Origin of the sequence: Xanthobacter wiegelii (assembly GCF_043193855.2) — a bacterium.
Taxonomy (GTDB): domain Bacteria; phylum Pseudomonadota; class Alphaproteobacteria; order Rhizobiales; family Xanthobacteraceae; genus Xanthobacter; species Xanthobacter flavus_A.
Genome location: NZ_JBAFUY020000003.1, coordinates 57,672 through 168,091 on the forward strand (window position 1 = coordinate 57,672; position 110,420 = coordinate 168,091).

General features: G+C 63.7%; 118 protein-coding genes and 7 pseudogenes (2 of these 125 cut by a window edge). 76 read left to right on the forward strand and 49 right to left on the reverse strand.

Going from position 1 to position 110,420, the window contains the following annotated elements; translation table 11 throughout:
• From V5F63_RS25915 to V5F63_RS25925, 3 genes are all read left to right on the forward strand, one after another.
• On the forward strand, positions 1–962 hold the 3' portion of the coding sequence (locus V5F63_RS25915; protein WP_394015567.1) for an MFS transporter. The gene continues 301 nt to the left of window position 1, outside the view; 962 of the gene's 1,263 nt are visible here — the last part of the coding sequence; the start codon falls outside the window, past its left edge; its stop codon occupies positions 960–962.
• A gap of 195 nt (positions 963–1,157) precedes the next feature.
• Positions 1,158–1,928: a polyphosphate kinase 2 gene (ppk2, locus tag V5F63_RS25920; protein ID WP_394015568.1), complete on the forward strand. Its 771-nt coding sequence runs from the start codon at positions 1,158–1,160 to the stop codon at positions 1,926–1,928.
• A 210-nt stretch (positions 1,929–2,138) separates the two neighbouring features.
• Entirely contained in the window at positions 2,139–2,363 is a 225-nt protein-coding gene (locus V5F63_RS25925) for a hypothetical protein (protein WP_213375315.1), read from the forward strand.
• 490 nt (positions 2,364–2,853) lie between these two features.
• Here V5F63_RS25925 and V5F63_RS25930 read toward each other — a convergent pair whose 3' ends face one another.
• Positions 2,854–3,711, reverse strand: a complete 858-nt coding sequence (locus tag V5F63_RS25930; protein WP_394071849.1) for a zinc-binding dehydrogenase — start codon at positions 3,709–3,711, stop codon at positions 2,854–2,856.
• Between V5F63_RS25930 and V5F63_RS25935 the strand changes: the two are divergent.
• The 11 genes and pseudogenes from V5F63_RS25935 to V5F63_RS25985 all read left to right on the forward strand — a co-directional run.
• A pseudogene (locus V5F63_RS25935) lies at positions 3,625–3,819 on the forward strand (YeeE/YedE family protein); the annotation flags it as partial. The gene V5F63_RS25930 and the pseudogene V5F63_RS25935 sit on opposite strands and share 87 nt — an antisense overlap.
• Positions 3,816–4,232 carry a YeeE/YedE family protein gene (locus V5F63_RS25940; RefSeq protein ID WP_394015578.1) on the forward strand — a complete coding sequence of 139 codons (417 nt, stop codon included), beginning with the start codon at positions 3,816–3,818 and terminating at the stop codon, positions 4,230–4,232. The pseudogene V5F63_RS25935 and the gene V5F63_RS25940, both read left to right, overlap by 4 nt.
• Positions 4,229–5,005, forward strand: a complete 777-nt coding sequence (locus tag V5F63_RS25945) for a sulfite exporter TauE/SafE family protein (protein WP_394015579.1) — start codon at positions 4,229–4,231, stop codon at positions 5,003–5,005. Before V5F63_RS25940 ends, V5F63_RS25945 begins: the two co-directional genes overlap by 4 nt.
• Before the next feature lie 232 nt (positions 5,006–5,237).
• Complete coding sequence (locus V5F63_RS25950) at positions 5,238–5,597, forward strand: hypothetical protein (RefSeq protein ID WP_394015580.1); 360 nt, start codon at positions 5,238–5,240, stop codon at positions 5,595–5,597.
• 270 nt (positions 5,598–5,867) lie between these two features.
• Positions 5,868–7,181: a multicopper oxidase family protein gene (locus tag V5F63_RS25955; protein ID WP_394015651.1), complete on the forward strand. Its 1,314-nt coding sequence runs from the start codon at positions 5,868–5,870 to the stop codon at positions 7,179–7,181.
• Positions 7,182–7,209: 28 nt separating this feature from the next.
• The gene (locus tag V5F63_RS25960; protein ID WP_394015581.1) at positions 7,210–7,653 is read left to right on the forward strand and encodes a DUF411 domain-containing protein; all 444 of its coding nucleotides are present in this window, start codon (positions 7,210–7,212) and stop codon (positions 7,651–7,653) included.
• Positions 7,654–7,669: 16 nt separating this feature from the next.
• Positions 7,670–8,287, forward strand: a complete 618-nt coding sequence (locus V5F63_RS25965) for a DsbE family thiol:disulfide interchange protein (RefSeq protein ID WP_394015582.1) — start codon at positions 7,670–7,672, stop codon at positions 8,285–8,287.
• Positions 8,284–8,847: a TlpA family protein disulfide reductase gene (locus tag V5F63_RS25970; protein WP_394015583.1), complete on the forward strand. Its 564-nt coding sequence runs from the start codon at positions 8,284–8,286 to the stop codon at positions 8,845–8,847. The genes V5F63_RS25965 and V5F63_RS25970 overlap by 4 nt, the downstream gene beginning before the upstream one ends.
• Positions 8,848–9,188: 341 nt before the next feature.
• Entirely contained in the window at positions 9,189–9,878 is a 690-nt protein-coding gene (locus V5F63_RS25975) for an SCO family protein (RefSeq protein WP_394015584.1), read from the forward strand.
• A 95-nt stretch (positions 9,879–9,973) separates the two neighbouring features.
• Positions 9,974–10,138, forward strand: a pseudogene (locus tag V5F63_RS25980) (SAM-dependent methyltransferase); the annotation flags it as partial.
• Between the two features lie 97 nt (positions 10,139–10,235).
• The gene (locus V5F63_RS25985; protein WP_394015585.1) at positions 10,236–10,916 is read left to right on the forward strand and encodes a class I SAM-dependent methyltransferase; all 681 of its coding nucleotides are present in this window, start codon (positions 10,236–10,238) and stop codon (positions 10,914–10,916) included.
• A 396-nt stretch (positions 10,917–11,312) separates the two neighbouring features.
• Here V5F63_RS25985 and V5F63_RS25990 read toward each other — a convergent pair whose 3' ends face one another.
• Complete coding sequence (locus V5F63_RS25990; RefSeq protein WP_394015586.1) at positions 11,313–11,741, reverse strand: MerR family transcriptional regulator; 429 nt, start codon at positions 11,739–11,741, stop codon at positions 11,313–11,315.
• Positions 11,742–11,816: 75 nt separating this feature from the next.
• Between V5F63_RS25990 and V5F63_RS25995 the strand changes: the two genes are divergently transcribed.
• The gene (locus V5F63_RS25995; protein ID WP_394015587.1) at positions 11,817–13,190 is read left to right on the forward strand and encodes a phenylacetate--CoA ligase family protein; all 1,374 of its coding nucleotides are present in this window, start codon (positions 11,817–11,819) and stop codon (positions 13,188–13,190) included.
• An 85-nt stretch (positions 13,191–13,275) separates the two neighbouring features.
• Here V5F63_RS25995 and V5F63_RS26000 read toward each other — a convergent pair.
• Positions 13,276–13,566, reverse strand: a pseudogene (locus tag V5F63_RS26000) (hypothetical protein); the annotation flags it as partial.
• 84 nt (positions 13,567–13,650) lie between these two features.
• Here V5F63_RS26000 and V5F63_RS26005 point away from each other — a divergent pair.
• The 11 genes and pseudogenes from V5F63_RS26005 to V5F63_RS26055 all read left to right on the forward strand — a co-directional run bounded on the left by V5F63_RS26005 (position 13,651) and on the right by V5F63_RS26055 (position 23,655).
• On the forward strand, positions 13,651–14,604 hold the full coding sequence (locus V5F63_RS26005) for an MBL fold metallo-hydrolase (protein ID WP_394102825.1): 954 nt from the start codon (positions 13,651–13,653) through the stop codon (positions 14,602–14,604).
• 11 nt (positions 14,605–14,615) lie between these two features.
• Positions 14,616–15,005, forward strand: coding sequence for a rhodanese-like domain-containing protein (locus tag V5F63_RS26010; RefSeq protein WP_394015588.1), 390 nt, complete (start codon positions 14,616–14,618; stop codon positions 15,003–15,005).
• Positions 15,002–15,124: a hypothetical protein gene (locus V5F63_RS26015; RefSeq protein WP_394015589.1), complete on the forward strand. Its 123-nt coding sequence runs from the start codon at positions 15,002–15,004 to the stop codon at positions 15,122–15,124. Before V5F63_RS26010 ends, V5F63_RS26015 begins: the two co-directional genes overlap by 4 nt.
• 216 nt (positions 15,125–15,340) lie before the next feature.
• Positions 15,341–18,406: a heavy metal translocating P-type ATPase gene (locus tag V5F63_RS26020; RefSeq protein WP_394015590.1), complete on the forward strand. Its 3,066-nt coding sequence runs from the start codon at positions 15,341–15,343 to the stop codon at positions 18,404–18,406.
• Between the two features lie 86 nt (positions 18,407–18,492).
• Complete coding sequence (lspA, locus tag V5F63_RS26025; RefSeq protein WP_394015653.1) at positions 18,493–19,017, forward strand: signal peptidase II; 525 nt, start codon at positions 18,493–18,495, stop codon at positions 19,015–19,017.
• A gap of 1 nt (position 19,018) precedes the next feature.
• Positions 19,019–19,756 (forward strand): cytochrome c biogenesis CcdA family protein, encoded by a 738-nt coding sequence (locus V5F63_RS26030; RefSeq protein ID WP_394015591.1) that lies wholly within the window; start codon positions 19,019–19,021, stop codon positions 19,754–19,756.
• A 36-nt stretch (positions 19,757–19,792) separates the two neighbouring features.
• On the forward strand, positions 19,793–20,815 hold the full coding sequence (locus V5F63_RS26035) for a lipid kinase (RefSeq protein ID WP_394015592.1): 1,023 nt from the start codon (positions 19,793–19,795) through the stop codon (positions 20,813–20,815).
• Positions 20,816–20,825: 10 nt separating this feature from the next.
• Positions 20,826–21,698: an undecaprenyl-diphosphatase UppP gene (uppP, locus tag V5F63_RS26040; protein ID WP_394015654.1), complete on the forward strand. Its 873-nt coding sequence runs from the start codon at positions 20,826–20,828 to the stop codon at positions 21,696–21,698.
• Between the two features lie 22 nt (positions 21,699–21,720).
• Complete coding sequence (locus V5F63_RS26045; protein ID WP_394015593.1) at positions 21,721–22,359, forward strand: cation efflux transmembrane domain-containing protein; 639 nt, start codon at positions 21,721–21,723, stop codon at positions 22,357–22,359.
• Positions 22,360–22,761: 402 nt separating this feature from the next.
• A pseudogene (locus V5F63_RS26050) lies at positions 22,762–22,860 on the forward strand (LysR family transcriptional regulator); the annotation flags it as partial.
• A gap of 147 nt (positions 22,861–23,007) precedes the next feature.
• Positions 23,008–23,655 (forward strand): LysR substrate-binding domain-containing protein, encoded by a 648-nt coding sequence (locus V5F63_RS26055; protein WP_509210866.1) that lies wholly within the window; start codon positions 23,008–23,010, stop codon positions 23,653–23,655.
• Here V5F63_RS26055 and V5F63_RS26060 read toward each other — a convergent pair.
• The 6 genes and pseudogenes from V5F63_RS26060 to V5F63_RS26085 all read right to left on the reverse strand — a co-directional run.
• Positions 23,650–23,913, reverse strand: coding sequence for a DUF2274 domain-containing protein (locus tag V5F63_RS26060; RefSeq protein ID WP_394071847.1), 264 nt, complete (start codon positions 23,911–23,913; stop codon positions 23,650–23,652). The two genes, V5F63_RS26055 and V5F63_RS26060, sit on opposite strands and share 6 nt — an antisense overlap.
• Positions 23,914–23,916: 3 nt before the next feature.
• A complete protein-coding gene (locus tag V5F63_RS26065) occupies positions 23,917–25,152 on the reverse strand; it encodes a TraB/TrbI/VirB10 family type IV secretion system protein (protein WP_394071846.1) in 1,236 nt (411 codons plus the stop codon).
• On the reverse strand, positions 25,149–26,198 hold the full coding sequence (gene trbG / locus V5F63_RS26070) for a P-type conjugative transfer protein TrbG (RefSeq protein ID WP_394071845.1): 1,050 nt from the start codon (positions 26,196–26,198) through the stop codon (positions 25,149–25,151). The genes V5F63_RS26065 and trbG overlap by 4 nt, the downstream gene beginning before the upstream one ends.
• On the reverse strand, positions 26,195–26,884 hold the full coding sequence (trbF, locus tag V5F63_RS26075; protein WP_394071844.1) for a conjugal transfer protein TrbF: 690 nt from the start codon (positions 26,882–26,884) through the stop codon (positions 26,195–26,197). The genes trbG and trbF overlap by 4 nt, the downstream gene beginning before the upstream one ends.
• A pseudogene (locus tag V5F63_RS26080) lies at positions 26,884–27,237 on the reverse strand (P-type conjugative transfer protein TrbL); the annotation flags it as partial. The pseudogene V5F63_RS26080 and the gene trbF, both read right to left, overlap by 1 nt.
• Positions 27,238–27,641: 404 nt before the next feature.
• Positions 27,642–27,965 (reverse strand): annotated as a pseudogene (locus V5F63_RS26085) (site-specific integrase); the annotation flags it as partial.
• 208 nt (positions 27,966–28,173) lie between these two features.
• On the opposite strand from V5F63_RS26085, the pseudogene V5F63_RS26090 reads away from it, so the two are divergent.
• The 3 genes and pseudogenes from V5F63_RS26090 to V5F63_RS26100 form a co-directional block, all read left to right on the forward strand.
• Positions 28,174–29,124, forward strand: a pseudogene (locus tag V5F63_RS26090) (class I SAM-dependent methyltransferase); the annotation flags it as partial.
• Entirely contained in the window at positions 29,121–29,882 is a 762-nt protein-coding gene (locus tag V5F63_RS26095) for a lysophospholipid acyltransferase family protein (RefSeq protein ID WP_394071843.1), read from the forward strand. The pseudogene V5F63_RS26090 and the gene V5F63_RS26095, both read left to right, overlap by 4 nt.
• Before the next feature lie 37 nt (positions 29,883–29,919).
• Positions 29,920–30,483 carry a cation transporting ATPase C-terminal domain-containing protein gene (locus V5F63_RS26100; RefSeq protein ID WP_394102826.1) on the forward strand — a complete coding sequence of 188 codons (564 nt, stop codon included), beginning with the start codon at positions 29,920–29,922 and terminating at the stop codon, positions 30,481–30,483.
• Between the two features lie 21 nt (positions 30,484–30,504).
• On the opposite strand, the gene V5F63_RS26105 is transcribed toward V5F63_RS26100, so the two are convergent.
• Positions 30,505–31,731 (reverse strand): MFS transporter, encoded by a 1,227-nt coding sequence (locus V5F63_RS26105; protein ID WP_394071875.1) that lies wholly within the window; start codon positions 31,729–31,731, stop codon positions 30,505–30,507.
• Positions 31,732–31,925: 194 nt separating this feature from the next.
• Here V5F63_RS26105 and V5F63_RS26110 point away from each other — a divergent pair, with 194 nt between their 5' ends.
• From V5F63_RS26110 to V5F63_RS26120, 3 genes are all read left to right on the forward strand, one after another.
• Positions 31,926–32,621 carry a VIT1/CCC1 transporter family protein gene (locus V5F63_RS26110; protein ID WP_213375305.1) on the forward strand — a complete coding sequence of 232 codons (696 nt, stop codon included), beginning with the start codon at positions 31,926–31,928 and terminating at the stop codon, positions 32,619–32,621.
• A 113-nt stretch (positions 32,622–32,734) separates the two neighbouring features.
• Positions 32,735–34,786, forward strand: coding sequence for a bifunctional DedA family/phosphatase PAP2 family protein (locus V5F63_RS26115; RefSeq protein ID WP_394071841.1), 2,052 nt, complete (start codon positions 32,735–32,737; stop codon positions 34,784–34,786).
• A 511-nt stretch (positions 34,787–35,297) separates the two neighbouring features.
• On the forward strand, positions 35,298–35,807 hold the full coding sequence (locus V5F63_RS26120; RefSeq protein WP_394040788.1) for a cytochrome b: 510 nt from the start codon (positions 35,298–35,300) through the stop codon (positions 35,805–35,807).
• Between the two features lie 73 nt (positions 35,808–35,880).
• On the opposite strand, the gene V5F63_RS26125 is transcribed toward V5F63_RS26120, so the two are convergent.
• Both V5F63_RS26125 and V5F63_RS26130 read right to left on the reverse strand, forming a co-directional pair.
• Complete coding sequence (locus tag V5F63_RS26125; RefSeq protein WP_394071840.1) at positions 35,881–37,320, reverse strand: sensor histidine kinase; 1,440 nt, start codon at positions 37,318–37,320, stop codon at positions 35,881–35,883.
• Positions 37,321–37,322: 2 nt separating this feature from the next.
• Positions 37,323–37,979 (reverse strand): response regulator transcription factor, encoded by a 657-nt coding sequence (locus V5F63_RS26130; protein WP_394015656.1) that lies wholly within the window; start codon positions 37,977–37,979, stop codon positions 37,323–37,325.
• A 429-nt stretch (positions 37,980–38,408) separates the two neighbouring features.
• On the opposite strand from V5F63_RS26130, the gene V5F63_RS26135 reads away from it, so the two are divergent.
• Genes V5F63_RS26135 through V5F63_RS26145 form a run of 3 tightly spaced genes read left to right on the forward strand, consistent with a single transcriptional unit; the run spans position 38,409 to position 40,341 of the window.
• Complete coding sequence (locus tag V5F63_RS26135) at positions 38,409–39,011, forward strand: LemA family protein (protein WP_394015601.1); 603 nt, start codon at positions 38,409–38,411, stop codon at positions 39,009–39,011.
• An 11-nt stretch (positions 39,012–39,022) separates the two neighbouring features.
• Positions 39,023–39,757, forward strand: a complete 735-nt coding sequence (locus V5F63_RS26140) for a TPM domain-containing protein (RefSeq protein WP_394015602.1) — start codon at positions 39,023–39,025, stop codon at positions 39,755–39,757.
• Positions 39,758–39,771: 14 nt separating this feature from the next.
• Positions 39,772–40,341, forward strand: coding sequence for a hypothetical protein (locus V5F63_RS26145; RefSeq protein ID WP_394015603.1), 570 nt, complete (start codon positions 39,772–39,774; stop codon positions 40,339–40,341).
• A 160-nt stretch (positions 40,342–40,501) separates the two neighbouring features.
• Here the strand turns inward: V5F63_RS26145 and V5F63_RS26150 are convergent, their stop codons facing one another.
• The 3 genes from V5F63_RS26150 to V5F63_RS26160 all read right to left on the reverse strand — a co-directional run bounded on the left by V5F63_RS26150 (position 40,502) and on the right by V5F63_RS26160 (position 43,239).
• The gene (locus V5F63_RS26150; protein ID WP_394015604.1) at positions 40,502–41,905 is read right to left on the reverse strand and encodes a bifunctional enoyl-CoA hydratase/phosphate acetyltransferase; all 1,404 of its coding nucleotides are present in this window, start codon (positions 41,903–41,905) and stop codon (positions 40,502–40,504) included.
• Between the two features lie 63 nt (positions 41,906–41,968).
• Entirely contained in the window at positions 41,969–42,343 is a 375-nt protein-coding gene (locus V5F63_RS26155) for a hypothetical protein (protein ID WP_394015605.1), read from the reverse strand.
• A gap of 425 nt (positions 42,344–42,768) precedes the next feature.
• Complete coding sequence (locus V5F63_RS26160; protein WP_394040778.1) at positions 42,769–43,239, reverse strand: hypothetical protein; 471 nt, start codon at positions 43,237–43,239, stop codon at positions 42,769–42,771.
• Positions 43,240–43,502: 263 nt separating this feature from the next.
• Here V5F63_RS26160 and V5F63_RS26165 point away from each other — a divergent pair, with 263 nt between their 5' ends.
• The 5 genes from V5F63_RS26165 (at position 43,503) to V5F63_RS26185 (ending at position 48,625) form a co-directional block, all read left to right on the forward strand.
• Complete coding sequence (locus V5F63_RS26165) at positions 43,503–44,183, forward strand: RNA polymerase sigma factor (RefSeq protein ID WP_394015607.1); 681 nt, start codon at positions 43,503–43,505, stop codon at positions 44,181–44,183.
• A gap of 4 nt (positions 44,184–44,187) precedes the next feature.
• Positions 44,188–44,931 carry an acetoacetyl-CoA reductase gene (gene phbB / locus V5F63_RS26170; protein ID WP_394015608.1) on the forward strand — a complete coding sequence of 248 codons (744 nt, stop codon included), beginning with the start codon at positions 44,188–44,190 and terminating at the stop codon, positions 44,929–44,931.
• A gap of 33 nt (positions 44,932–44,964) precedes the next feature.
• Positions 44,965–46,152 (forward strand): thiolase family protein, encoded by a 1,188-nt coding sequence (locus V5F63_RS26175; protein WP_394015609.1) that lies wholly within the window; start codon positions 44,965–44,967, stop codon positions 46,150–46,152.
• Between the two features lie 84 nt (positions 46,153–46,236).
• On the forward strand, positions 46,237–46,674 hold the full coding sequence (locus V5F63_RS26180; RefSeq protein ID WP_394015610.1) for a hypothetical protein: 438 nt from the start codon (positions 46,237–46,239) through the stop codon (positions 46,672–46,674).
• Between the two features lie 112 nt (positions 46,675–46,786).
• Positions 46,787–48,625, forward strand: a complete 1,839-nt coding sequence (locus tag V5F63_RS26185) for a DUF3141 domain-containing protein (protein ID WP_394015611.1) — start codon at positions 46,787–46,789, stop codon at positions 48,623–48,625.
• Positions 48,626–49,032: 407 nt separating this feature from the next.
• Here V5F63_RS26185 and V5F63_RS26190 read toward each other — a convergent pair whose 3' ends face one another.
• Positions 49,033–49,686, reverse strand: a complete 654-nt coding sequence (locus V5F63_RS26190; RefSeq protein WP_271188570.1) for a Crp/Fnr family transcriptional regulator — start codon at positions 49,684–49,686, stop codon at positions 49,033–49,035.
• Between the two features lie 1,172 nt (positions 49,687–50,858).
• On the opposite strand from V5F63_RS26190, the gene V5F63_RS26195 reads away from it, so the two are divergent.
• The 4 genes from V5F63_RS26195 (at position 50,859) to V5F63_RS26210 (ending at position 52,949) form a co-directional block, all read left to right on the forward strand.
• On the forward strand, positions 50,859–51,149 hold the full coding sequence (locus tag V5F63_RS26195) for a NifB/NifX family molybdenum-iron cluster-binding protein (RefSeq protein ID WP_213375278.1): 291 nt from the start codon (positions 50,859–50,861) through the stop codon (positions 51,147–51,149).
• A 239-nt stretch (positions 51,150–51,388) separates the two neighbouring features.
• On the forward strand, positions 51,389–51,661 hold the full coding sequence (locus V5F63_RS26200; RefSeq protein ID WP_394015612.1) for a DUF2933 domain-containing protein: 273 nt from the start codon (positions 51,389–51,391) through the stop codon (positions 51,659–51,661).
• 28 nt (positions 51,662–51,689) lie between these two features.
• Positions 51,690–52,352, forward strand: a complete 663-nt coding sequence (locus tag V5F63_RS26205) for a methyltransferase family protein (protein ID WP_394015613.1) — start codon at positions 51,690–51,692, stop codon at positions 52,350–52,352.
• A 75-nt stretch (positions 52,353–52,427) separates the two neighbouring features.
• Complete coding sequence (locus V5F63_RS26210) at positions 52,428–52,949, forward strand: Spy/CpxP family protein refolding chaperone (protein ID WP_394015614.1); 522 nt, start codon at positions 52,428–52,430, stop codon at positions 52,947–52,949.
• 92 nt (positions 52,950–53,041) lie between these two features.
• Here V5F63_RS26210 and V5F63_RS26215 read toward each other — a convergent pair whose 3' ends face one another.
• From V5F63_RS26215 to V5F63_RS26280, 14 genes are read right to left on the reverse strand one after another with little or no spacing between them, the layout of a single operon-like run.
• Positions 53,042–55,192 (reverse strand): type IV secretory system conjugative DNA transfer family protein, encoded by a 2,151-nt coding sequence (locus V5F63_RS26215; RefSeq protein WP_213375274.1) that lies wholly within the window; start codon positions 55,190–55,192, stop codon positions 53,042–53,044.
• Positions 55,170–56,237 (reverse strand): P-type DNA transfer ATPase VirB11, encoded by a 1,068-nt coding sequence (virB11, locus tag V5F63_RS26220; RefSeq protein ID WP_394015615.1) that lies wholly within the window; start codon positions 56,235–56,237, stop codon positions 55,170–55,172. The genes V5F63_RS26215 and virB11 overlap by 23 nt, the downstream gene beginning before the upstream one ends.
• Entirely contained in the window at positions 56,197–57,555 is a 1,359-nt protein-coding gene (virB10, locus tag V5F63_RS26225; RefSeq protein ID WP_394015616.1) for a type IV secretion system protein VirB10, read from the reverse strand. The genes virB11 and virB10 overlap by 41 nt, the downstream gene beginning before the upstream one ends.
• 6 nt (positions 57,556–57,561) lie before the next feature.
• Entirely contained in the window at positions 57,562–58,365 is an 804-nt protein-coding gene (gene virB9 / locus V5F63_RS26230; RefSeq protein WP_394015617.1) for a P-type conjugative transfer protein VirB9, read from the reverse strand.
• A complete protein-coding gene (locus V5F63_RS26235) occupies positions 58,362–59,099 on the reverse strand; it encodes a VirB8 family type IV secretion system protein (protein WP_394015618.1) in 738 nt (245 codons plus the stop codon). Before V5F63_RS26235 ends, virB9 begins: the two co-directional genes overlap by 4 nt.
• A complete protein-coding gene (locus V5F63_RS26240) occupies positions 59,096–60,226 on the reverse strand; it encodes a TrbL/VirB6 family protein (protein ID WP_394015619.1) in 1,131 nt (376 codons plus the stop codon). Before V5F63_RS26240 ends, V5F63_RS26235 begins: the two co-directional genes overlap by 4 nt.
• Positions 60,227–60,233: 7 nt before the next feature.
• Positions 60,234–60,431 (reverse strand): hypothetical protein, encoded by a 198-nt coding sequence (locus tag V5F63_RS26245; RefSeq protein ID WP_394015620.1) that lies wholly within the window; start codon positions 60,429–60,431, stop codon positions 60,234–60,236.
• A complete protein-coding gene (locus V5F63_RS26250; protein WP_394015621.1) occupies positions 60,428–60,604 on the reverse strand; it encodes a hypothetical protein in 177 nt (58 codons plus the stop codon). The genes V5F63_RS26245 and V5F63_RS26250 overlap by 4 nt, the downstream gene beginning before the upstream one ends.
• A 13-nt stretch (positions 60,605–60,617) precedes the next feature.
• Entirely contained in the window at positions 60,618–61,340 is a 723-nt protein-coding gene (locus V5F63_RS26255) for a type IV secretion system protein (RefSeq protein ID WP_394015622.1), read from the reverse strand.
• A 9-nt stretch (positions 61,341–61,349) separates the two neighbouring features.
• Positions 61,350–62,255, reverse strand: a complete 906-nt coding sequence (locus V5F63_RS26260; RefSeq protein ID WP_394015623.1) for a hypothetical protein — start codon at positions 62,253–62,255, stop codon at positions 61,350–61,352.
• Positions 62,252–64,663 carry a VirB4 family type IV secretion/conjugal transfer ATPase gene (locus tag V5F63_RS26265; RefSeq protein WP_394015624.1) on the reverse strand — a complete coding sequence of 804 codons (2,412 nt, stop codon included), beginning with the start codon at positions 64,661–64,663 and terminating at the stop codon, positions 62,252–62,254. Before V5F63_RS26265 ends, V5F63_RS26260 begins: the two co-directional genes overlap by 4 nt.
• Positions 64,664–64,672: 9 nt before the next feature.
• Entirely contained in the window at positions 64,673–64,969 is a 297-nt protein-coding gene (locus tag V5F63_RS26270; protein WP_213375252.1) for a VirB3 family type IV secretion system protein, read from the reverse strand.
• The gene (locus tag V5F63_RS26275; RefSeq protein WP_509210867.1) at positions 64,966–65,229 is read right to left on the reverse strand and encodes a TrbC/VirB2 family protein; all 264 of its coding nucleotides are present in this window, start codon (positions 65,227–65,229) and stop codon (positions 64,966–64,968) included. The genes V5F63_RS26270 and V5F63_RS26275 overlap by 4 nt, the downstream gene beginning before the upstream one ends.
• Before the next feature lie 53 nt (positions 65,230–65,282).
• Complete coding sequence (locus tag V5F63_RS26280) at positions 65,283–66,011, reverse strand: lytic transglycosylase domain-containing protein (RefSeq protein WP_394015625.1); 729 nt, start codon at positions 66,009–66,011, stop codon at positions 65,283–65,285.
• A gap of 118 nt (positions 66,012–66,129) precedes the next feature.
• On the opposite strand from V5F63_RS26280, the gene V5F63_RS26285 reads away from it, so the two are divergent.
• The 8 genes from V5F63_RS26285 (at position 66,130) to V5F63_RS26320 (ending at position 70,885) form a co-directional block, all read left to right on the forward strand.
• Complete coding sequence (locus V5F63_RS26285; RefSeq protein ID WP_394015626.1) at positions 66,130–66,633, forward strand: hypothetical protein; 504 nt, start codon at positions 66,130–66,132, stop codon at positions 66,631–66,633.
• A 1-nt stretch (position 66,634) separates the two neighbouring features.
• On the forward strand, positions 66,635–67,255 hold the full coding sequence (locus V5F63_RS26290) for a thermonuclease family protein (RefSeq protein WP_246544815.1): 621 nt from the start codon (positions 66,635–66,637) through the stop codon (positions 67,253–67,255).
• Between the two features lie 33 nt (positions 67,256–67,288).
• Positions 67,289–67,630, forward strand: a complete 342-nt coding sequence (locus V5F63_RS26295; protein ID WP_213375244.1) for a single-stranded DNA-binding protein — start codon at positions 67,289–67,291, stop codon at positions 67,628–67,630.
• Between the two features lie 28 nt (positions 67,631–67,658).
• Positions 67,659–68,213 (forward strand): thermonuclease family protein, encoded by a 555-nt coding sequence (locus V5F63_RS26300; RefSeq protein WP_394015627.1) that lies wholly within the window; start codon positions 67,659–67,661, stop codon positions 68,211–68,213.
• Positions 68,210–68,761, forward strand: a complete 552-nt coding sequence (locus tag V5F63_RS26305; protein WP_394015628.1) for a hypothetical protein — start codon at positions 68,210–68,212, stop codon at positions 68,759–68,761. The genes V5F63_RS26300 and V5F63_RS26305 overlap by 4 nt, the downstream gene beginning before the upstream one ends.
• Positions 68,762–68,950: 189 nt before the next feature.
• Positions 68,951–69,439 (forward strand): hypothetical protein, encoded by a 489-nt coding sequence (locus V5F63_RS26310; RefSeq protein ID WP_394015629.1) that lies wholly within the window; start codon positions 68,951–68,953, stop codon positions 69,437–69,439.
• Positions 69,436–70,152, forward strand: coding sequence for a hypothetical protein (locus tag V5F63_RS26315; RefSeq protein WP_394102827.1), 717 nt, complete (start codon positions 69,436–69,438; stop codon positions 70,150–70,152). The genes V5F63_RS26310 and V5F63_RS26315 overlap by 4 nt, the downstream gene beginning before the upstream one ends.
• Positions 70,153–70,174: 22 nt before the next feature.
• On the forward strand, positions 70,175–70,885 hold the full coding sequence (locus V5F63_RS26320; RefSeq protein ID WP_394015631.1) for a hypothetical protein: 711 nt from the start codon (positions 70,175–70,177) through the stop codon (positions 70,883–70,885).
• 13 nt (positions 70,886–70,898) lie between these two features.
• Here V5F63_RS26320 and V5F63_RS26325 read toward each other — a convergent pair whose 3' ends face one another.
• The 3 genes from V5F63_RS26325 to V5F63_RS26335 form a co-directional block, all read right to left on the reverse strand.
• Positions 70,899–71,144, reverse strand: a complete 246-nt coding sequence (locus V5F63_RS26325) for a hypothetical protein (protein WP_394015632.1) — start codon at positions 71,142–71,144, stop codon at positions 70,899–70,901.
• A 29-nt stretch (positions 71,145–71,173) separates the two neighbouring features.
• Positions 71,174–71,800, reverse strand: coding sequence for an acyl-homoserine-lactone synthase (locus V5F63_RS26330; RefSeq protein ID WP_394015633.1), 627 nt, complete (start codon positions 71,798–71,800; stop codon positions 71,174–71,176).
• A gap of 97 nt (positions 71,801–71,897) precedes the next feature.
• Positions 71,898–72,221, reverse strand: coding sequence for a WGR domain-containing protein (locus V5F63_RS26335; RefSeq protein WP_246544811.1), 324 nt, complete (start codon positions 72,219–72,221; stop codon positions 71,898–71,900).
• Between the two features lie 381 nt (positions 72,222–72,602).
• Between V5F63_RS26335 and V5F63_RS26340 the strand changes: the two genes are divergently transcribed.
• Positions 72,603–72,773 (forward strand): hypothetical protein, encoded by a 171-nt coding sequence (locus V5F63_RS26340; protein ID WP_213375234.1) that lies wholly within the window; start codon positions 72,603–72,605, stop codon positions 72,771–72,773.
• A gap of 38 nt (positions 72,774–72,811) precedes the next feature.
• On the opposite strand, the gene V5F63_RS26345 is transcribed toward V5F63_RS26340, so the two are convergent.
• Genes V5F63_RS26345 through V5F63_RS26355 form a run of 3 tightly spaced genes read right to left on the reverse strand, consistent with a single transcriptional unit; the run spans position 72,812 to position 73,820 of the window.
• The gene (locus tag V5F63_RS26345; protein ID WP_213375232.1) at positions 72,812–73,066 is read right to left on the reverse strand and encodes a hypothetical protein; all 255 of its coding nucleotides are present in this window, start codon (positions 73,064–73,066) and stop codon (positions 72,812–72,814) included.
• Positions 73,067–73,092: 26 nt separating this feature from the next.
• Positions 73,093–73,512, reverse strand: a complete 420-nt coding sequence (locus V5F63_RS26350) for a type II toxin-antitoxin system MqsA family antitoxin (protein ID WP_213375230.1) — start codon at positions 73,510–73,512, stop codon at positions 73,093–73,095.
• A gap of 2 nt (positions 73,513–73,514) precedes the next feature.
• Positions 73,515–73,820 (reverse strand): type II toxin-antitoxin system MqsR family toxin, encoded by a 306-nt coding sequence (locus tag V5F63_RS26355; protein ID WP_213375363.1) that lies wholly within the window; start codon positions 73,818–73,820, stop codon positions 73,515–73,517.
• Between the two features lie 282 nt (positions 73,821–74,102).
• On the opposite strand from V5F63_RS26355, the gene V5F63_RS26360 reads away from it, so the two are divergent.
• Together V5F63_RS26360 and V5F63_RS26365 are read left to right on the forward strand one after the other, a co-directional pair.
• Complete coding sequence (locus tag V5F63_RS26360; protein WP_394015634.1) at positions 74,103–75,059, forward strand: ArdC family protein; 957 nt, start codon at positions 74,103–74,105, stop codon at positions 75,057–75,059.
• Positions 75,059–75,985: a hypothetical protein gene (locus V5F63_RS26365; protein WP_394015635.1), complete on the forward strand. Its 927-nt coding sequence runs from the start codon at positions 75,059–75,061 to the stop codon at positions 75,983–75,985. The genes V5F63_RS26360 and V5F63_RS26365 overlap by 1 nt, the downstream gene beginning before the upstream one ends.
• 21 nt (positions 75,986–76,006) lie before the next feature.
• Here the strand turns inward: V5F63_RS26365 and V5F63_RS26370 are convergent, their stop codons facing one another.
• Positions 76,007–76,318, reverse strand: coding sequence for a transcriptional repressor TraM (locus V5F63_RS26370; protein WP_394015636.1), 312 nt, complete (start codon positions 76,316–76,318; stop codon positions 76,007–76,009).
• A 437-nt stretch (positions 76,319–76,755) separates the two neighbouring features.
• On the opposite strand from V5F63_RS26370, the gene V5F63_RS26375 reads away from it, so the two are divergent.
• The 19 genes from V5F63_RS26375 to repC all read left to right on the forward strand — a co-directional run bounded on the left by V5F63_RS26375 (position 76,756) and on the right by repC (position 96,429).
• The gene (locus tag V5F63_RS26375; protein ID WP_394015637.1) at positions 76,756–78,879 is read left to right on the forward strand and encodes a ParB/RepB/Spo0J family partition protein; all 2,124 of its coding nucleotides are present in this window, start codon (positions 76,756–76,758) and stop codon (positions 78,877–78,879) included.
• Between the two features lie 107 nt (positions 78,880–78,986).
• Complete coding sequence (locus tag V5F63_RS26380) at positions 78,987–79,478, forward strand: UCP036055 family protein (RefSeq protein ID WP_394015638.1); 492 nt, start codon at positions 78,987–78,989, stop codon at positions 79,476–79,478.
• Positions 79,478–80,050, forward strand: coding sequence for a DUF6878 family protein (locus tag V5F63_RS26385; RefSeq protein WP_394015639.1), 573 nt, complete (start codon positions 79,478–79,480; stop codon positions 80,048–80,050). The genes V5F63_RS26380 and V5F63_RS26385 overlap by 1 nt, the downstream gene beginning before the upstream one ends.
• 10 nt (positions 80,051–80,060) lie before the next feature.
• Positions 80,061–80,438 carry a DUF6915 family protein gene (locus V5F63_RS26390; RefSeq protein WP_213375361.1) on the forward strand — a complete coding sequence of 126 codons (378 nt, stop codon included), beginning with the start codon at positions 80,061–80,063 and terminating at the stop codon, positions 80,436–80,438.
• Positions 80,439–80,440: 2 nt separating this feature from the next.
• Positions 80,441–80,635, forward strand: coding sequence for a hypothetical protein (locus V5F63_RS26395; protein ID WP_213375218.1), 195 nt, complete (start codon positions 80,441–80,443; stop codon positions 80,633–80,635).
• Positions 80,636–80,747: 112 nt separating this feature from the next.
• Positions 80,748–81,494 (forward strand): hypothetical protein, encoded by a 747-nt coding sequence (locus V5F63_RS26400; protein WP_394015640.1) that lies wholly within the window; start codon positions 80,748–80,750, stop codon positions 81,492–81,494.
• A gap of 72 nt (positions 81,495–81,566) precedes the next feature.
• Positions 81,567–81,809, forward strand: coding sequence for a DUF6117 family protein (locus V5F63_RS26405; RefSeq protein ID WP_394015641.1), 243 nt, complete (start codon positions 81,567–81,569; stop codon positions 81,807–81,809).
• Between the two features lie 150 nt (positions 81,810–81,959).
• Positions 81,960–82,259 carry a DUF4326 domain-containing protein gene (locus tag V5F63_RS26410; RefSeq protein WP_394015642.1) on the forward strand — a complete coding sequence of 100 codons (300 nt, stop codon included), beginning with the start codon at positions 81,960–81,962 and terminating at the stop codon, positions 82,257–82,259.
• 280 nt (positions 82,260–82,539) lie between these two features.
• Positions 82,540–82,737 carry a hypothetical protein gene (locus tag V5F63_RS26415; protein WP_394015643.1) on the forward strand — a complete coding sequence of 66 codons (198 nt, stop codon included), beginning with the start codon at positions 82,540–82,542 and terminating at the stop codon, positions 82,735–82,737.
• A gap of 145 nt (positions 82,738–82,882) precedes the next feature.
• Positions 82,883–87,253 carry a strawberry notch-like NTP hydrolase domain-containing protein gene (locus V5F63_RS26420; RefSeq protein ID WP_394015644.1) on the forward strand — a complete coding sequence of 1,457 codons (4,371 nt, stop codon included), beginning with the start codon at positions 82,883–82,885 and terminating at the stop codon, positions 87,251–87,253.
• Positions 87,254–87,268: 15 nt separating this feature from the next.
• Complete coding sequence (locus tag V5F63_RS26425) at positions 87,269–88,330, forward strand: DUF7146 domain-containing protein (RefSeq protein WP_394015645.1); 1,062 nt, start codon at positions 87,269–87,271, stop codon at positions 88,328–88,330.
• 336 nt (positions 88,331–88,666) lie between these two features.
• A complete protein-coding gene (locus V5F63_RS26430) occupies positions 88,667–89,599 on the forward strand; it encodes a DUF2493 domain-containing protein (protein WP_394015646.1) in 933 nt (310 codons plus the stop codon).
• A 72-nt stretch (positions 89,600–89,671) separates the two neighbouring features.
• Complete coding sequence (locus V5F63_RS26435) at positions 89,672–89,932, forward strand: type II toxin-antitoxin system Phd/YefM family antitoxin (protein WP_394015647.1); 261 nt, start codon at positions 89,672–89,674, stop codon at positions 89,930–89,932.
• Positions 89,922–90,341 (forward strand): hypothetical protein, encoded by a 420-nt coding sequence (locus V5F63_RS26440; protein ID WP_394015648.1) that lies wholly within the window; start codon positions 89,922–89,924, stop codon positions 90,339–90,341. The genes V5F63_RS26435 and V5F63_RS26440 overlap by 11 nt, the downstream gene beginning before the upstream one ends.
• 630 nt (positions 90,342–90,971) lie before the next feature.
• Positions 90,972–91,292 (forward strand): DUF736 domain-containing protein, encoded by a 321-nt coding sequence (locus V5F63_RS26445; RefSeq protein WP_394016449.1) that lies wholly within the window; start codon positions 90,972–90,974, stop codon positions 91,290–91,292.
• 837 nt (positions 91,293–92,129) lie between these two features.
• Positions 92,130–92,450, forward strand: a complete 321-nt coding sequence (locus V5F63_RS26450; RefSeq protein ID WP_394016449.1) for a DUF736 domain-containing protein — start codon at positions 92,130–92,132, stop codon at positions 92,448–92,450.
• A 291-nt stretch (positions 92,451–92,741) separates the two neighbouring features.
• Positions 92,742–93,956 (forward strand): plasmid partitioning protein RepA, encoded by a 1,215-nt coding sequence (repA, locus tag V5F63_RS26455; protein ID WP_394016334.1) that lies wholly within the window; start codon positions 92,742–92,744, stop codon positions 93,954–93,956.
• Positions 93,956–94,999 carry a plasmid partitioning protein RepB gene (gene repB, locus V5F63_RS26460; RefSeq protein WP_394016335.1) on the forward strand — a complete coding sequence of 348 codons (1,044 nt, stop codon included), beginning with the start codon at positions 93,956–93,958 and terminating at the stop codon, positions 94,997–94,999. Before repA ends, repB begins: the two co-directional genes overlap by 1 nt.
• A gap of 200 nt (positions 95,000–95,199) precedes the next feature.
• Positions 95,200–96,429, forward strand: coding sequence for a plasmid replication protein RepC (gene repC / locus V5F63_RS26465; RefSeq protein WP_394016336.1), 1,230 nt, complete (start codon positions 95,200–95,202; stop codon positions 96,427–96,429).
• A 132-nt stretch (positions 96,430–96,561) separates the two neighbouring features.
• Here the strand turns inward: repC and V5F63_RS26470 are convergent, their stop codons facing one another.
• Positions 96,562–97,872, reverse strand: a complete 1,311-nt coding sequence (locus V5F63_RS26470) for a hypothetical protein (protein ID WP_394016337.1) — start codon at positions 97,870–97,872, stop codon at positions 96,562–96,564.
• 551 nt (positions 97,873–98,423) lie between these two features.
• On the reverse strand, positions 98,424–99,524 hold the full coding sequence (locus V5F63_RS26475) for a site-specific integrase (RefSeq protein WP_394016338.1): 1,101 nt from the start codon (positions 99,522–99,524) through the stop codon (positions 98,424–98,426).
• Positions 99,525–99,648: 124 nt separating this feature from the next.
• Here V5F63_RS26475 and V5F63_RS26480 point away from each other — a divergent pair, with 124 nt between their 5' ends.
• Entirely contained in the window at positions 99,649–100,590 is a 942-nt protein-coding gene (locus V5F63_RS26480; protein WP_394072546.1) for a DUF1403 family protein, read from the forward strand.
• 2 nt (positions 100,591–100,592) lie between these two features.
• Positions 100,593–101,261 (forward strand): SMC-Scp complex subunit ScpB, encoded by a 669-nt coding sequence (gene scpB / locus V5F63_RS26485; RefSeq protein ID WP_394072544.1) that lies wholly within the window; start codon positions 100,593–100,595, stop codon positions 101,259–101,261.
• 56 nt (positions 101,262–101,317) lie between these two features.
• Here the strand turns inward: scpB and V5F63_RS26490 are convergent, their stop codons facing one another.
• The 10 genes from V5F63_RS26490 to V5F63_RS26535 all read right to left on the reverse strand — a co-directional run.
• Entirely contained in the window at positions 101,318–102,409 is a 1,092-nt protein-coding gene (locus V5F63_RS26490) for a hypothetical protein (protein WP_394072542.1), read from the reverse strand.
• Positions 102,410–102,487: 78 nt separating this feature from the next.
• On the reverse strand, positions 102,488–103,534 hold the full coding sequence (locus V5F63_RS26495; RefSeq protein WP_298307036.1) for a nucleotidyl transferase AbiEii/AbiGii toxin family protein: 1,047 nt from the start codon (positions 103,532–103,534) through the stop codon (positions 102,488–102,490).
• Positions 103,531–104,199, reverse strand: coding sequence for a DUF6088 family protein (locus V5F63_RS26500; protein ID WP_298307038.1), 669 nt, complete (start codon positions 104,197–104,199; stop codon positions 103,531–103,533). The genes V5F63_RS26495 and V5F63_RS26500 overlap by 4 nt, the downstream gene beginning before the upstream one ends.
• Before the next feature lie 114 nt (positions 104,200–104,313).
• Complete coding sequence (locus V5F63_RS26505; RefSeq protein ID WP_366522822.1) at positions 104,314–104,505, reverse strand: DinB/UmuC family translesion DNA polymerase; 192 nt, start codon at positions 104,503–104,505, stop codon at positions 104,314–104,316.
• A gap of 335 nt (positions 104,506–104,840) precedes the next feature.
• Complete coding sequence (gene chrA / locus V5F63_RS26510; RefSeq protein ID WP_394072539.1) at positions 104,841–106,238, reverse strand: chromate efflux transporter; 1,398 nt, start codon at positions 106,236–106,238, stop codon at positions 104,841–104,843.
• 11 nt (positions 106,239–106,249) lie between these two features.
• Entirely contained in the window at positions 106,250–107,068 is an 819-nt protein-coding gene (locus V5F63_RS26515; RefSeq protein WP_394072537.1) for a chromate resistance protein ChrB domain-containing protein, read from the reverse strand.
• Between the two features lie 128 nt (positions 107,069–107,196).
• Complete coding sequence (locus tag V5F63_RS26520; RefSeq protein ID WP_394072535.1) at positions 107,197–108,531, reverse strand: hemolysin family protein; 1,335 nt, start codon at positions 108,529–108,531, stop codon at positions 107,197–107,199.
• Between the two features lie 112 nt (positions 108,532–108,643).
• Positions 108,644–109,363, reverse strand: coding sequence for a nickel/cobalt transporter (locus V5F63_RS26525; RefSeq protein WP_394072550.1), 720 nt, complete (start codon positions 109,361–109,363; stop codon positions 108,644–108,646).
• A 5-nt stretch (positions 109,364–109,368) separates the two neighbouring features.
• Entirely contained in the window at positions 109,369–109,803 is a 435-nt protein-coding gene (locus V5F63_RS26530; RefSeq protein ID WP_394072533.1) for a YqaA family protein, read from the reverse strand.
• 60 nt (positions 109,804–109,863) lie between these two features.
• Positions 109,864–110,420, reverse strand: the end of a protein-coding gene (locus tag V5F63_RS26535) for a heavy metal translocating P-type ATPase (RefSeq protein ID WP_394072531.1). 1,270 nt of this gene lie beyond the right edge of the window; 557 of the gene's 1,827 nt are visible here — the last part of the coding sequence; its start codon lies off the right edge, out of view; its stop codon occupies positions 109,864–109,866.

Consider the following 110,420-nt stretch of genomic DNA (forward strand, 5'->3'; position numbering starts at 1 on the left):
TTGCGCTCGCCGATGGCCTCCCTCTGCTCTATCTCGGCCGCTTCCTGAACGGGTTGTTCGCGGCTTCCATTGTGCCCGCAGCCTATGCCCTTGTCGGCGACTATGCTCGGACCAAGGAATGGCGCGCGCGCCGCTTTGCTCTGCTCAACATTGCCGGTGCCATCGGCTTCCTGGTCGGGCCGATGCTGGGAAGCTTCACCGTGGTTGTCGCCCGCGAACTCCTTCCAGGCTCGGGCGAGGCTGCAATTTCCCTTTCACCCTATTTAACGACATCGGGCTTTTCGCTTCTGGTGGCGCTGGCAGTATGGTTCTTTGTGCCTGACGCCATGGAGCGCGGCGTAAATCAGGAGGGAGTTGCAAGTGGGCCTGAGGGCCGTGCCGCCCTTCCACGCCTCCTTGTCATTTCGTTCGTAACCGCCGCGGCTGTGGGTGCCTTCGAAGTCGGCCTGTCGCTTCGCGGAATGCAAGTTCTCGACATGAGTACCTACCAGATCGGGCTCATGTTCAGTGTGTGCAGCCTCGTCATGTTGGTCGCTCAAACGATCATCTTCTCGCCGCTCGTCAAGCCGCAGACCACACGCTGGTTCCTCACGCCCGCCCTTGTTGTCTTGGCAGTGAGCGTCGCCGCCGTGCCATTCGCCGCAGCGACCGTGCCTACGGCCATCGTCGTAGCCGCGATCGCGGCCAGCGCTGGTATCCTCTCCCCCATCGCGACGTACTGGATTTCGCTCAGTGCGGGGGAAAGGCAAGGAGCGGAATTGGGTCGGCAGACTGCGGCCGCAAGTCTCGGCCAAGCGGCAGGATCGGCCGCTGGCGGTCTGCTGTTTGGGGTTTCCTTCGTGCCAAACGCGCCCTTCACGCTAACGGCCCTCGTGGTGCTGGGAGGCGTCGTCGGAAGTCTTGGTATCCCGGGCCTCCTGGCACGGGTTAACTCTCCCGCCGCTCTTGAAACGGCGCACTGATGGATTTCGGCGCCTTTAGATCGCGATTCAGCGAGAGAATGGGAGTTACGAATTGGCAAGCCGAAGATATCCGACTGAGTAGGATCGGCCCCCGGTGAACGCCTGTCTAGGTTGGCAGGCGGCTGCGCTTTCGTACCGTTGAATTGCAACCGACGATACTTCGGAATGCAACAAACTTCATGACAGGAATTCCAGATGGGCAAGAAAGAAAAACACGAAGCCACCAGACAAGCACTTCACGAACTCCAGGTGGAGCTGGCGGGCCTTCAGAAGCACCTCATCAAATCCAGCAAGAAGGTTCTCGTGATCTTCGAAGGACGGGACGCCTCCGGCAAGGATGGAACGATCAAGCGAATCGTTGAGCATCTCAGCCCGCGCGAGACGCGGGTGGTCGCACTGGGCAAACCGTCCGACCGAGACCAGAAGTCTTGGTATTTCCAACGTTGGGTGCCGCATCTGCCGGCAGGCGGGGAGATCGTGCTGTTCAACCGCAGTTGGTACAATCGCGCCGGGGTCGAGCGGGTAATGGGCTTCTGCAGCAACGAGGAATATGACGAGTTCCTCATGACGGCCCCGCTGTTCGAGCAGCTGCTCGCCCATTGTGGCGTCACCATCCTCAAATACTATTTGGATATCTCGCGAACCGAACAGAAGCGCCGGCTGAAGGATCGCCGCGACGATCCGCTCAAGCAGTGGAAGCTGAGCCCGATCGACGATACAGCGACAAAGCACTGGGACGATTATAGTGTAGCCCGGAACGAGATGCTGGCCCGTACGCACACGCCATTTGCGCCCTGGACCGTCGTGCGCGCGGACGACAAGTCAGAGGCACGGCTTAATGTCATCCGAGATTTCCTGACGCGCTTCGACTTCGACGGTAAGGACCGCGCTCGCGACCTCCCCGACCCCAATCTCGTATTCTTGTACGACAAGGCGGCGGTTACGAACGGCCTTATCTCGGAGTAATTAGTCCAGCATAGAACTTGCCATCTTACGATGAAATCGTCGCACGTTAGGTCGGCATGGCTGCTGAGACATGTCAATTGGTGGTGTTGACACGAGAAGTATCTGGCTTTGCGTGTTGCCGCGACGAGCCTGGACGGAGGGCTCGCCCCTTCGCAGATTCTTGTATCTCAGGTTGTGAATTCACGCAGCAAAAGTGCTAAGGACATTCTAATGATGGACCAACCCTATATGATGATTGGCTATTGGTCGGCTTGGCACTGGATCGCTTTCGTCTTGTTTGTCACGCTGCTGCTTTACCCCGTCGGACGCATTCTCGCTCGAATTGGATTCTCGCCACTTTGGTCGATCGTTGCGCTCGTGCCTCTGGCCAACTTGGTGGGTCTCTGGATTGTTGCGTTGCAGGAATGGCCGCGGGATAGGTCTGGATCGCGCTGACGCGCGACCCCTGTCGCTCAAAAGGCCTTGGGGGCCCGAATGCCGCTTGGCGGGAAGTCGAGTTCGGCACTCCGGCGTTTGCCAGGCAGTCCGGTCCTTCGAGTGACGATGTATTGGTTGAGGTAAGTGTGCCGCTGCGACGGAATTGACTGAGATCAAACGCCAGTCACATCGGTGTCGTAGCATGCAAGCCCTGCCGAGAGATTGGAGAGGACGGATGAAACAGTCGGTTCGGCCCTTCGTGGTTGAGATCAAGCGGAACCGGAAATTCTCCGCGAAAATTGAAGCTGGGCTCCACAACTCTTCGAACGGTAAGGGTGACCACCGATATCAGGGCGAAGATGGTGTCGTGTCACCCCGGGGATCGAAGGGTGAAGAACTGCTTTCCTCCCGAGACATCTTGAGGCTTCCGAATGTTTTAGAAAAGCGCTTGGTTAAGGACCAGTAGTTCGTCGCAGCAGTGTATCGGCAACGAGTGGCGCTTCAGGCGCTACGGAGTAATGGCAACCTTCAACACCCCGTCACGCTGATGGGAGAAGAGGTCATAGGCATTCTCGATGTCGTCGAGCTTGTAGCGGTGGGTGATCAGCGGCGTCAGATCGACCCTTCCGGAAGCGATCACGTCCATGAGCCGCCGCATCCGCTCCTTGCCACCCGGACACAGCGCCGTGACGATCTTGTGATCACCTAGCCCAGCAACGAAGGCCCCAAGCGGGATCCGAAGGTCGGTCGAGTAGACGCCAAGGCTCGACAGCGTGCCGCCCGGCCGCAGCACGCGCAGCGCAGCCTCGAAGGTTGCCTGCGTCCCGAGGGCCTCGATCGCAACATCAACCCCGCGCCCGTCCGTGATCCTCATGATCTCCTCGACAGGGTCAGCTTTCTTGAAATCGATGATGAAGTCCGCGCCGAGCATGCGCGACACGGCCATTCGTTCGGCGATCGCATCGACGGCGATGATCATCGTGGCGCCTCTCAATTTGGCGCCGGCGGTGGCACAAAGGCCGATCGGCCCTTGAGCGAAAACCACGACGCTATCGCCGATGCGAATGTCTCCGTTCTCCGCGCCGACGAAGCCTGTAGACATGATGTCCGGGCACATCAGAACCTGTTCGTCGGTCAAGCCTTCGGGTACGAGACTCAAATTGACCATGGCATCAGGAACGCACACGAACTCGGCCTGACAGCCATCGATCGTGTTGCCGAATTTCCAACCGCCCGCCGGCTTCCACCCGTGCTTGGTGCCTGCCCCGTCCTGCGAGTGATAACCGCCTCGATGCCGACCATCGTGATCGCTGGGCTGCTTGTCGGCTTCGGTACGCGTATGGGATCCGGCTGCACCAGCGGCCACGGCGTCCTTGGCCTTGCAGGCTTCTCACGCCGATCAATGGCAGCGGTCGCCGCCTTCCTTTTGGCCGGGATCCTTACGGTCACATCGATGCGGATGGCGGGGCTATGACGAATCGCATTTCGCAAGGCGCAGTTGCGCTCGGCACCGGGGCAGTCTTTGGCATTGGCCTCTCATTATCGGGGATGCTCGATCCAGCTCGCGTGCAGGGCTTCCTAGATGTGTTCGGAGCCTGGGATCCCAGCCTTGCCTTCGTACTTGGTGGCGCGATCGCCGTCGCCATGATCGGGATGACGATCAAGCGCCGCATGGCGCGTCCGATGCTGGATACGGTCTTTCATCTTCCGATCGCGACGAAGATCGACGCGCGCCTGGTCATTGGCTCCGCGATCTTCGGGGTCGGCTGGGGCCTGGCGGGTCTTTGCCCCGGCCCGGCGCTGTCAGCCCTGTCACTCGGCCTCATGCCGGTCGTAGCCTTCGTCGTTGCCATGGTGATCGGCATGGTCGTTCATGAATCGGCGTGAGCGAGGCCGTGTTTCTTGCCCTTGGTACGGGCGCGCTGATCGGCTTCACCCTTGGCTTGATTGGCGGGGGTGGTTCGATCCTGGCAACACCGTTGCTGCTATATGTCGTCGGTGTCTCCAATCCACATGTGGCAATCGGGACGGGCGCGCTCGCCGTCTCAGTGAACGCCTATATCAATCTGATCGTCCACGCCCGAAATGGGCATATCTGGTGGCGCTGCGCGATCCTGTTCGCTTTGGTCGGGACGATCGGCGCCCTTGCCGGATCGACGCTCGGAAAGGCGATCGACGGCCAGCATTTGCTGTTCCTGTTCGGCCTACTGATGATGGTGGTCGGCGCTCTGATGCTTCGTCCGCGCAAGAACGAAGGTGGTAGTCCGCGTCGCGTCGATTGGCGCATGTGCACGGTGACGGGCATAGTTGCTCTGATTGCTGGCGGCGTCTCCGTTTTCTTCGGCATCGGCGGGGGCTTCCTGATCGTCCCTGGACTGATCCTTGCCACCGGAATGCCGACGATCTCGGCAATTGGTTCCTCTCTGTTGGCGGTTGGCACCTTCGGCTTGGCGACGGCGATCAACTATGCAGCGACCGGCTTGGTGGATTGGACGATTGCGACCGAGTTCATCGTGGGCGGAATTGCCGGCGGTGCGATTGGAACGTTTGCCTCGACGTATCTTGCGTCTCGCAAGGATCTGCTCAATCGGATTTTCGCCGGGCTGATCTTCGTCGTTGCTGCCTATGTGATATACCGCAGTTCGGGGTCCGTGGGATGATACAGGGAGCACCGAACGAATTCCTTGGCGAAAGCTCGGATGATGATGGGTGGAGGGATGATGTGGGGCATGAGCCTCATTGGAATCATCGGCATCGCCGTGTTGGTGCTCGCTAGATACTGTTCTTACGGTGTCCACTGCACCAGGGGCCGCAACCCGTCCGGCGTCCCATCGTCGCATTCTATGAGTCTGGCTTGTTTTCGGCACAGTTTGGGGCGATGCTAAGACTGCCATGAAACTTTGGTCGGCCCGACAGCTCGTTGCCCTATTCCTCGCGGTCTTTGTCACCGTGGGGACGAGCCTGTCCGCCGCCCAGGCCAGCGACATGACCGTGAAGATGGCAATGGCATTCGACATGGGCGGTTCCGGGCACGACCCCTGTCAGGGCTGCCCAGCGGGCGGCGGCGACGATGGCATGAAGGCCATCTCCTGCGCGGCCATCTGCGTAGCACCCATGCTGGCGGTGCTCCCGCTAGCCGAGCCGGTGATGCTGGTCCACAAGACCGTGTCATTCATGGCGCGATACCCGCTGCTTAACGGCAAGGCATCGCCGCCCGAACCATACCCTCCGAGACCCATCGAGATCGGTTGACGCTGCGGCTCTCGCGTTCAGGCGATGAGCCGAGTGAACGAGCGCGTCCGCGCGTCTTCTGCCGCGCGCATTGAGCCCATCGGATGTCATCAGCAATCGAAGGCCGACGCGTTCCGTCATCGACGATGAACGGAGGGGTCGAACGTGAGTATCGAATTCAGTTATCCCGTGTCGCGTCGAAGCTTGCTCGGGGCCGGCGCCGGTCTTCTATTGACCACAGCGTTACGGTCGTTGCCGGCGAGGGCCGCAGTGCCTGTCGATCATCGCATCATGGCGGCGCCAACCCGCGCGCGTCTTGCCGGCGAAGGCCACCCGGAAACCGATGTCTGGGCCTATAACAACACCGTGCCGGGTCCGATTGTGCGCCTGCGGCAGGGAGAGCCGGCGCGGATCATCGTCGAGAACCATCTCGACCAGGACACCACTGTCCACTGGCACGGCATAAGGCTGCCGAATGCCATGGATGGCGTGCCCGGTCTGACGCAGCCGCCGATCAAACCTGGCGAGAGCTTTACATACGAGTTCACGCCACCCGATGCGGGGACTTTCTGGTATCACCCGCACGCTAACAGCTTGGAGCAGCTCGGCCGTGGGCTCGCCGGGGCAATCATCGTCGAAGAGCGCGAGACCGTCCCGGTCGACCGCGATCTTCTCTGGCTCCTGGCCGACTGGCGGCTGACCTCGGGGGGTGAGATCGCCTCAGGATTTGGCAACCGGATGGAAGCGGCTATGTCCGGCCGGGTCGGCAATACGGTCACACTGAGTGGTCAGGTTTCGGAGGAGGAGCCGATCCGGGCCGGCGAGCGCATTCGCCTCCGCCTCGTCAATGGTTCGCTCGCTCGCGTCATGGCCCTGCGCTTCGAGGGGCACCGGCCAGTGATCGTGGCGATCGACGGTCAGCCCTGCGACCCGCACGAGCCCGAGGGCGGCCGGATCTTGCTCGGCCCTGCCATGCGTATCGACGTCGCGCTCGACATGCAGGGCGAGCCGGGGCGCCGCTACCGCGTCATCGACGATTTCTACGACGGCTTGTCCTACTGGGTGACGCAGCTCGCCTACGGAGAGAAGCCGCCCATTCGCGAGCATCCCCCTGACGCGCCGCTCAGCCTTCTACGCAATCCCCTAGCGGAGCCCGATCTCGCCAATGCGGATCGCCACGAGCTGACGCTCCAGGGCGGCATGATGGGGGGCGGCGCCATGACCGGCATGGGCGGGATGATGGGTGGGATGATGGGCATGGGCGGCGGTGCCGCCTGGGCCATCAACGGCATGTCGATGACCGGCGACGGCCATGCCGGCATGGAGCCCGCCCTCACATTCCAGCGCGGGCACAGCGTCGTGCTGGTTCTGCGCAACGAAACCGCTTGGTGGCACCCGATGCACTTTCACGGCCACAGCTTTCGGGTGCTCAGCCGGAACGGCGTTCGGGTGCCGCACCGGCAATGGCAGGACACGGTCCTGATGGCGCCGAGGGATGCCGTCGAGGTCGCCTTTGTCGCCGACAATCCGGGCGACTGGATGCTGCATTGCCACGTCATCGACCACCAGATGGCCGGCATGATGACCGTGCTGCGCGTGGCCTGAATTCGAACCAGACGAAGGGAACCCACCCATGCAACGACGAACTTTTCTGCTCGGAAGCGCCGCCATTCTACTGCTGCCGATGCCGTCGATCGCGGACACCGGCATTCGGGCAACTCTCTACAAGAACCCCCAATGTAGCTGTTGCGAGGGATACGCGGACTATCTGCGCCAGAACGGTTTTCAGGTGGACGTGAAGCCGACCAATGACCTCGCGGAGATCAGCCGCAAGGCCGGGGTGCCGACGGAGCTCGAAGGCTGCCATACGATGTTCGTCGACGGCTACGTGATCGACGGCCATGTTCCGGTGAACATTGTTCGCAGGCTGCTCACCCAGAAGCCGGCGATCGACGGCATCACGCTGCCGGGAATGCCGATGGGCTCGCCGGGGATGGTGGGCACAAAGACCGAGAAGTTCGTGATCTATGCCGTGACTAAGGACGGCAAGGCTCCGACCGTCTACGCGACGGAATGACTGGGAGGTCGCTTCGATGACTGGCAGCACTACCACGGAGCATGCAACCACAGCCGTGGAGCAGCCGGCCGCAGCTATCACGCGGCGTCGGCTGCTCTATTTTGCGCCGGTCGTCGGTTTCGGCGGCCTCGCCGCCGTGGTCGCCTCGCGGCTCGGCAGCGATCCCAGCCAGCTTCCGTCGGCCCTGATCGGCAAACCCGTGCCGGCCTTCAGCCTCCCGCCCGTCCAAGGCCGCACGATCGGCCTGTCGACCGGTGATCTCCGAGGCCAGGTCTCGCTCGTCAATGTCTTCGCGTCTTGGTGCGTCGCCTGCCGGGCTGAGCACCCGCTCTTCCTGCGCCTTGCGCAGGACCGGACGGTGCCGATCCACGGGCTCAACTTCAAGGACCGCCCCGAAGATGCGGCCGAGTGGCTGGATAGGTTTGGCGACCCCTACATCCGCACCGGTGCCGACCGGGACGGTCGCGTCGCGATCGACTGGGGTGTCTACGGCGTGCCGGAGACCTTCGTGGTCGGCGCCGACGGACGTATCGCCCACAAGCAGATTGGTCCGGTCACTGAGCAGGCTTTGACTGAGACGATCCTTCCGCTCGTCGATCGTCTGCGCCAGCAGGCGAAGGGGGGCACGTCATGAGACGGCCCGTCCTCGCCATTGTCGCGATTTTCGCAATGGCGGGGCCGGTGCTCGCCGGTCCGCCCCAGAATTTCGTGTTGCGCGATGTGCCGGCCCCCGTGCCGGAGCTCCGGTTCACGGACGGCGAAGGCAACCCTCAGACGCTCGCCGACTTCCGCGGCAAAGTGGTGCTCCTTAATCTCTGGGCGACCTGGTGTTCGCCCTGCCGGAAGGAGATGCCGACGCTCGACCGGCTGCAGGCGACACTCGGCGGGCCAGATTTCGAGGTGCTCGCCTTGTCGATCGACCGCGGCGGGATCGAGGTTGTGAAGAAATTTTACGCCGACATCGGCATCCAGCACCTTGCCATCCACATCGATCCTTCTAGCAAGGCTGGCTTCGCCCTTGCGACGGCTGGCCTACCGACGACGCTGCTTATCGACGCGCAAGGCCAGGAACTCGGGCGGCTGATCGGTCCAGCCGAATGGGACGCGCCGGACATGGCCGCATTCTTCAAATCGATCATCGACCGCCAAGAAAAGCATCCGTCTGCCCCACAACGAAGTGATCAACCGTTATGACCAGTATTGATGCCACTGACATGCCGACCGATCCCGAGTCTCAGTCGCGTCTAGGCGGGTTAAAACGTTTGCTGCGGGGCCGGCATGGACTCATTCTGCTCGGTGTCCTGGTGCTCGGTATCGGCGGGGCGTTCAATTGGAGCGGGCTCGTCGCAATCGGTGCCGCTCCGCTGCTGCTGAGCGCGCTTCCTTGCGTCGCGATGTGCGCGCTCGGTCTTTGTACGAGCCGGGTGAATGGTTCGTCTAAGGGGACCGGAGGAGCGCAAACGCCCGATGGCCAGGGCAAGGCTAGCAGTTCCTGCGGTGCGCACGCCACGGGCGTCCCTCCAAGGTGAATCGCCATGCGTCTCCTGCATTTCTCAGTGCTCATAATCGCCTTGTTGATGGCGAGCGTTGCGCCGGTCCTGGCCCACTCCCTTGAAGAGGTCGATCAGGATCTGCGCGACAAAGACAAATACTTCCAGTCGGTCGACAGCGAGGCGCCAGGATTCATCTTGCAGGATGCCGATGGTCGCGTCGTCAGCCTCGCCAGCCTGCGCCGCAAGGTCGTAGTGTTGAATTTCATTTACGCGAATTGCCCGGACGTGTGCCCGCTCCACGCCGAGCGGATGGCCGAGCTCCAGACGATGATCAACCAGACGCCGATGAAGGCAATGGTCGAGTTTGTTACCATCACGACGGATCCGAAGCGTGACACCGGCGAGGTCCTGCGCGGTTACGGCAATGCCCACGGCCTCGATCCTATTAATTGGATGTTCCTGACGGCCGCCCCCGATCAGCCCGAGGACAGTACGCGCAAGATCGCCGAGGCCTACGGTCTCAAGTTCACGCAAGGCGATGACGGCATGCAGATGCACGGCATCGTCACTCATGTCATCGACCAGGATGGTCGGCTTCGTGCCCGCTTCCATGGCCTGAAGTTCGAGCCGGTCAATCTGGTGATCTTTGTCAACGCGCTCACAAACCGGGCGCAAAAACCTCACGGACATCCGAGTTCAGGCTTCTGGGATAAGCTGAAAGGACTGTTTTGATGCCCACGAGCGCAAGTTTTGCAACGAAAAGCGACGGGCGGAATCACTGATGCGGCGGAGGCTGCGAGCATCAGCACGGCTTAGGAAGCGGCGTGATGAGCCTTTACAACGACGTCATACTGCAGAGGCTTTGTGATCTCGCGATGCGTAACCAGCGGCTGCGACCTTATCGCGAGCGGGTGATCGGCGCGGCGGAAGGCAGGGTGCTCGAGGTTGGTGTCGGCTCGGGGCTTAACCTGCCTTTCTATCTTCCGGCCGTGTGAAATCCTGGCGCTCAAGGGCCGATGCCCCGCAACCAAATCGCTTGATCCTGTAGCGACTACAGGAAGTAGCATCCTTACGCTGAGGAGAGATGCGATGACGTCGAGCCGTTCTGAAAGCGAAGTTGCACCATTTACGCCTGCGGCGGGCTTCCATTGGCTGACGCCATTCTATGATTTCGGCGTCGCGGTCTTGACCCGAGAGAGCCACTGGCGGAACCGCTTGGTGGCGCAGGTGGGACCGTCGCCGGACGACGTGATCGCCGATCTTGGATGTGGCACAGGATCGCTGCTCGTGAAGCTGGGGACGGCTGCCCGAGGGGTGAAGCTGGTCGGCATCGATCCGGATCCGACCGTGTTGGATCGGGCGCGTGCGAAGACCGGGCGTGCGGGAGTTGCGGTGGATCTGGTTCAAGGATTCGCACGCGACGCCAGTTCATTGCTGCGCGGTCGGGCGGTGACGAAGATCGTGTCCAGCCTTGTATTCCACCAAGTCGCATTGTCGGAAAAGTCGGCGGCGCTCGGCGCTGCGTATGAGGCTCTGTCTCCAGGCGGCGAGCTCCATATCGCCGATTATGGCCTTCAACGCACAAAGCTGATGCGGAGGCTTTTCCGCGCCACCGTACAAAATCTCGACGGGACCGAGAATACCGAGCCACAGGCACGGGGCGTGTTGCCGGAGCTGATCCGTTCGGCCGGTTTTTCCGAGGTGGTCGAGCTCGAGGTTGTCTTTGCCTCGACCGGATCGATTTCCCTGATCCGAGCTTTGCGTCTGTAATTTCGCGCGCGTCAGGCCGGCCGGGTTGGCGGCCGCCTTGCTGGCCCTGGCCTTGATCAGATGACAAAGTTCTTGGCGGTCGCCACGCTATCGAACGGCGATCGGGTCACTTGTTGCGCTGTTTTTGATCGGAGTTTGGGCGTCAACGAGGGCGTGTCGTTCGGATTGTTCGCCAACGGTTCATCGGCATCGTCGTGCTGTCAGCGGTCTGGTCTGACGTGCCGGCAACGTCTGGGAGTCCGTAACCCTGGGAGCATCATCGGCGGCGCCGTAAGCAATATCGCGGATCGCTCCGACTTGGAGCCGTCGTTGACTATCTCGACCTCCACGCCTGGGCTATCACTGGCAGCGTTCAATTTTGCCAATGCTGCACTGTGGTAGGCGCGATCCTGCTCGTCATGAGGAGTTTTGGCCGGGACGCGCGGCCAGCGAAACGTGATCGGCCATCACTTCGATGATCCGGCAGTCGGCGACCTTTCCGTTCGCGCAGGATCTGATCATGCGCGTTAGCTCGTCCTTCAAGCCCAGCAGCCGCGCGATGCGATCGTCGACCGCCGCGAGTTGATCTTGGGCGATCCGGCTGACTTCTTCACAGGAGGCATCGGGCATCTCCCGCAGCCCGAGCATCGTGCGAATTGTCGCGATCTCGAATCCAAGTTCGCGCGCGTGACGGATGAAGGCGAGCTGCTGGACGTCCGGTGTGCCGTATCGACGCCGCCCACTCTCCGTTCTGCCAGGCTTCGGCATCAGCCCGATCCGCTCGTAGTAGCGGATCGTCTCGATATTGACGCCTGTGCGTCGGGATAAGGCTCCGATCGCGATCATCGGGGGTTGCTCCTGTAGTGGCTACAGGTTGTACGTGTAGCAAGCGGCTGAAGGTGTGTGAACCTGGGAACGATCATGACCGAGCATGTGATAGGCCTGATCTGGGACGCCTGGCGCACACGAAGGAAGGGCTTCAGCGCAATCGCGCAACGCCAGCGCGCCCGTCTCGCCGACATGGTCACCCACGCCCGCGCCAACTCACCGTACTACCGTGAGCTGTACCGTGATCTGCCGGATCGGGTCGAACGCGCCGAGCAGCTTCCTGTTACCGACAAGAAGACGTTGATGGCTCGCTTCGATGACTGGTGTGTCGATCGACAGATAACCCTGGAACGGGCGCAAGCGTTCGCAGAAGATTCGACGCTTATCGGCGAGCGCTTCCTTGGCAAATACACCCTGCTGACGACATCGGGCACGACGGGAACGCGTGGCGTCTTCGTGGTCGATGACCGGAGCATGGCCGTCACTAGCGCGATGGCCTTTCGCATGCTGACGGCCTGGCTCGGTGCGGGGGATTTCATTCGGATCGTCGCGGGCGGAGGGAGCATGGCGATGGTCATGGCGACGGGCGGCCACCTCGCCTCCGCAGTGGCTGCGGCACGCCTAAAGACGAGCCGAGGCCGACGCCTCGAAGTGCTGTCGGTGCACATGCCTTTGCAAGAGCTCGTGACCCGGCTCAACCAGTTCCGACCGGTGCTCCTCGCGCCTTACGCGAGCATGGGTGCGCTACTTGCAAGCGAACAGGAAGGCGGCCGTCTGCACATCAATCCGGTGTTACTGGCGCTCTCCGCCGAAGGGCTGCCGGAAGGGGAGTACGATCGAATTGCCCGAGCATTTAAGGCAAAGGTCGGCAACAGCTACGCCGCTACCGAGTGCCCGTTCTTCAGCTACAGCTGCGAACATGGATGGTTGCACGTCAACAGCGACTGGGTGGTGTTTGAGCCGGTTGACGCGGGCCATCTGCCGGTGCCGCCAGGTGAGCCTTCCCATACGGTGCTCATCAGCAATCTCGCCAATCGAGTGCAGCCGATTTTGCGCTACGATCTGGGCGACAGTGTCTTGCAGCAGGCCGGACCTTGCCGGTGCGGCAATCCGCTGCCAGCCATCCGTGTGCAAGGGCGATCCTCGGAGGTCCTGACCTTCCGCACCGATGGCGGCGACCGAGTGACCATCGCACCCCTGGCCTTTTCCACGGTGGCGGATCGTACCCCTGGGCTTCAGATGTTTCAGATCGTGCAGACAGGCCCCACGAGCCTTCGCGTGCGCCTGCAAACACGTGGCGCTGATTCGGATCGTGTGTGGGAAACGGTGCAGGCCGGGATCAAACGCCTGCTTGCCGAACATGGCCTTGATCACGTCGCCGTGGAGCGCGCCGAGGAATCGCCGGAACAGTCCAAGGGCGGGAAGTTTAGGCAAGTTCTTCCGCTCGTGGACAGCGCCCGCTCGTAGGTCGCCTGTGGCAAGGAGGACGTGCGAGACAGTAGATGAAGAAGGACAGATCGGTGCCCCGAATTCCACGTGACAAGGGCACCCCGTCGTCGAGACCCTGTACGCCACCTTCCCCGAGCAACGTCTTCTGGATCGCCTTAGGCGTGGCACTGCGGCGCACGAACCGACGCGGATCGTAAAACAGCCGCACCGCTTCCGGGCCCGTCATGCAGATAGTCTTCCGCAGCAGAAGCCGCGTTTCCAACAGGTCCGATCGGTAGCGCCGACACCGGTTCGAGATGAACCTGTATGGATCTCCGGCAAGGGCGAGCGTCGAATCCAGGCCATCCGCTGGTCGTTGACTACGGTCGGCTGCCCTCGCCGTACCGAGTTTCAAACTGAGACACCCACTTAAATTGGGGCTTGATCCTGTAGTCGCTACAGGAAGTAGATTGGCTCAGAATTTATAAGGAGCTTAACGATGAGGGCCGCGGTCGCTGGTGAACCCGAGACTGACTTCCCCCGGTCAGCTCAACGGTCATTGCCCATCCGGAAAGGTCCGATTGTGACGGGCTTTTTCGAGAAACGGACGTTCAGCGTCCAGTATGTCGTCGCGGACCCGGAAACAAAACGCTGCGCCATTATTGATCCGGTCCTGGACTTCGATCCGAAGTCGGGCGCCACCGCCACACCGTCTGCGGATGCCCTTCTCAAATACATCGACCGTGAGGGTTACACGCTTGAGTGGATCCTCGATACGCACCCCCACGCAGACCATTTCTCTGCCGCCGGATACCTGAATGACAGAACCGGAGTTCCGACTGCAATCGGCGCTAAAGTGGTCGACGTCCAGAAGCTATGGAAAGAAATTTACAACCTACCCCCAAGTTTTCCGACCGACGGTTCGCAATGGCACCGGCTTTTTTCCGACGGCGAACGCTTCAAGATCGGCAATATGGATGTCGAGGTGCTGTTCACACCGGGGCATACTCTGGCCTCGATTGCTTACGTCACAGGCGACGCGGCCTTCATCCACGACACGCTTTTCATGCCAGATGGCGGTACGGCGCGTGCGGATTTTCCCGGCGGTAGCGCGAGTGCGCTGTGGACGAGCATCCAGCGCATTTTGGCGCTGCCGGACGAGACGCGCCTGTTCACCGGGCATGATTATTGTCCGGGCGACAGGAAGCCCTTGTGGGAAAGCACGGTCGCCCAGCAGAAGGCCGAAAACATCCACGTGATCAAGGCGATAACGGAGGAGGAGTTCGTTGCTCTGCGGGAAAAGCGCGACCGAGAGCTGCCCATGCCGAAGCTCATTCTGCAGTCGTTGCAGGTGAACATACGCGGAGGGCGGCTGCCCGAGCCCGAGAGCAGCGGTAAGCGCTATTTGAAGATCCCCCTCGATGCGCTGGAGGGCGCACCCTGGGACGAGTAAAGGTGTTAAAAATGGCCAAGAGCGCAAAGGAACTGGTCGCTGAAGCTACCAGAGACATACGGAGCCTCTCGGGCGCAGACGCCGTAGAGCTCATGGGCGACCCGAACGTCGTCTTTGTCGACGTGCGCGAGGGGGAAGAGCTGCAAAAAACTGGCAAGCTCCGGGGCGCTGTGCATGTACCCCGCGGATTCCTCGAATTTTATGCTGATCCCACAAGCCCGACCCACAAGCGGGAGCTCGGGGCTGGGAAGAAGCTGGTGCTCTATTGCGGCTCAGGAAGCCGCTCTGCCCTCGGGGCCAAGGCGCTCTTGGAAATGGGCGTCACCGATGTCGCGCACGTTGCCGGCGGCTTCCCGGCGCTTCAGCAAGCCGGCGGCCCTCGAGAGGAGGCGGACCGATGATGCACGACATGATGGCGGGCGGGATGATGTGGGGCATGGGCGTTTTCGGTCTCCTCGTCATCGTCGTTCTGGTGCTCGGGGCGATAGCCCTCGCCAAATACGTCTTTTCGCGGAAGTGAGCAGGCCCATGCGTTGCGCGGGTCTTCGTAACTGCGCATCCAGCTGGTGCCCAACAAGGGCCCGAGCCTGGAATCTGGCAAGGCAAAATTAAAAGATCAGAAAGAGCCGCCTGCGGCAGCGCCCCCCTTGATTCTGTAGTGACTACAGAATGTATGGTTACCAAGAGAGTGAGAGAGCTTGGAGCCGAGCGCAATGACAACAGTAAGGGGACTGTGATGACTGCTGATGCCGCGATGATGAGCCATTCAAGCAAGCTGCGCTTTAAAGTCGACGGCTTAGATTGCCAGAACGAGGTTCGTGCCCTTCGCGCTGCGGTGGCGCCGCTTGTCGGCGGCGACGACAAGCTGTCCTTTAATACTCAAGCCGGAGTCATGGAGGTGATATCCGAGAACGCTTCGACGATCGACGCTATTCAACGGGCGGTCGCGACGACCGGCATGCAAGCGCATGTCCTTAGGGAGCCAGCGCAGCAATCTGCACCGGCACTGCTGTTTCGGGTCGAAGGGCTCGACTGCAAGAATGAAGTTGCGGCGCTCAAGCGTGAGATTGGTCCGCTGGTTGGGGGCGAGGCTTGGCTGACGTTCGACACCGCGAAGGGGCTGATGACGGTCGCGCCGCAGCGACAGGCGGCCATCGACGACATCATCGGCCGCGTTGCCCCGACGGGCATGCGTGCTTCCCTTGTTGAGGATGGCACGGCCGAGACGTTGCTCTTTCGCGTCCACGGCCTCGATTGCACGAACGAGGTGGCGGCCCTCGCGCGGGAACTTGGTCCGCTTGTCGGCGAGGACAAGCTCGCCTTCGACACCGCGCGAGGCATGATGACCGTGGCCCCCCAGAATCGGGCAGCGCCCGACGCGATCGGGGAAGCCGTGGCGCGAACGGGCATGCGCGCCGAGCCCTGGTCGCCGCCGGCAGTCTCGCTCAGTGCGGCCGACCGCGCCGGAGTGCCTGAAGGTGCGGCGTGCGGCTGTGCCGCAGAGGTGCAGGAGGCACTCAGTCCGCCGATCCCGACACGCTTGCCCGGCCAAGTCGTGTTTCGCATTCACGGCATGGACTGTGCCGACGAGATCGCGGCGTTGAAGCGCGAGGTTGGGCCGCTGGTCGGGGAAGACAAGCTCGCCTTCGATCTCCTCAACGGCCGCATGTCGATCGACGTGACGCCGGAGGCGGCGCTCGAAGCCCGCATCGAGAAGGCGGTGGCTCGTGCAGGTCTACGCTCCGAGCGCTGGATTGAAGGCGACACTAGCGAAGCCGCGCAGGCTGAAGGGCGGCGCAAGCGGGTGCAGTCGTGGCTGACAACCGCAAGCGGCGTGCTCACGGCGTTGGGCTTCGCGGTCCACGCTTGGCTCGGGGGCGGCGTTATCGCAGCCTTCGAGGCAGGTGAACACGCCTTGGCCTCGACCCCAGTGCCGAGCATGGTGCTTTACACGATCGCGGTGCTCTGCGCGGCGCGCTACGTCGCGCCCAAGGCGTGGCTCGCGGCCAAACGGCTTCGTCCCGACATGAATCTGCTGATGATGGTCGCGGTCGCGGGCGCCATCGGTATTGGTGCTTGGTTTGAAGCCGCTACAGTCTCGTTCTTTTTTGCACTGGCGCTGGCGCTCGAGGCTTGGAGCCTCGGTCGCGCGCGCCGGGCGGTTGCCGCCCTCATGGAACTCGCGCCGCCGACAGCGCGCGTCAAGCTCGAAGACGGCTCCGAGCGCGACGTTCCGGCGGCTGAGGTTCGGGTCGGCGCGCACATCATCGTCCGGCCAGGGGACAAGGTGCCGCTCGACGGCCGAGTTGCCGCTGGCGAGAGCGAGGTCAATCAAGCGCCGATCACCGGGGAAAGCGTCCCCGTATTCAAGGCGGAAGGCGACGAGATCTTTGCCGGCACCATCAACGGAGAGGGTGCTCTTGATGTCGTGACCACCAAAGCGGCGAATGACACGACGCTCGCCCAGATCATCCGCATGGTCGGTTCGGCGCAGAGCCGACGCGCGCCCAGTGAGCAATGGGTGGAGAAGTTTGCGCGTGTCTACACGCCCGTGGTGATGGTACTCGCCATTGCGATCTTTCTCGCTCCGCCCTTGCTCTTGGGCGGTGCCTGGGACGTCTGGTTCTATCGGGCTCTCGTGCTCCTCGTGATCGCTTGCCCCTGCGCCCTCGTGATTTCGACGCCGGTGACGATCGTGGCGGCACTTGCCGGCGCGGCGAAGCAGGGCGTCCTCGTGAAGGGCGGCACACATCTCGAAACGCCTGCGCGCCTCAAAGCCATTGCCATGGACAAGACCGGAACACTCACCGAAGGGCGGCCGCAGGTGGTCGAGATCGTGCCGTTTGGAGGCCGTAGCGAAATGGAACTCCTCGGCTTAGCCGCGGCCCTGGAGGCGCGCAGCGCACATCCAATCGCTCACGCCATCCTCGCGAAAGCCGCCGAACTCAAGATCGCCGCCGAGCCTGCCGAGGCCGTCCAAGCCATCGTTGGCCGAGGCGTCACCGGCCGCGTGGCCGGCAGAGAGGTCTGGCTCGGCTCGCGCCGCTACCTTGAGGAGCGGGGCATCAACTCAGATGTAGTTCTGCAGCGGGCCGATGAACTTTCAAGCGCCGGTCGCACCATCGTCGCGGTCGGCGATGGTCAGGAGGTCTGGGGCCTCGTCGCCGTTGCAGATGCCGTCCGCCCGGAGGCGAAAGGCATTGTTACGGCGCTTCACCTCGCCGGCATCAAACACGTCGTGATGCTCACGGGGGATAACCGGGCGACGGCAGAGGCGATTGCGAAGCAAACCGGCATCGACGAGGTCCGGGCTGAACTGCTACCTGGCGACAAGGTGGCGGCCGTGGAAGATCTGGTGCGGCGCTTTGGGTCGGTTGCCATGGTCGGCGACGGTGTCAACGATGCTCCTGCAATGGGACGTGCCAATCTCGGCATCGCCATGGGCGCCATGGGTAGCGACGCCGCCATTGAGACGGCCGATGTCGCACTCATGTCGGATGATCTTTCGAAGCTTCCGTGGCTGGTGCGCCATTCGCGCGCGACGCTCGCCGTCATCCGGCAGAACGTTGCGTTCTCCATTGCTGTGAAGCTTGTGTTCACAGCGCTTACGGTGATTGGCCTCGCATCGCTATGGGGTGCCATCGCGGCCGACGTCGGTGCGTCGCTGCTGGTCGTTCTTAACGGCCTGCGCCTGCTCAACCGCGGTCAGACCAGCACTCAACAGGGTGGCCCCTCCGGCGGCCTCGGCGTTTCGGCGCACCGGCGTCAGACTCCCGCGATCACCGAGACGGCCCCGGCGTAGCTAGCTCAAGCCGCACCGGTACGATTTCGACCCAGCACAAATGCACTGGCCGGGGAGAACGGCTGAACAATGAGGACTGATTGATCGTGGCGTATCCGAAGTTGATTCGACGAACTGCATTGGCCGGTGGTGCCCTAGCTCTCGCGCTTGCGGTCGATTTCGTCACGAAATGGCTGATCGTTAACATTGTGATGGTGCCGCCGCGCACGATCGAGATCGCGCCATTTTTCAATCTGACGCTCGGTTTCAACACGGGCGTCAGCTTCGGGATGTTCCGCGAGCTTTTTCTTGATCGCCCATTGTTGCTCGCCGGAATCAAGATGGTGATCGTGGCCGGACTTCTCGTCTGGGCCATGAGAACCGAAAAGCCATCCGAGACGATTAGTCTCGGCCTGATTGCCGGCGGTGCTACAGGCAATGTGTTGGACCGGATACGTCAAGGTGCCGTAACTGATTTCCTCGATTTCCATGTCGGCGGCTGGCACTGGCCGGCCTTCAACATGGCGGACACGATGATAACGATTGGCGTCGTCCTACTGATCGCAGCCTCCTTTTGGCCGGCGAGGGCGATGATCCCCGTTCAGAAGCGGCCGCGCCGCGCGGGGTACTGACGTGGCGCTCATAGACGTGTCTTTGCTTGGGCTAGCCACGGCTGTGATGGCCGGAGCCATCTCCTTCCTCTCGCCATGTGTGCTGCCGCTCGTTCCGGGCTATCTGTCCTACGTCGCGGGCGGAGCTGACGGGACAGTTGGCGACGGGAGGACCCGACAGCTTCGTATTCTCGGACCGGCACTCCTCTTTGTTCTCGGCTTTACTACCGTCTTTGTTTCGCTGGGGCTGAGTGCCATGGCGCTCGGCGGATTTCTGCAACGCTATCAGATGGAAGCGAACCTGATCGGTGGCGCGCTGGTCGTAGTCTTCGGTATCGCTATGACGGGGCTCCTGCGCCTGCCGATCTCGCTAATGATAGATCGGCGTTGGCGGGGGCCAGAGCAGATTGGAGGCCCCTTCGGAGCCTTCCTCCTCGGCATTGCCTTTGGCTTCGGGTGGACGCCCTGCATCGGCCCGGTTCTCGGTTCGATCCTCACCGTCACAGCGACTTCGGCCGGTAATGGCGCCGTGCTCCTCGGCGCTTATAGTCTTGGGCTCGGCGTCCCCTTTCTCCTCGTGGCGCTGTTCCTCGGTAGCGCGGCGGTAGTCTTGAAACGCATGCGGCGCACTGGCGCGGCGCTCAACGTGGGCGCGGGGGCGGTGATGATCGGCATCGGCATTCTGATGATGACGGGTCGCATGCAGGAGATTGCCATTTGGATGCTGACGACATTTCCAGCGCTTGGCAGCATCGGTTGAGGTGCGCGGCCGCATACGATCGCTCGGTCGGGGCAGATGGGCCGCGAACTCGTCCTCGGGGCATTCGATCCGCCGCTCGATGGCTCCGTCCTGCACGGCAACATTGTGATTTGGCCTTCAAGGAAAACCATGGTGGACCATCAACCAACTAAAAGGCGCGCGCTGCTCTTCTTGAACCCGCGGAGCCGCAGCGGTGGTAATCGCGCAGCTGATGGCGCTGTCAAGCAGCTTGAGGCTGGCGGATTTATCTTGACGTACGGGCTGTGCGCTCGGTCGGCAGATATGACTCGCGAGGTCAGTCGGCATGCTCATCAGGTGGATCTCGTGATCGTCGGCGGCGGCGACGGGACTGTCAACGCCGTGCTCGAGGGCGTTCTAGAGGCTGGCTTGCCGCTCGGCATCCTACCGTTCGGCACGGCGAATGACCTTGCCCGGACACTTGGTATTCCGAGTGAACCTGCAGCGGCGGTCGCGGTCATCGTCGCGGGCTGCACAAGGCGGATCGACGTCGGCCAAGTCAACGACCAGTACTTCGTCAATGTTGCGAGCATGGGCCTGAGCGTTGAACTCGTGCGTCGTATGACTGGCAACCTGAAGCGGCATTTGGGGCGGCTTAGCTACCCGCTGGCTGCGCTAAAAACAGTGTTTTACACGAGGCCGTTCACTGCCGAGGTGGCGACCGCCGATCGCACGATCCGGCTCCACAGTCTTCAGATCGCAGTCGGAAACGGTGTGTTTTACGGCGGCGGTATGGCCGTCTACGAGGCCGCAGCAATCGACGACCAATGCTTGGACTTCTACAGCGTCGAGCCGCGACGATTTTGGCAATGGCCGCTGTTCCTGACGGCATTCCGGCGCGGTCGTAACCGAAATCTTGTCGGCATGCGCGCCTTCTGCAGCCCTGGCCCCCTTGAGATCCGAACTGACCCGCCGCTACCTGTCAACACTGATGGGGAAATCACGACAATGACGCCCGCCCGCTTCAATCTCTTGCCGCGTGCGTTGTCAGTTTTCGTGCCAGCAGGTGACCAACGCCTTCGAGCAGCGCTCGCAAATTAAAGGAGCCTGCATGACGGAAGCTTGTACTCAGGGCGTCGATACTGGATTCGTTACGTTGGGCTATATCAAGGTCGCCGTGCTGGGCGTTGTCCAGGGGATCACCGAACTGCTGCCGATCTCGTCGACGGCGCACATGCGGATCGTACCTGCGTTGCTCGGTTGGCAGGATCCCGGCTCCGCCTTCTCCGCCGCCATGCAGCTCGCAGCACTGGCTGCCGTCGTCAGCTATTTTTGGGACGACGTGAGCCAGTTGGCCACGAACTCGCTCCGCGCCGTTGTGCATCGGGACTTCCGGGACCGACACTTCCGCTTCTCTGTTTGGATTGGTCTCGCGACGATCCCGATCGGCGTGGCTGGCTTGTCTTTGTCGGGAGTGCTGAACGCCTGCAGTTCTCCTTTGCGCAGTCTCACTGTGATCGGTTGGGCCTGCATCGTCATGGCTGTCCTCCTGGCGTTGGCGGAGATTCATGCCCGCCACAGACGAACACTTGAGAATGTGTCCCTCATCGATGCAATGATTGTCGGCATCGCGCAAATCGGCGCTTTGATCCCGGGAGTGTCGCGCTCAGGCTCCACCTTGACCGCCGCGCTTGCGCTCGGCCTGAAACGGGAAGAGGCGGCGCGATTCTCCTTCCTCCTTGGCCTGCCGGCAATTTCCCTGGCCGGCTTCAAAGAAATTTGGGAACTCTACAAAGCTCAGTTGTCTCTCGACGCCTGGTCCATCCTCCTCGTTGGGCTCGCGGTGGCTTCTATTTCAGCTTTCTTCGCGATCTGGGGACTGATGCGCGTGCTCGAGCGCTTTTCGGCTTGGCCCTTCGTGGTTTATCGAGGCGCGCTCGGCATTTTTCTCATCACCGCCATTGCATTGGGCCGACTCACCTGATTTGCGAACGTTGGAAATCTGCATGAGTGCGAAAGACAACAAAGAAGAATCCGAAATCCAGCTTGACGCGAGTAATGCCGCCGAACGCAAGACCCTGTTGTGGGTGCTCGGCATCAATTTCCTACAAGTGATTGTCGCCGGGTTCGTTGGAGTTATTGCAGACTCCACCGGTCTGCTGGGTGCCGCCTTGGACAATTTAGCCGACGCCGGCGTCTACGCGGTGAGCATCTATGCCGTCGGGCGAACGGTCGCAGCCAAGGCGCGTGTCGCACGCCTGTCGGGCGTCCTTCTGATCGTTTTGGGCCTGGCGCTGCTCGTGGAGGTCCTTCGACGTTTCTTCGTGGGCGCTGAACCGATCGGTTTAGCCATGATTGTTACGGCCATCGCAAACGCCGCGACTAATCTGCTTTGCCTGCGGTTGCTGCGCTCGCATCGAGACCAGGGCGTGCACTTGAAGGCGTCCTGGATCTTTACGACTAACGACATGCTGGCCAACGCTGGCATCGTTGTTTCCGGCGCTGCAGTCATGTTCTTCAGGTCACCGCTTCCCGATTTGATCATAGGGCTGGTGGTTGTTGGGATCGTTCTCAAGGGCGGCTGGGATATTCTGAAGGAGGCGCGCGAGGCGCAACGGGAGGGATTGTCGGTTCGCGAAAAATGATTAGCGAGCGGTTCCTCCGCCTTGCTTGGACCGTACTCGCGGCTTGAGGCAACCAGCCTGACTTAGCTGCGACGAATGGCTACCGCAGCACTTCTTCCTCGGCTCCATAAAAATTGGTTCCGCTGCGAGTGCGTGGCGACGAAGACGAATCTGATGCGCTCGTGAGGCTGCGGATCGTTTCGCTGTTCAAGCCTAGAGAACAAACCTCCGATCTTGATCATATTTCTCTTGATCCTGTAGCGGCTACAGCATGTAGCTTGCCGCACGGTCTTGCACGGCTCGATGGCCAAGGAAGCGGGTACGCCGCGATCGTAGCAGCCTCCTGGAAGCAAGAGTGGCCGCGTAATTCAGGCCACGGGAGGTAGCACCCTGACGATCGAACTGCGCCATCTTCGCTACGTTATTGCAGCCGCCGAGCGCGGAAGCTTTCGACGCGCGGCAAAGGCGCTGAAAGTTCAGGAGTCTGCCATCAGCCGACGTATCCCGGATCTCGAAGACGAGATCGGAGCCGCGCTTTTCGTTCGTCACCATGGCGGCGTTCACCTCACCCAGGCGGGCCAGAGATTCGTTATCCGCGCGCGCCGGGCTCTGAGCCAGATTGGCCACGCGGCCATCGATGCGGGTTCGTTCGGTCGTGGTGAGACAGGCGTGGTCCGCATTGGGATATTTTCTTCGCTCGCTTCTGGCTTTCTGTCCGATCTGCTCCGCGCCTATGTCGGAGCGAACCCCGAGGTCCGCCCCGACCTCATCGAAGGGGCCCCGACCGATCACATCGCCTCGGTTCAAAGGCATCGGCTGGATATCGCCTTCCTGACAGGTCAGCCAATCGCGGATGGCTGCGATCTGGCCCATCTCTGGAATGAGCGGGTCTATGTGGCATTGCCCAGCGATCATGAACTAGCGCGAAAGCGAGAGATCGTGTGGGGGAATCTGCGAGACAGACATTTCATTGTGAGTGAGACCGATCCCGGACCTGAGATCCACGACTATCTGGTGAAGCATCTGGCCGATCTTGGGCACCATCCAAGCGTCGAACGCCACGGCGTGGGCAGGGACAACTTGATGCATCTTGTAGCGATCAGACAAGGTCTTACCCTTACAAGTGAAGCGACGACGGCCGCGCGCTTTCCCGGCGTGGTTTACCGCCCGCTATCCGAGGAGATCCTGCCATTCTGCGCAATATGGTCGCCGCAGAACGACAATCCGGCGCTGCGACGGCTTCTCAGTCTGGCGAGAACTATGTCGAAGGCTGCTTTGCCGGGCTTGCTCCTTGCTGATAGGACTGCCGGACTATGAGGGGTCCGCCTCCTTTGGCGCAATTTGCCGCTGAGACGGAATCACGGCTCGCCGAGCCTTGGCGAACACCCGATCGGTCGCCATAAAACGCTCGATCATCGGTGAGATCAGCTTGACCGGGTCGCCAATCGGCCGTCCGGTCTCGCGGGCGAGTACCTGGGAATAGGCCACGAGGTCGCGGTGAACCGACGCCGGCAATTCGATTGAGACCTTGACGGGCTTGTCATCGTCAATGACCCCGAGCTTCAGCTTCACCATTGGTCAACCTCCGTAGGGTTCGAGGACGAGGTCTCGCGTGACGATGACGCGGACGGGGAATCCCGGACGGACAGTCAGCGTCGGCGCGACGTTCAACTGGCGACGGACGATCTGCTGGCCAGCATCGTTAATCGTGCCTTGCCCGCCGTTGCGGATTGCCTGAATCAGGCGGTCGTCATCGTTTGTGGCGAGCTCGGCCCCGATGCTCAGCAGCGTGGAGAGACCCGCTGCTTTGGCCAGATCCCACCAGTGATAGTCGACGCCGTCCTGCAAGCCGGCATAGCCCTCCGCGTCGGCGCCTGGCTGGCGCTCTAACACGATCGACCGCCCGTTCGGGAAGATCAGTCGGTTCCAGACCAGCAGCACACGGCTTTGGCCGAACTGAACATTGTTGTCGTATTGGCCGATGATGCGTGTGCCCTGCGGCACGAGCAGGATGCGGCCGGTTGGGCTGTCGTAGATGTTCTCGGTCACCTGGGCGGTGATCTGGCCAGGAAGATCGGAGCGGATGCCGGTGATCAGTGCCGCCGAGATCACCGCGCCGGCCTGCAGTATGTTCGGCGATGCCGGCGCCGCGACGCGATCCGGGGAGACCGTCCGCCGATCGGCGGCGGCGTTGAGGAAGGCGAGCTGGCGGTCCTGCGCGGTCGGTGTGGCCGGCTGCGGTGCAAGGCCAAGGCTCGTCAAGTCGGGCAGAGGCAGTTGGGGGTGGGCGGATGGCGTTCCGCCTGGTGATGCCGCCGCCGTGGACGTCGTTCTCGTCTCGGTCGAAGCGAACAGCCGCGCCGTCCGTGCCGCCTCCAGTTCCTGAAGCCGGCGCTGTTCCTCAGCGCTGAGGCCCGGATTGGACGCCGCCATGCCAGGAACCGGGACGGGCTGGCCCCGGTTCTGCGCGTCGAGCATCGGGCGGCCGAGATCGCCGGGCAGTGGTGGCCCGAGCACCGGCCCCGTATAATCACGCGGCAGGCCGGCAAGCCCATCGGCGGTGGTGCGGTTGTCTGTCGAATACAGCTCCTCGTTCGGACGGCCGCCGTCCCGGGTCTGGAGCGCGTAGATCAGCGCGCCGCCGATGCCGACGCTGGCGACGAGACCCAGGCCAGCCAGCACCTTCCTCGACAATCGCGTGACACGGGGCGTTTCGGCGCGCAGCCGCATCGGCGGTGCCGGCTCGCCGGTCAGGGGCTGCTCGACGTTGTCCGGCTCAGGCCCTTCCTCTTTCCGGGAATCGATGTCGCTCACGAAGCCGGCCTCCCGTCGGTGCGGGTGATGCGCACGCGCTTTTGGCGATCGCCCGCGCCGAAGCGCAGCTCGGCGGCGGCGAACAGGCGATCGACGATCATGTGGTTCCCGCGGACCCGGTAGTTCACCAGCTCGGAGGTGTTGCCTTCCGGCCCGACGACGAAGAGCGGCGGCATCTCGCCCTGACCAATGCCGCGTGGAAACTCGATAAAGACCTGGCGGCCGTCGTCGAAGGCACGGAGCGGACGCCACGGCGCACGGTCACCGTCAATCTCGTAGCGGAAATTGACACGGGACAGATCGATGCCGGTGGCGACCGGCTGGGCAGCCTGCGCTTCGACGTTCTGACGACGGAGCGCGATAAGCTGATCATGCGGATATTGCCAGGAGACCGAAGCCATATAAGTGCGTTCGGTCGAGCGCAGCTCCATGTGGTAGGTGCGCAGGTTGGTGTTGATGACCAGGTTGGTCATCAGCTCGGCGCGGGTTGGTTTCACCAGGATGTGGATTTGTCGCGTCGCGCCGGATCCGCTCTCGGTGTCGCCGATGATCCAGCGCACGGTGTCGCCGGCGGCGACGGGTCCCGAGCCAACGAGCTGCTCGCCGGGCTGGAGGGCGATGTCGGTGATCTGCCCGACGGCGGTGTAGACCTGATAGAGCGCGCCCTGTGTGAAGGGATAGACCTGCATTGAGTTGATGAAGCCGTTGCGAACGGGCTGCACACGGGCGGCGGCATTGGCCTGGTTGACGCGAGCGGCCGGATCGGTCGCCTCCGGCGCGCTTCGTGTCGTCTCGACCGGCTTCATCTGGCCGGGGAGCGGCAGCGGCCGGGGGAGTTCGACCACGGTGACCGGCGCCGGGGGATCGACGGTTTGGACGGCGGGTGCTGCGTCATCATAGCTGATCTCCGGCGGCTTCTGCGTGGTGGCGCAGCCGGCGAGCGCACTCGTCGCGAGGAGAAGGAGCGGCAGCGCGGCTTTGCGCAAAACCTGCGATGCGGATGTGTGTGAAGCCGGGTTTCCGGCTTTACGGAAAGACGACTTCATTGTCCCAGCTCCCGTGACCAGTTGATGGCGTTGACGTAGATTCCGAGCGGGTTGGCGCGGAGTTTTTCGGCGGTGCGCGGCGGCTGCACGACGATGGTGAGGATGGCGGTCCAGCGTGATGTCTCGGCGAGAGCGCCGTCCTGATAGCGGCGCTCGACCCAGGCGACGCGGAAGCTCGTGGGGGATGCGCGGATGACGGAAGAAACGTCGACCGAAATCTGCTGCTTGCCGACCTTGGTGAAGGGGTCGTTGGCCCGGGCGTAGTCGTTGAGCGCCATCGCGCCGGCCGAGGTCGTGAACTCATACGCGCGCAGCCAGTTCTGCCGCACGATGATGGCGTCTGCCGGGATCGAGCGGACTTGCTCGATGAAACGCGCGAGATGCCAGGCCATCTGCGGATCGGTCGGCTGATAGTCGGCGGTCGCGGGTGCGACGGCCTGCGCCTGCCCGAGGCGATCGACCTGCACTACCCATGGCACGATCGTTCCGCGCGCCGACTGCCAGACAAGCGCTGTGGCGAAGCCGGCAGACAGGATCAGCGAGCCAAACGCCATCAACCGCCAGTTCTTCGCCTGCACACGGGCGGAGCCGATGCGTTCGTCCCAGACCTGGCCGGCGCGCTGGTAGGGCGTCTCGGGTTCGGGTGATTTGCCATAGTGGGTTGCTGGTCGTTTGAAGAGGCTCATCAGCGGTCGCTTTCGGAAAGGTTGATGGAAGAGCCGCCGCCATGGCTGTCACCTGAGCGGACGGCATGCGCGGCGGCCTGGACGCCATGCGTGATGTTCTGAGAGCGCTTCATGCGCTTGGCCCAATCGGGCGGTCCCTGACGGGAAGAGGTGCTCTGACCGGTGGAGGCGTGGTTGGCGGCCTCCGTCTCGCCGCCGACCGTGCCTGCGGTCGAGGAGCCGCCCGTTGCCTCGAAGGCGGACTTGGCGCCGGCGGAGAAGCTCGACGTCATGCTGTCGGCCGCACGCGACGCGGCGCGCTTCAGTGGAGACCCTGCATCAGATCGGTAACTGCGAGAGCAATCTTGGCAACCACAAAATTGCCGCGGAACTCTATATCGAGGCCGCCAGGATCTTTGATTTCGTTGGGATGGAAGAATATCTGAGCAACGCTCTCGGCGAGCTGGGATACTCGCTACTCGAGGTCGACCATCCGGAGCTTCTCGATAAGCTGGATGAGGGCCTCGTTGATCACGGGCTGGTGGATTTAGCCAACGACACAAAACGCGCCTTCGACCCGGCGCGCCCGCTTAACCACCAGCAGTGCGTTGGGGCCATCCGAAAGCTATTCGGAATCGTCATCCTGCTCAGCCTGAGGGGACATGGCAACAAGCTGGCGGACTTCTGCGCCGAGCTGGCAAATGCGACCGTCGTGGCGATCACTGATCAGGTCGGTGCCGAGACACGCGACCGGGAGGAACTCTTCCCGATCATGATGGTCGGCTACGGTGCCGGGGCGTGTGTCGCCGGCGATCTTGATGCTGCGACCCTTCTGGATCATGTCGGCGAAATCGCGGGTGAAAACTTCGCGCGCCTTGCTGAGCGACATCGACGGATACGAGCCGAGCTTCTTCTTGAGGCGCTTCTGATCTCGCCACTGCTGCGCCATCCAGTCCGCTGTGACGCGAGTGGGCATCGGCTTCATGACTAGGACAAGACGGCCCGTGCCGTGCCCCTCGCCATCAACCAGGCTTAGCTGTTTGCCGGTCTGCTCCACCTGTTTCAGAGCGCGGCGTATTTCTCCATCGGTAAGGCTTGGCACGGGGGCTCTCCCATCGGCTCTCAAGTGGGGTCGCCAGGGGCGTAGTAGGGGTCGGCGACTGGGGTCAAAAGGGCGATTGATCCCCTCAAAACCGACCCCAATATGCCATAGCGTCCGGACGCGCGACAAGCCAGAAAATTCAAGTGATGCAATGGGAAGAAGCGTGATTGAGAGTGATCGAAATAGGTTGAGTGGGATGGTTGTGAACAATCCCATCCCAGTCGCACGCGCGAACGTCGCGCACCACTACGACCTGTCGGACGCGCTCTACGAGCAATTTCTAGACGCAGACCGTCAGTATTCCTGTGCGTACTACAACTCAAGTGACGACACACTGGAGCGCGCACAAGAACAAAAGAAGCGTCACCTGGCGGCTAAGTTGCTACTGAGCTCAGGGCAGCGGGTTCTCGACATCGGATCTGGATGGGGTGGGCTCGGTCTCTATCTCGCCCAGGTTGCCGCCGTTGACGTTACAGGCCTGACACTGTCGACCGAGCAACACGCATACTCCGAACGACGCGCTGCCGAGACGGACCTGGGGGACCGGGTGAGATTCTTGCTAAAGGACTATCGCCAAGAAGAAGGTCGGTATGACCGCATCGTCTCGGTCGGCATGTTTGAGCATGTCGGGGTGGGACATTACCGCGAATACTTCAAGAAGGTCAGGAATCTCCTCACGGACGACGGGGTGGCAATGATCCATACGATTGGTCGCGCCGACGGCCCCGGCGCGACCAACGCCTGGATCAACAAGTACATCTTTCCGGGTGGGTACGTCCCGGCGCTGTCGGAGATTCTGCCCGCCATCGAGTGGGCCGGACTGTACGTGACCGATATCGAGATACTGCGGCTACATTATGCAGAAACGCTGAAGGCGTGGCGGCAACGGTTCATCGCAAACCGTGGGCGCGTCGCGGAAATCTACGACCAGCGGTTCTGCCGGATGTGGGAATTCTACCTGGCCAGTTGCGAAGCAGCCTTTCGCCACGGCGGCCTCATCAATTTCCAGATTCAGGTGAGCAAGCGTGTCAATGCCGCACCGCTGACCCGCGATTACATCCAGAGCTGGGAGCAGCTGCACAAGATTGATGCGGCGGATGTCGATGCGCCCCCTCAATCAGTTTCCCGTCCGGCGTATAGCGGAGGCCTTGCACGGTGACCCTCGTTCGCTCCCTCCTATTCGACCTGGCGTTCTATTCTTGGACAACTCTTCTTTCTGTCCTTGCCTTACCAGCGCTTTTCATCTCGCAACGCGCGGCTGCGCGGGTATCCGAACTGTGGGCGACCGTTTCCCTGTCGCTACTGCGGTCAATCGTCGGACTGACCTACGAGGTGCGCGGCAGACATAATCTGCCCGAAGGCCCGGTTATCGTTGCGCTCAAGCACCAGTCCGCCTGGGAGACCATTGCGCTGTGGGTCTTGCTTAAGAATCCGGCGATCGTGCTGAAGCAGAGCTTGGCGAGGATACCGGTATTTGGCTGGTATATGAAACGCGGCGAGGCGATCATCATCGATCGCGAGGCAGGCCCGAAAGCACTAAGACCGATGGTCGCGGCAGCTCGCTCTGCGATAGCAGACGGTCGCTCGATCGCGATCTTCCCGGAGGGGACGCGCACGCCGGTGGCAGCTCGCCAAGCCTATCATCCCGGGGTCGCCGCGCTTTACATGCAGCTTGGTCTTCCGGTCGTGCCGGTAGCGCTCAGTTCTGGTCTATTCTGGCGCCGGCGCTCCTTCCTAAAACGATCCGGCACGGTCCTCGTTGAGTTTCTGCCACCAATCCAGCCTGGACTTGATCGGCGGCATTTCATGACGGAACTTGAGCGTCGCATTGAGGCCGCGACAGCTATGCTCATCGTCGAAGGCAAGCAAGCGGAGAATATCTCCGGGGCTGTTCCCGCCACCTACGAAGAATATTGACGGAAGCTCATTCACGGTTGAACCGGACAGCATGTAATTGCATTTACCGTTGCTGACCGGCCTGTCCATCATCTTCTCGCCGATCCACATCGCCTTTCTCGAGATGATCATCGATCCCGTTTGTTCGTTGGTCTTCGAGGCGGAAAAGGAGGAGAAGGACATCATGAGCCGACGGCCGCGCGCGGTGACGAGCCATCTGTTCACGTCGGGGCTCGTGCTCTGGAGCCTGCTGCAGGGCGTTCTCGCCTTCGCGGCGGTTGCCGTACTCTATCTGCTTGCGCTGCGGCGCGGCATGCCCGCGGAGGATGTGCGTGCGCTCACCTTCGTGTCGCTCGTCCTGGCCAATCTGGGACTGGTGCTGGGCAACCGCTCCTTCGACAGCTCGGTGCGCGGGGCGCTGCGGTGGGACAATCACGCGCTGTGGCGGGTAAGCGCCGTGGCCGGCGTCCTACTGGGCACTGCCCTGGCGTGGGCGCGCGATCTTTTTCGCTTCGGGCCTCTGCACGCCGATGATCTCGCCGTCGCGTTCGGCATCGCCGTAGGTCTGGTTGTCGTTCTGGAGATCCTGAAGGGATTCTGGCGCGGATGGTTGACGGCCTGAGTCTCGGGGCGAGAGGGCAGATCAATCCTTGCTTGGGTCCGGGGAGGCGCCGCCGGCCCAGTATTGCGACAGGCCGAAAGCGATCAACGCAACCACGGTGAACCCCGCGCCGGCCAGAAAGGTCGCTGCCGGACCGTAAGCGTCCCACAAGCCGCCGGCGATGACGCTCGCGATCAGCATGGCGATGCCCCCCGCGAAGTTGAACACGCCGAACGCCGTCCCGCGCAGATCCTCGGGCGCGGTATCGGCCACGAGGCTGGCAAAGAGGCCTTGGGTGAGCGCCATGTGCAGCCCCCAGAACACCACGCCGAGCATGACCAGAGGAACCGTTGTGCCGAGCGCGAGGATGAGGTCGGCGACGATCAGGCAGACGATGCCGACCGCGAGCAAGCCGCCTCGGCCGATCCGGTCGGAGAGGGCGCCGGCCGGATAGGCGCCAAGCGCATAGACGACGTTCATCACCACCATGACGACGGGCACCAGCGCGATCGGCAGACCGACATTCTGGGAACGCAGGATGAGAAACGCGTCCGAGAACCGCGCGAGCGTCAGGATCGTGGCGACGCCGACCACGATCCAGAACGGGCGGGACAGGCGTTTCGCATCCGCGAGGCGCAGTCGCGGCTTGGCATCGGTTTCACGCCGGACCGGTTCGCGGACGGCGAATATCATCACGGCGAGCGAGATGAACGCCGGGATGATCGCGATCCAGAACACGAAGCGGAAATTGTCGGAGCTGAGTGACATCAGGACGATCGCGGCGAGCGGCCCGACAAAGGCGCCGACCGTATCGAGCGCCTGCCGCAGGCCGAAGCTCGCGCCCCGCACCTCCGCCGGCGCAAGATCGGCGATGAGCGCGTCCCTCGGAGCATCACGGACGCCCTTGCCGATACGATCAATGAAACGTGCGGCGACCACCCAGCCGACCGAGTTGGCCAGCGGAAAGATCGGCTTGGTGACGGCAGCGAGACCGTATCCGAGGGCGGTCAGCAACTTGCGCTTGCCGAGCCAGTCGGACAGCGCGCCCGAGAAGATTTTGGTGATATTGGCGGTCGCTTCCGCGATGCCTTCGATGAAGCCGACCGTCAGCGTCGACGCGCCGAGCACGGTTACGAGATAGACCGGCAGCAGCGCGTTGACCATCTCCGACGAGATGTCCATGAACATGCTGACGAAACCGAGCGCCCAGACGCCTGGCGGCAGCCTGGCACGCGATTTCGGCCCGGCAGGCGGTGTGTCTGTTGCCATTTCCCAAGGACTCCGAACGGGGGGCGTCTCGCAGCGCGAGCTTTGTCGATACCATGCTTCGAGGCGTATTCCCCCGATGGGATATCGAGCTTCTGTAAGTTCCAAGACATCTCCCTCTGGTAGATCAAACCGGGATTTCAGCAATGCTTGTGTGAGGGAAGCGCTGCGGATGAAATCAATGGAGCAAGGCTGACATGAGTCGCATGCATAACGAGAGGCACCTTGTCGGGCGAATTGGCTGGCTGCGCGCCGCTGTGCTGGGCGCAAACGACGGGATCATCTCGACGGCGAGCCTGATCCTGGGCGTGGCTTCGGCAGCGGCCTCCTCAAGCAATGTCCTGCTGACGGGCGTCGCCGGTCTAGTCGCCGGCGCCATGTCCATGGCTGCGGGGGAATATGTTTCTGTCAGTTCGCAGTCCGACACTGAGCATGCCGATCTCGCACGTGAAAAGCGCGAACTCGCGAGTGATCCGGAGTTCGAGAAGAAGGAACTGGCTCAGATCTATGTCTCCCGAGGCGTCGAGACCGGGCTTGCCCGCCAGGTCGCGGAGCAGCTCATGGCCAAGGACGCATTGGGCGCCCATGCCAGGGACGAACTCGGCATCTCGGAGATCACCACGGCGCGTCCCGTGCAAGCAGCGCTGGCGTCCGCGGCGACCTTTTCCCTCGGAGCGGCCGCGCCGTTGGCGCTCGTGCTCGTCTCGCCATCGAGCTGGCTGCTGCCAGCTGTTTCAGTTGGTTCGCTCGTGTTCCTGGCCCTGCTCGGCATGATCGGCGCCAGAGCCGGCGGAGCCGACATCCTGAAGCCGACGATCCGCGTGACGTTCTGGGGGGCTCTCGCAATGGCCGTGACGGCCGGGATCGGGGCCATCTTCGGCACGGTCGCCTGAGATGCCGTGGCGGAGCGCCAAAAGAATTATTGTAGGCGTCATCGTGCACGCAGCCTATCGAGAAGATACGCGCATCGATCGCGTCATCACCGGCATTCGATAGGCACCGTCGGATGATGACGTCCTTGGTCCTAACGATAGTCGATTTCCTGACGGCACATCGGCATGTCGCCTATCTGGCGGTGTTTCTCCTAGCCCTTTCGGAGTCGATCCCGATCATCGGTGCCGTCATACCGGGTACGGTCGGGATCCTGGCACTCAGCACCTTAGTACCGAGCGGCGCGTTGGTGCTCTGGCCGTTGCTGGCTGCCGCCACGTTTGGCGCCGTCGCCGGTGATGGAGTTTCGTTTTGGCTAGGGCATCGATACCACCGCGAGATTCTTGGCCTCTGGCCATTGAACCGGCATCCGGGACTGATCGAGCGTAGCGAATCGTTTTTCACCCGCCACGGCGACAAGAGTGTTTTTCTCGCACGCTTCACACCGGGCGTCCGCGCCTTCGTTCCTCTCCTCGCCGGTGTGCTGGGAATGCCGGTCCGCCGATTCTACGCCGTCAATGTCGCATCGGCGCTCGCCTGGGCTCCGTCGCATATTCTGCCCGGCGTATTCGTCGGGGCCGCCTTCGGCATTCTCGGCACGGCCGCCAAGCCGCTCGCCGTCCTTCTGGTCGTTCTGGCCGCAGTGGGTTGGGTCATTCTGCATATCGTGCGCTGGACGTTGCGTCGCGGCATACCCCTTCTCATCATTGGTGTGGAACGGCTGCGGGGCTGGGTCGGCACCCGCGACACCTGGCTCAGCCGCAATCTCTCCAGTTTGCTCGACCCAGAGCGGCACGAGGCGCGGACTCTCGCATTATTGACTGTTCTGCTCGTCGGCGCGGCGTGGCTTTTCTTCGGTATCCTTGAAGACGTCGTCAGCAGAGATCCGTTGGTGCTGGCCGACAGCGCTATCTACCGCGCTCTCCAGGATCTCCGCACGGCGCCCGGCGATGCGGTAATGATCGCCATCACTGAACTTGGGGATACCGTCGTCGTCGTGGCGGTCACTGTCATCGTCTTCCTGTGGCTTGCCTGGAAACGGGCATGGCGCACGGCAGCCTATTGGTTGGTTGCGATCGCCGGCGCCTCGGCGCTCAATACCGCGATCAAAATGGCACTGCATCGAGCGCGGCCCGGTGATCTGCACTACTCAGGCTGGAGCGCGTTTTCCTTCCCCAGTGGTCATAGCACAATCAACTTGGTTCTATACGGTTTCCTCACCTTCCTCATCGCGCGTGAGTTTCGCTCGGCACTGCGCGTATCGGTCGCTCTCGGCGCGGCAACCCTGATATTTTTGATCGGATTTTCACGCCTTTACCTCGGTGCGCACTGGCTTTCCGACGTGCTCGGAGGCCTGGCATTCGGGTCTGCATGGCTGGCGCTGCTCGGGCTGTCCTATCTGCGGCGGAAAGTAGAACGCGTTGAGCCGGGCGGCCTGCTCGCCGTCGGATGTGCGGCGGTTGTCCTCGCCGGTGGCTTCAACATCTACCGCAACCACGCAACGGACAGCGATCGCTATGCCGTCAAAAGCGTGCTGCCGACGATGGCCGCCGCCGAATGGTGGGCATCGGGTTGGCAGCAATTGCCAGGTAGGCGGATCGATCTTACCGGCGAGGTGGAGGAGCCGCTGACCTTCCAGTGGACCGGTAGCCTGCGGGACCTGCAAGACGCCTTGCTGCGGGATGGGTGGCACACATCAGCGGCCTGGGAGCTCTTGAGCGCCCTAAGCTGGCTTACCCCATCGGCGGACCCCGCCAATCTTCCGGTTGTTCCTCTCTTCGCCAGCGGGCGTCTTCCCAGCCTCACTCTCATTCGACCCAATAGCGTTGGTACACCCACCGCGTCGCGTCTCGTGCTCCGACTGTGGGCCGTCGACCTCGAGCTCACAAATGGACAGACCGCTCCGCTCTGGATCGGATCGGTCGTCGAGGAACGCCTCTATCGTCCCTTTTCGCTCGTCTCGGTGGCCTCGACGCAGACTGACGTCAATGCGCCGCGACAAGTCCTGGCAGGGTCTCTCGGTGGGGGACGTCTCGTTTTGCGGGCTGTCGAAATGACCGATGCTGATTGGGATGGGCAAGTCCTGTTGGCTCGCCAAGGCGAGGCACCAAAGACAATTTCCGATTGATCGTAGCGCGTCTGCTCAACCGTCGTTCAATTCGGGGCAGAATGCATCCAGTCGGCGTTGGCGCCGTCGCGTGAACGGCGGCCACACGGAACAGCGCCTCGATCAGAGGACATTCCGGCAGTGTGCCGCTAGCGCATCGCACAACCACGTTCTTGAGCATCCACTCCATACACCTCAAATCGGCGATCTTCGCGTGCACGTTGGGGAAGTGCGTGGCGGTGAAGGTCGCCCAGTTTGGCCTCGACGTTCTATGAGCATCAGCATGCACAACCTGCCGTACCGCCCTGGCAACTCTGAGACGCCTCACGTCCTTCGTCACACCTTCGCCAGCGGAGCTGGCGCCTTCGGGTTTTCCGAGCTTACGATCGCGGGGCTACTTGGCCATTCCGCTCGCGGCGTCACGTAAGGCTACGTTCATTTGGACGCTGCGCTTGAGCTTCAGGTGGGTGTCAGCTTGGTAGGGTCTAGTTGCGCCGGCAACAATCCTATGGAAAGACAGCCGAGGCGGCACATGGTTCAGCGTTACTCGAAATTCATGATCGTACTGCATTGGCTGACGGCGATTTGCGTGGTGGTCGCCTGGTTCCTCGGCGAAGGCGGACCACAGATTCTGAAGAACCCTCCAACAGTACACTTCGCGTTCGGTCTCGCCGTGCTGGTGCTCGTGGTGCCGCGGCTCATCGCGCGGCTGGCCGGCGGTGCTCCTCGGCTCGACCCACGCAGCGCTCCCCTGCTGCAGCTTGCCGCCAAGGCCGGCCATGCCGTGCTCTATGCGTTTTTGATCGCCATGCCGCTTTCGGGATGGTACGCCGCCTCGGCGCTAGGCATCCCAGTTACCGTGTTCGGAGTGACCCTGCCGGCCCTAACGGCACCGGTCCAGCAACCTCCGGGTATCGTCGCGGACCTCCACAGCAACGGCGGAACCGTGTTTCTCGTTATCGCCGGTCTCCACGGTCTCATGGCGCTGTACCATCACTTCGTCCTGAAGGACGATACCCTTCGCCGCATGACGCCGGCTTGAATCCTGCTCCATCATCGTCCGCGAGAGGTCGGCGGAAAGCCGGCTGTCGCTCCAGTGCGTGGCCGCAAGCTTTTCAACGTTTCGCCGATACCTGCGGTGGTAGGTGATGCACCGGCAAGTCGTCATCGACGGTACCCACGACCGCACTACGGCAATGGACGGCCACTTTTTCCGAAGGCAACTCGTCCGGCCATTGGAGAATGGCCTCGAAGCCATCCTTCCTCTCGATCGCGGGCGAACGGAGCGTCAGGCTTCCACCCGTCTGGTCCATGATGGAGCGGACGATGGACAGGCCGAGGCCCGTTCCCTTGGCCGATGTGGAGCCGCGCCTGAAGGGCTCAGCGATCCGCGCCAGCGTTGCTCCGGGGACAACCGGCCCCGCATTGATCACGCGAACCTGTCGGCCCGGCCCGGCGATAACCTCGACCAAGCCATCCGGCGCACCATGGATCAGGGCGTTCTGGATCAGGTTGCGCACGGCGATGGCGAAGGCATCAAGGTTGATCCGGCCGACGAGGGCCAGTCCTTGCGCAACCTGCAATCTCACCCGTGACTGCGTCCTCGATGCCACCTGGAAGTCCCGCACCACCAGACGCAGAGCCGGGAGAAGATCGGAGGCCGACTCCGCCTGCGCGAAGCCCGCATCGAGGCGCGAGAGCTGCAGCAGCTTTTCGGACAGTTGCGCCAGGCGCCTCAAGGAGAACTCGACCTCCCTCAGACGCCGGCCGGCCGGCTGGTCGCCGAGTTCGATCGCCAATTGCTGCGTCTGAGCCAAGGCTCCAGCGATCGGCGTTCGTAATTCGTGGGCGCTGCTGGCCGCAAACGCCCGCTCCGCATCCAGTGCCGCGCTAAGGCGCGTGAGCAGGCTTGCCACCGCCTCTGCGATGGGCGCGAGTTCCGCAGGCTGTCCGTCCGACGTCAAAGGCGACAAGTTCCGGCTGCCGCGCTGCGAAATGTCGTGCGTCAACCGCTCGACGGGACGCATCCCCAGCCGGATCGCGATCCAGATGCCGCCCCCGACCAGCGGTATTAGCCCGGCGAGCGGCCACAGGATTGTAGCCAGCGCTGCCCTCAAAGCCGCGCGGCGGTGCTCCGTGCGCTCGACAAGGACGATCGAGAATCCGGATCGGGGGTCCGTCTTCGAAAACAGGCGCTTGCCGTCGACATCCGAGAAGCCGGCCGAGACGAGGACCGGCGGCGAGATGTCCGGGGCGTCGTCCGTCCGCAGAACCATGGCGCCATGCTGATCGATCAGGTAGTAGGTGAAGTAGGCTTCGTCCTCGTCGCGATCGGAACCCCGCACGCGATCCAAGCCATATTTGTCACCCTCGCCGATTTCATGAACCGCCAGCGGCAGCAGACGAAGCGCACCCTGGCGCAAGGATTGGTCGAAAGCCTCGTTGATCTGAGCATACATGACCGTGCCGGCGAGGCCCGCGGCTCCGATCCAAAGCACGGCCATGGTCGCCGAAAGACCGGCGGCGAGGCGCCAGGCTATCGAAGGACGCGCCAATCTCAGCTTCCCGCCTTGTAGCCGAGGCCCCGGACGGTGCTCACGAACTCCCTGCCGAGCTTCTTGCGCAGACGGCTGACATAGACTTCGACGGCGTTGCTGTCGATTTCCGCGCCGAATTCATAGAGTGAATCCTCGATCTCGCTCTTCGTGACGACGGCGCCACGATGGCGGACGAGCCGTTCCAGCACCGCCCATTCCCGCGCGGTGATCCCGGCATCCTCGCCCGCCACCGTGACCAGCCTCAGGGCCAGGTCGATCGAGACAGGGCCGATGTCGATGGCGGGGTTCGGATCGCCGGTGTAGCGGCGCGTCACGGCGGAAATCCGCGCGATCATTTCGCTGAGGTCGAACGGCTTGACCAGATAGTCGTCCGCCCCCGCGTTCAGCCCCTCGATACGGACGGCGATCTGGTCCTGTGCCGTTGCGATGATGACGGGCACCGGGTTTCGCGCGGCGCGCAATTCGCGCAACAAGGCCAGACCGTCACCGTCGGTCAGCCCGAGGTCGAGGAGGATCAGCTCATACCCGACGGTGGCCAGGGCCAATCGCGCGTCGTCGATCCGCTGCACCCAGTCGACGCCGTGGCCGTTTGACGCGATGTGATCGCGGATGGCCGTGCCCAGCACCTGGTCGTCTTCGATCAGTAATATGCGCAAGGTCTCTCCCAAGAAATTGCCTTGAGCAAATACCATCCTATGCTGACGTGAAGCTGAAGGACTATATCAGCTCTCTCCAAAATGGTGTGGGTTTAGCAACGTCTATTGGCGCCGCAACAATAGCTCGAATCTTGCCATGGACGTCGAAGCGATAGCGCAATTCTTCGGGACGGCGAGCATCTGTGCGATTGGCAGTCGATGTGTACGTGTCACAAGACACATCGGATGCTGAGGTTCATCGCGGATGAACACTGTGCGCGGCCAAAGCGCGGTTCCTTAATCAGGATCAAAGATTCCCAACAAGCGTACCACCTAAGGTCAAAAACTCGAAGTCTGAGCGCTCCCGGGAGCCAAGGCTGCATCAGACGAAAAATGCCTGGCAATTCCGCCATCCCTGGATCGCCCTGTCGTCCGGGAGGAGACAATAGAATGAGCCATCCGATTGCACGCTTGGCCGCTCGCGTCGGCGCGGTCCTCCTTCTTGCGATCGGCCTCGCCGGCTGCGGTATCAACGCTGTGCCAACCCAGGATGAGCAGGTGAAAGCTGCTTGGAGCGAGGTGCTGAACCAGTATCAACGACGCGCCGATCTCGTTCCCAACCTGGTAGAAACGGTGAGGGGCTATGCTAAACAGGAGCAGACGGTGTTGACGCAGGTCACCGAGGCTCGTGCGCGCGCCACCCAAGTGACCTTGCCGGCGGACATCCTCACCAACCCGGACGCCTTCCGTCAGTTCGAACAAAACCAAGCATCTCTTGGCGGGGCCTTGGGACGCCTTTTGGCTATCAGCGAGCAATACCCCGATCTCAAGTCGAACCAAAATTTCCTAGCGCTTCAATCGCAGCTCGAGGGCACGGAGAACCGCATCGCCGTCGCGCGGCGCGACTATATCGGCACGGTGCAAACCTACAACACGACCTTGCGCACCATTCCCAGCCGATGGATCGCAGCTATCCTTTATCCGAACGCCAAGGTGAGAGAAACCTTTACGATCGATGAAAAGGCGCAAGAAGTGCCGCAAGTCAAACTATGATCCGCCCCCGCATGCATCCGCAGGTCGCATGGCAAGCACTTCTCGCAGGGCTGGTCTATGTATTGCTTGCCACCGCGCTCTACGCAGCGCCGGTTTTTCCACCCCTCACCGGTCGCGTCGTGGATGACGCAGGTATCCTTTCAGCTGAAACGCAGCAAAAGCTGACACAAATGCTGGCTCAGCATGAGGCGCAGACCGGGAACCAGATTGTCATTGCAACGATCAAATCACTTCAAGGCTATTCCATCGACGACTTTGGCTATCAGTTGGGCCGCGCCTGGGGGATCGGACAAAAGGGTCAGAACAACGGTGCATTGCTGTTGGTAGCGCCGAACGAACGCAATGTGCGGGTTGAAGTCGGCTACGGCCTGGAGGGTCGGCTCACCGATGCACAGAGCAGGCTGATCATCGAGAATCTCATCCTGCCCGAATTTCGGAAGGGCGATTTCAACACCGGCGTTCTTGTCGGGGCAACGACGCTTCTGCGTGTTCTGGGCGGCGATGCGTCTGCCCTGCCCCAGCAAACCGAGCAACGAAAGAGCCAAGACGAAGACGGTAGTGGAGGCGGAAGCGTCATCGCCATTATCGTCATCATGTTCATCTTCGGCCGTTTCTTCTGGCCTCTGCTGTTCCTTGGCGGATTCCGCGGACGGCACGGGGGGCCCGGGCGTGGCGGCTTCTCGCGCGGCGGGTTTTCCGGCGGCGGAGGCTCGTTTGGTGGCGGGGGAGCATCAGGACGCTGGTGATGAAGATGAAATGCATGTCCGACGACGACAGCCGACGCCTACACGAGCTTATGACGACCGTTGAACGGCGCACTGGCGCACACTTCGCGTTGGTGGTCACTCCGCTCAGCGATCGGTATTTGCTTTTTCCGCTGATATGGGCGGCTGCAGCCGCCCTTGCAGTCGGAGGCCTATTGGCGATCTTCTGGCCGCTATTGCCACTCCCCATCGGCTTTCTGATCCAGGCGGGGACGTTCGCGAGCTCGGCTCTGATCTTTGATTGGTTGCCTCTACGTTTGTTGCTCGTGCCTGGCCGGATCAAGCGCGAGCACTGTGTCGGCTTGGCCCGTCGTGAGTTTGCGGCACGGATCCTGGCCGACCACGAACATCGTCCCGGCATGCTGCTCTTCGTGTCCTTGGGCGAACGCCATGTTGAGATTTTGGCCGACAACGCCCTCCACACATGCGTCGGCGAAGCCGCCTGGAACAGGGCCATTGCCACCTTCATGACAGCGCCGAAGCCCGGCAATTCGATTGCGGATGGCCTCATCGGCAGTATAGAAGCCTGCGCCGCCACACTGGAAATGCACTATCCACGGGCGTAGATGGCGAGCCGCGAATGTTGAGTGAAATGCATGATCAAGCTCTGGAAGCACGCACGAACAGACATTGCTCGTAGCTTCATGTCGAGGCCCGCCGGTTTGAATGAGACCGACTTGGATCGCTAGATCAAAGATCCGACATCTTGGACCATGATTGCGCCTGTCACGGCCGGATACCGGCCCTATAGCGGGCGAGCAGAAGCGCGATGGCACAGGAGGCCAACCGCGCGGCCGTCGTGCCTGCACGGCTGGTCAGGATGATCGGGACACGCGCGCCCAGCACGATGCCGGCGACTTCGGCCTCGGCAAGATATTCAAGCTGCTTCGCCAGCATGTTTCCGGCCTCGAGGTCAGGCACAAGGAGGATGTCTGCTTGGCCCGCGACGGGAGTGATGATGCCCTTCGTCGTTGCCGCATCGATGGAAACGGCATTGTCGAACGCGAGCGGGCCGTCGAGGAGCGCGCCGGTGATCTGGCCGCGGTCCGCCATCTTGCAGAGAGCTGCGGCGTCGAGTGTCGATGGAATCTTCGACGACACCGTCTCGACGGCCGACAGGACGGCTACCTTCGGCGTCGCGAGTCCCAGGGCATGAGCCAAGTCGATCGCGTTCTGCACGATGTCGCGCTTGTCGTCGAGATTGGGATTGATATTGATCGCCGCGTCGGTGATGAAGAGCGGGCGTGGATAGCGTGGCGCGTCGATCGCGAACACATGGCTGACCCGCCGCGCGGTCCGCAGTCCATGATCGCGATCCACTACGGCGCCCATGAGTTCATCGGTGTGCAGCGCCCCCTTCATCAAGGCCCCGACCTTGCCGGCACGCGCCATCGCGACCGCCTGTGCCGCCGCAGCATCGCTGTGCTCCGTTGGGACGATTTCAAAGGGGGACAGATCGAGCGCAGCTTGCTGAGCAGCGGCCCGAATCTTTGCCTCAGGTCCGACCAGGATGGGGACGATCAGCTTCTGTTGAGCAGCCTCGATCGCGCCGAGTAGTGATGTCGTATCGACGGGATGCACCACAGCCGTGCGAATTGGCTCAAGACCTTGGACCAATTTCATGAGATGGCGATGCCAACGCCCTTTCTCGACGAACTCTACCTCTGGCAGAATCGTGCGCTGGCGAGAGATTTTCTCCGTTGGCGCGATCACATCTGCAATTCCACTGATGACGATCTCACCGAGCTGATTGACCGCCTTGCAGTCGAGAAGGACGCGATGCCCGTCTTCAATCTTTTCGGCGACCCGCACGGTCACCGTGATGGTGTCGCCGAGACCAACTGGGCGATGGAAACGAAGAGTCTGGCCAAAATAGACGGTGCCTGGGCCTGGCAGCTCGGTGCCGAGAATGGTCGAGATAAGGGCACCGCCCCACATGCCGTGTGCTACGATCTTGTGAAACAGATCGCTCTTGGCGAACGCTTCATCGACATGAGTGGGATTGACGTCCCCCGACATGACGGCAAAGAGCTCGACGTCCTTTCGGACGAGCGTATGGACGATGCTGGCGGTGTCACCGATCCGAATCTCGTCGAACGTCCGGTTTTCGATCGTGCCCGTTTGGTTCATTCCGGCCTCTGAGGTTCTCTACCCGTATTGGAACCAAGCCGAACGGTCCGGGACCTCTGCGCCCTAGCAGCCATGTCGGTGGTGCTGGGGATGGTTGTCGTCGCGCTGGTTATCGATCGCTTGGCCCGAAGCAGCCATCCCGGTCAGATACTTTTCGGGATCGGCCTCGAACGCCTCACGGTTTTCGCGGGACTCGAAATAGTAGGCGCGCTCCCGATAGACCGAAGATATCGACGAACTGCCGCTGACAGACTGCCGGCTTACGGGATCAAGAACCGACCGCGGACCGGCTCCAGCGTCGGATGGTGGGCCGTCTTGCCCGCTTCCGTGGCTGTGGCTTGCCGATCGGCCCATTCCGCGGCCGCCCATGCGGGTCATGAAGAAGAATGCGCCAATTGCAAGTGCGATCCAGATCCAGTTCTGGGAGATCCAATCCATGTCTGCCTCCTGTCGACTGAGGCACTGAGGAAAGCTGAAATCGCAGTGAGAGCTTTGCCGCAGGTTAAAGATCGCCACTTGCGCCGTGCGAAGCGCCGAAGGAAATCGCAGCGCGCGCCGTGAGGGATTGCAAGCCCGCGGTCTTGCGTTTGTCTTGGCGCTCCCGATCAGTGATGTAGTCTTGCATCATAGTGAGCCTGTTCGTATGGCCGGCGTCGACCCGTCCAGCGCCATCGGGCCCCGCAATCGGCCATATGCGCTGGCCCTGTACTATTGTGGAGTTGATATTCTTCCGAGTGGAAATGCATCCGTTCCATTTGAACGACTCGCTGCGGTTTCACCTCTCTGACCGGCGTAGTCACAAATGGCAGCGCCTCGTTCATCGACATGACCGACGCGCTCGATCGATCACTTCACAGTCGCTATTACTGATGCCGTTCTTCGAATTCCACCTTGATGTCCTGCGCCCGGTCCCGCAGGCGAATTGTCAGGCTGATCCGAAACGGTCCATTGCCCTGCATTTCAAAGTAGTTGCCGTAGCTTTCGGTGCCCGCGATCTCCATCGGATTGAGGTTCTTCTGGCTCCCAGCAAGTCCGATTTCGGAGACGCGGGCCGAGACGTCGGCGCCGGTGAGACGGCGTCCACTCCTGACGTCGAAGAGTGCAACAACGATATGGAATTGCCCGCGGGCCATCGGCTGCCCGCCATGCATGGAATTCTCCGTGTGGCCTTGCGGATGACCGCGGACTAATTCCGCCGGCAGGATTCCCATATAGATCTGGACCTCGCCGACGACTCTGCTGTCGCCGCTAGGGGCCGCCATTGCTGTGTGGACCAATCCGGAAAGCAGGATCAGACCCAGCGCCACCCCGACTCTCATTGCTCGCATGGTCATTTGCTCTCCCACCGCTGGCCAACGACCTAAGATGGTGCACGACGTGCCGGCGAGAGTTCGGTCCGTTCCGATCCCGCCAGGACATCAGCCCATCGCGGCGAAAAGGCTGATATCCGAGACGGATTCGTAGCGACGACCGGCAACAGAAAGCTTGATCTGCGTTAAAGAACGTGGGCGGTCGCGGCCGTAACGTTAAATCCTGTCTGGTTTTGGCAGAGACGTCTCAAGAGGACGTTTCAACCGTTGAAAGATCTGGCTAGACGATGACCAACAGGCGTGAGACGAATGCTCAGCATTCGGGCAGTGATCCGGAAGGAGAGGACGCCGCAAAACCAGCGGACGCGGCTGTACGACGAGCGCTTGTCGAGGCACGCGAGGAGTTTCTGGTCTTTTTGCATCATCGGGTGGGCAGCCGGGACGAGGCTGAAGAGTTGTTGCAGCAGTTCTCGCTCCGGGCGATCGAGCGCGCCTGGCAATTGCGGGACGTCCGCACGGTCCGCGGTTGGCTCGGGCGCATACTGGCGACGACACTCGTCGATCACCAGCGACGCGCCATCAGGCGGCGTCGCCGGGAGGTCGACATGGAGCAGTCGGACGTCGAGAACCTGGCGATCGAGCCGGATCGAGAAACCGATGAGGCCGTCTGCAGCTGCCTCCATAAATTGCTGCCGACGCTCAAGCCCGAATATGCCGATGTCGTCTGGCGCTCCGACATTCTTGGCGAGCCGCGGGATCGGATCGCCGCGAGCCTCGGCACCACGCTCAACAACATCGCGGTCCGGCTTCACCGCGGGCGCCAGGCGCTCCGCAAGAGGCTCGAGGAAATGTGCCTGACATGTCCGGTCCACGGCTTCCTCGATTGCCGGTGCGATGAGGCCGAGCGCATTCGCCGGCGAGCTCGGGGCCTCGCTGACGAGACCGAGACGCCGCCTGAGAACGGATAACACAATGAATGCAGATGACCTCACCAAGCGCGTGGCGATCATCACCGGCGGAACGCGAGGGATCGGCGCCGCGATTGCGCGTCGCTTCAAGAATGCGGGATACGCGGTTGCGGCCGTCTACCACGGAAACGCGACAGCGGCCGACGCGTTCTCGGGCGATACCGGTATCCCAGTCTACAAATGGGATGTTGCCGATTTTGACGCCTGCCAGGATGGCGTGGCCAGCGTGGCGAACGACCTCGGCGGACCGGTTGAGATCCTCGTCAACGATGCGGGCATCACCCGCGATGCCATGCTGCACAAGATGACATCTGCCCAGTGGGGCGAGGTCATCGCGACCGACCTCACCTCCTGCTTCAACATGTGCCGAGCAGTCATCGGCGCCATGCGTGATCACGGCTTCGGCCGGATCGTCAATATTTCCTCGATCAACGGTCAGAAGGGGCAGCTTGGTCAGACCAACTATGCAGCCGCGAAGGCTGGCATCCTTGGTTTCACCAAAGCGCTCGCGCTCGAGACGGCGTCGAGGGGCATCACCGTGAACGCGGTCGCGCCCGGCTACATCACGACGGACATGGTCGGTGCCATGTCTGAAGATGTTCTCGCAAGGATCGAGGGGCAAATCCCTGTCGGGCGGCTGGGCAATGCCGACGAGGTCGCACGCATCGTCCAGTTCCTGGTGAGCGAGGATGCGACGTTCATCACCGGCTCAACGGTCACCGCCAATGGCGGCCAGTACATGGCATAGGGCCACCCCCCGGGAAATCGAAAGGACATCCACATGGCACAGTCGAACGTCGTGCTCTGCACCCCGGTGCGGACAGCCATCGGCACGTATGGCGGAACGCTGAAAGACATAGGCGCCCCCGAGCTCGGGGCCGCCGTGATCAAGGAAATATTGATCCGCGCGAAGATCGCAGACGGTGCGATCGGCGCCGTGGTGATGGGGCAGGTCGTCCAGGCCGGCGCCAAGATGAACCCGGCGCGGCAGGCGGCGATCAAGGCCGGCGTTCCGGCCGGCGTTCCGGCGATGACCATCAACCGGGTGTGTGGTTCGGGTGCGCAGGCGATCGCGACCGCCGCGCAGGAGATCATGCTCGGCCTCGCCGAGAGCGCCATCGCCGGCGGCATGGAGAACATGGACCAATCGCCCTACCTGATGTCGGGCGGACGGTGGGGCTACCGCATGGGCGATGCCCAGATCTACGACAGCATGCTGCGCGATGGCCTCAACGATGCCTTTTCCGATCACCACTCGGGCTTGGTGACCGAGGACCTCGTCAGCAAGTTTCAGGTGACGCGCGAGGCGCAGGACCGCTGGGCGGAGCGGACGCAGCGGCGCTTTGGCGCGGCGCAGGCGGCCGGCAAGTTCAATGCCGAGATCGCGCCGATCGAAATCCCCGGTCGCAAGGGGCCGACGATCTTCGACAAGGATGAGCACAACCGCCCGGACGCAACGCTGGAGTCGCTGGCCAAGCTGAAGCCGGCTTTCCGCAAGGATGGAACCATTACCGCCGGCAATGCACCGGGCCTCAACAGCGGCGCCGCGGGCATGATCGTTGCGGATGCCCGCTGGGCCGAGAAGCACGGCCTGACGCCGATGGCTCGTCTTGTGGCCTTCGGGGTCGGCGCGGTCGAACCCGGCCTGTTCGGTCTCGGGCCGGTTCCCGCGGTTCGGCAGGCCTTGGATCGCGCTGGCTGGACGCTCGGCGACGTCGAGCGCGTGGAAATCAACGAGGCCTTCGCGGCGATCGTCTTGGCGCTCATCGGAGAGCTCGGGCTCCCGGAGGACATCGTCAATGTCGAGGGCGGCGCCATCGCACATGGCCATCCGATCGGTGCGACAGGAGCCGTGCTGACGACCCGCCTCCTTCACGCGATGCACCGGGACGGTCTCCGCCGCGGATTGGTGACACTGTGCATCGGCGGCGGTCAGGGGGTCGCTTTGGCGCTTGAGGCTCTCCACTGACCGCGAGAGCGTAAAAAGCGACCCATCGCAGCAAATCGAATGTCGCGTTCCTGAAACTGCAACCAAACAATCAAGGAGAGAACAATGGCCACGAAGAATGAGGCGCCAGTTGGTTTCGATCGCATGAACGCTGTATTCGCATGGTGGGGACTGTCGGGCGCCGACAGTACCGACAAGCTCGACGGCCAGTTCAAGCGGTTCCAGGCCTTCACGTCCGATCTGCAGAAGGCCTATGGCGAGACATACAGCGCTCAGATGAGCACTCTCCTTGGCGCCAATGAGCGGATCGGACGCTCGCTTCTGGAATTCGTGCAGTGCCGGCGACCGCAGGATGTGATCGCGGCAGAATCGAGCGTCATGGCGGCCATCCTGGAAGAGACGTCGTTGCAGACGAAGACTTGGCTCGATCTCTCGCAGAAGGTCCAAGACTACTGTGCGACCATGGCACGGGAGACCGCAGGCGAAATCCGTCAGCAGGCAAATGGAACCCCTGACACCGGAAGCAGCGTCAAGGCATCGTAGCCGCATATAGTGTTGACGAGCGTCCCGCGGGGTCTTGCCGAGACCGTGGCGTGCGGCTGGCACGGCAGCCGGATTTCTGGCCGCTGTTCAACTTCCTCGCCCTTAAGATCAGATGATGGAGATGGTGATGCCCGAAGCAAGATCGGATTCCGCGCTGGTTGACCAGCCGAAGGCGTCGCCGGGTCGGCAATTGGCTGTTCGGCGGGATATCGTAGCGGCGGCTACGGTGAAAAGCCTGGAACCGGCCGTCGCGGCGAATCCAGTCGGACTGCCGATCAACATCGGTGATCCCTTGGCCTATCAGAGGGATGTCTTCGAACGGTCGATTCTGTTTTGGGACACGCTGCGCCAGCGTGCCAACAACATGATCGCCCATGAGCGCGCCGGCAAGCCGCCGCTTCTCGACTTCGACTATGAGACGCTGGTCGATGCCCGCCGTTTCGAACGACCTGTCAACTACGCCCTCCTGCGGATCACCCGGATCGGGGACGATTGCATCGAGGATTGTATCGATCCGGCGAAGCCACCCGTCGTCATCCTCGACCCTCGAGCCGGCCATGGGCCCGGCATCGGCGGCTTCAAGCGCGACTCCGAGGTTGGGATCGCCATGCACGAGGGCTATCCGGTCTATTTCGTTTCCTTCTTTCCGGAACCCTGCGTGGGCCAGACCCTGGCGGATGTGCTGCATGCGCTCGGACGCTTCGTCGAGGACGTGGTCAAACGTCACCCCGGCAAGCCTCCGGTGCTCTATGGCAACTGTCAGGCCGGCTGGGCGATCACCCTGCTCTCGGCGGATTGCGAAGGCTTGGTCGGCCCCGCCGTGCTCAACGGCTCTCCGCTCTCCTATTGGGCGGGAGAATCGGGCGTCAATCCGATGCGGATCGCGGGCGGGCTGCTCGGCGGCGTCTGGGCCACCCACCTTCTCGCCGATCTCAACGACGGCCGCCTGGACGGTGCGTGGCTCGCCTTCAATTTCGAAAACCTTCAGCCCGAAGCCGTCTGGGAGAAATATGCCAACCTGTTCACGCATGTCGACACGGAACGGGAGCGCTTCCTCGAGTTCGAGCGGTGGTGGAATGGCTTCTATTTCCTCAGCCGGGAAGAGATCGTCGCCATCGTCGAGAACCTCTTCATCGGCAATCGCCTCGAGGAGGGCAAGATGCGGATCTGCGAGGGTTGCGTCGCCGACCTTCGGCGTATTCGCAATCCGCTGGTGATCTTCGCGTCCTACGGCGACAACATCACCCCGCCGCACCAGGCGCTCGGCTGGATCCCGGTGGTGTACAAGGATACGAGCGATCTCAAGGCCGCCGGTCAGCGCATTGTCTACCTGACGAACCCCCATGCGGGCCATCTCGGCATTTTCGTGTCAGCCAAGGTGGCGCGGTTCGAACATCGCGCGATCCTCGAAAGCCTCGGCGAAATCGAGACCCTCGCCCCCGGCCTCTACGAGATGAAGATCGACAATCCGACCGGCAATCCCGACTGCGATAAGCCGGAATACTCGGTCCGGTTCGAAGAGCGGCGTGTCGAGGATCTTCGGTTCGCGACGCCGCGCGCGGAGTTCGAGCAGGTTCGCCATCTTTCAGAGGTGAACGAGCAATTCTACAAGGCCATGGTCAGCCCCTTCGTTCGCGCGCTCTCCAATCCCTGGACTGCGGCGACGCTCGAATGGCTCCATCCGATGCGCACGAGCCGCTACCTGCTGTCGGAATCCTTCAGTCCGTGGATGCGTGGCGTCGCTGCGCTCGCGCGTCTGATCGAGCAGCGCCGCCAGCCGCTGCCGGAGGACGATGCCAATCTCCGTCGTGAGCGGGAGGCGATTGACCGTGTCTCCGAGGTGATCGAAAACGGCCGCAGGCAGCGCGACGCGACGGAGGAACGGGTCTTCCAGGCGCTTTACGATGATGTTCCCGCCTCGGCTCGGCCAGCAGCGCCACCGGCCGTATAGGCTTGACACCGTCGTCGTTCGCCATGGCAAGCCGGTGCAATTGAACGTTTCCGCGGGAGGAGACGGCGCTCTGTTCCGAGAAGGTCGCTTTCGCTGACTCAATAAGCGCGCGGACCTGTCGGCCGGACAGACGGTTCGGGTGGAGACCATGCCAGACAAGCCCGGCAAATTCGGCTTCGGCTGCCAGATGGGGATATTCACGGACAGGCTTGTCGTGGAGTGAGATCGCATCTTTGGGCGCAGACGCGACCCGTGACGCCGCAACGCAAAGGGGCCGCTGGTGACGGAAGATCAGCGGTTGTCTTTGCGCAACAATGGAGCCGAAGGAGCATGACGCGGCAGCTCGCAACAAGGCTGGATCGGACATTCCGCCCGCTCCATCCCATATTGTCCCGGTCGATCGTCCATCAGCGGATCCAGGACATCACGAGCTGAGGGTCAAGACCTGCAACGTCGACGAGTTTGTCCGGATCCAGGATCCGGAGCCGTCGATAATGGAATTCCAGGATCCTATCCTTTCGCAGATCCCTTAGCACCCGGTTGACATGAACGAAGGTCAGACCCGTCGCATCTCCGATATCTTCTTGGGTCAGCGGAAGATGCATCTCCTCGATATGACTGCCCGGCCATTGCGCGCGGTAGCGGACGAACAGCTTGAGCAGCAGGTGGGCAACGCGCTCACGGGCTGAATGCCGCCCAATGCTGGTAAGACGGTCATAAGCCAGGGTGCAATCGCGCGCGATCAGCCACGCAAGCCGCAGACCGAACTCCGGCTGCTGTTTGACGATCGGTGGAAGCGCCTTGCGCGGAATTGTGCTGACGACGATATCCGTCAAGGCTTGCGCGCCAAATGTCATCATCGCGCCGCCGCCGGGATGGAATCCAAGCACGGCGCCCGGCAATGCGAAGTGCAAAATCTGCCGTCGCCCATCTTCCAATAAATTATAGAGAATGACCCAACCTTCAAGGAGATTGTAGATCGAATCGCACGGCTCACCGAGGCTGAAGAGATCCTGGCCGGCCTTGAATTCCCGATCAGCAGATTTGTAACTCGCGATCACACAGGGCGATCCCGGCTGGCAATCGCCGCACAAACCCCGGTTAGCCCGCGCGAAGCAAGCCTCACAGCCCGGGGGTTGCTTCGTCGTGCCATTCCCAGGCATCGGCATACGGGCGTTCCTTTCCGCATCACTGATCGTGTTTGCGGTTCCCCAAGGAACTGGGGACCGGACCACCCCGGGTTGCAGACCGTCGTATCGGCCATGGGCGTGATCCCGCGACGCTCGGATAGTGCTCTCCAAATAAGACGCTTGGCTCGGAGTCATATTACAGTCCTCGATCTGGTCGGTTTCACCTGGAAGGTTGAATCCATCTGACCAGGTCGCCCGGCTCGGCCGGCCGCTTTGGCGGCGCGACGCCAGCGGGAATGGAACAATCAAGCCACGCTCCCGATCCGCGCAGGGCGTGGACCGTTGGCAGCTAGATCGCGCTCCGCTGGGCCGATCGACCCGCTAGGTCGAGCGCCGAGGAACTGGGGGGTCGAGTCCGGGGATGACCGAGCCTGGGTCGGCTTCTTCGGACCCCATCCCTACTGAAGAGCGCTCGAAGGCATGGGCCGCGAGGCTGCTAGGGAGGGGCGCCAAGCTCGTTGAGCAGGTGGCCGGGCAGGAGCAGGTACTCATCGGACAGCAGGGCTTGTCCGAATTTGGACACTCCGGGCAGTCGTCGCATTCGTCACTGTGGGGCCCAAGGCCAGAAGCGCTCACAACCACCATGGTCGCATCAGCAGTGATCGCTACTGTCCCGGCCATACTCCGCCCGCTCAGCGTCATGATGATCGCTGTGGCGAAGATCAGTATGGCGAGGAACCGCAGCATCCGCCTCTTTCCAAGAAGGCCAGAACCGGAGGCTATCACACCGCCCCGCAGCTACCAATTTGCCCGGCGGAAACCTATACGGGGAAAGGCCCGGCGAGATTGATTGAAATCAAATGCCGGGCGGGGCGCATCAACCGCCCGGAAACCTGCGCGCGGGGCAACTCTGCGGCCGCCCGTCGGATGCTCGGCAGATGATGTCATGCCGCGCTGCCCGCGCGAATGTTTGATCGAGTTTAAAGTCCGATATGTTAGCCGGTCCCATAATTGCCCGACTCTGCTGGTGTTCAAACGAGGAACCGATGGCTAGGTCCGCCTGCGTACCACCCCCGCCGGCAAATCGCATTGCGATCATCGTGATGAAATCCGACGCGGGCCCAGCACTCTGCCCCTTCTTCGGCAAGTGCGATGGAATATGGATCGTCGATACCGCCACGGGCGCGACAGAATTCCGCGCCAACCCGCAGCGCACGTCCGCAGCGGTATGCGATCTCATTGTCGCAGCCAGACCAGGTCGCTTGATCTGCGGCTTTATCGGCGAGCCAGAGAAACAGAGACTTTGTGCTGCTGGGATCGACGTGAGGCTCGGCTCGTGCGTGAGGACGATCCAGGAACTCGTGGCCTGCTTTTCCGCTCTCGTTGCAGCATGACGCCGGCTGCCACGGGCCGGGGCAGGCGAGGCATCTGATCGGTCCTGCTGCATCGATCCACACCCGGCGGATGTTTAACCGGGATCAAAGATTCAGAACAGATGGCCGGCCATGGTTCGAGCGCTGTCGTGTCGCTCGGAGGATGGCGTCTGGCCGATGCAAGCCTGCATCGTCTAGCGACCTCTGGACGGTTGCAGGGCGTGCCGGTGCGTCCTGGTCTGACGTGGGTGGAGTTTCCAATGGAACACGGCGGTCATGGTGGTGAGGGTGGCTTCTTTCGCTCCCGCGCAAATTGGGTCCTGATCGGTTTTCTCGCGATCGGCGGCTTCTATCTTCTGACCGAGCATCGCGCGCATCTCATCCCGTATTTGGGGTATTGGCCGTTCCTGCTGATCCTCGCCTGCCCATTGATGCATGTTTTCATGCATGGCGGCCACGGCGGACGGGGAGGAAGCAACGACAGCGGCAGCGGATCGGCGGATGCCGGCCAGAACCAGCCTCACAAACATTGAGCCGCGATCAACGGTCCGGAGGTCGACCATGCACGACGATGTTCCTGCCTATGGCCTCTGGTCACTGGTGATTATCAATTCGGCGATCTTCATCTTCTTCGCCTTCAGTTTTTTCAAGCCGCAGACAAAGCGCGACTGGCGGTCCTTCGGCGCCTTCAGCGCCTTTCTGGTCGCGCTTTTCACCGAGATGTATGGGTTCCCGCTGACGATCTATCTGCTCTCCGGCTGGCTACAGAGCCGCTTTCCAGGCGTCGATTGGTTCTCCCATGACGCCGGGCATCTTCTCGAGGAGATGTTCGGCTGGAGAGCCAATCCGCATTTCGGGCCATTTCACCTCCTGAGCTTCGCATTCATCGGTGGCGGCTTTATCCTGATCTCGGCCGGCTGGAAGGTGCTCTACGAGGCACAGCGCCATCAAACGCTCGCCACCACCGGCGCCTACGCTTATGTGCGGCATCCGCAATATGTCGGCTTCGTGCTGGTGATGTTCGGCTTCCTGCTGCAATGGCCGACCTTGCTGACCCTCGCGATGTTCCCGGTGCTGGTGTTCATGTACGTGCGTCTTGCCCGCGCCGAAGAACGCGAGTCTTTGGCGGAATTTGGCTCTGACTATGAACGCTATATGCGAGACGTGCCGGGCTTCATTCCACGGCTCGGCGGCCCGAAAAGTAGCCACGCCGGCCAAGGTTGAACAGCGAGTTTCGGGCCTCGCCGTAGCAGGCTCCGCCCTGTCATGACAACTCACAACGCGAAGGAATCGGCTCCGATGATCAAGATGCCCTCGATCTCCATCCTGTTTTTCAGCGCCATGCTCCTCGCAGGGTCACCCGCCTCGGCTAATGATGAGCACCATCCGGCCGGGGGCGCTGAAGCGCCCGCCACGCCTTTGAACGCGCCCGGATCACAAATTCCCATGGGTGGGATGATGTCGATGATGGGTACTGGCGGCATGCCCATGATGGGCATGATGACCGGGCACATTGAAGGCCGGCTGGCATTCTTGAAAACCGAAATCAAGATCACCGACGTTCAGGAATCCAAATGGAGCGTGTTCGCAGACGCCGTGCGAGCCAACGCGAAGGCGATGATGGGCATGCGTGAGGGCATGATGCAGGCACGTGACGGCGCTCTTCCAGTGCGTCTTGAGCGGATCGAGAAGGCCATGGCTCTGTGCCAGGAAGCGCTCCAAAAGATCAAAGTAGCGGTGGAGCCGCTCTACGCAAGCTTCAGCGAGGAGCAGAAGCGCACCGCCGATCAGTTGATGGTGAGCCCGATGGGCCTATTCTGAACGGACGGCGTCTGCTGAGAAGCAGAGCCATCGCGTCGCTTCAAGCTCGTCTCGGTGAGCGACGCGGGCCGCGCGGACCACGGCTACATATTTCATGGCGCGTCGTCGCCGAACCCGTCCTGCAGCCCGGTAAGGGTTGTCAGCGCTTGCCTGACCCGCTCTTCCTGACCAACTGCCGCGGTGCTGGCAGCCATCGCTTCGAAGTCGCGACGCTGAGCGCTTTCCGACGCGGCCAGTAGATCACTGATGTTGCAGTTCTCCCCAGGCGGAACCAATGGCTGGTCACCAAGCGAGAGCTGCTTGCGGGCCAGTCGTTCGACTGGCTTCACCCTCGTGATCACCAGCGGCGCCGGAAAGAAAGCGGGTTCCGCCGCGGCTTGCCGCTTGGCTGGGGCCTTCTTTCCTGGGGGTTGAGGATTTCGCCTTGGCGCCCGTTGCGCGGCGGCTTGGAGCGGTGGCCGGGCGACCGTGTCGTCTTCGGTGCTCTCGGCGGCCGGCGCCGGATTGATCGCGCCGCCCAATGCCTCATCCTTCCATTCGCGCAGGCTCGGCAACGCCGGCGGATTTCCCTTCGCCGCCTCGTAGGGCCGTCGATAGGGCTTGTCGAGATAGTGGCGGATCTTGGTAAGCTCGAACGAGCGCGAGTTCTTCACCATCAGGATCGACACGCGGTCGGACATCTCGCGCAATTCGAGCGGGCTGCGTAGCGGGCGCGGCGTGTAGTGCGGCGCCCAGGCGCGCGGCGCGAAGATCCCCTGCCCTGGCCGCATCACCGGCGTTTTGTAGACCTGCGTCGTCTCGCCGAGCATCTCGGACACGAAATCCGACGTCTCCAGATCGTTGATCTGGATGAACAGCTTGATCTGCGAACCGGACACGGTGGTGATGCGCGTGTTGCGGCCATAGAGCTCATCGAGCTGGGAGATGTCCTGCATCACGATCGCCATGCGGAAGCCATAGCCGGCGCTGATGGTAATCTTGGAAATCAGCGAGTCCATGCGCCCGACATGGTAGAATTCATCGAGCATGAGCAGCACCTGGTGCGGCTCATCCTCGCCCGGGATCCTCACCATCATCAGATCATGGATCTGCTGGAACAGGATGCGGATCAGCGGACGGAAGATGGCGAGCTCGGCGATGGTGCAGCCGATGAAGATGGTCATCGGCTGGCGGCGCAGCTCGCGAATGTCGAAGTCGGACGTCTCGGTCGCCGCCGAGATCAAGCCGTTGTTCCAGAGCGACATGGCCATGTTGACGTTGAACACGGCGCTGTTGCGGGTCTCCGGCTCGAGCGCGATGTACTGGTTGAAATTGTCGATCACCCAGGTCGGCAGATGCTGCCGCTCGGTCTTCACGATCGCCCGCAGCACCGACGAGATGTCCCGTCCCGTGGTCGTCATCCGGGCGACCGTGCGCATGTGCTGCGCCCCGGTGATCAGCGGCGACGAGAGCACATACCCGATCAGGGCGGATAGCAGCAGTCGCCCCGCCCCGGCCCAGGTGTCATCCGCTTTCTCGGGGATCACGAAGGAAGCGACGACCAGGCAATCGGTCGCCATGCGCTCGTCGCGGCGCACGAAGTCGAGCGGGTTGTAACGGTGCGTGTCATTGGAGCCCGGCGAGAACATGAAGACCTTGTTGCCCATGGCCTTGCGGTGGTTCGCCAGCGCGTCGAAATTCTCCCGCTTCGGATCGAAGAACACCGCCGAACCTTGCCAGAGATAGCCGTTCGGCAGCACGAACCCGGTCCCCTTGCCCGATCGCGAGGGCCCGACCACGAGGATGTGGGCTGGCTCATCCGAACGCACCGTGACACCACCGATCGTCCCCAGCACGATGCCCTGCTTGCCGGTCAGGCCCTGCTTCGCCGCCTCCATCAACGTACCGAAGCGCGCCGCCCCAAAGGGCATCTGGCGGCGATTGATGAAGGCGAACAGCCATCCTGCCAGACCAAGGGCAATGACCACCCCCGCCGCAATGCCGGCGCGGATCAGCGCCTCGATCTGTGTCGCCGGGTAAAGAAGACGGGCATGGAAATGCTGCCAGGCGACCAGGAAGAAGCCGGCCGAGCGGTCGGCATTCTGCAGCCGCAGCAATCCCCAGCGGCTGGCGCCCTCGCCCGGAAAGCGCGCCGGGGCCCAGCGCAGCCCGACGACGATCTCATAGGCCATGCTCCAGAGCAGCCAGAAGGCAATGGCGAGCAGGATCGCAATGCCGATCCTATAAACGACGACGCGGGCCATGGCCGGCCATCCTTCCTGTCCCCCCTGCCCTCTCCGCCCGCCACTCCGCCATCCGCGAAAAATACACGGCCGAGGTGCCGCGCCAGCCGCCGACCTTGGTCTGCTGGATGACGATCGGCAGGACGGATTTGATGTAGCCAACGATCTCGTCCCGCCGCAGACCGAGCCCGGCCTGCATCACCATCAGCGCGAGCTGCTCGAACGCGCCGGCCGGACTATCGGCATGGACCGTGGTGATGCTGCCGGGATGGCCGGTGTTGATGGCCCGCAGAAACGAATAGGCCTCCGCACCGCGAATCTCGCCGAGGAAGATACGGTCCGGACGCAGGCGCATCGAAGCCTGCAGCAGCGTCTCGACGGTGACGCGGGCTTCACCCTGATCGCCCTTCGAGGCGACCAGCGGCAGATAGTTCCTCTGGATCGGGTTCACCTCGCGGGTGTCCTCGATGGTGATGATGCGTTCCTCGACTGGGACCTCCTTCAAAATCGCGTTGAGGAATGTCGTCTTGCCGGAGGAGGTGCCACCCGAGAGCAGGATCGAATAGCGGTTCACGACGGCGAGGCGGATGAAGTTCTCGATGCGGCCGGCGTCGAGATGCGCGCAGAGCTGCCGGTCGACATCCGACAATTCGCCCTCAGTGACGGTCGCGACTTTCTCGAACGAGCCGAGCCGGCGATAATCATCGAGCCGCATCTCCTTGATGACCTGCTTGCGGATCGCGAAAGCCCCGCCCGCTGTCGTCGCCGGCGGCATCACGCCTTGAAAGCGTTCGCCCGTCGGCAGCGCCGCCGACAGCAGCGGATGCTCTTCGTTGACGCTCTGGCCGGAATGACCGGCAATGCGTTCGGCGAGGTGTCGGATTGCGAGCTCGGTGAGCTCAGGAACCGGATGACACTCCATCGCGGCCTGACCGAAGCGCTCGACCCAGACCTCACCGGGGCCATTGGCGCAGATCTCGACGACCTGGTCGTCGTCGAGCCAAGGCCGAATGGGCCCGAGCGCCCTATCGAGGAAGACTGTCAGGTTTCGCGCCGGCGCGTTCACGCTTGAGCTCCCTGAGCGCCTCCTTCACCGGATCGGGGTAAAGGGAGGAGAAATCCAGGTCCCGGCGCACGAAGACGATGATCCGCGTGCCCTGGTCGAGATAGATCGTCGGCGGGATGTTGATCGAGTTCTTCAGCGCCTCCTGGGCGATATTGGTTAGCGTCTGCGAGACATTCTGCGCGGCGATCTGGCGGGCCTGGAGCGACTGGCTGTTCTGGTTGGTGCCCGTTTGGGTCGTGGTGACGAGGCCCGTGACCGGATCCGTCGTCGTGATCGTGGTGCCATTATTATTGTTGTCGTACTGGCCATAGCCGCTCAGGAATTGCGAGACGCCGCCGACGACCGACAGCATGATCGCGGAGCCGAAGCGCTCGAGGTAGTGATTGTCGACGAAGCCGGCATTGCCGGCGCGGCCGAGATCGTCGGTGCCGTTCGAGCCGAGCTGGACCGACACCCCATCCGAGCGCAGCAGCCGCGTCCACACCACGAAGACGCGGGTCTGCCCCTGCGAGATTCCGGACTTGTATTCGCCAACGAGCCGGCTTCCTGCCGGGATGAGAATGCGGCGGCCGTCGAATGACCAGACATTCTCAGCCGTGACGGCGCGCACCATGCCCGGCAGGTCGCTCTGAACGGCGGTCTCAAGAATCCCGCGGATCATCGTGCCCTGTGCGACAAGCGCATCGATCCGATCGTTCTTCACCGCCTTCGCGATCTCGACGCCGGCGCTCGTGACCGACGCCAGGAAGCGGCGGTTGGGGTCCTCGTCCTGCCCGGCAGCCGCGCGCGCCGGATCGGCGGGACTGCCAGCTGCATCGCTCGGACTGGCGTTGTCGGCAATCACCTGCGGCGCGCGGAACCGTTCCCACTTCCGCCGCTCCTCTTCCTGGCGCAGCCGCTCGAGTTCGGCCAGCCGGCGCGCTTCATCATCGTTCGGTGCCGACAGGGCGAGCGGTGGCTCGGGTGGCGGCGGCGCCGGCAGTGCCAGGGGCGGCGCGATGGGCGGTGGTGGCAAGACCGGCTCGGGCGGCACAGGCGGCGCTTGCGGGATGAGAATAGTGCCCTGGTCGGTCTGGGTCCGTGGGGTTTGCAGCGATGGCGCCGGAAACTGCGTCGTCGTGAACTCTTCCTTGTCCGGCGCGGTCATGTTCCGTGGACCGCTGCCGAGCGAGGCGTAGATCATCCATCCCGCGATCAAGACGGCGCCGAGCGGCACGCCGAATTTCACCAAATTGCCGAGGGCAGTCGAACCCCGCGCTACCGCCGTCGCAGCGGAGGCTTCCAGTTCGAGCGAGCGATAATCCTGTGGCGAGGGCATGGCGCGTCAGCCTCCTGCGCTGGCTGACGGAAAACCTACGCGCTGCGGCGCATAGGGCTCGAGCCCATTCGGCTCGTGCACATTGGTCGCACGCCGATTGAAGATGCAGGTCGATTCCGTGCCATTGCGCAGCGTCCATTGCGGGCTGACCTTGTCGACGACGACGAACGGTCCCTCGGTCCGGAAATTGACCAGGCTCTCATTGCGCTCGGCATCGACGATGTAGATCGCCGGCGTTTCACCCTCGAAGCGGAACCAGGTCTTCACGCCGTCGTCGAACACGGCGACCGGCTTGTTGGTCGACGAGCCCTTGTAGCCATAGTCGCTGTTGGCGTTGGCGATGTTGAGATCGCGCAGGTTCGGATTGGCGGCGCGCTCCTTGGCGGCCGCGAGCAGCTTCGCGCTCGCCTCGTCGTCGGGAAACCGGAACCGAACCGCGTAGATCTGGTCATTCGGCGCGCGCGTGTTCGACCGCAGCAGGAAGCTGTAGATGCGCTTGTCGGTGACGACGTTGAGGTTCGACTGCGCATTCTTGTCGATCGGCTTGACGAAGATGATGTCGCCCTTGCGATTGGGCTCGACCTTCCAGGCAAGGGAATCGCCGAGCGCCAGCGTCTCGATCTTCTCGTCCGGCTGCAGCTGGATCATCGTCGACGTGCCGTAGGTGGCGTCGATCGCCGTGACGTTGTCGCGGTTATAGACGACGTCGCGGACGCGAGCATCGACCCGTCCCGCGCGCGGGATCGCTTCCGCGAACGCATGGCCGGACGCAAGCAAGACGCAGCCTGCAAGGATCAGGCGCCGCCTCATGATCTTTGCGCTCCGGCCGTGCCGGGAGAGGGAGCCGTCTCCTGGTCGCGTCGATATTCGAGCACCTGGAAGCCGAGCGGATTGTCGAAGCGATACTCGTTGCGCATCGGTGCGGAGGTGTAGCGGAAGCGCACGAGCGAGACCCAGTTGCGCGTCGTAATGCTGGTCGCCGTTTTCTCATCGGTGGAGAACCGCACCAGCGCGGTGCGGTTGTTCGGGAACGTCACCGACTTGACCGAGACCGAGACCTCGGTGTTGGAGCTGTAGATCTTGACGGGATTTTGCGGATTGGCCGGCGAATAGATCTCCGTGAGCTCACGCGCCGCGTCGCCGGTGGCGAGCAACTGTGCCAGGTCGAAATTGTCCTTCAGCGCCCTCGGATCGTAGGTCTCGCGCGCCTTGATGTAGCGAACCACATTGAAGGTGGTGACGGCCTCGTCCTGCGTCAGCGGCCCCTCGGCCATCGGGCGTTTGACCTCGACGAAGCCCGTCGTCCTGTCGACGACCACCATATAGGGCTCGTAGGTTTTCAGCGGCACCAGCAGCGCCAATGTACCGAGTGAGGCGACGGCAACGATGGTCATGACGCCGGCGACGATCCAGGCCAGCGCTCGCGAGTTCCGGTTACGCCGTGCGACGTCATATTCCCAGGTTGCGCCCTCAGCGTAATAGCGGGGGTCGATCTTAGCCGGGACATCGACCGCTCCAGCCTCTGTCACTGGGGTATCGCTCAAGGCCGGTTCCCTCCCCCACCTTGCGCCGGCGGCGAGCCGGGATGCTTGATCTGTTCAGCGAGCCTGCGGAACTCAGGCGATTGCGCCCACGACGCCGCGCGCAGCCCGACACGCGCACGCTGGCGCGCCGCCAGCTCCTCGCGCCGCGACGTTGAGCCCGGGTTCAACGGGTTGCGAAAGGCAAGACGGGCCCTGTTTGCCGCCATGCCGAGCCGATAGCCGCTGACCGTGCCGAGCACCGCACCGATCCGCGAACTCGAGATCGGCACGCCGCCGGCAATGGCCGCGGCCACGTTGTTGATCTGGGCCAGCAGCAGCACGCCGATGATGGCCAGCAGCACGACGGGGCCAATCGTCGCCCAGCTCGCGCTCTTGGTATTTGCGACGCCGTTCAGCGTGTCGATGGTCTGCTGGATCAGCGAGACGTAGAAGGCGAGGAATGCGTAGACGAGCACCTGCACCAGAAAATACTGGATGAGCGTACCGAGCCAGCCGCTGAAGAAGCGCGAGGTGACGCCAAACAGCAGCAGGATGATGAATACCGGCGCCAATGCCAGCAGCAGCCACATGAAGAGCTTCGACAGCACGATCAGGAAGATCGCGAAGCCGATCAGCAGCGCCATCACCACATAGAAGACGGCGGCGAAGATGTAGGGCCCCCAATTGGTGAGGCCCGCATTCTGCAGGAACGCTTCGGTGGCGCTGTTGGTGGTGTCCCACATGTTCTGCAGGGCCGACTGCACGCCGTTGACCGAGGTCAGGTTCTGCGCCGTGCCGGTGTTGTTGGCGGTGGTCACGGCGCTGAGCAGCGCGTTGCCGATCGCCGACGGCCCGTCATTCATGAACCGGTACGCCAGCGTCTGAAAATCGTTCCAACTGGTTGCGAGCGCATAGATCAGGAAGGCGCGAAGCAGCCTGAAGGCGTGGTCGGCCGGGCCGCCGGTTGCCGTGCCCTGCCAGATGCCGACGCCCCAGAAGATCACATAAAGCGTCAGGAGCAGCCCGGCGACGCTCGTCGCTCCGCCCGATGTCAGCGCGTTCGACAGCGCCTGGTAGGCGGTCGAGACGTAGTTCTGGCCGATCTGGTCGACCGATTGCAGCAGCGAGGTGATGCTGAACGTCGCCATCGCGCCCTCAGATCGGTTTCATCGGGCCGCAGGCGTCAAGCGACTCGAACGGCTGAGGTGATGGCGTCGGCGTAGACGCCGCGTAGCCGAGCGGCGCGCCGCCTTCGTCCGGCGAACACGGCGCCTTGAGTGGCTTGTAGGCACAGCCCGCGAGGGCAAGCGCGAGACCGCAAAGGGCGGCGAGTGCTGCCGAGGTGCGGATCATTTCTTCGGCTCGGCGGGCGAGGTGAAGGTCATGGCGCGCGCCAGGCCTTCGGTATCCGGCTTGCTCTCCGTCTGCGCAGCGGGTGCCGGTGGCGCGGGCATGCGGATGATGATCACGCTGGCGGCGACGATGAGGATGATCGCAGCGGCGACGGCGATGGTGATCTTGTTCAAGCGTCCTCCAAAGTCACTGCTGGGTGAATTTCATGGCGCGCGCGACGGCGGACTCCGCCGCGATGCGATCGAGATTCGCCTGGTTGGCAGCGGCCGCCGCATTGTTCACGACGCCGTTGAGCTCATTGATGGTCTGTCCGGTCTGGATCTGCACCTGCGTGTTCTGGTCGACGCTGCCCTTCAGGTCCTGGGCCTGGCCGATCTGCTGGCCGCCCTGGGTAAATGCGGAGGAGCGCTGCTGGACGGCTCCCTGCGTCGAGTCGATCAGGCCGGACAGGGTCGCCGCGACATTGACGGAGTTCTTGTAGGCGGTGTCGACCGGGTGCGTCTGGCCGCCGGTCATCCCGGTGATGGTCTGGACGAGCTGCAGGCCGTTGATCAGCGTCGAGACGATGTTCTGCGATCCCGAGCCCAAGCCTGCGAAGGACAACGAGCCGCCCGAAATCACCGAGCCCAGTGACGGGGCCTGCGCCATGGAGAAACCACCACCCAGGGCCATCTGCGCCAGGCTGCCCTGCGCCTGTGAGGTGCGATCCCCGGTCACCGCGGCAAGCGTCTTCTGCGTGAATTGCAGGATCTGCTGGTCGGCGTCGAGGATCTGCCGGGTGCTGGTCGCGATCTCCTGTGCTTTCGTTAGATTCGCATTGTCGATCACCGGCACCTGCGCGCGCGCTGCGGACGTGGCAATGACCAGGCCCACGGCGAGACCGAGCGCCAGTTTCAGAACAGATCGCATGGCAGCCTCCTATTGGCCGTTGGCTTGAATGCTCTCGATCGCGGCGGCGACGTCAGCGCCGGACAAGGGCGGCTGGGCGGAGGGCGCGGTCGCGGCAGTCCGCGCCTCGTCCTGAGCCGCCGAGAGGTAGAACAGGACGTTGCCGTCGCTATCCATGTGGCGGGCCGCGACGCATCCTGGGTCCACGGGCGATCCCGGCGGCGTGGTCGAGCATGACCCCGCCGTGCGGCAGGGATCGGCCACGGTCCCCGATCCGACCATGCCGACCGTGCAGGCCGGCATGGTCGGGGTGCCGGACGACGACGTTGTCGCCGAGCGCATCCCAATGGTGGCGCGGCTGATGTCGCTGTTCTGCGCCAGATTGAGCGCGTTCAGGGCCGTCACCCAGATATTCGCCGAGCCCATCACGCCGTTCCAGGCGAGGTTGTTCTGCAGACGCGCGGCACTGTTCATATCGATGGCCGCCATCACCGTCGTCGCGGTGCCAACCTGCGAACCGGCGTTGCGAAACGCAGATTGTGCGGCGCCGAGTGTCGAGCGGCTGGCATCGAGGCCGGCGACGACGTCGCCCGTCGACTTGAACAAGGTCTGGCTGTTGAGCGCGGCGCCGCGGGCCTCCGCGGTCGGGACCGCCGGCATTTCCGGTGCATAGACCTGGATGGTGCGGCTGCCGGCGCCCGATTGCGGCTGCACCGTCGGATCGGTGACGCTGGCCTTCTTGCCCGTCGTGACGGCGCATTTCACGCCCTGATTGGCGTTCTGCCGTTGCGTGGAGATCGGTACCAGTTTGATGGTCGCGCCTGCGGTCTCCGAATGCTGCGTTAGCTGCGCGGCGTCGGTGGTCGGGATGGCGGCAAAGGCCGCGCCTGCGCCGATCCACGACCAGGCAATCACCGTCAGCGCGAGCCGCTTCATGCCTCAGCCCTTCCCATGAATATCGGCAGCCAGACGGCTGGATCGTCACCGACGCGGGCCCGCAGCGCGTCGAGCTCGGCCACGGTCTCGGTGCGGCCCGACAGCACCTTGATGATGTCCGGCATGCCGGCGAGATTGAGTTTGGCGATGACGCTGTCGCGGCCGTGCTTGATCAGGAAGGAACGGCTCTCCGGCACCGTGCTGCGGATCCAGGTCACTTCGCGCTCCGAGAGCCGGAAGGCGCGGGTGTAGCTTTCGTCATCCGCCTTCGGATTCGGGAAGAAGACATTGGTCGCGGTCTGCTCGATCAGCGTGCTCGCCGAGTTGGAGCGCACGATGTCGGCGGCCGATTGCGTCCCGAAGCCGATGATGCCGTTCTGCTTGCGGATCGTCTTCAGCTTGTCCTTGATGAAGAAGGCGAAGACCGGGTCGTCGAGCAGCCGCCAGCCCTCGTCGAGGAAGATCATCACCGGATCGCCCGTCAACAGCTCCTCGGTGCGGTGGAAGATGTACATCAGCGCCGCGGTGCGGATGACGGGATCGTCCAGCACCCGTGTCATGTCGAACCCGAAGATGCTCGAGACCGAGAACTGATCGGCCTCATTATTGAACAGCCAACCGCGCTGGTCCGGCCGCATCCAGCTCTCCAACCGAGCGAGGAGATCGCCCTCGCCGGCCCGGATGCGCCCGCGCAACAGCGTCGAGAAGGCCTTTAGCGTCCGCCCGTCCGGCCCGGCGCTCAGCGCTGAAGCGATGGCGTTGCGGATGACCTGCTCCTCGGAGGCGCTGAGCTCGCCGCCATGGCCTGGCCGCAACATGAAGCCGAGGAGCTGGAACAGGAATTCGCGGTTCGGCGCTGTGTCGGGCAGGGACAGCGGATTGAACCCCGTCGGCTCGCCTGGGACCAGAACCTCATATTGGCCACCCATGGCGCGGATGAAGATCTCGGCGCCGCGATCCTTGTCGACGAACAGCAGCTTCGGTCGCGGCGTGACGCGCTGCGACTGCGCCGAGATGAAGGACAGGAAGACCGTCTTGCCGCTGCCCGAGGGCCCGACGACGGTGAAGTTGCCGAGGTCGCGAACATGGTGATTGTAGTAATAGGCAGTCTGCGAAGTGGTTTCGAACACCGAGATCGCCGGACCCCAATGGTTCCCGTCCAACCGCCCACTCGGGTAATTATGCAATGACGTGAAGCCGGCGAAGTTCTTTGAGGAGATCACCGACTTGCGCGCGATGTAGGGGAAATTCCCAGGCAGCTGGGCCCAGAAGGCCGGCTCGCAATTGAGATCCTCGCGCGTCCAGATCACCGAGCGATCGGTCAGCGCCGCGCCGACCGCGGTCACGGTGGCGGCAACCTCGGCAACCGTGCGACCGAGGCACATCACCGACATGTGGTGCTCACCGTAGATCGCCTCGGACGCAAGGAGTTCGTCACGCGCTTCGTCAAGATGCTCGGCGATGATGGAGCCGGCCTCGTCCGACATGTCGACCTGCCGGGCGACGCGGTCGATCTGCTTGGCCGCCTCGGGGCGGTCGACGATGGCGAAACTCTGCGTCGCGATGAACTCGTGCGGGACACGCAACAGATTGTCGAAGGAGCCCGGTCCGGTCTGCGCCGGATACTCGCGGATCGACACCATGGCGCCGAAGCGGGTGTCCTCGGGCCCGGCGCCACGGATTTCGATGGCGTTCTTGCCGAAGAAGATCCGCTTCATCGACAGCGCATCGGCGAGCGCCATGCGTGGCAAATGCATTGGGCGGGGGATGCCACCATTGACGAGCTGAACGAGGAATTCCAGCGGTTCCGAGTGCCAGACCCCATCCCGGCGTACGACGCCGAGCTGGCGCGCTCCATAGGCGGCGAGATTCTCGCGCACCGCGGTCGAGGCGTCGTGCAACTCGCTCAAGGCCGTCTGCGACGCCACGGATTCGCCGGCGGCGTCCTTGCGTCCAAGCAGCTTCGTCAGCATCGCGTCGAACGTGCCGGCCTGGCCCTGCAGCGGCCGACGCACGATGGTCAGATAGAGATCATTGACGAACATCCGCCGCTGCGACAGCGCCGCGTCATAGCGCTCGTCGATCTCGCGGCACAGCGCATTGTCGAAGCTCGACGCGATCCGCGGCTGCACCTCGCGGCGGATGATATGGCTGACGAGCGCGAAGCGGGAATTGGCCAGCGTGCGGACGAGGTCGTTGCGCGCCAACAGGCGGGAGTTGATCTCGCTAATGTCGGCGGTCTCGAAGGAATAGCCCTCGCATTTCAGGATCGTCATCACCAGACCGTCGCGGGTCTTGATGACGTGATCGTCGACATGGCGGGTATAGGGGATGTGGCTGGCCACCGGACGCTCGCGGCGCGACACCGCACCGTAGGTCAGTTCATCGAGGAGTGCCTTTGCCACCATCTCCTCGCCTCACGCGCGATAGCTGTCGGCGGCCCAGAAGGCGCGCGAGCGGGGTGGGCATCTTGTCGATTTGACGAACAGGATTTCGAAGATGCGATCATCGCGCAGCGTCAATATGTAGCCGAACAGATGCAGCGGGATTGCGACCAGCAGCAGGAACAAATTGTGGGAGATCAGAAAGCAGACCGACGAGACCACGCCGTTGAACATGAAATACATGTACGGCACGCCCATCAGCGTCGGCGCGCGTGTGAGTGCTTTGACCAGCGGGCTGATATGCGGCTCTTCGAGGTGCTGGCTGTTCATTGACCGACCGCCGACTGGAAGAATTGAACGATCTGCGCCGAACCGAACACCAGCACGATGCCGAAGATCACACTGCCGGCGATGCCCCAGGTCAGCCGGCCCGACCAGGCGAAGAAGCCGCAGGCGATGACGGCAAGCGTCGCCAGCGCGGTGGCGATCGGGCCGGTCAGCGCCTGCACGAGGGTGGTCAGCGTCGACTGCACCGGCTGCAGTGTGCCGCCCGACTGTGCGGCGGCGCCGGCGGTCATCAGGAGCAACATGGCTCCGGTGAGGTAAGGAACGCGTCTCGACGGCTGCTTCATCTACGGTCTCCTCAGTCGACATGCATCACGAAGCCGTCGCTCCATTGTGTCTTGGCGCGTGGCTTCGCAGGCTCCGAGGCTGCCGCTGGTGAAGCGCCGCCGGAGAGAGGTTGGATGATGTCGGCAGCGGCCGACGCGACCCGCGCGGCGCCGACTGTCGCGGCCGCGGCGGGGTCTGGCCATGTATAGAAGTCGTTCATGACGTCGGCGACGAAACGCACGGTCTCGGGATAAGGCGGAACACCGCGGCTTTTTTGCACGGCGGCCTCACCGGCGTTGTAGGCGGCGAGAATGAAGAACGGATTCCGGTAGCGCTCGTGCAGCGCGCGCAGAAAGCGGACGCCGCCGCGTACATTGCCTACCGGGTCGCACAGATCGACATCGAAACGCTGCGCCGTCTCGGGCATCAACTGCATCAGGCCATACGCGCCCTTTTCCGATAGCGCCGTCGACAGATAGCGGCTCTCGATCTTGGCGACCGACAAGACGAAGTCCGGATAGAACTTCTCCTCTGTGGCGATCCTCACGATCAGCGCCCTCGCGGCATCGGATGCGAGGTCCGTGGCGGGCGCACAGGGAGATGCCGCGCCCTTCTGACCCTGGAGTATCTCGACCGGTTGCGCCGGCGCTTCGATCGGGACGACGCGGCCGGAACTGTCGACGGTGGCGAGCGTCGTAGGCGCTCCGCTCTGCGCGCTGGCCCCTGCCATCCCGGTCGTCAGGAGCGTTCCGATCGTCAAGCCGCGAATCCACATGCCCTGCCCTCAAATCAATTCGCCATGGACAATATATTGAATGTTGATACGATGGCAACACGACTGGCGACGGGTTTTCCTAGAGGACCGAAAAGGAGGGCGGATGAAGCGGCCTCAGTGGTTGGCGATGGCGATAATCGTCACCGGCGGCGCGCTTGGGCCCGGCGGAGCCGGGGCGCAGGATGCCTCATTTGGCTGCAAGGTACTCCTTTGCGCCGCTGCCACGGCGCCCAGCTGGTCGGGCATCCCCTATTGCGTGCCGGTCATGCAGCAGCTCTTCCGGTCGCTCGCGCGCGGCGGGTCCTGGCCGACCTGCCCGGAAGGCAATGCCGGGCGCCTTGGCTTTGAGCCCTATTTCGCCTGCCCGACCGGCACGACGCCCATGCAACGAACCGGCGGCGATACCGACGCGCTCGTGCCGGCGCCGAACGGTGATCTTTGCGCCGACACCTCCAAACCGCGGCGCGATTGCCATAGTGGTGACGATGGATCGTGTGAGACCACCTATCCCACGACACCACGGCAGGCTCGCACCGAGCCCAATTATGTCGACATCTCCACGGCGAACGGCGCGCAGCGCTTTTATTTCTCGCTGAGGGGATACTGAGATGCGCCGCGTCCGCGTCGCGCTCCTCGTGCTGGCGGCCGCGGTATCGCCCGTGGCGGCGCAGTCCGCCGCGCCGGGCTGGTTTGCCGTCCCAGGCAACGCTGTCTACCAGACCGGCGACAGCTGGACGGACGGCGGCGTGATCTATCGCCTTTATGGGGTTCAGTCCTGCCTGCGCGGCACCATCGTCACCAATGCGCATGGCGTGAAGCGTGACTGCGGCGAGGCCTCGCTCGCGATGCTGATCGCGCTGACGCGGGACCTGAAGCCACAATGCTACCAGGCGGCTGCCCTGCCGGAGGCGCGCACGGTCTTCGTGTTCTGCATCGCGCAACCATTGAGCGGAGCAGGCGCCGGCTCACGGATCGATCTCGGCACCGCGCTGATTTCGACCGGCTACGGCTTCGCGGCGCTGACACCCGACGGCAAGCCGGTCCACCCGCCCTACTTCGTCGCGCAGCTCGTGGCGCAACGCGGACACGCCGGGCTGTGGGCCTTCGCCGACCTGCCCGAACCGAACGCCATCATCCTGCGCGCGCTCCGGGCGGATCGATCGGCTACGACGCCGTCGCAGCCAACAGCCTCGAGCGCCCCGGACACGCCAGGGATCGCGCCGCCATGACCAACGCCACCACCAGCCGAGGGAGCCTTGCCCATGAGAACCACCAACCTGTTCATCCTTCGCGGCCATGTCGGACAGGCACCGAAGGCCTTTGGCAAGACCGCCAAGGTCAATGTCGCGACCGATCGCGTCTGGACCGACAGCAAGGGCGAGCGAAAGGAAGAGACCGACTGGGTGACGATCAGCCTGCTGAACGAAAAGGTCGCCCAATGGGCGCTGACCCATGTCGTCAAAGGCGACGCCGTCTACGCGGAGTGCCGCATCGCCGACGGCTCATATAAGGATAAGGCCGGTGAGACAGTCTACACCACCGACGTCATCGCCAATGCCTTCCACAAGCTCGACCTGGGCAACCGTGATGACGCGGGGGCGTAACCGCGGCGCCAGAACGGGGACCATCGTCATGGTCGCCACGCTTGCCGCGACCACATTGGCCGGCGCGCAATCGCCGGAAAGATCCGGCCTTTACTCGCCAGGTAGCGCGCTGCAATCGCCACCGCTGCGCGTCGAGGTTCTCGACGGGACGCGCTTTCGCGATATCGAGACGCAGGCTGTCTATTGGCTCTACGGCATCGACACCTGTGCGCCAGGGCAAGCCGCTCATCTCGGCCGTCAGCCCTGGCCGTGCGGCACCGTGGCGGCGGCTTGGCTGGTCTCGGCAACGCTCAACAAATGGGTTGCCTGCAACATTCTTCGCGATGAGCAGGGCGAGCACCTCGCGCGCTGCGCCTCGGCGGATCACGCCGATATCGGCGCCGACATGATCCGCGACGGCATTGCGATGACCCTGCCGCCAAGCGAGCAGGATTCCGCGATCCGCGCCTATGTGTCGGCCGAGAGGGACGCGCGCAAAGCCTATCGGGGTATCTGGGCCAGCACGTTCCAGATGCCCTGGGAGTACCGGACCAGCGATCGGCGGCGTGCGATCGCGAAGACAGGCGCCGAGGCTGCTCCATGAACATCACGGTGTATCTCGCGCCCGGGCTTCTGGCGCTCGCCCTGGCGGCTTGCGCCGCCCCGACGTCGCCGGTTGTCGAGGCGTTGCCTCTGCCATCGCGCGACACGCTCTACGAGCCAGACCGCGTTCAGCCCGGGCGCCTCGAATACGCTCCCGATCGGACGACGTTCGCCCCGATCTTGACCGAACGCTTCTCCTATCCGACGCAGGCCCAGGCCAACGACGCCTATCGCCGGCTGCTTGGCGACGACCCGATCCCGCCGTCGCGCGCGACCTCTGTCTGGCTCTTCGGCTGCAAGCCCGGAGCGCTCGATGCCCAGACCGCGCGCGTCAGCCGCTACCGGGGACCCGTCGTGCATTGCGCCACAGATTTTCTCGATGCCGGGGGCAGACGTCTCAGGCGCGAGACCGCGAACTTCTATCATTACCGCTCTGTCTGGAACATGCAGCCGGTCGATCCGCCGCGAACCCTTGTCCCCTGGCGCGGCGGTGAGCGCTCGCCGAAAGACGCGTGGCGCTGGGTCCCGGGCCGCGATCGATACGAATAGCGCGGCGGGGGCTTTCCACGGGTGCGACATTGGTTCATTATACTAGATGTTGTTGAAGGAATGCGCACCTGCTTTCCACGGCATATCGCGCGACGAATGCCAGCGATCGCCGCTGCATGGATGTCTCTTGTGATCCCGGCACTCGTTCATGCTCAGGCGCTCACCACAGATCCAGGAGCGTGGCGTCCGATGTCCTATGCCGATCTCCAGCACGCGACGGCGGACACCGCCACCTATGCCGACATCTGGAAGGACGCCATCGAGGACAACAACCGCGCCTATCTCGCGCGCGGCGACACGCGCTACGCAAGCGCCAACGCCCCGGCGACCGAGGCGCATTTCGTTATCTGGAGCTCCAGGAAGTCAGTCGTGCTCAGCATCCTGAACACCGCGACCGGCTGCACGCTGAAAGAGGTCCAGGCGTCGGCGCGTGCCACGATAAAACTCTGTCCGCTGCGGATCGCCATCTATGAAGGCATTCAGGTTCGCACCCTCGACGGGGGAAGCGCCTGCTTCCTCGAGCTCGCGCCGGCCGCGGCGGGCGCACCCGTGGACCCCGCCCGAACCGTCGCCTACGCTGCCTATGATGTCGCGACGAAGACCGTGAAGACTGGCCTGGTCATCGACCATCAGGCCGTCGACGGCTGCTCGAACAACATCCCGCTGGGCGCGCCATGATCAAACGGCTGCGCGCCCGCCATCATCCCATGTCCGCTGACGGCGCGGTCAAGGCGACCCCTTGCGGGGCGCGGCTTGCGCCGCGGCCCGGACCGCCCCTGCGGCCATGCCATGCTGGCCGGCCATCTCAGCATCAGGAGGCTTCGATGCGTTCCTTTCTCGTCATCGCACTTGTCGGGCTTACCACCCTCTCAACGGCCGCCGTTGCGCAGGACCAGGGCTCCGGGGCCTGGCAGCCGATGACGTTCCACAATTTCCAGACGCCATCGAAAACCGACACCCTGCAGACGCTCGTCTGGCCGGACGTGATCCGCGAAGCGAATGCCTACGTCACCACCGAGCTCAAGCGACCGCTCAATGGCAAGAATGCCCTGGTGACGGCCCTGTCCTCGACCTATCGCGACGGGTCCCGCACGATCATTGTCAGCACCGCGCTCTCGCGCGATTGCGACAGCGGCGCGAACGACGCCGGCGCCGAGATCGAGCCATCGACCTGCCCGCTGCGCATCGTCACCATCGAGGACGGCAAGGTTCTCGCCATCAAGACGGCAACGGGCTGCTACGCGGATCACGCCGATCCGGACATCCCGGCGAAGAACCGCAATGACAATTCCTACACGCGCTTCGATCCGGCAGCCGGCACCATCGCCTTCCGGACCAATGTCGGCGGTCGCGACGTGCCCGGCTGCGCGCGGACCTATTCGATCAGGTGATTCCCTGCACCAGGAGGCGACCATGGGTAGACAGCTTGCCAGATTGATCACGACGCTCGCATTCGTTCCGATGTTGCTCGCGGCGGTGACAGGCCATGCGCTGGCGCAGAAAGGCCAATATTGCGAGCGCACCAATTATTCAGCCCAGGAGATCACCGACGCGGTGAGAAACTCCTCCCTGCGCGACGATCTCAAGGGGACGTCATGCTCGCTGGGTGGTCTCGGGCGTTTCGAATCCGGCGGCAACAAGGGCGTCTACAATGGCAGTTGCTGCACCGGAATCTTCCAGCTCAACAACGCCAATGTCCAGAAATATGCCGGCACGGATCGCGCCGGATACGGGTGCATGTCGCTGCAGGATCAGGTCGATGCCTGGGCCAGGCTGACGAATGCGGGCTACAACGCGCCGGCCGTGAAACAGCTGGCCTCGATGTCGACCTTCGACGGCCAGAAGGTGGACGCCAGTTTCATCGCGGCGTGTATCCAGCTTGGCACCGGCAACTGCCAGAAGATGGTAAATTCCGGGTCATGCTCAGGCTTCTCCGACATCAACGGGACGACGATCTGCGGTATGGCAAGCAACGCCCGCGCCATGGCTGATCCCAACTGCAAGGATGGACAGGCTGTCTGCGGACCGTCGGGACCTGGAGACTTCCCGACGTTGACGGGCTTCGCCGCCAACCCACCGACGGCAACCACCGCATCGATCATCGTCGCGCCGACCGACGTTTGATCGTCCGACTGGCTCAGTTCAGGTCGGGCGGATCCGGCAGAATATTTTTCCGGAATGCCGCGAGCTGCTCTTCAGTCGCGTCACACAGATCACCGCCACGATAGTGTGCGTAAACCAATGCCCAAAACACCACCTCGTCCGCCCTGCCGGCAAAGAGGGCCTTCTGCAACGTCCGTCCGATCAGCGCGACGGCGCGGGGCGGCTCGTAGCGAGAATGCAGTTCACTCGCGATGAGCTTCGTATCGGCGGTTCGGATCACGGCGCACCTCCTGATCTAAGAGAGTTGGGTTATGCCGCCGAAGGCAGTGATCCGGGGTCAGGGAGAACCGAGCCTTCGCAATGCCGCGCCTGCTGGATCGTCGTGAGGGTTTCCCGGTTGAATGACATGCGCAGCGCCACGACCTCGTCGCGGCCGATGCGCTTGGGAAAGCCGAGAGGGCGCACGAAGAACCGCAGCTGCATCGCGATCACCATCAGCCGCCAATCGATTGCCACGGTGACGGTATCCACGCGATGCGCCATGCCCCATTCGACCACGCCTTGCGCCAGCTCGAGGAATGGTCCGTTTGCGCTGGGGCGGAGCTCGCGATGACGGGGTGCCACGCAAAAGCGTGTCCATTCGAAGACGCGTGGCCCCCGCGGCGGCTTGCTCCGGCAAAGATCGGTCAGGACGTCGCTCAGCAAATGCGGGCGTGTCGTCGGAAGCAGTCTTTGGTAACCGACGATCTCATCGTCACGCAGGCAGACCTGATGAATCGCATGCGCGTCGTCGAAGCGGTCCCGTTCGAGCCCGTCCGGTTGGCGCAGGTCGCTCCAGCCTTTCTCTTCGACGAAGATGGCATGCCGGAAGCGGAAGACGCGCTCCATCAGATCGCCATGCTGCGCGATCTCGGAGCCAGGGATGAGCAAAAGCATGAGAAATTCCTCGGCTTGTTGGGTAACGAGCCGAGGAGTTCATGAATCAAGCGCGGCGGGTATGGTTAGAAATCACCATTGCGCACTGGCGCCGCGATCATTCGTGACGGCTATCGGGCAATCGAGTCGTGCCGTTCCCACCGTGGAGTGCGGGCGCGATCCGAAGCTGATAGCCGCGCCGAAGCTTGCGATCCAGCCACGTTCCAAGCGCCATGCGCGCATCTTCGCGCTGCGCGTAGAGTTCAGTGCGGCGTTGCCCAAAGCTCCCGATCCGCCCCCATTCGCGCACCATCGCCGTCTCCCCGAATAACGTCGGCTCGATCGACAGCACATAGTAACGCGCCATGTTCTGCGACGCGTCGATACGGTCGAGCACGAGAACCTGAAGCATTGATGGCGAGGGCCGATGATCGTCTAGCATGATGCACAGTCCCACGCGCGTGCGCGCATGGTCCAACGCAATGATTGAATCAGTTGCCCGTGATCGATTCGTTTTGGTGATGACGGTCGGCTCGGATCAGCCGACGTGACGGCCAGCAGGCTGCGGAGGCAGGGTACGGCCCGCTTCTGACAGAGTTCTGCGACCCCGGCACCCGGGGCTTCCACGGTGAGCCACCCCGCTCTCAATCAGCGCAATTCCTTGGTCTCGGCCATGGCCTTCTGCGATCAACCCGCCAGGGGTCCGCTATGCGCGCATGCGGCCTCTGCGGCTTCGCCTGCGAGGTGATCGCGGCCGTAATCCGGACGCTTCGGGCGCCTGTCGAGCGGGGATGGTCCCCGCCGCAAGACGGGAGCTGATACGATGTCGCAGAACCTCACCCTTGCTCAAGACCACGCCTGGAACCTCGCCAAGACCCTGATGGTCTGCATCACGCTCTTCGAGTCCGACGGCGGCTATGGCGTTCTCCCCTCGGACGAATTCGACGGCGACCCTGCCTCGGTCATTCACGAATATGATCCCTATGCGCGATGAGGCGCTCTCGACGCGGGGCCCCGGCGGGGTCCCCGCGGTCAGGGAATCTCGCTATCCGGTGGCAGCTCCGCCAATCCCTTGATCGCCTCTTTCAGGCGATGGCTACGATACGCGCTGTCGGCAAACCAGAGCTCGATCTCGGCAGGGTCGAGCGTATCGGCATAAGCCGATGTCGGCACTGGACATCCGGACTCCCGGATGGCGCGTATGTTGTGCTGGTAGCGCCGGATCCGCTCCTCCATCGGCAGCTCGGGTCCATGCTTCAGCAATTTGTCCTTCGGCCAGGTCGGCATGGCAGAGCTCCAAACATCCACTCCAGTCAGCGCAACTCGTCGGCCATCTCCGGATGGCGATCGAGCAGCTTGATCAGCTGGCTGGTCGGGCCGCTCGGCTCGACCAGCCCGCGCTCGTATTTGTCGAAGGCGTTCTCGCCGACCTTGAGCAACGCGCCAGCGTCACGCTGGGAGAGGTTCAGCTTGGTGCGCACACGCCGGATCGTCGCCGGCGACGGCGTGCCGTCAACCTGTTCCTTCAGCGTCCGCAGCGCCACGTCAACCACCGCCATGTCCTTGCCGACATGGATGCCGTCGCCCTCGCCGGCCGGATAATAGCCGGGCAGCTCGACCATGAGGCTCACGCCCTTATAGGCCACCACGAACGGCCGCACGCTGCGCGTCAGGATCTCGCCAGTTTCCGGCGCCGTCATGGTGTCGGGAAGCACCGTCTCTTTCATCGCCATGGTCATTTCTCCTTGAACGACATGACCGTGAACTCGGTGATGACGTCCGCCTGGAACTTCACATAGAGCGTCAATCCCCGCGCCGGCACATGATAGACGTCCTGCCAGACGCGATGATCGGCGAACGTTGTCATCGACTTGAAGAACATGCGCCGCTCGATGCCGATAATCGTCTCGACGATGCCACCACGATCGAATCCGAGCGCCGTCGCATCCCGCAGCGCCGATGTCGTCATCGCCAAGCGGTCGACCGACCCCAGTGCCAGTTTGATGGCCTCGAGATCATAGGTCGGCCGCCGCTTCTCCATGGTCGAAATATGCCACCATAAAGGTGGCAGTTCAAGGGCGCGTCCGATGGGGGTCGGACCCCGCTCTATGCCGCCGGCTGCACCGTCTCCACGCAGCCCCGTCCCGGGTCTGCGCCTGCGGTAACGATCGGTCGCGCGGCAGAGGCCAAGCCGCGGATCGCCGGGAAAGGATGGGCGCGGGAGGCAGGCCCTCCAGGAGAGCGAGAGGGTGGCCGGTCCGGCCGTGACGGGTCGAGGGACCAGCGAGAGTGGCTCGCGGCCGGCCCGTCGCGGAGACCCGCCATGGACCATGCAGCCACCCGCCGGCGCCCTGCCCCGAACCGGGCGTCACTCTACCAGGACATCACCGACCGCATCATCGCCGAATTGGAGGCCGGCCGCGTCCCCTGGGTCCAGCCCTGGTCCGCCGCCGCCGCCCCGCTGGCCATGCCGCGAAACGCCACGACGGGGCGAAAATACTCCGGTATCAACATCCTCATTCTCTGGCACACCGTCATCGAGCACGGCTTCAGCACCCAGCACTGGCTCACCTTCCGCCAGGCGCTCGGGCTCGGCGGCAGCGTGCGCAAGGGCGAGCATGGCACCACCGTCGTCTATGCCAGCCGCTTCACGCCGGGCGAGGACAATGCGCGCGACAGCCGGGACCGTGACGGGCGCGGCGGCATCCCCTTCCTGAAGCGCTTCACCGTCTTCAACGCCGACCAGTGCGACGGTCTCCCCGACACGCTGACGGCGCCGGTGCCCGCTGTTCCCGACGCCGTCGTGCCGCCGGCGATCGACGCCCTCATCAAGGCCAGCGGCGCCGATTTTCGTCTCGGCGGCGACCAGGCCTTTTACGACACCCGGCACGACTACATCCAAGTGCCACGTCCCGGCGCCTTCCACATCCCGATCAATTTCGCCCGCACCGCCGCCCATGAGCTGTCGCATTGGACGGGGGCACGGACGCGTCTCGGACGCGACCAGAGCGGGCAATTCGGCTCTAAGCCCTACTTCGTCGAGGAATGCGTGGCCGAGCTCTCGGCCGCCTTCGTCTGCGCGTCGATCGGCATCGTCCCGACCGTGCGCCATGCCGACTATCTCGGCGCCTGGTTGGACGTCGTTCGCGAGGACAATCGTGCCATCGTCCGCGCTGCCAGCGCCGCCTCCAAGGCAGCCGACTATCTACTGACCCTGCTTCCGGACGCTGATGGATTGGCAGACGAGGACGCGGACGGCGACAAGCAGGAGGCGGCGTGATGCGCGGCCCCCTGCCCGGACCCAAACCGACTGAGCCGTTCCGTGTCCTCAGCCTCGGCGCCGGCGTACAGTCGACCACCCTCGCCCTGATGGCCGCGCATGGTGAGCTGGGGCCCCGTCCCCACTGCGCCATCTTCGCGGACACCGGCTGGGAGCCACGCGCGGTCTACGATCATCTCGCCTGGCTCCGTTCGGAGGCGGTCCTGCCATTTCCGGTGCATGTGGTGGCGGCTGGCAATCTCCGCGACGATCTCCTGGACGGCGCCTGCGGCCTGCGGTGGGCTTCGATCCCCGCTTTCACCCGCACCGTGACGCCCGCGGGCTCCCCGATCGCCGTCTATGGCGAAGATGAGGATGGCGAAGACGTCCAGATCGGCGAGCGGGTCCTCGCGACCGATCTCGTCGACGTCGGCATGATCCGCCGCCAATGCACGTCAGAGTACAAGATCGTGCCCATCCGCAGGAAGGTCCGGGAGCTCGCAGGTCTCACCGGCCGACACTCGCCGAACCACGCTGTCGTCGAACAGTGGATCGGCATCTCGCTAGACGAAGTGGTCCGGATGAAGCCGAGCCGGGAAGCCTGGCAGGTCAATCGCTGGCCCCTGATCGAACAACGGATGGGCCGTTGGGATTGCCTGCGCTGGCTCGATCGGCACGGATATCCTCGACCGCCGAAGAGCAGCTGCATCGGGTGTCCGTTCCACAGCGACGCCATGTGGCGCGCTCTTCGCGACCACGACGCGGAAGGGTGGCGTGACGCGGTCACCGTCGACCGCGCGATTCGAACAGGCATGCGGGGCATGCGCGCCGAGCTCTACCTCCATCGTTCGGCCGTTCCGCTGGAGCAGGCGGATCTGTCGACCGCCGCCGACCGCGGTCAGCAGGATCTCTTCGCGAACGAATGCGAAGGCCTGTGCGGCGTCTGAGCCGATGATCTCAACTCCGCTTCAATGCGACGAAGCTAAATCACAGCAGGCCGATAATTCTTCCGCCGGCAACGCAATAACATGGCCGGCGGGAACAAATCCAAGTTCGTCACAGAGATCACGGAACGCGATCCGACGTGATTCTTTCTCGGCTTCGGCAGCGACACAGACTTGCACACGCTCGTTCTCGCACAGATCTGAAGGGCTGCAGATTGCGCAGTTCATCCGGTGCAGCGTGCGCTCCCACGCGACCAGCGCCATCAGATAGGCGCGGTGCGCGGCGACGGCGCGCTCCTCCAGGGAACCTGGCTCGGGTGCGGCAACCTTCGCCATATTTCAGGTCTCCCACTCCCAGGGCATGTGTCTGCGGTCCGCCCCCGCAAACATGCCCTCGACCACCCATGATCGGGGAGTTGGAAAACCGAGAGTACCCGGTCCCTACGACCTTTAGCACCCGGGGGCGCCTGGACATACGTCGCAGGCTCCCCGACCGCATGGTCAAGGAATCCGGCGCCGTAACGGCCGGCGCCAAACCGGTACTCTTGGGGTTTCCACGCCCCAGGGCGGCGCGTACCGCCCCGCAGTCTTCATACCGAGTCGGGGCGCTCGGTTCCAGATCGTTGTTCGGCCGTCAACATTTCCGTCGCGGGCGCCGGCCGGGCTGCGGCCGTTCGTGCCCGAGCCGAGAGCGAGAGAGGGGCCGGGTCACTTCGTGACGGATCAGGAGGCGGGGAGAGAGGCTCCCGGCCGGTCCGCCACGGAGAACGAACATGGCACCTGCCATCCAGAAGATCGTCCTGAACGGCGCCCGGGACATCGCCTTCAACAAGCTGATCCTGTCCCAGGCGAATGTTCGCCGGATCAAGGCCGGCGTGAGCGTCGAGGAACTGGCGGAGGATATCGCCCGCCGCAAGCTGTTGCAGAGCCTGAATGTCCGCCCCGTGCTCGACGAGGAGGGAACCGAGACCGGCATGTACGAGGTTCCCGCCGGCGGCCGCCGCTATCGTGCCCTCGAACTCCTCGTGAAGCAGAAGCGCCTCGCCAAGACTGCGTTGGTGCCCTGCGTCGTCGGGGACGCCTCGTCCGGCACCTCGGCGGAGGAGGATTCGCTTGCCGAGAACGTCCAGCGCCAGGCGCTCCACCCGCTCGACCAGTTCCGCAGCTTCAAGGCCCTGATCGACAAGGGCCTTAGCGAGGAGGAGATCGCCGCACGCTTCTTCGTGCCGGTCAATGTCGTCAAGCAGCGGCTGCGGCTCACGACCGTCTCGGAAAAGCTGCTCGAGGTCTATGCGGCCGAGGATATGACGCTGGAGCAGCTCACCGCGTTCAGCGTCTCCTCGGACCATGCCCGCCAGGAGCAGGTCTGGGACAGCCTGTCCCGTTCCTACAACAAGGAGGCCTATTACATCCGCAGGCTTCTCACCGAGAGCGCGGTGCGCGTCAGCGACCGTCGCGCTCAGTTCGTCGGCCTCGACGCCTATGAAGCCGCCGGCGGCGTGGTGATGCGTGATCTCTTCACCGACGATCATGGCGGCTGGCTGCAGGATCCGGCGCTTCTCGACCGGCTGGTCGACGACAAGCTCAAGGTGGAGGCGCAGGCCATCGCGAGCGAGGGTTGGAAATGGGTCTCGGCGGCACTCGACTTCAAGTACGGCTACGCGAACGGCCTGCGCCGTCTGGTTGGCGAACCGATCGACATGTCGACGGAGGAGCTTGCGGGCTACGAGGCGCTCAAGGCCGAGTTCGATGCGCTGAACGAGCAGTATGACAGCGCCGACGAGCTTCCCGACGAGGTCGACGAGCGCTTCGGCGAGTTGGAGACGGCGATCGCCGCCTTTGAGCTTCGCCCGCTTCGCTACGATACGGCCGAGATCGCGCGCGCCGGCGTGTTCGTCAGCATCGATGAGGATGGTGCGCTCGAGATCGAGCGTGGCTTCGTCAGGCCGGACGACGAGGTAGCCCCTGACGCCGATGCCGGCTCGGAGATCGGGGGCGACAACCCCGGTGCGGGCGTTCGTGCATCTACCTCGCAGGCGGCGATCACCGTCGGCGGCGAGCCCGCAGGCGAGAGCGGTGGCGCGGAGTCGGAACCGGAGGAGGACGCCCTCCGTCCGCTTTCCGAGCGTCTGATCATCGAGCTGACGGCGCATCGCACGCTGGCCCTGCGCGAGGCGGTCGGGGCGAACTTCGACACGGCCTTCCTCGCGGTGCTGCACGTGCTCGTGCTGAACGCCTTCTACCGCTATGCGTCGGACACCTGCGTCGAGATCACCGCCAAGAGCACCGGCTTCACGGCTCAGGCACCGGGCCTGAAGGACACGCCGTCCGCCAAGGCGATCGGCGAGCGGCACGAAGAATGGCAGAAGCACCTGCCGGAGAAGTCGGCAGACCTGTGGAATGCCCTGGTCGCTTTCGACGGCGACAGCCGCCAGGCGCTCTTCGCGTACTGCGCGTCGCTCTCGGTGAACGCCGTGCATGAGCCCTGGAACCGCAACAAGGACCGGCAGGCTCACGCCGATCATCTGGCGCGCGCCGTGACGCTGGACATGGCGGCAGTCGGCTGGGTTCCCACCGTCGAGAACTATCTCGGCCGCGTGCCCAAGGTCCGGATCCTCGAGGCGGTTCGCGAGGCGAAGGGCGAGCAGTCCGCCCAGCTCATCGACCACCTGAAGAAGGCCGACATGGCGGCGGAAGCCCAGCGCCTGCTCGCCGATTCCAGCTGGCTTCCCGAGCCGCTGCGCACGCGCGAGATGTCCGACGAGGAACTCGACGCATCGGCCGGCGACGCGGGCGACGAGGACCTGCCTGAATTCCTCGCCGGTGACATCGATGCCGACGAAGGCGCGGATGGCGATCCCGACGGCGAGCTCGAACACCTCGACGCGGCCGAGTGATCCGCTGACACGCCGGGGCGGCATCGGTCGCCCCGGCACTTTCTCACCCATCATCCCGCAGACGAGCCCGGCCCCGCGCCGGGCTTCGTCGTTTCTGGAGCCTCAGCATGTCCGCGAAAGCGATCTACGACACCGCCCCGCTTGGCGCCATCATCCGGTTCTCCGACGGCCGCCCGCGGCCACCCGCGCGTTTCACCAGGAAGCTCACAGCGTGGGAGCGGTCAAACGGCATCGGCCGGCTCATCCGCAAATCGCCGCCCTTCGTCACCGGCCGGCTTGCCAGTCCCGCCACCATTACCTTGCATGAGGGCGACATCAGCAGCGCCAATGTCGTGCTCGTCATCGTCCACCGTACCTATGGTGTCGACAGCGCCTTGCAGTTCGAGGTGATCGACGTTCCCAAGCCCGATAGCTGGCGCATCGTGCGGCCCTATGGCGAAGCCGTCGAGCTTCTCCATCTCGCCAATGACCGCGCCGCGGCCGACGCCTGGCTCAGGCAGAACCGCCACCCCCAGGCCCGCATCGAGCGGGTCGACGACCTCGGCGATGCATCCGCCGACGCCGACGCATCGGGGTCTCCGGCGCGGGAGGCCGTGTGATGGACTGGTACGCCGACTGCTCCTATCACGCTGAACGTAAGCGCCGGTTCCACGCGACGGCCCGAGCGCGCCTGCGCCAGCTCGTCGCTGAATTGCGGCTTCCTGCCGGCCGCTTCGATCTCCGCTCGAACCAGGGCGGCATCGCCGTCTCGGGCGAAATCACTCTCCATGGCGAGCAGATCTATGTGCAGGTCTGCCAGCCGGCGACGCTGTTCGACGCGCTCGCGGCCGCCGGCATCACCAGTGTCGCCGTCAATTTCGACGGCTATGGCGATAGTGGGCAGATCGAGAGCATCGACGCCCTCGCGGGAGCCGAGGCCGTCTCGCTTCCGGACACCCTGGTCGAAATAGCCGGGCTTGCGTGGGGTGAGCCGGAAGCCAGGACGCAGTTGCTGTCGCTGCGGGCCGCCATCGAGGAACTCGCCTACGACTTCCTCGGCCAGACCCATGGCGGATGGCCGGACGGCGACGGCGCCTATGGCGATTTCACATTCGACGTCGAACAGCGGTCGATCAGCCTCGACTACAACGAGCGCTACAGCGCCACCGAAAACTACGTCCACGAGTTCTGAGGAGGCGACGATGGCACATCCCTATCACCACGCCCTGTCCTCGGTGAAGAAATGGGGCGGAACGGTCGAGGACTATCTCGCAATTCATAGCTGGTTCGATGCATCGAAGCAGATCACCGCGGACTTTCGCCACCGCGCCTTGCGGCACCACGCCGAGGGCATCTTCATGGCGGAGACCATTTTCGGCACCACGATCACGCTCTCGACCGGCCGTGTGATCCCGACCCGCTGGGTCGGCGAACAGCACGTTCAGGAGGATCTCGGCTTCATCCCGTCCTTCGCCGATTGGGTTCGGACCATCCGCCCGGAGCCCTGGATGGGGCGCGCGCAGCGCCTTGAACTCCAGGTCGATCCCGCCCTGGCGGCAGCGAGCACGGAGGCGGCCTGATCATGTACGGCACTTATCTTCGGCTCGACATCACCGTTCATGCGAGCTGGCAAGCCGTCGTCCGCGCCGCGTCTCGCAAGCTCGCGCGACAAGCCCGGCACGATCCCGCCAAGCGTGCCCAGCGCAAGCAGTTCTATCGCGTGATGCTCGAACATCACCGCAACGCTCAGGAGCTCGTCCGCACATTCCGCCTGTGACGCGCTCGTCGTCCACCATCGCGATCCGTCGCATCCGCCGATGCGAACACGTCGTCCGTCCTTGCCGCTTCCCGGCCCTCGCGCCGGGCTTTTCATTTCAGGAGCAGACCTAATGGCTGACTATCACTCTCCCACGGTGATCCAACCGACCATCCCCAGTGCCGACATGACGGCGCTCGAGCGCTTGATCCTCGGCCACATCTTCGACACCGAGGCGGACGGAGACGGTCTGTACCTCTTCGCCGAGATCGGTCCGAGCGACAGCTTCGAGCTCCCGGTTCGAGACCTTCGGCGTGCGATCGCCGCCTCGGCCGACACCGAGAGTACCGTGAACGCCTATATCTCTGAAAGGATCGCGGCGCTCACCGATGACGACACCCATGTCGAGATCGACCTCAGCGGGATGTCGTGGGAATTCATCCTGCAGGACATCGTCCGGCGCTCGCCGACGCTCGACCATGTCACCGCCATCTCCGCCTTCACCTGCACCCGGATGCGTCCGGACGGTTTCGATGGCATGGCCGTCGTCATCACGGCTGACGCCATCCGTGGCAAATCCACCAACGACATCGTCGAGGACTTCCTTGGAGACGATGCGCATGATGCCCTCTATGCCGGCACGCATGTTCTTCTTCGTGTCCGCGAGCACGCGGTCAAGGAGCAGATTGCCGAGGCGATCGGGGCCGACCCCGATCTCACCTCGATCAACCCGGACGCGGTGACCGAGAGCGACATTCGCTCCGCCTGTCTCGATGTCGTCGCTTGCAGCGATCTGTCGGAAGAACAAGGCGCCGCCGAGTTTCGCGCGGCGGTCGCGGCCATTCGTGCCGCCGAGAGGCGCGATCAGGCGCCCGGCTGACCTCCCCTTCCCTGCTCACGCCTCCGTTTGCGCCCGGCCACTGTGCCGGGCTTTTGATTCAGGAGACCTGCCATGGCTATACCCGACCATGCACGCGCGAACTTCCAGACGCTCCTGCGGGCCGCCCGCGACGGAAACCTCGCTTTGCTGGAATGTGCTGACGCGGTGACCGGTGCGCCGCGATACGTGATCTGTGCCGTCGGTCGCGACGGCGCCGACTTCACGATGACCCCCTTTGGTCGTCTCGCCGATGCGGACCCCTACGACGCCTATCTGCCGCCTCTCGAACCGCCGGCGACATCGCCGTCGACCTGACGCGCCCGCAACAGGTCCTGTCTGGACGCCGCACTTTGCGGGTCAACGGACACGCCGTTTCCGCCCCGACCATGAGGTCGAGCGTGACCTGCAAAGCCTGGCTGCGTCCCGCCGACATGCCGTTGCAGCGCGGATCAGGAGGTGACGGCGATGTGCAAGGTTCTCAACAAGCACAAGGTCGGCGTCCCGCACGGCGCCATCTATATCGGCCGCGGGACAAAGTGGGGCAATCCATTCAGGATTGGCCCCGATGGCGATCGTGCGACCGTCATCGCGAAACATGAGCGCTGGCTGCATGACCAGCATCATCTTCTTCGAGCTCTCGACGAGCTTCGCGGTCACGATCTCGTCTGCTTCTGCGCGCCGGCAGCGTGCCATGGCGACCTCCTGCTGCGGCTCGCCAGCGCGACGCGCGAGGAGCGCATCGCCTGGTGGCGCCAGGCGGCCTAACGCCGCCGATTCATCATGTACCCATGGAGGCGTCCCCGCTGTTCCGGCGCGATCCGGCATAGTTCCGGTTACGGCATACCGTCTGTCCTGGCGGTCATCTTGCCCATGCCCCGTGTATGAGCCGTGGCCATCCCTTCCATTGCCACCTTGGTAGCGGTCTCGCCGGCTGTGTCGGTCAACCCGCGAGGGGTTCCCCTCGTCTACTCGGTGACCGCGCCGTCCAGCCCTCTCCTATGGCGTCATCGGGAATGACCCCGACCAATTTCAGAAAGACTGGATCATGAGCAGGACGACCATGCAGACGCCGCCGTACCATCCCTACGATATCGCAGTGTGGCCGGATGGGGCGTGGGCGACGCTCGGAGAGGTGTGGCGCGGCGAGTTCAGCCACCGATCCGACGACTTCGAAATTGTCCGTCTCGAAGATGTCGCGAGGCTGAAAGAGCTTGGCCTGGCTGATGACTTCGATGTTTCCTGACCCGCCGCGCGCTGGCCGCCGCCAAGTGCCGCGGCCAGGCGTGCCGACCCGAGAGTGAGAGAAAGGCCGGAACGGGGGGATCCGGCCGGGACTGAGAGAGAGCGACCGGCGGATTGCCCGTCCCAGCTCTCCCGGATCGTCCCACATGAACGGCCTTTCCCCCTCGTCTGCAGCAGGTGCCGCTGTATCTCCGGCTCCCGCCTCGTCCGCCCCATTGACTGCAGCCCAAATTCTTGCGGCCGCCGAGTTCCTTCTGCCAGAGCTCGCACGCGGGCGCCGCATCACCACCCCCATTCTCCGCAGTGCGATGGAGGCGGCCACCGGCGGCTCGGATTCGGATGGCAGGTGGCTCTGGCGCGACGCCTATGAGGCCTGCGAGGCCGCGCAGGTCCTGTTCCTGCGCAAGTATGGCCCGGCCATGCGCCGGCAGGCGGCAAAGCCCGCGGCGCTTCTCGCGATGCTCTCGCGCGTCGCGGCGCTGCTGCCGACCCAGACCCGTCGCTCCGAGGAAAGCCAGAGCTTTCAGCAGTTCTCGACGCCGATCGACCTCGGCTTCGTCGCGGCTGTTGCCGCTGGCGTCACGGACGGGGACGTCGTGCTCGAACCCTCGGCCGGCACCGGGCTCCTCGCCATTCTTGCGGAGCAGCCTGGCGTGAGCATGATGCTCAACGAGCTTGCCGCGACGCGCGCGGATCTGCTCGGGATGCTGTTTCCTTCGGTCACGGTCACGCACCACGATGCGGCCCAGATCGATGATCGGCTCGACGAGGGCAGTGGCCCCACCGTCGTCCTGATGAACCCGCCATTCTCCGTTGCCGCTCATGTCGATGGGACAGTGCGGGACGCCGCGTTCCAGCATCTCGTGTCTGCCTTCGCGAGGTTGAGGGACGGCGGCCGACTGGTCGCGATCACCGGAGCGAGCATGGCGCCGGATGCGCCACGGTGGCGCGACGGCTTCATCCGCCTCCAGGAACGTGGGCGCGTCGTGTTCTCCGCAGCCATTGACGGCCGCGTCTACGCGCCTCACGGCACGACGATCGAGACGAGGCTGACGGTCATCGACAAGGTGCCAGCCGAGGATGCGAGCGCGTTTCCGGTCTCGCCCGGTGCCGCGTCCGACGTCGGCATGCTGCTGGACTGGATCGCCGAGCGGCTGCCGAAGCGCGCGCCCATTGGGATGGCGGCGGCTCGCTCGTCCTCCCCGTCGATCGTCAGGCAGCCGCGCCAGATCCCATCGACCGCGTCGCGTCCACTTCGTTCGACCATGCTGCCGGCGCCTGACGAGCCGGTTGTCGAGCTCGCATACGAGACCGTGGATTGGGCGCCGACCGAGCGCGGCAGCCTCTCGGACGCGATCTATGAGGGCTACGCGCTGCAATCGATCCGGATTCCGGACGCGATGCCGCATCCGACCCTTCTGGTGCAATCGGCGGCAATGGCCTCGGTCGCGCCGCCCAAGCCGGCCTGTCGCCCGCGGCTCCCCGCGAAAGTGATCACCGAGGGCCTGCTCTCCGACGCGCAGCTGGAGAGCGTGATCTATGCCGGCGAGGCCCATGCGGGTCATCTCGCGGGGTCCTGGACGGTCGATGCGACCTATGACGTGGTCGCCGCGGCGCCAGACGATGCCGAGAACGCGGTTCGTTTCAGGCGCGGCTGGTTCCTCGGCGACGGGACGGGGGCCGGTAAGGGCCGCCAGGTCGCCGGCGTCCTGCTCGACAATTGGCTGCACGGCCGTCGGCGCGCCGTCTGGGTCTCGAAGTCGGACAAGCTGCTGGAAGATGCGCAGCGCGACTGGTCGGCCCTCGGCCAGGAACGTCTCCTGGTCACGCCACTGTCGCGGTTTCGCCAGGGCTCGGCGATCCGCCTCGACGAAGGCATCCTGTTCACCACCTACGCCACGATCCGCTCGCAGGAGCGCGAGGGTAAGGTCAGCCGCGTCCAGCAGATCGTCGACTGGCTCGGCAAGGACTTCGATGGCGTGATCGTGTTCGACGAGGCCCACGCCATGGCCAACGCCGCCGGCGGCAAGACCGAGCGCGGCGACCAGGCGGCCTCGCAGCAGGGCAAGGCCGGACTGCGGCTGCAGCACGCGTTGCCGGACGCCCGCATCCTCTACGTCTCGGCGACGGGCGCGACGACCGTCGAGAACCTGGCCTACGCCCAGCGCCTCGGCCTGTGGGGCGGCACCGACTTCCCCTTCGCCAATCGCGCGGAATTCGTCGCCGCCATCGAAGACGGTGGCGTCGCCGCGATGGAGGTGCTGGCGCGCGACCTGAAGGCGCTCGGGCTCTACGCCGCGCGGTCGCTCTCCTATGAGGGCGTCGAATATGAGCTCGTCGAGCATCAGCTCACCCCCGATCAGATCCGCATCTACGATGCTTATGCCGGCGCCTTCCAGATCATCCACAACAACCTGCGCGCGGCGATGGAAGCCTCGAACATCCGCTCGAGCAAGGGCACGCTCAATGGCCAGGCGATGTCGGCCGCGCTCTCGGCGTTTGAAAGTTCGAAGCAGCGCTTCTTTAGCCACCTCATTACCGCGATGAAAACCCCGAGCCTGATCGCTGCCGTCGATCAGGATCTCGCCGCTGGCCACGCGGCGGTTATTCAGATCGTGTCGACCGGCGAGGCTCTGCTCGAGCGACGGCTCGCCGAGATCCCGACCGAGGACTGGGGCGATATCCAGGTCGACGTGACGCCGAGGGAATACGTGCTGGACTATCTCCAGCATTCCTTTCCGACGCAGCTTTTTCAGCCTTTCACGGACAGCGAGGGCAATCTGTCGTCGCGGCCGGTCTTCGAGGATGGCCATCCGGTGCAATGCCGCGAGGCCGTGGCGCGCCGCGACCGGATGATCGAGCATCTCGCGGGGCTCGATCCCGTCCAGAGCGCACTCGATCAGATCATCCAGCGCTTCGGGACGGATATTGTCGCAGAGGTCACCGGCCGGTCCCGCCGTATCGTGCGCAAGGCCGGCAAGGACGGCCTCGATCGCCTTGCCGTCGAAAATCGCCCGGGCTCCGCAAACCTCGCCGAGACGCAGGCGTTCATGGACGACGACAAGCGCATCCTCGTCTTCTCCGATGCGGGCGGCACCGGCCGCAGCTACCACGCCGAACTCTCGGCGCGGAACCGGCGCCTGCGCGTCCACTACCTCCTCGAGGCCGGGTGGAAAGCCGACACGGCCATCCAGGGCCTCGGGCGGACGAACCGCACCAATCAGGCGCAGCCGCCTCTCTTCCGTCCGGTTGCGACCAATGTGAAGGCGGAAAAGCGCTTCCTGTCGACGATCGCGCGCCGGCTCGACACGCTCGGCGCCATCACCAAGGGCCAGCGCCAGACCGGCGGCCAGGGCCTGTTCCGCGCCGATGACAATCTCGAATCGGCTTACGCGAAAGCGGCGCTGCGGCAATTCTATCTGCGCCTCCTCACTGGCAAGATCGACGGGTGCTCGCTGCAGCAGTTCGAGAGCGCCACGGGCCTTTCGCTGACCGATAGCGACGGATCGATCCGGGAGGAGCTGCCGGCGATCACCACCTTCCTGAACCGTTTGCTCGCTCTGACCATCGGCACGCAAAACCTGCTCTTCGATGTCTTCGAGACCATCCTGGTGGCGAAGATCGAGGGGGCCATTGCCTCGGGTCACTACGACGCCGGCGTCGAGACCGTGCGGGCCGACAGCATGGTCGTCGCCAAGCGCCGCACCGTCTACGTCCATGACGCCTCCGGCGCCGAAACCCGCGTCTTCACGATCGCGCGGAAGGATCGCAACGAGCCGATGTCGCTCGACGAGGCGTTGCAGCGCGTTGCCGAGCGTGATGCCAGGCTGCTGATCAATGCCAAGTCGAACCGCGCCGCCGTCCAGGTTTCCGCTGCGAGCCTGATGCTCGACGACGGCGAGGTGGAGCGCCGCGTCCGCCTGCTGCGGCCGACGGAGCGGCATGCGATCGGCCTCGACGCGCTGTCGCAGACGCATTGGGAGGAAGCGGATCGCGAGAGCTTCGTTGCGGCCTGGTCTGCCGAGATCGCGGACCTGCCGGAGTTCACGACGTCGACGTTTCATGTCGTCACCGGCCTTCTGCTCCCGATCTGGAAGCGAATCCCCGACGAGACCTGCAAGGTCTACCGCCTGCAGACCGATGACGGCGAGCGCGTCATCGGCCGGCTGATTTCGCCGGCGGCACTCTCGACGCTCTATCGCAATCTTGGCCAGGATGGCGCGCCGACGCTCACCACAGGGGAAGCATGGGAGGCGGTCTCGGCCGGCCGCGCCGTCCTGCAACTTGCCGACGGGCTCCAGCTTCGCCGGGTGCGCGTGATGAACGATCATCGCATCGAGCTCACCGGGTTCACTGAGGGCATGCGGGACCGGCTCCGCGCGATGGGCCTTTTCAGCGAGATCATCGCCTGGAAGCTGCGCTTCTTCGTCCCGGTCGGCGTGTCGGGCTTCGATGTCGTTGGCCGGCTGCTGGATCGCCACCCGTTCACGACGGTCATCGACCGCGCGGCCGCTTGATCGGAGGCCGTCACGATGTCCTCCGCCAACTCGACCTCCGAGCTGGCACGCCGCCTCGCGCATCACGCCGAAGCGGTGTGCCGGCATTATCTCCGTGCCGGTCACAAGGAAGGTCGCTATTGGCTTGTCGGCGACACGCTCGGCACGCCGGGGCGATCCCTCTATGTCAGGCTCAGCGGCCCCGACTACGGCAAGGGTGCTGCCGGCAAGTGGACCGATGGCGCAACCGGTGAGCATGGCGACCTGCTGGATCTGATCGCACTCAACCGTGGCCTCACCGACATCCGCGACGCCAAGGATGAAGCGCGGGCTTTCCTCAGCCTGCCCCTGCCGGAGCCTCCTCCCCTATCTGGATCACGATTTTCGTCGAAGCCGCGCAATACCGCCGAGGCGGCACGGCGTCTGTTCGCCATGGCGCGCCCGATCGCCGACACGTGGGCCGATGGTTACCTGAAGCACCGTAGCATCGCCTCAGCGATCGTCGATGACCGGTTCCTTCGTTTCCATCCGCATTGCTATTATCGCGACCATGATGATGCACCGACACGCACGTTCCCGGCTCTGATCGCAGCCGTCACCGACGATCGCGGACGCATCACCGGCGTGCATCGCACCTGGCTTCATCCCTACGACATTGGCGAGAAAGCGCCGGTCGCGTCGCAGCGGCGGGCGATGGGAGACCTTCTCGGCAACGGCGTTCGCTTCGGCATGCGCTCCGACGAATCCAACCCGGTGATGGCGGCCGGCGAAGGCGTCGAGACCATGATGTCGCTGCGCATGGTCATGCCCAGGATGCCGATGATCGCTGGCCTGTCGGCCAACCACCTTGCCGCGATCCAGCTCCCGCCTTCGCTGGGGCGTCTCTACGTCGCTGTCGATGCTGATCCTGCCGGACGCAGTGGGATGGAACGGTTGAGCCGGCGTGCGCGGCAGCTCGGGATCGAGGTTCTGACGCTGTCGCCGAGGCTGGGCGATTTCAACGAAGACCTTCGACGGCTCGGCAGCCCCAGTCTCACTGAGGATCTGGGGTCTCAACTCGTCCCGCAGGACGGAGCGCGGTTCCTGCTCGCGGCGTGACGGAATGCGCCGGGAGGGGAAGAGGTGCGCGGCATCGGGGAGCCGGTCGTGCTGATCGCAGGAGATTGTCCCTTGGCGAGAGAGGGCCGCATCCATGGCCTTCTAGAGGGCGAGTGGGCGTCAGAGCGGCCGGGCCGGCAAGTGCGGTCGGCAACTGTTTTCCGCCGGCAGGCAAGCCTGCCTTTGCATCGCGAATCAAAACAGCCGCCGCCCTGCCCTCCTCCGCGATGCTCCGGCCGCCGCGCTGCGCTTGGCGGTGCAAGCCCGACCCCTCCGCCGCCTGATCGCCACGAAGGCCGCGATGGGCGCGGCCGCCGCCCCACGGAGGACATCCCCATGGCGATCGACCAGCACCCCGACGACGAGCCGATCCACGCTTCGTCCGCGACATCCCAGGTCATCCACGAACTGCAGCTCTACGGCCACCGTCCGCACCAGGACGAGCCCGATCCGAGACCCCTCCCCGACGAGCCCGTGGTCCGGGGCGCCCTCGCCGACATCTTCGATGCCCTCATCGCGACCCTGGCCGACACCCGGCTCGAGCCCGACCTCGAGGACCTGCTCTGGTCGACCGTCAACCTGTTCCACCGCGCGGCGGGCCGCATCCAGCGCGAGCTCGACCGCAATGAGGACGACCAGCGCAAGAGCCAGCAGGAACAGGACGGCTCGGAGGTGCGCTCCGTCGAACTCGAGCGCCTCATCGCCCAGGGCACGACCATGATCGAGCGCCGCGAGACCATGGAGTTCTTCCGTGAGCACGCGGCCGACCTCTTCGAGGCCCATGTCGGATCGGTGTGGCATCCGCGGACCGGTTCGAAGGTCAACCATCGCAACCTGACCGCCGCAGTCATAGACAGCCGGGACTTCCTCGCCGCCAAGCGCCGGATCGAGATCGAGCCGCTGATGCCGGCCGGCGTGAAGGTCGCCTTCGCCGGCGGCCTCGACTGCAACGACTACCAGGCGATCTGGGACGTGCTCGACAAGGTACATGCCAAACATACCGACTTGGTGCTGCTCCATGGCGGATCGACGAAGGGCGCGGAGTTCATCGCCTCAAGGTGGGCGGATGCGCGCAAGGTACCGCAAGTGTCCTTCAAGCCCGACTGGACGCGGCACGCCAAGGCGGCGCCTTTCAAGCGCAACGACGAATTGCTCAGGGCGCTGCCGATCGGCGTCGTTGTCTTCCCAGGCTCCGGGATCACCGACAACTTGGCCGACAAGGCGAAGGCGATGGGCATCCCGGTCTGGCGGTTCGGGGGCGGCGCGTGAGCGTCGGTTCCCTTGAAATCATGGGAAACATGGATATGATGGAAATCATGGATATTTTCGGGGAGCATTCACATGCGCGCCTTCACCACCAATGACCTCAACAAGCAGGTCGGCGAAGTCACCGATGCGGCGACGAAGTCGCCGATCGTCATCACGCGGCATCGCAAGCCCCGCTTCGTCATGATGAGCTACGAGCACTACCAGAAGATCAGGGGCGAAGGCGACCCCCGCCGCGCATACGCCGCCGGTGAAACGCCGGACGACGTCGCCTCGTTGTTCTCGGCTGAGGTCGACCGTCTGGCGACGGGCGAAGGCTACGACGATGACCGGTGACCTGCGTCCCGGCACGATCGTCCAGTATCCGTACCTCTGGAAGTGGCAGCAGGAACGCGGCGAGACGGAAGGTCGAAAGGATCGACCCGTCTGCGTTATCCTCGCAGTGCGCGGATCTGACGGTCTGACCCATCTTGCGCTCCTGGCGATTTCAAGCCGCCAACCGGGCTCCGAGCAGGTCGCGATCGAGGTTCCCGAAATCGAATGCCGGCGCGGCGGGCTCAGCGATCTCAAGCGGGCCTGGATCAGCGTCAGCGAGTACAATTATGATATCGCCGAGCGGTCCTTCTATCTCGATGCGGGCGAGCCCGCACTCGGACGTTTCAGTCGTTCCTTCATGATGAAACTTGCGAGCGCGGTGTCTCCCCTCTTCCGGGCCGGACAGGTGCGCATAGATCGCATCGACTAGGGGTGTTACGGACTTGCCGGAAGGCTTCTGTGCCGACCGCGGAGCGCGTCGGCCTCTTCGCTCACGGCGGTTGCTGAGCGCCGGCCCCGCTTGCCGATGGTGCCCGGCAGCGGTTCTGGCGGGCCGATGTTGCCCAAGATGGGAATGACTCGTCGCCTTGCGAGTTGTCGGGGATGCGCCCTGGACCGTGGCTGGGGATCGACGTGAGGGTTCCTGCCATTGGTGGCGGTCCGTGGTTCCGGCGGGCGCCGGCGCGGCGCCGTCGGCGTGATCGACCTGCGTATGCCGGATGTCCGCGAGCGGGCGTGAACGTCGGTGTCCCGACTGGCGGTGGCCGGGACGGGGAGCGAGTGCGGCGGTGCGGGTCCTGCCTGGTGGGGGCGAGGGCGGGGCATGGCCTGGTGGCAGGGGCTCCTGTGGTCGGTGGCTTCGAAGCCCATCCCCTCCTCTTTGCCGCCTGTGTCCGGGTCTCGGCCGCCTAGTGCCGTCAACCCCGCTGGCCACCCCACGATGCGGGCATCGCGGGGACCCCGACCGGGGGTTCCCCTGCGCTGCGGTGACGACGGCGTCCGGCCCCTTCCTTTGGGCGTCATCGGGGATGGTCCCCGAGCAACCTCAAGGAGACTTCACATGGCCACGATCGCAACCCTCACCCAGAAGGCGGACGGCAACCTCGAAGGCACGCTCGCCACCCTCAACGTCACCGCCCCGATCGCGCTGGTGCCGAACACCCGCAAGGCGAAGGACAACGAGCCTGACTACCGCGTGATCTCGCGCAAGAACGGCTTCGAGCTGGGCGCCGGCTGGAACCGGATCTCGAAGACCACCGGCGAGGAGTACATCTCGGTCTCGCTCTCGGCCCCCGAGTTCGGCACCATCTACGGCAACGTGGCGCCGGCGCCGGGCGAGGATCCCGCCAAGAAGGTCATCATCTGGAACCCCGCCAGCTGACCCGAAGCCGCCGGCCCCGCCCAACAGCGGGGTCGGCGCTCAGTCTTTGAGTTGACAGCCGTCAACTCCGCCGTCCCGCAGCATCCTCCGGATTGGCCGCGAGGAGATCGGAGCGCTCGCGGTCAAAAAGTTGACGGCAGTCAACTCGGACGGACCGGCCTTGTACGGTTCAGACCAAGCGAGCGGCAATCAAACTCCGTTCCTGCCATGCCTCCGGGCGCCTTCCTTGGTTGGCCTTCCTGGAAGGCGCATTTGCAAAGATGCGCCCCGATGAGGCTAGTCCGTCACCGCGCGCGCTGGCTGGTCCGGTGCCGGCTATGGACGTGCCGGGATTGCGATTGTGAAGTCGGGCATGCCTCGTCGCCTTGCGCGTTGTCGGGGATGCGGCCGAGACCGGGCCACCGGTTCGACGTGAAGGCTCTCGCCGAGGTGGCGATCTGCGGTTCAAGCGGGCGCTGGCGCGGCGCCGTCGGCGGGATCGTTGTGCGTATGCCGGATGTCCGCCAGCGGGTGTGAGCGCCGGCGTCGCGACTGGCAGTGGCCGGGACGGGGGGCGGGCGCTGCGGTGCGGGTCCTGCCTGGTGGGGGCGAGGGCGGGGCATGGCCTGGTGGCAGGGGCTCCTGTGGTCGGTGGCTTCGAAGCCCATCCCCTCCTCTTTGCCGCCTGTGTCCGGGTCTCGGCCGCCTAGTGCCGTCAACCCCGCTGGCCACCCCACGATGCGGGCATCGCGGGGACCCCGACCGGGGGTTCCCCTGCGCTGCGGTGACGACGGCGTCCGGCCCCTTCCTTTGGGCGTCATCGGGGATGGTCCCCGAGCAACCTCAAGGAGACTTCACATGGCCACGATCGCAACCCTCACCCAGAAGGCGGACGGCAACCTCGAAGGCACGCTCGCCACCCTCAACGTCACCGCCCCGATCGCGCTGGTGCCGAACACCCGCAAGGCGAAGGACAACGAGCCTGACTACCGCGTGATCTCGCGCAAGAACGGCTTCGAGCTGGGCGCCGGCTGGAACCGGATCTCGAAGACCACCGGCGAGGAGTACATCTCGGTCTCGCTCTCGGCCCCCGAGTTCGGCACCATCTACGGCAACGTGGCGCCGGCGCCGGGCGAGGATCCCGCCAAGAAGGTCATCATCTGGAACCCCGCCAGCTGACCCGAAGCCGCCGGCCCCGCCCAACAGCGGGGTCGGCGCCTCGCAAATCCGATCAAGCCGTCACCGATCCGCTCTGGCGGGGCGTCGCCGGGGAAGCGCCGAACGGCCAAGCGAAGAGCGCCAAAGGCGATGTCCACGAGAGAATTGACTCTGGATGGCCAGAGCGTTTGCCGACGCCTCGCGTCGTTAACCTTTCATTAACCCAAAAAGCCTTGCCGCACCGTTAGAATCGGCTCTAAATGCGGTTCTACGTCAGAAGTGGCGTTGAAAGCGCATGTGCGGGAAAAACGAATGGCCGACACTTCACGCGCCACCGATGCAGTTGATGACGTCGACTCGCTCATCATGGAGCATGGTCGCGATCTATCAGCAAAGCTGCAAGCGCATTGGCTTGAGCATTTCCCGCCCGTGGCGGAGAAGTCGCTGCGGTCGTTTCAGTTAAGTGAGGTAGCCCGATTCCTTGGGGTGAAGCCGGGCTATCTCCGAAACCTGTCGCTCGAAGGCAAGGGGCCGGCTCCGTCGGTGACGCCATCCGGCCGCCGCTCGTACAGCGCTGAGCAAATCCTAGAGCTTCGCCAGTACCTCGACGACAATGCCAGAGCCAGGAAGCGCTATGTTCCGCATCGCCAGGGCCCCGAGCATCTCCAGATCATCGCGGTTGCCAACTTCAAGGGAGGAAGTGGAAAGACCACGACGGCCGCCCATTTAGCTCAACATCTTGCGCTGGCCGGTCATCGCGTTCTGGCCATCGATCTAGACCCTCAAGCGAGCCTGACGGCGCTTCATGGCCTTCAGCCCGAGTTTGATGTCGGCCGCAATGAGACGCTCTACGGCGCAATTCGATATGATGACGAGCGGCGCCCTCTCTCGGATGTCATCCGGAGGACGAACTTTGCCGGGCTCGATATCGTGCCTGGCAACATCGAGCTGATGGACTTCGAGTATGACACTCCGCTCGTATTGGCGACGAAGGAAAGCGGCAGCATGGGCCGCCAATTCTTCGCGCGACTGGACGAGGCACTCGGCCCGGTAGCAGACCGGTACGACGTCGTCATTCTCGATTGCCCGCCGCAGCTCGGCTATCTGACCATGATCGCCCTGTGTTCAGCGACCGCCCTGCTCGTCACCGTGCATCCGCAGATGCTCGACGTGATGTCCATGTCTCAGTTCCTGCAGATGCTCGGAGACGTCATGGCGCATCTGAAGAAAGCCGGCGGCAAGATGCAGTACGATTGGGTGCGTTACCTCATCACGCGCTACGAGGCGTCGGACCAACCGCAGACCGAGATGGTCACCTTCATTCGCACACGGTTCGGACGTCACGTCCTGACCAATCCGATGCTGAAGAGCGTCGCGATCTCCGATGCCGGCCTTACGAAGCAAACGCTCTATGAGGTCGAACGAAAGGAGTTCACGCCGAGCACATACGATCGGGCGATCGAGTCTCTCGACGCGGTCAATGGAGAGATCGAGGGGCTGATCCACAAGGCCTGGGGGAGGGGGTAATGGCACGCAAGGGACTGTTCTCCGCCTCACCTGAGAAAAAGTTGACGGCAGTCAACTCCGACGATGCTCCCGCGGTGCCGCAAAGAGTGTCGCCTCCGGCGTTCGCAACCCGAGGCGCTCTCGGTGCCGTCACGCGCTCTATTGACGAGTTGGCCGCGCGAGCAGACGCAGCCAGAGACCTCGAAGCCCGCCTCACTGCCGGCGAGACGGTAATCGATGTCGACCCGGACATCATCGACCCGCCCTTTATCGCCGACCGTTTGTCGCACGACGATGACGCGGACTTCCGTACGCTGGTCGCGGCAATCGAAGCGCGCGGTCAGGATTCCCCCGTGCTCGTCCGGCCCCATCCAAAGGAGAGCGGGCGCTATCAACTCGCGTTCGGGCGACGGCGTTGGCGAGCCTGCAAGGTGCTCGGACGCCAGGTCCGAGCCGTTGTCAAGAAGCTCTCGGATCGCGATCTCGTCCTCGCCCAGGGACAGGAAAACAGCGCGCGAGCGAACCTCTCATTCATAGAGCGCGCTCTGTTCGCCTGGCGGTTGGAGGAAGGGGGCTACGATCGCGAGACAATCATGAGCGCTTTGACCGTCGACAAGACGGTCGTCTCGCGAATGATCTCGGTGGTAAAGAAGATCCCGCTTGCGATCATTGAGGCTATCGGATCGGCGCCGACGACTGGCCGGGACCGATGGGTTGATCTGGCCACTGCTTTCGAGGCGGGTGTCGACATCGAGCAAGTGACCGATTTTCTCGCGTCGGCCGATGTGCAGGCGGCTTCATCCGATGAACGATTTGATCTTGTCTTTGGACTGATCTCGAATCCCCCCGTGCCGGAGGAGCCGGCAGCTCGCGCCGTCGCCAAGAAGGCGCATGGACAATACTGGTCCACACCCGCCGGCGTGCGCGTCGCACGCGTCTCATCGACCGACCGGGCATTCGTTCTGTCGATCGACAAACGCAATGCTCCCGGGTTTGGCGATTTCCTGCTGACGCAGATGGATCGCCTTTTCGAGACCTACAGCAACGAGAAAAAGGAGGACTGACCGACCGTACGAAGCTCACCGCAACCAGCTAGGAGCAACGCGGCAAAAGAAAAAGGCCCCCGAAACGGAGTTCCGGAAGCCCTTCTCGTTCTTTGGCGATTACGAGAATCACACTTCCGCGAATCACAGTCAAGAGTCTCGTGAGAGATTGAGCGCCGTTTCGGTGAGCAGATTTCCTTTGCCCTCATAGAGGCAGAGACATGGAACCACACCTATCGACGACGCCCTTCGGGCGGCGAACGCTGACGCTTGCCCATGTGGCAAATCAGGCGATCGCAAAAGCACGGCCGCTCGAAAAGGCGGTTCACAAATGGCACGTCTATCAGACGCTCTGCATTGCGAGGGTCACATTCGGCGTGTCCGAGCGCGCGCTGTCGGTGCTCAACGCGCTACTGACGTTTCACCCGGAGACCATGCTGACGGGGGAAGACCTGATCGTCTTTCCCTCGAACGATCAGCTGGCACGGCGGGCGCATGGCATGCCGGCATCAACGCTGCGCAAGCACCTGGCCGTCCTCGTCGACGCTGGGCTCATCATTCGCCGCGACAGCCCGAACGGGAAGCGATACGCCCGCAAGGGCCGCGACGGCGAGGTCGCGATGGCCTTTGGCTTCGACCTCGGGCCGCTCGTGGCGCGGGCCGAAGAGTTTGCGCAGATTGCCGAGGCGATCCTGGCGGCCGAGCGTGAGATGAAGCTCGTGCGCGAACGCATCACCATCTGCCGGCGTGACATCGCGAAAATGATCGCGACAGGCCTCGAGGAGGGCGTGCCGACGAAGCGGGCAGGGCAGGGTCCGGCGGACTGGGCGGAGATCCACGGGCTGTTTCGCGCGATCATGGCTCGGATTCCGCGAAGCGCCACACTCGCTGAGCTCGAGCCAGTTGCCGAGGAGCTCACCATGCTGGCTGATGAGATCCTTATGTTGCTGGAGGCTCATGCAAAAACAGAAAAAACGAGCACCAATGAATCCACATTTGAGCGCCACATACATAATTCAAATCCAGACTCCCTAATTGAACTTGAACCTGCTCTCCGAGAAGAGAGGGGGGCGAAGGCAGCGCCAGAACCCCAAACGCCGCGGATGCCGGAAGGGTCCTACCCCTTGGGGATGGTTCTCGACGCTTGTCCCGATGTTTGCGACTACTCCAAGTCCGGGATTTCGAACTGGCGGGACTTCCTGGCGACCGTTGCCGTGGTCCGGCCCATGCTGGGGATCAGTCCGAGCGCCTGGGAGGAGGCGCGGACCGTCATGGGAGAGGTTCAGGCTGCTGTGGTGGTTGCGGCGATCCTGCAGCGCGGTGCCGCGATCAATAGCGCCGGCGGCTATATCCGCGATTTGACGAAAAAGGCGGAAGCCGGAGGGTTCTCTCTTGGCCCGATGCTGATGGCGCTGATCGGCAGCAGAAAGCGCGACAAGAAGCGAGCATGACCCATGTCGAACCGCGGGAATAGCCGTGTAGTCGTCCGGCGACGCTCGGTAACCATCGGGTCGTTCCATTCGGTCGAGAACAACGTTCGTCTCGTGCCCGCACAATCGGACGGCTCGCCTTATGGAAGCCCATTAGGCTGCGGCGGTCTCAAATTCGGTCTCAAGCCCCTCGCGAGCCAGGCGGCCGTGATTCACGAGCAATGTACGAATCGTCAGGGGCGAGACTTCGAAGTGTTCGGCAACGTCCTGTTGATTTTCCATAGAATAATCGTCGCCGAGCATCGCATCGACAACCTCGAACGGGCTGAGCAATTCTGCGGCGAAGGACCGTTGAACTTTCTGTCGGTAGGTGTAAGCGCGAGTCGCGGGCAGAAGAGCTCCGCTCGGCGGTCTGGCAAGACGATCGCCCAGAAGCCGTGCAAGTTCAAAGCGGCGCCCAGTCCGCCATTTGGATCGAAGAACAACCCGGCCCTGAGTGGGCTTTTCGTCGAGCGCGAAAGAGATAGATGCCCCGCCTCGAACGTCCGGTATGATTGCGCGAACAACGCCCGCCATCTCAGCTAACTGGACATCCGTAAGCGGACCCTCACCGAGCCGGTGGTGTTCACGAAGGGCACGGGCCGCCGTGGCTCCTGCTCTGTAAGCGGGGGTCAGACCGCTGCGCTTCGGCACTTCAGTAGCTGGTAGCCGAATGACATCGCGTGGCGAGGCATCGAAACCGCTCCTCTGAGCTGCTTCACGAAGGTCGTCCCCGGTCAAAAGCTTGCCGCTTTGGCCGTGTTCCGCTGCCAGCTCCTCAACACCAGACAACCCAAGATCCTCGATGTCGCGAACCAATTGATCGACAAGTTGCTCCTGGGAGTCAGGATCCTGACCCAGCAGAGCCTCCAATTTGCGAGTGCGTACGAAAGCTGGTGTTTTACGCTCTGCAATTACGCCCGACCAAACTGTCTGGAGATTGCTGTCTTCGATGCCGGCCCAGCTAAGGCGCTCCAACACCTGACTGAGGAACAGGTCAATGCCAGCCTCGAACTCGCTGGCGGGCAGGATGACCGCGTGATCGGTGATGTAGCGGAAAGGCGTTTGGGGGCGTTCCGTCGTGGGTTTCGAAATCAATGCGGTTCGTTCGCCATCGGAGAAAATCGTCAAATTTGGCCAGATATACCCCGATCCAATTGTCGTCAGACGATGGGCGTAAGCCCAATCCTTGGAATTTGAGCGTGGCTCCCAACGCAAACGCCACCAATTCCAGGCGAGCCACTCGGCGAGGTGGTAGGCAGAGAGTAGGGGCGCTTGACGCAGCCTATTGGCTAGGACGTCGTTGCCTTCTGTCAGCCAAAGATCATGCGCCTTGATGCCAAGCGCAGAAAAGCATGCACGCTCCTCCGGCGACCCGGCATCGAGTTGCTCCCATTCGGCAGCTATTGACCAACTGACAGGCATCGTTGCTTCCAAATATCTCTTACGTAGTCGCGCAGATCGTCCTCTTCTTCAAGACGGTAGCCGTGATATACCCCTAACGTAGATGGGTCAGTTTTGCCTCATAAACCTCGCCATCTTCGTCGACGCACCAGATGAATTTTGGAAAACCATTGTAGGCGAGTTCGCTGACTGCTCCTCGAGAAATGCCTCGACGCATTAGCTCGCTGGCTTGCTCCAACCGGATCACCTTAAGAGCGTCACAAAGCGACTTTGTCGGCCGCGGATTGGTTCTCTCTAGGCCGTAGTCCGCTGGGTTCCTCTTATGATGGCCGCTGCCACCGTATCGCGCATTGACCGCAAGCTCGGCTTTCCGTTCGTCTGTCAGGAAGCCTTCGCGCGCTATCCGTCGCTTCGGATTGTTGCCAGGTCGAGCCATGCTTAACTTGCCTCAAGACGCCTTGGACCGTCACCTTATCAGAGGTGCCTTCCAATTCCCGAAAAATCAGCGGGCAAGTCCGTGAAGTGGCTCGCTGGGCACGCACCGGCAAGGTCGGAGCATGCTTCGGCCGACGCTACAATCCTGCCGCCTTGGTGAGGTTAACGCGGAAGCGGTCGCGCCGGCGCTGGTAGCGCCGGGTCATCTCGGCCGAGGCATGGCCGAGCTGCTTCTGCACGTAGCGCTCGTCGACCTCGGCCGAGGAGGCGAGGCCGGCGCGCAGCGAATGCCCAGCGAACTTACTCTCTCGTTCGCCCTCGCTCAGATCCGGCCGCACGCCGGCGGCGAGCGCGGTGCGCTTGACCAGCCGCGCCACCTGCTGGTCGGTGAGCCGATCCGGGCCGACGTCCTTGCCCTGGCCGGTGACCCGCCGGAATAGCGGTCCATGGGGAATTTTCGCCAGCTTGAGCCAGGTTTGCAAGGCGACGACCGGGCAGGTCGAGTCCGAGGAGCCGCGGCCGATCTCGACCTCGCGCCAGCCGTTCTTGCCGCGTAGCGTCACCAGCATCCCCTTGTCGAGGATCTCGACCCAGCCGCGGCCGTCCTCGGTTTGATCGCGGCCGGCATCGAGCGCGACGATCTCGGACCGCCGCAACCCGCCGGCGAAGCCGAGCAGCAGCATGGCGCGGTCGCGTAGGCCGCGCAGCGTGCCACGCTCGAGCGTCTCCAGCATGGCGATGACGTCCTCCGGCAGCACGGCTTCCTTCTGCACCGGCGGCCGGCCATGGGTGTTGCGGATCCCCGCGAGCACGGTGGCGATATGGCGGTCGGCGCGGTCGAGCGGCGTGCCGCGCTGGGCATAGTTCCAGGAGAGGGCCGACAAACGCCGCTCGATCGTGCCGACGGCGTTCGGCTGGCGATCGGCGGTTGCCGCACCGGAGGCGCAGGCGGTGATGTAGAGCCCGACCACCTGCGGGTCCGGGGGCAGGGGAGACAACGCCTGGCGCCGGCACCAGGCGGAAAAATGCTTCCAGTCGGCGGCATAGGCGCGGCGGGTGTTGGCCGAGCTCGCTGCTTCGGCATAGTCGCGGGCGCGATCGGCGAGGCGTTCGAGATGGGCGGGCAGGTCGGCCGACGGCTGCGGCGCGGAAATGACGACGGGTGGCGGCGCTGCAGGGGAGGGCGGCGCGTGCTCCTGGGCGTCGTTTTCGGGGCTCGGAGGGCTCGTTTCATGCATGCTTCTATATAAAGACAGAAACGAATGATAATGCAACATTATCGTTCGTTCTGGAGTCGCGACAGGTGCGGCGGTTAGCGGCCAAATCTCTGGCAGAAAGCGCCGCCATCGGATACGATCCGGCATGGCCTCGCGCGCGCGACTCATCCCCGAGCCCCCTCCGACCTTTCCGGCCTTTCCCGGCTGGGCGCGCCAGCCCGCGACCGGCGAAGCCGTTGAAGATACGGAGTTTCTCGCCGGGGCGGCGCTGGCGGCGCTGCATCCGATCGCCCGCCACGAGCACCCGCTCGGCACCCTCTGGCGCCAGCGCCTGGCGCTTGGCTGCGCCGCCGCGCTGGCGCAGCAGAACGGCCGCACCGAGGACGAGGGGATGCTGCGCGACCACTGGTATCTGCGCCGCGAGGGCGACGACCCAGGGCCCGCCGGGCAGCTCCTCAAGGCCTGGCGCGCCTTGAGCGAGCGGTCGGCGATGGCCGCCGGCGACTGGGAGCTCAAGCTCGCGGCGCTGCTGGCCCACCGCTACGACGACGCGCTGCAGGACGTCATTGCCTTCGCCACCGACCAGCTCAAAGGGCCGGGGAGTGCGGTGCGCGCCGCGGCGGGAGTGGCGGCGACCAGCCTGCGGTTTCGGCCCGACAGCCGGCCGCTGGCGCTCTGGCTCGCCGATGCGGTCCTGGCGCATCGCCTCAAATGGCCGGCGCCGGTGCCTTTGCTCGCCGCCCATCTGAAGCGCGCCGATTTCCGTCACGCCGCCGCGCATGTCGCCGGCGACAGCGGCTGGCTTGCCGCCTGCAACCTGGCCTATGCCCGGGGCTCGGCGGCCGCGGCCGACCTGCACGCCGATCTCGCCCGCCGCGCCGAGAAGCTCCTCGCCGCCGCGCCGCAGCTGCGCGGCAAGGACGCCGACATGATGGTGGCGATCCTCATCAGCGAGGACGCGCAGGCGGCCAGGACCGGCAAGGCCGCGAGCGACCGCTCGAGCCGGCGGCTGTTCGAGCGCCTGGTCGCGCTCGGCGGCGTGCGTGAGCTCACCGGCCGGCCGACCTTCCGGCTCTACGGGCTCTGACCATGGCCCGGCGCGCGCGAGCCAAGCAGGAGCTTGACACCGAGCTCGCCGATCTGCCGCCGGAGCTTCGCTGGCGCGAATGGATGGGCCGGGTCGAGGCGGTGATCTTCGCCTCGCCCGAGCCGGTCGGGCGTGAGGTGCTGGCGCGGGTCGTCGGGCGGGACTGCAATCTCGACCTCATCATCGACGATATCCGCGGCGAGCTGCGCGGCCGGCCCTACGAGCTGGTCGCGGTCGCCGGCGGCTGGCAGCACCGCACCCGCAAGAGCTTCGCCGATGCGATCCGCACGGCGACAGGGCTTGGAACCGAGACGAAGCCGCTGTCGCAATCGGATGCGCTGATCCTGATGTGCATCGCGTATTTCCAGCCGATCACCCGCGGCGAGCTTGGCCAGTTCTTCAGCAAGGAGGTCAGCCGCGACACCATCGGCCATCTGCGGTCGCTCGGCTTCATCGCTGCCGGGCCGCGCAGCCCGACGCCGGGTGCGCCCTATACCTACGTGACGACCCCGGGGTTCCTGTCGCATTTTGGCTTCGACACGCTCCGCGACCTGCCGGACATGGAGGCGCTCGAGGATGCCGGCCTGCTCAGCAAAGAGAAGCTGCTGGCTGGAGATATTCCGATCGCCGGCGGAGAGGCCGACGATTTTGACGACGGCGCGAGCGAGTAAGATTTCAAAATGGATCTGTATTTATGGCCGGGGCGAAGCCGCCAATTCATCGTCGGTCAGAATCCGTAGCGCTGGTCAGCCCACCGCAACAGCACCTTGGCATCATGGTCTGGCAGGCGCACACGCGCGTCACGCAGGCCCTGCGCGATCGCGTCGCCAACATCGGGATCGACTCGGTTGCCGTGCGTCATGAGAAAGTACCAGCCGAAGGCAAGGCCGACCTCGCGATCGATCGCCTCTGTGCGATCCATCAGCATATGCACTGAGGCATCGCCGGCCTCCAGGCTCTCCTTCGGCAGATGCAGCGGACGGGTGATGAACCCGATCTCTCGCTGGCCGTTGTGCTCATAGTCGGTGATGTCGAGTGCCCAATGCTCGAAGACGCGCGCGCTGCGCGCGCTCGATTCCTCCCAGTCCTGAAAGAAGCGCACCTCGCGCGGCACCACATCGAACCAATTGGGCTGCAATTCCAGGAAGGGCCTCTGCGTGCCGTCGGTGCCGATCCAGACGCGCTGTTCCATCTCAGGGCGGCGCGCCTCACGCTTCTCGCGCTCGAGGCGCGCGCACCGCGCGAGGAATGTCCGGACATGCACGACACTGCTGCCGGTACGCTTGCTCAAACGGTAGAGCGGGCCCGCGATCACCTTGTCGTCGGACCTGGCGTCATGGTCGATCCATGACGGATCAAGCAGCTCCAGCTCGCTCCAGGGGCGAGATGATGGATTGACGATCGGCCCAGCACGCCACTCCACCTCGCGGCCGACCGAAATCTGCACGTAGTCGGCCGCGCCCGATCCGGTCGGCGCGAAGGCGTACACGCTGTTGCCGTGCCATTCCGAGATCTGAAGTTCGGTCTGCTGTAACCGAGACCAGAGAGCCCCGACGTTGCCCTTGTCCTTGGCGAGTTCTGCTTCCATCCACGGTCGGTACTCGGCGATCCGGGTTCCGTCGGCGGCAAGCACCGAGCGCTCGACCCGCCAGTACTGGTCGTCGTCAATCGCCGCCAAGAAGGCGAACCCAGGAAACGCCTCGGTCAGCGCTGCTGCGAGCGCGGCTTCGTCGGCGCCGGCCGGAAGGCGCGCCAGGGCCGCTCCAACCGAGGCACGGTCGGGCAGTCTCACCGGTGCATTTTCCAGGATGTCAGCCATGCGATGGTCCTAGCCTTCTGGCTCCGTCCGATTTTTCCGTGTCTCGCCGAGCGGGCCTTCCGATTTGCGACCGACCATTTATCGGCCTCGATCGTTCGCCATCTGCTCGATCTCTTTCATCGACGTCAGAATGTCCGCGAAGAGAGGGGCGTCCCCGAAGATCATCGGTGTCATGTTCGCATAGTCTCGCGCGAGCGCGTCAATCATGGCCGCGGACGGCGCGATCGCGAACGACCCGGTTGCGGCCGACGCCAGATCGTAGTCGGGCCGGTTGAAGAACATGAGGGCGTGCCGAACGCAGTCGGCTCCCAAGGCGGCATCGGCTATTGCCGACCGGCCGACCTCGGAGGCGAAAAGGCAATGGAGGTCGTAGAAGTGTCGCGAGACGCGCTGGCCTGCCTGGCGCAGCTCGCCGCGGCGCTCAAACCAGCGCCGCAGGCCGTGCGCGATCACGACCTTGTCCCAAAACGTGCGCTCGGCATTGATCGTCGTGACGTTCGGGACCGCCAGCTCGAGGCCCGCCACATCCTGGGCAATGTAGGGGCGGATTTCCTTCGGATGGTTCGGGTCGAGGGCCGACTTCGCTCCAGACTCGATCCGCACCGCCGGCCGCACATAGGCCTCGTCGCGCGGCTCGACCTCGGGATACCAGACCAAAAGCGTCTGCCCCTCGGGGTCAGCCTCATCGATTTCGACGCGGCCGCGTCCGTCCGTTGCCTCGGCAAGGTGCTTGGTCAGGAACCCGTGCAGCGGTCCGGTAATATAGCCACGACAGGCGTCTCGGATCGCGTCCAGTCGAGCCCGCCGCTTCTTGTTCGATAGCGCTTCGAGCTCGTCGACGGAGGCGGGCTCGGCGAGATCGTCGCGAAAGACCGTCACATCGATGTCTTCGGAAAATCGCTCGATCAGCCCGAAAGCCTTCGACAACGACGTCCCGCCCTTGAACAGGAGGCGCGGACCTCCGGCGGGCCGTTCGTGATAGAGGGCGTTGAGGGTCCAGCAGACCCAAAAATCCTTCTCGATGTTTCCGATCGGTGCGCCGAGCCGGTTCGCCGTCGTCAAGAAAAGGTCGAGCTTCTCGCCGGGCGCAGCGGAGATGACCTCGCGAAAGGCTGCGCTGCTCACGAGCGATCCTCCGGCGCAGCGTCGGCAGTATCGAGCAAGGGCCGTAGAAAATCCTGCATCCAGATCGGCATGGCTGAGAGACCCGCGCGAAGATCGTCGCGAAGCTCCTTGCCATGCTGTGGGTCGGCGAACAGCTTGCGCAGGCGGTTCTCGACGACCCGTCGATCCTCCTCCTCCGTCATCATGTCCTGCATCCAATGAAGCGCCTGGACGACGCGCATACCCGGCCGCCCCGCCCAATACAGGCGGCTGGGCGCAGCCGACTTGAAATGGATGACTTGCTTGCCGAGCGTGATCGGCTTCAGGCGCGCGTCGATCAGGACCTCGATGCGTGCGGGGACGGCTGTGGTGAGGCCGAGATCGTTCGCCGCAGTCATGCCGTCGACCACGACGCGGGCCTGGTCCCGCCGCGTCACGGCTCGGATCACGGCACGATAGTCGGGGACCATCGGCTTGCCGGTGAGGTTGCTCTTTCGCGGCCGATCATAGAGCCCACGGTCGATCCGGCGCAGTTCGCCGGCCGCAGCGAGGCGCTGTAGCGTCTTGTCGACAGCTGCGCGATTGCCGAGGTCGGCGAAATCGCCTGGCGTCCAGACCTCGCTCGGCTTCGCGTCGACGCGGGCCAGAAGGCGAGGGCGGAGGTCGGCGGTTGGTTGATCGAGCATGTCCGAAATATGATGCAAATTTCGGACATAAGCAAGGGGCGTCCGAACGATGCTGCATTCTTCGGACATCTTGGCATGCTTTTCCGGCGTGGCCTATAAGAGCGGGAGCTGAATCTACCTCTCGGCCTGACGAGGCAACCCATCCAGTGATGAGACTGTGACGCCGATCAATCGTATGCCCTTTGCGACCGGGAACAGCGGCGCAAGCAAGGACAACGCAAGAGCCTCGATATCCGCTGACGCCGAAAACGCCATGCCGACCGTCCGGCTGCGCGTGACCTGCTGGAAGTCGGCGTATTTCCTCATCTGTAGCCGCGCGGTTCTCTGTAGGCCAGTGACCACTCGGCACTCTGCTTATCGCCAAGCAAGGGCACTCTCCGGGTGAGAGGGTAATAGCGAGGTTTAGGTGGCTATTGCGCAGACATAGTGCCCATCTTCATCGTTCGTAGCCCGCGAACCCCGTCGATTCCACGTTATGGCGCGCTATTCTGCGAGATAGCTACCCAATCACCGCCGATTGCCGCGCTCGAACGAAGGCGAACCGCCCGATTATCCAGATAATTCCTGCGTAAACATATGGAGGCGGCCCTAGCGCGGACATCACGTGCCCAAATTCGTCCGCCAGTGGGCCTTCCCTCGTGTCACACAGGTAAATAGCTGACAAAAACACCGGCCACCGCGCAAAGGCCGAGCGTCGGGATCATTCCGACTTTGAAGCGCAACATGGCAATCATCGCAGCGACAGCGAGAACTGCGGCCCGCCAGTCGATCGATGTGAGCACCGGCAGGTCCGGACCGACGCCGAGAATCTCGAACGTCCGCACCTCCCGAAACACGACGTGTAGCGCGAACCACAAAGCAAGGTTCATGACCACGCCGACGACTGCGGCGGTGATCGCTGAGAGCGCCGATGAGATCGCCTTGTTGCCGCGCAGAGCCTCGATGTAGGGCGCCCCAAGAAAGATCCAGAAAAAGCACGGTGCGAACGTGACCCAGGTGGTCAGGAGAGCACCGAGACAGCCGGCCAGTAGCGGATCGAGAACGCCGGGCGTCCGATAGGCGGCGAGGAAGCCGACGAACTGGAGCACCATGATCAGCGGCCCCGGCGTCGTTTCGGCGAGGCCGAGCCCATCGACCATCTCGCCCGGCGCGAGCCAGCCGAAGGTGTCGACGGCGGCCTGCGCCACATAGGCGAGGACAGCATAGGCGCCGCCAAAGGTGACGACCGCCATCGAGCTGAAGAAGGCGCCGAGCTGGGTCCAGACGCTGGAGGTGCCGGTCAGGAGCCAGAGCAGCAGGACCGGCCCGAGCCAGATCGGCAGCCAGATGGCGGTCACCCGAAAGGCCCGCCCCCAGGAGGGTTCGGCATGGGTGAGTTCGCCGCGCTCGAACATGAGATCGACGACGCCCTTGAACTCAAGAACGGCTCCCTTGGAACCATGCCCTCCGGCGGCGAAGAGCTGCGGCGCTTGCCGACTGCCGATCCAGCCCACAAGCCCTGCGATCAGGATGATCAGCGGAAACGGAATCCTGAAGACGAAGATGCCGATGAACGCCGCAACGGCAATCGCGATCATCGCGCGGTTCTTGAGCGCCCTCCGGCCGATCCGCAGCACCGCCTCGACGACGACCGCGAGGACCGCCGCCTTGACGCCGAAGAACACGGCGTCGATCAGCGGCACCTCGCGGTACAGCACATAGAGGATGCTGAGGCCCAGCATGACGAAGGCGCCCGGCAGGACGAACAGGATGCCGGCGACGAGGCCGCCGACGGTTCGATGCATCAGCCAGCCGATATAGGTGGCGAGCTGCTGCGCCTCGGGTCCTGGCAGCAGCATGCAATAGTTGAGGGCGTGCAGGAAACGCTGCTCGCCGATCCAGCGGCGCTCCTCGACCAGTTCCTTGTGCATCAGGGCGATCTGTCCGGCCGGCCCGCCAAAGCTGAGAAGGCCGATCCTGGCCCATACCCTGGTGGCTTCAGCGAAGGTCGGGGCTGCAGGCGTGGAGACGGAATCATCCGTCGTGAGGGTGATCGACATGGTCGCCTCCCTCATGCCAGCTTCTGGCTAGACGGCCAGTTGTGCGTTTCCTCGGTCGCGTCGCGGGACCAGCGATAAAAGGCGTCGTAGAGCAGCAGGCCCGCTTCGAGCTGTTCGAGATCGTTGCGGAACATCCGCGATAGGCCCAGCGAGGCGGCGAGGAAGCCGGCCGCCTGCGGCACGAGATCAAGCCGCGCCGTGTCCGCCGCTCGCACGATGGTTGCCAGGCGGTCCAGTGGCTCCGAGGTCAGGCCGAACTCCTCGACCATGGTGTCGAAGGTGCAGCGCTCACCACGGTGGCTCCAGAACACGTCGTCGATATCGAAGGCTATCGCGTTGAAGCGTTCGGCGACGGCGGCCACTTCGGTCGCCGCGACGAACAGGAACACGGCGGTCGGATCGATGAAGCGGCGGATGAGCCAGGGACAGGCGATGCGGTCGACCTTCGGTCGCGCGCGTGTCGCCCAGACGGTGCGGCCTTGCTCATCGCGCGGCGGCAGCTTTTCGGTCTTGACCAGCAGTCCACCGGCCGACCGCCAGGCCTCGAAGCCGCCTTCGAGGGTCTCGGCATTGATCCCCTCATGCCGGAGCCAGGCGGTCACGCCCTGGCTGAGCTTCTGCCCCCTCTGGCAGACGACAACGACGTCGCGGCCGGCGAACTCGGCCGCCCAGTTCGTGACGGTCTGGAAGTCCCGGCGGACAGCCGCCGGGAGGAGACGCGGATCGGCGTCAAAATCCTCGGCCAGGCGCACATCTACGATAGCCGGCGCGGATGGAATACCGACGAGGCGGGCGAGCTGAGACGTGGTTATTTCAGTGCTAGACGGCATGAGCGTCCACTCCCTTCTGGGGAACGATGGACGCGATGTTTGGGCTGCCGCCTCACGGGGCAATCGCGAATAACCCCTTAACCTCAATCTACCCGCAAGGTCCTCCATTCGCAAGCCTATGGCTGGCCTCAAGACCCCTCCACGTGCTCCCGACGGGCCAGCAGCTTGTCGATTCGTCTCCCGTCCATGTCGATGACTTCGAATCGCCAGCCCTCATAGTCGAAATGCTCGCTGACCTCGGGAAGATGCCCGAGCCGGGCGAGCGCGAACCCGGCGATGGTGTGGAAGTCGCCATCCGCCGATCGCAGCTTGAAGCCGAGCCGGGCGAAGGCATCATGTGCCGGCATCATACCGTCGATCAGCAGCGAGCCATCCTCCCGCTCGACGATATCCGGGTCTTCACCTTCCGCATCCGGCAGATCGCCGGCAATCGCTTCCAGCAGGTCGGTCTGGGTGACGATCCCTTCCAGGGCGCCATATTCGTCGATGACGATCGCCAGACGCACCGGCGCCTTCTTGAACTGATCGAGCACACGGAAGATCGGTGTCGCCTCGTGTACGATCACGGGTTCACGGATCGCCGCCATTGGATCGATGGTCTTCCCGTCGAGGACCTGATCGAGGAGATCCTTCTTCAGGATCATGCCGAGCGGCTCGTCGATGCCACCCTGACCGACAAGGAGCTGCTCATGGCGACATTCGCGAATGGTGCGGAGCATCTCATCCGGGCCGTCATCGGCATCGATCCAGTCGATGTCACGCCGCGGGGTCATGATGTCGGCGATGCGCCGATCACCGATGTTGAATACGCGCTCGACGACCTCCTGTTGGGCCTGATAAAGAAGGCCCGCTTCCTGGCTTGCGGCGACGAGCAGCTTCAGCTCCTCGGGTGAATGCAGTGATCCCTCACCGGCACCCGGCTGCAGTCCGCAGAGCCGCAGCACGAGGTTGCCCAAGCCGTTGAGCAAGATGATCGCCGGTCGGAGCAGGAACAGGAACATGCCGAGCGGCCGCACGACCCAGAGCGCCGTGGTCTCGCTGCGCTGGAGCGCAAGGCTCTTCGGCGCCAGTTCGCCGAGCACGATGTGCAGCGTGGTGATGATGGCGAAGGCAATGACGACGGCGATGGTGTGCGAGCCGGCGGTGGCGAGCGATCCGGGCAAGCCGCTCAACAAAGGTTCGATCAGATGGGCCAACGCCGGCTCGCCGACCCAGCCGAGCGCCAGCGACGACAGGGTGATGCCGAGTTGTGTCGCCGCAAGGTTGGCGTCGAGATTGTCGACGGCGCGCTCGAGCGCGGAAGCGTTTAGCCGACCTACTGCGACAAGTTCCGTGACGCGGCTGCGGCGGACGGCAACGAGGGAAAATTCAGCCGCGACGAAAAATCCATTTGCGGCAACGAGAATAAGTACGGCGAGTATCCCGATCAGGTCGGTGATACTACTGCCATCGGTACTAGGCATGGTCTCCTCTCGGGCGGCTCCTGCCGCCTCGGGTTGTTGATAGGCAATACACTTCTAACATCGCCGCGTGACGATGGGGCAGACCGCCCGGCGGATGAACTGGACTGCGGCTTCATCGCCAGATCAGCTCGCGCACGGCAATGGTTGTGAGCAACAGCCCGGCGATCCCCTCGATGGCTCTTGTGATCCTGTCCAGCAGCAGTGGCCGGCCTTCGATCAGATGAACGACCCTCTGGCGAAAGAGGATCGTCGCGACCGCCACCAGCGACAGGACCAGCGCAACGCCGATCATCATCGTGACCGCGAAGGCGACACCGGCCTCCGGCACGCCCCGTGAAATCGCGAAGGTCATGACGAACAGCGTCAGCGGACAAGGGATGAGGCCGGCCATGAAGCCGAAGGCCATGCCTTCGCCGTGGTCATGCTGGTGCGGCCTATGCCGGAAGGCGCGATACAGCATCCACAGGCCGATCAGGCCGAGAAGCCCGCGGCTGACGTCTTCGAGCATTGGCGCGCGCCCGACGCTGCCCAGGCTGATCGAGACCAGCGGCAGCGCCAACAGCGCGATGATCACCGACATGGTGACATGGGTGAACGACAGTGCGAGCGACACGCCGAGCCCGCGAACGAGGCCGGACGGCGATCCGGCAAGATAGGTGGCCAGCACCGCCTTGCTGTGGCCCGGCGTCATGGCGTGGGCGGCGCCGAACAGGATGCCCATGGGCAGATAGACCAGAAACGCGCCCCAGCCGCCGCCATTGGCGAACGCGGTGATCTGGTTCGCAAAAGCCAGATAGATCTCGCGCTGGAAACTGATCAGCTCCTGGAGCATCTGCGTCATGCGAATCCCAGTGTTGCGGCCGCGAGAACAAGGTAGCGGCCAATCTTGGCGATTGTGACAAGCAGCAGGAACATCGGGAACGGCTCACGCAGAACGCCGGCGACGACGGTGAGCGGATCGCCGATGATCGGCGCCCAGCTCAGCAGCAGCGACCATTTCCCGTAGCGGCGATACCAGCGCTGCGCGCGCTCCAGTTTCCCGCCGCTTGCCGGGAACCAGGGCCGGTCCCGGAACCGCTCGATGCCGCGCCCGAGCAGCCAGTTGATCACCGATCCCAGCACATTGCCGACGCTCGCCACCGTGATCAGCAGCCCCGGCGAATAATCCGCGACCAGCAGCCCGACCAGAACCGCTTCCGACTGCATCGGCAGGATGGTCGCGGCGGTGAGCGCGGCCAGGAACAGGCCGGCATAGACGGCGAGATCGGCCATCACTCTGGTCCTGTCGAGTAGCGACGAGCATGCGCAACGGCGAAAGGCCACAACGCATTGTCAAACGTCACGGATGCGAATGCGCAGCAATTTTGCCGAATTCAGGAACACCAGGATATCAGGACCCAAGTGCAACATGGCAGCCTCGATGGGGCCGATCCAGCCCATCAGCGCCGCGGTAATGCCCAAGACATGCACAACACCGACGCCAACGAAGAGATTCTCTTGAATTGTCCGGTAAGCACGTCGAGCAATCGCGCGGGCGCTGACAATTTTTGTGAGATCATCCTTCATCAATGCAATGTCGGCGGCCTCCAGCGCCGCCTGCGTGCCGCCGCTGCCCATCGCAATGCCGACATCGGCGCGTGCCAGCGCCGGCGCGTCGTTGATGCCGTCGCCGACCATCGCCACGCGATGACCCTGCCTTTGCAGTTCGGCGATGGCGGCAACCTTGTCCTGCGGCATCAAATCGGCACGCACTTCATCCACGCCGAGTTCCTTGGCGATGGTCCGCGCCGTGGCCTCATTATCACCCGTCAGCATGACGATGCGCTTCACCCCGGTCGCGCGGAGTCGTGCCAGCGCTTCGCGCGCACCGGGCCGCAATGTGTCTGCAA

Bases quoted from the DNA above. Each gene is read 5' to 3' on its own strand.
- ppk2 (WP_394015568.1), top strand. From the start codon at position 1,158: ATGGGCAAGAAAGAAAAACACGAAGCCACCAGACAAGCACTTCACGAA.
- V5F63_RS25925 (WP_213375315.1), top strand. From the start codon at position 2,139: ATGATGGACCAACCCTATATGATGATTGGCTATTGGTCGGCTTGGCAC.
- V5F63_RS25940 (WP_394015578.1), top strand. From the start codon at position 3,816: ATGACGAATCGCATTTCGCAAGGCGCAGTTGCGCTCGGCACCGGGGCA.
- V5F63_RS25950 (WP_394015580.1), top strand. From the start codon at position 5,238: ATGAAACTTTGGTCGGCCCGACAGCTCGTTGCCCTATTCCTCGCGGTC.
- V5F63_RS25955 (WP_394015651.1), top strand. From the start codon at position 5,868: ATGGCGGCGCCAACCCGCGCGCGTCTTGCCGGCGAAGGCCACCCGGAA.
- V5F63_RS25960 (WP_394015581.1), top strand. From the start codon at position 7,210: ATGCAACGACGAACTTTTCTGCTCGGAAGCGCCGCCATTCTACTGCTG.
- V5F63_RS25965 (WP_394015582.1), top strand. From the start codon at position 7,670: ATGACTGGCAGCACTACCACGGAGCATGCAACCACAGCCGTGGAGCAG.
- V5F63_RS25970 (WP_394015583.1), top strand. From the start codon at position 8,284: ATGAGACGGCCCGTCCTCGCCATTGTCGCGATTTTCGCAATGGCGGGG.
- V5F63_RS25975 (WP_394015584.1), top strand. From the start codon at position 9,189: ATGCGTCTCCTGCATTTCTCAGTGCTCATAATCGCCTTGTTGATGGCG.
- V5F63_RS25985 (WP_394015585.1), top strand. From the start codon at position 10,236: ATGACGTCGAGCCGTTCTGAAAGCGAAGTTGCACCATTTACGCCTGCG.
- V5F63_RS25990 (WP_394015586.1), bottom strand. From the start codon at position 11,741: ATGATCGCGATCGGAGCCTTATCCCGACGCACAGGCGTCAATATCGAG.
- V5F63_RS25995 (WP_394015587.1), top strand. From the start codon at position 11,817: ATGACCGAGCATGTGATAGGCCTGATCTGGGACGCCTGGCGCACACGA.
- V5F63_RS26005 (WP_394102825.1), top strand. From the start codon at position 13,651: ATGAGGGCCGCGGTCGCTGGTGAACCCGAGACTGACTTCCCCCGGTCA.
- V5F63_RS26010 (WP_394015588.1), top strand. From the start codon at position 14,616: ATGGCCAAGAGCGCAAAGGAACTGGTCGCTGAAGCTACCAGAGACATA.
- V5F63_RS26015 (WP_394015589.1), top strand. From the start codon at position 15,002: ATGATGCACGACATGATGGCGGGCGGGATGATGTGGGGCATGGGCGTT.
- V5F63_RS26020 (WP_394015590.1), top strand. From the start codon at position 15,341: ATGACTGCTGATGCCGCGATGATGAGCCATTCAAGCAAGCTGCGCTTT.
- V5F63_RS26035 (WP_394015592.1), top strand. From the start codon at position 19,793: ATGGGCCGCGAACTCGTCCTCGGGGCATTCGATCCGCCGCTCGATGGC.
- uppP (WP_394015654.1), top strand. From the start codon at position 20,826: ATGACGGAAGCTTGTACTCAGGGCGTCGATACTGGATTCGTTACGTTG.
- V5F63_RS26045 (WP_394015593.1), top strand. From the start codon at position 21,721: ATGAGTGCGAAAGACAACAAAGAAGAATCCGAAATCCAGCTTGACGCG.
- V5F63_RS26060 (WP_394071847.1), bottom strand. From the start codon at position 23,913: ATGGTGAAGCTGAAGCTCGGGGTCATTGACGATGACAAGCCCGTCAAG.
- trbG (WP_394071845.1), bottom strand. From the start codon at position 26,198: ATGAAGTCGTCTTTCCGTAAAGCCGGAAACCCGGCTTCACACACATCC.
- trbF (WP_394071844.1), bottom strand. From the start codon at position 26,884: ATGAGCCTCTTCAAACGACCAGCAACCCACTATGGCAAATCACCCGAA.
- V5F63_RS26105 (WP_394071875.1), bottom strand. From the start codon at position 31,731: ATGGCAACAGACACACCGCCTGCCGGGCCGAAATCGCGTGCCAGGCTG.
- V5F63_RS26110 (WP_213375305.1), top strand. From the start codon at position 31,926: ATGAGTCGCATGCATAACGAGAGGCACCTTGTCGGGCGAATTGGCTGG.
- V5F63_RS26115 (WP_394071841.1), top strand. From the start codon at position 32,735: ATGATGACGTCCTTGGTCCTAACGATAGTCGATTTCCTGACGGCACAT.
- V5F63_RS26120 (WP_394040788.1), top strand. From the start codon at position 35,298: ATGGTTCAGCGTTACTCGAAATTCATGATCGTACTGCATTGGCTGACG.
- V5F63_RS26135 (WP_394015601.1), top strand. From the start codon at position 38,409: ATGAGCCATCCGATTGCACGCTTGGCCGCTCGCGTCGGCGCGGTCCTC.
- V5F63_RS26140 (WP_394015602.1), top strand. From the start codon at position 39,023: ATGCATCCGCAGGTCGCATGGCAAGCACTTCTCGCAGGGCTGGTCTAT.
- V5F63_RS26145 (WP_394015603.1), top strand. From the start codon at position 39,772: ATGTCCGACGACGACAGCCGACGCCTACACGAGCTTATGACGACCGTT.
- V5F63_RS26150 (WP_394015604.1), bottom strand. From the start codon at position 41,905: ATGAACCAAACGGGCACGATCGAAAACCGGACGTTCGACGAGATTCGG.
- V5F63_RS26155 (WP_394015605.1), bottom strand. From the start codon at position 42,343: ATGGATTGGATCTCCCAGAACTGGATCTGGATCGCACTTGCAATTGGC.
- V5F63_RS26160 (WP_394040778.1), bottom strand. From the start codon at position 43,239: ATGACCATGCGAGCAATGAGAGTCGGGGTGGCGCTGGGTCTGATCCTG.
- V5F63_RS26165 (WP_394015607.1), top strand. From the start codon at position 43,503: ATGACCAACAGGCGTGAGACGAATGCTCAGCATTCGGGCAGTGATCCG.
- phbB (WP_394015608.1), top strand. From the start codon at position 44,188: ATGAATGCAGATGACCTCACCAAGCGCGTGGCGATCATCACCGGCGGA.
- V5F63_RS26175 (WP_394015609.1), top strand. From the start codon at position 44,965: ATGGCACAGTCGAACGTCGTGCTCTGCACCCCGGTGCGGACAGCCATC.
- V5F63_RS26180 (WP_394015610.1), top strand. From the start codon at position 46,237: ATGGCCACGAAGAATGAGGCGCCAGTTGGTTTCGATCGCATGAACGCT.
- V5F63_RS26185 (WP_394015611.1), top strand. From the start codon at position 46,787: ATGATGGAGATGGTGATGCCCGAAGCAAGATCGGATTCCGCGCTGGTT.
- V5F63_RS26195 (WP_213375278.1), top strand. From the start codon at position 50,859: ATGAAATCCGACGCGGGCCCAGCACTCTGCCCCTTCTTCGGCAAGTGC.
- V5F63_RS26200 (WP_394015612.1), top strand. From the start codon at position 51,389: ATGGAACACGGCGGTCATGGTGGTGAGGGTGGCTTCTTTCGCTCCCGC.
- V5F63_RS26205 (WP_394015613.1), top strand. From the start codon at position 51,690: ATGCACGACGATGTTCCTGCCTATGGCCTCTGGTCACTGGTGATTATC.
- V5F63_RS26210 (WP_394015614.1), top strand. From the start codon at position 52,428: ATGATCAAGATGCCCTCGATCTCCATCCTGTTTTTCAGCGCCATGCTC.
- V5F63_RS26215 (WP_213375274.1), bottom strand. From the start codon at position 55,192: ATGGCCCGCGTCGTCGTTTATAGGATCGGCATTGCGATCCTGCTCGCC.
- virB10 (WP_394015616.1), bottom strand. From the start codon at position 57,555: ATGCCCTCGCCACAGGATTATCGCTCGCTCGAACTGGAAGCCTCCGCT.
- virB9 (WP_394015617.1), bottom strand. From the start codon at position 58,365: ATGAGGCGGCGCCTGATCCTTGCAGGCTGCGTCTTGCTTGCGTCCGGC.
- V5F63_RS26240 (WP_394015619.1), bottom strand. From the start codon at position 60,226: ATGGCGACGTTCAGCATCACCTCGCTGCTGCAATCGGTCGACCAGATC.
- V5F63_RS26245 (WP_394015620.1), bottom strand. From the start codon at position 60,431: ATGATCCGCACCTCGGCAGCACTCGCCGCCCTTTGCGGTCTCGCGCTT.
- V5F63_RS26255 (WP_394015622.1), bottom strand. From the start codon at position 61,340: ATGCGATCTGTTCTGAAACTGGCGCTCGGTCTCGCCGTGGGCCTGGTC.
- V5F63_RS26260 (WP_394015623.1), bottom strand. From the start codon at position 62,255: ATGAAGCGGCTCGCGCTGACGGTGATTGCCTGGTCGTGGATCGGCGCA.
- V5F63_RS26265 (WP_394015624.1), bottom strand. From the start codon at position 64,663: ATGGTGGCAAAGGCACTCCTCGATGAACTGACCTACGGTGCGGTGTCG.
- V5F63_RS26270 (WP_213375252.1), bottom strand. From the start codon at position 64,969: ATGAACAGCCAGCACCTCGAAGAGCCGCATATCAGCCCGCTGGTCAAA.
- V5F63_RS26275 (WP_509210867.1), bottom strand. From the start codon at position 65,229: ATGTTGCTCCTGATGACCGCCGGCGCCGCCGCACAGTCGGGCGGCACA.
- V5F63_RS26285 (WP_394015626.1), top strand. From the start codon at position 66,130: ATGAAGCGGCCTCAGTGGTTGGCGATGGCGATAATCGTCACCGGCGGC.
- V5F63_RS26290 (WP_246544815.1), top strand. From the start codon at position 66,635: ATGCGCCGCGTCCGCGTCGCGCTCCTCGTGCTGGCGGCCGCGGTATCG.
- V5F63_RS26295 (WP_213375244.1), top strand. From the start codon at position 67,289: ATGAGAACCACCAACCTGTTCATCCTTCGCGGCCATGTCGGACAGGCA.
- V5F63_RS26300 (WP_394015627.1), top strand. From the start codon at position 67,659: ATGGTCGCCACGCTTGCCGCGACCACATTGGCCGGCGCGCAATCGCCG.
- V5F63_RS26305 (WP_394015628.1), top strand. From the start codon at position 68,210: ATGAACATCACGGTGTATCTCGCGCCCGGGCTTCTGGCGCTCGCCCTG.
- V5F63_RS26310 (WP_394015629.1), top strand. From the start codon at position 68,951: ATGTCCTATGCCGATCTCCAGCACGCGACGGCGGACACCGCCACCTAT.
- V5F63_RS26315 (WP_394102827.1), top strand. From the start codon at position 69,436: ATGATCAAACGGCTGCGCGCCCGCCATCATCCCATGTCCGCTGACGGC.
- V5F63_RS26320 (WP_394015631.1), top strand. From the start codon at position 70,175: ATGGGTAGACAGCTTGCCAGATTGATCACGACGCTCGCATTCGTTCCG.
- V5F63_RS26330 (WP_394015633.1), bottom strand. From the start codon at position 71,800: ATGCTTTTGCTCATCCCTGGCTCCGAGATCGCGCAGCATGGCGATCTG.
- V5F63_RS26335 (WP_246544811.1), bottom strand. From the start codon at position 72,221: ATGCTAGACGATCATCGGCCCTCGCCATCAATGCTTCAGGTTCTCGTG.
- V5F63_RS26340 (WP_213375234.1), top strand. From the start codon at position 72,603: ATGTCGCAGAACCTCACCCTTGCTCAAGACCACGCCTGGAACCTCGCC.
- V5F63_RS26345 (WP_213375232.1), bottom strand. From the start codon at position 73,066: ATGCCGACCTGGCCGAAGGACAAATTGCTGAAGCATGGACCCGAGCTG.
- V5F63_RS26350 (WP_213375230.1), bottom strand. From the start codon at position 73,512: ATGGCGATGAAAGAGACGGTGCTTCCCGACACCATGACGGCGCCGGAA.
- V5F63_RS26355 (WP_213375363.1), bottom strand. From the start codon at position 73,820: ATGGAGAAGCGGCGGCCGACCTATGATCTCGAGGCCATCAAACTGGCA.
- V5F63_RS26360 (WP_394015634.1), top strand. From the start codon at position 74,103: ATGGACCATGCAGCCACCCGCCGGCGCCCTGCCCCGAACCGGGCGTCA.
- V5F63_RS26365 (WP_394015635.1), top strand. From the start codon at position 75,059: ATGCGCGGCCCCCTGCCCGGACCCAAACCGACTGAGCCGTTCCGTGTC.
- V5F63_RS26370 (WP_394015636.1), bottom strand. From the start codon at position 76,318: ATGGCGAAGGTTGCCGCACCCGAGCCAGGTTCCCTGGAGGAGCGCGCC.
- V5F63_RS26375 (WP_394015637.1), top strand. From the start codon at position 76,756: ATGGCACCTGCCATCCAGAAGATCGTCCTGAACGGCGCCCGGGACATC.
- V5F63_RS26380 (WP_394015638.1), top strand. From the start codon at position 78,987: ATGTCCGCGAAAGCGATCTACGACACCGCCCCGCTTGGCGCCATCATC.
- V5F63_RS26385 (WP_394015639.1), top strand. From the start codon at position 79,478: ATGGACTGGTACGCCGACTGCTCCTATCACGCTGAACGTAAGCGCCGG.
- V5F63_RS26390 (WP_213375361.1), top strand. From the start codon at position 80,061: ATGGCACATCCCTATCACCACGCCCTGTCCTCGGTGAAGAAATGGGGC.
- V5F63_RS26395 (WP_213375218.1), top strand. From the start codon at position 80,441: ATGTACGGCACTTATCTTCGGCTCGACATCACCGTTCATGCGAGCTGG.
- V5F63_RS26400 (WP_394015640.1), top strand. From the start codon at position 80,748: ATGGCTGACTATCACTCTCCCACGGTGATCCAACCGACCATCCCCAGT.
- V5F63_RS26405 (WP_394015641.1), top strand. From the start codon at position 81,567: ATGGCTATACCCGACCATGCACGCGCGAACTTCCAGACGCTCCTGCGG.
- V5F63_RS26410 (WP_394015642.1), top strand. From the start codon at position 81,960: ATGTGCAAGGTTCTCAACAAGCACAAGGTCGGCGTCCCGCACGGCGCC.
- V5F63_RS26415 (WP_394015643.1), top strand. From the start codon at position 82,540: ATGAGCAGGACGACCATGCAGACGCCGCCGTACCATCCCTACGATATC.
- V5F63_RS26420 (WP_394015644.1), top strand. From the start codon at position 82,883: ATGAACGGCCTTTCCCCCTCGTCTGCAGCAGGTGCCGCTGTATCTCCG.
- V5F63_RS26425 (WP_394015645.1), top strand. From the start codon at position 87,269: ATGTCCTCCGCCAACTCGACCTCCGAGCTGGCACGCCGCCTCGCGCAT.
- V5F63_RS26430 (WP_394015646.1), top strand. From the start codon at position 88,667: ATGGCGATCGACCAGCACCCCGACGACGAGCCGATCCACGCTTCGTCC.
- V5F63_RS26435 (WP_394015647.1), top strand. From the start codon at position 89,672: ATGCGCGCCTTCACCACCAATGACCTCAACAAGCAGGTCGGCGAAGTC.
- V5F63_RS26440 (WP_394015648.1), top strand. From the start codon at position 89,922: ATGACCGGTGACCTGCGTCCCGGCACGATCGTCCAGTATCCGTACCTC.
- V5F63_RS26445 (WP_394016449.1), top strand. From the start codon at position 90,972: ATGGCCACGATCGCAACCCTCACCCAGAAGGCGGACGGCAACCTCGAA.
- V5F63_RS26450 (WP_394016449.1), top strand. From the start codon at position 92,130: ATGGCCACGATCGCAACCCTCACCCAGAAGGCGGACGGCAACCTCGAA.
- repA (WP_394016334.1), top strand. From the start codon at position 92,742: ATGGCCGACACTTCACGCGCCACCGATGCAGTTGATGACGTCGACTCG.
- repB (WP_394016335.1), top strand. From the start codon at position 93,956: ATGGCACGCAAGGGACTGTTCTCCGCCTCACCTGAGAAAAAGTTGACG.
- repC (WP_394016336.1), top strand. From the start codon at position 95,200: ATGGAACCACACCTATCGACGACGCCCTTCGGGCGGCGAACGCTGACG.
- V5F63_RS26470 (WP_394016337.1), bottom strand. From the start codon at position 97,872: ATGCCTGTCAGTTGGTCAATAGCTGCCGAATGGGAGCAACTCGATGCC.
- V5F63_RS26475 (WP_394016338.1), bottom strand. From the start codon at position 99,524: ATGCATGAAACGAGCCCTCCGAGCCCCGAAAACGACGCCCAGGAGCAC.
- V5F63_RS26480 (WP_394072546.1), top strand. From the start codon at position 99,649: ATGGCCTCGCGCGCGCGACTCATCCCCGAGCCCCCTCCGACCTTTCCG.
- scpB (WP_394072544.1), top strand. From the start codon at position 100,593: ATGGCCCGGCGCGCGCGAGCCAAGCAGGAGCTTGACACCGAGCTCGCC.
- V5F63_RS26490 (WP_394072542.1), bottom strand. From the start codon at position 102,409: ATGGCTGACATCCTGGAAAATGCACCGGTGAGACTGCCCGACCGTGCC.
- V5F63_RS26500 (WP_298307038.1), bottom strand. From the start codon at position 104,199: ATGCTCGATCAACCAACCGCCGACCTCCGCCCTCGCCTTCTGGCCCGC.
- V5F63_RS26505 (WP_366522822.1), bottom strand. From the start codon at position 104,505: ATGAGGAAATACGCCGACTTCCAGCAGGTCACGCGCAGCCGGACGGTC.
- chrA (WP_394072539.1), bottom strand. From the start codon at position 106,238: ATGTCGATCACCCTCACGACGGATGATTCCGTCTCCACGCCTGCAGCC.
- V5F63_RS26515 (WP_394072537.1), bottom strand. From the start codon at position 107,068: ATGCCGTCTAGCACTGAAATAACCACGTCTCAGCTCGCCCGCCTCGTC.
- V5F63_RS26520 (WP_394072535.1), bottom strand. From the start codon at position 108,531: ATGCCTAGTACCGATGGCAGTAGTATCACCGACCTGATCGGGATACTC.
- V5F63_RS26525 (WP_394072550.1), bottom strand. From the start codon at position 109,363: ATGCTCCAGGAGCTGATCAGTTTCCAGCGCGAGATCTATCTGGCTTTT.
- V5F63_RS26530 (WP_394072533.1), bottom strand. From the start codon at position 109,803: ATGGCCGATCTCGCCGTCTATGCCGGCCTGTTCCTGGCCGCGCTCACC.